Genomic DNA, 92,321 nt, shown 5'->3' on the forward strand with positions numbered 1-92,321 from the left:
ATTACATACTGATTATTAAGAGTCATTAAATGGATACTATGATTCGAAATCTGATATCTGCGATTCAAAATCATATACGATTTCGTGCAATTTTGATGATTGTTGCGACTACGCTTGTCGGATCGATAACACTTATTATGCTAACGAAAATGACCATGAATGAAGGTTTTCTACGTTATGTTAATAGTGAAGAAAAGTTAAGAGTTGAGAAGCTAATTGTCCAATTAGAGAAATATCTTCCTGCTTACTTAGAAAATAGTAGTAATCCACATAGCTGGTGGCCAAAACTCGTTAACTCCACCTTGCCTGAGAGTGCTGAGGAGTGGCAAAGACCAGCATCACCATTAAGTGCTGGCTTTAATCCTAATGAATTGGAACGTAGTCGTATCAGTTCTTTGTCACCTAAGCCCACCATGTTTAATGAACAACCGCGATGGAACATGACTGACGGCAAATTCGTAGATGGAAGCCAGCAGCAAGGCTTTCTGCCAAGACGAGAAGCAGGGTCATCCTTGTTTGAACATCGTTTAATGCTCCTTGATGCTGATAAAAACCTTATCATCGGAGCGAACAATCACCCCGATGAAATGCTGTATCCTATTACAGCTAATGGCCAAACTATTGCCTTTCTTGGTCATATTCCCCATCAAAAAATCCTTGAAGCAACAGAAGTGCAGTTTGTGCAAGATTTTAATGGCAGTCTCTTATGGATTTGGGTTATATCATGCGGTGTAACCTTAGCAATGGCATATCCTTGGGCGCATGGACTGATTAAAACAGTTGAATCATTTAATGCCAGCGTTCGTCAATTGGCTTTAGGCACTTATAAAACGAGACTACCTATAAAACGACGCGATGAGCTAGGGCATCTTGCCTGCGATATTAATCATCTTGCGAAGGTATTAGAAAAAAATGAAAAGGCTAGGCAGCAATGGATCGCTGATATTTCTCATGAGCTAAGGAACCCACTAGCAATAATGCAGGCTGAAGTTGAAGCGGTGCAGGATGGTGTTAGAGAAAATAGTGATGCAACATTTAAATCATTGCACTACAACGTGATACATCTTTCGCATTTAGTGAATGACCTTTATGAACTCTCTTTAAGTGATATCGGTGCATTGAGCTACAATAAAATTCAAGCATCACCAGTGGCAATGCTTGAACAGTGTGTAGATCTTTATAGCGATGCGTTTGAAGAGAAGGCGCTGACACTTGGTCTTCATTATGAAGGTAATCCAGAGTTAATGAGAAATATGATGATTGAACTGGATCAAAATCGGATTCAGCAATTATTTTCAAATTTAATAAAGAATTCTTTGAAGTACACCGATAGTGGTGGGGGTTTGAAAATAGAAGCCCAAATGATTGGTGAGCATAAGTTATTATTTTCTTTTTATGACTCGGCACCCGGTTTATCAGATGACGAGATGAATCAGATTTTTGAACGACTTTATCGTACAGATCGCTCTCGTACTCGGCAAAATAATAATGGTGCAGGGTTAGGTTTAGCGATATGCAATAACATTGCTGATGCACACGGTATGACGTTATCAGCAGAGCATTCTTCATTGGGTGGTGTGTGTATGAAGTTGGTTATCCGCAAGGAAGTGTAGACATGAATGAGCACGTATTAGTCGTTGAAGATGAAATACAATTAGCGACATTAACAGAAGACTATTTAAAAGCATCAGGATTTCAAACAAGTGCTCTTTATGAGGGGTTATCAGTTGTTGAATGGGTAAGAACACATAGTCCTGATTTAATTTTACTTGATGGTATGTTACCTGGTAAAGATGGTGTTGAAATATGCAAAGAGATACGGCAGTTCTCTCAGGTACCTATCATTATGGTTACGGCTAAAGTTGATGAGATAGATAGGCTGCTAGGGCTAGAGATTGGTTCAGATGATTATATTTGCAAACCATGCAGTTTACGAGAAGTCGTGGCTAGGGTGAAGGCGGTGTTACGGCGTCACGCATTAGTGCCTGAAAACCTTGTTCAAACAACAGAATCTAATACTGAGCCGAAAATGGTGTTGCAGCTCGACAAAGCTCGATATAAGGCCAAGCTCAGAGGAAAAGAGCTAGAGCTCACTGCTGTTGAATTTGCCATGCTTGATATACTTTCCGCATCGCCTGGAAGGGTATATTCAAGAGGGCAGTTGATGGAAGCAATTTACCGAGACAACCGCATTGTTAGTGAACGTACAATTGATAGCCATATTAAGAAACTGCGTAAGAAGTTCACTGAAATCCAGCCCGATTATGAGCTTATCCATTCCGTATACGGGGCCGGTTATAAACTCGAATATTAACATGGGTCGTTGCACTCAATAAAAAAGCGTATTCATATGAATACGCTTTCTATGTTAGTTGAAGTGTTTGCTATTACGATTTATACCGAGCTATTTAAGGTAGGATCGTAAAAATCTCTTCTTCTGGTAACCGAGACTTAGGTAATGCTGCGTTGAAATCTGTCTCTTTACGGTAACCTAAAGCGATAAGTGCAACCGCAGAGTAACCTTTATCAAGTAAACCGAATTCTTCATTTAGCGTTTTGGTATCGACGCCTTCGATTGGAAGAGCATCAACGCCAAGCGCACCAGCACCCAGCAATACTGTTCCCATGTTTAGGTAAACTTGTTTTTCCATCCAATGCTGCGCATCTTTTAGATCAAACCGATGCATGTTAACAAACATTGAGCGGCCTTTATGAACGGTTTCTTTAAATGTAGATTGTGCAAAACGTCCATCTTTTTCTTCAGTTTCTAAAAGGTGGCCTAAGTATTCTTCGTCAATCTGGGTTTTTGCACAAAGAAGAATAACGTGAGAAGCATTTAGAACTTTTGCTTCATTGAAAGCAAACAAACCTTGTGTGCCTTTACTGATACGCTTACGACCTTCGTCGGTATCAGCAATGATGAAGTGCCAAGGTTGAGAGTTTACACTTGAAGGGCTGAAACGAAGAAGATCTTTTAATTGAGCAAAAATTTCACTTGGGATTTGCTTTGTCGCATCAAACTCTTTAGTGGAGTAGCGGGTTTGCACGATATCAGTAAGGTTCATTTAAAGCGTCTCCTGCTTATATATTTATCCTGTTATTGGCGAGCTATGATAGTGTTATGTCCCAAAATCGCAAGTACGCACATTTATGTGCCATAGGTACAAAAAGGATACTATGAAACGGAGTAGGTATGAGTCATACGCTTATGAAGGATGTCCTGTAGAGGCAACATTAGAGCTGTTTAGTGGTAAAGGGAAAGGCATGATTCTTTACCATTTACTCTCTGGCACCGTACGTTTTAATGAGTTAAAACGTCGTCTTGGTACTGTGACCCAACGAATGCTGACTAAGCAGTTGAGAGAGTTGGAAGCGTATGGGCTTATTCACCGAGAAGTATACCCAGAAGTACCGCCTAAGGTTGAATATAGTTTGACGGAAACAGGACGTACACTAGAGCCTATTCTACTTGCGCTAAAAGACTGGGGAGAAGAGCATGCACTACCGACATTATTAAAAGAAAAGAGGGTGGTAGAATTTGATGAAAGCTAATTTTAGCCAATACTTGTTATGAAGGGCTTGCATTGCCACTCTGGAATGATGATAGCCGTGTATTCCCACTTGGTATATAAAGGTGTTATATATCGCCTTTATGTAGTATGTGGATAATAATAACGAAACGTTTCAACATTGTTTAATGGTTGATCTTTATTTAACATATTGATTGGTCTGGTCACCAGTTATTCATTTTTTGAAACTTTTAGCCATTATAAATACCCATCTATATTTATAGTTTTCACCTTCTGTAATTAATTAATTTACAAGTAACATTATGTTACAAATGCGAATATGATGCAGCTCTCAACAGGCGCTGATTATACAATTACTCTAATTAGATATTCAGTAAAATTAAACATGTGGTGCAACGGTGAAGACGGAATAAAGATTGCGTTTGATAGGTTAACGCTTTGTTATCGAGAGTGTTAGTCATGGTTGAATTATTTACGGTGATTGTAAGTGTTCTGTTTTTATTGCGCACCGTCAAGTTTTAGGGTTTATAAAGCTGAAGGACTGGCCTTGTATACAAATGTATTGTGTAGACCCATTTGTGTTGTTTCAAACAAGTAAAAAGGTAATTTAACTTGTAATTAATCTTAGGGTTATATGAAACAATAGATATTGTCTGAAGCTACAGAGTGAGAAATATTATGTTCATCCCATTACTATCGCTACCGATTATATTCGGTGCGGGTTTTTTGATTGTTAAAAAATATAATACACAAGCTGCACTGTTCGCAGCTGGTCTTTTAATGATCTTTATTGGTGTTCTATCAGGTAATAGTGATTTTTTACCTGCAGGAACTAATTCGTCAGGCGCCGTTGTTTTTGATTTCTTTCTAGTAATTAAAGCCATTTCCTCATCAACAGTGGCGAATCTTGGTCTAATTATCATGAGTGTAGCGGGCTTCTCTAGCTACATGAATCATATTGGTGCTGCAAATGCGATGGTTCAGGTATCAACCAAGCCACTTTCATTGATCAAAAGCCCATATGTTGTACTAGCACTGACTTATGTACTTGGTCAGGTGCTGAATATCTTCATTCCATCAGCGGTTGGTTTGGCGATGTTGTTGCTTGTTGCAATGTACCCAGTCTTAGTACGTATCGGCTGTACACCAGCATCAACTGCTGCAGTATTAGCAACAACAGCATGTTTGGATTTAGGTCCAGCATCGGGTAACTCATTAAAGGCAGCAGAAGTTATTGGTATTGATGCTGCGGCTTACTTTATCAACCACCAGATTGTTGTTGCACCAGTTGTTATGGCGGTTATCGCGGTTCTTCACTTCTTCTGTCAACGCTGGTTTGATAAGAAAGATGCAGAAAACGGTGTTACTTACGAGCTGAAAGTCGAAGAGAAAGAAGAAACAAGCGCACCAAAATGGTTTGCTATTCTTCCAGTTCTTCCTCTATTAATGTTACTAACGTTCAGTAGCTTTGCGATTGATACCATTAAAGTTGACGTTGTAACAGCAATGTTCGTCAGCCTATTTATCTCGATGGTTTGTGATTTTATTGTCACTCGCAACGGTAAAAAAGTAGCGGCATCATTAAAAGTGTTCCTAGATGGTATGGGCAAAGCGTTTGCAAGTGTTGTGTCACTGATTATCGCAGCTCAAACGTTTGTTGTTGGTTTAAGCACTATTGGTTTCATCGGCATGCTATTGGGTGCGACATCAACGGCAGGTTTAGGTTACTTACCAATGGTTATCGTTATGGTATCAATCATTGGTGCCACGGCGCTTCTTTCAGGTTCAGGTAATGCACCGTTCTTTAGCTTCTCTAACCTAGCACCAGAAGTTGCAGGTACGTTGGGTGTATCAACGGCCGCATTCGCACTGCCAATGCAGTTATCATCAGGTATCTTCCGTTCATTCTCGCCTGTTGCAGGTGTTGTTATTGCGTGTGCCGGTGCTGCAGGTGTATCACCAATAGAACTTGTTAAGCGTACTGCGATTCCTATGATGGGTGGTTTGGTTGCACTTGTTGCAATGAGCGCGATGTTAGGATAATTAAATTATGAATGAAAATGCGGTCTCTGTATTTGACTCTCAGTTATATTCATCAGTGTTTTCTAACGCGGATATGAAAGCGATTTGGAATGACCAAGCTGTTGTTCAATCGTGGCTAGATTTTGAAGTGGCACTCGCAAAAGTGCAATCAGAAGTCGGTATTATACCCGCTGAAGCATTGGCCTCAATAAAGCAAATTTGTCACTTAGATATAATTGATTGGGAGGAGTTAAATCAGCAGACTGCATTTAATGGCATGGCAATTAAGCCTGTTATTGACCAATTGACCCACGCTGGGGATGAGTACGTTAAGTCTTATCTACATTGGGGGGGAACGACACAAGATGTGCTTGATACGGGCCAAGCAATACGACTGAAAAGTACGCTTGATCTAGTTCTGAGTCAATTAGAACAGCTCATTGAAGTATTAGCCAAAATGGCAGATGAGCATCGCCATACTGTAATGGTTGCTCGAACAAACTCACAGGATGCTTTGCCGACAACTTGGGGGTTGCAAGTATCAAGCTACTTATCGGAGTTGATACGCCATAGGCAACGAGTTACTGAACTGTATCCACGAGCATGTACTGGCATGTTTGGTGGTGCGATTGGTAATTTATCGTCACTGGGTGATGACGTCGATGGGCTTATGATTCGTGACCGATTGTTAGCAGCATTAGGCTTAACAGTGCCCAATGGTGCTTGGAATGGCAGCCAAGACAGTATTGTGGAAGTGGTACAAGTTTTTGCGTTAATTCACGGTTCATTAGTCAGAATGGCAAATGATGTGGAGTTGCAGGGGCGTAGTGCTATCGGAGAGCTTGTTGAGGGAGCGAAGGGTGGGGCATCATCAACCATGCCACATAAGTCAAATCCACGTTTAGCGAATATGATCCAGTCATTATCGCGTTTAGGTTGGATGTATGCTTCAGGTGCACCGTCGTTAATGGATCAGCAAGATATTAGGGCTGCGTCTATGCGTGTCGTTAGCTGGAGTGTAGTCCCTGAGGCGAGTGTTGCTGTTTCAACATCATTAGCGAAAGCGACCGAAATGATGTCGACATTGGGCGTTAATAGCGTACGGATGGAAAAGAATTTTGAGCATTCACGCTATATGATGATGTCTGAGTCGGTAATGATGGCCTTGGCGCGGAAAATTGGGCGGGGCCAAAGCTATCAACTGGTGAAACAAGCTATTGCTGAGCATTCTTGTCAGGCAAAACTATTGCCAGCAATGATGCTGGAATGCCAAGAAATTAGATTTCACCTCAGTGAATCTGAAATCACTCAAGCCTGTTATCCAAGTAATTACTTGGGTTCGAATGATCAACTCATTGATGAAGTGTTGAGGTCTGTCTAAATCGATAATTTATTCAATTGGTAGCCATGACCATAGAGAGGCGCTGTTATTCATTTAACAGCGCTTTTTTTTGCGTGTTTCTTCTGAGGTTATTGGGATAGGTAGCCTGCGTTACTACTGGTTGAAATTTGAGCCAATAAAACATTTGTGAAAAAAAATAATACCGTTAAAGTGCCGTGTCAGTATTTAGTAGGAGTGGTCACTTGGAATTAGCAGTGTTGTTGGTATTTATTCCAACGTTCTTTTTTGTGTCGATAACCCCAGGCATGTGTATGACGTTAGCGTTAGGGCTTGGTATGAGCATTGGCTTTCGCCGTACTTTATGGATGATGCTAGGGGAAGTCTTTGGCGTTGCATTGGTTGCGATTAGTGCCGTGCTGGGTATTGCAGCAATTATGATTAAAATGCCTTGGTTGTTTATTGCTTTTAAAACAGCGGGTGCACTATATCTGGCCTACTTAGGGCTACAAATGTGGCAATCGCGCGGAAAAATGGCGCTAAGTGACGATAATTTACAGTCAACACAATCCTCAAATTTAGGGTTGTTAGTTCAAGGTTTTGTGACTGCAATTGCTAACCCGAAAGGCTGGGCGTTTATGATTTCGTTACTTCCTCCTTTTATTAACCCTGAACAAGCACTTATTCCTCAACTTAGCGTGCTTGTCGGGATTATTATGATCTCTGAATTTGTGTGTATGTCACTGTATGCTAGTGGCGGTAAAGCATTGCGTACTCTGCTGCTGAATCAGCAAAATGTTAGAACAATGAATCGCATTTCAGGTAGCTTAATGTTTGGCGTTGCAGTTTGGTTACTCTTGAGCTGATGACAATTGAAGTCTGATTCTAAATAAGTAAATTACATTAGTTCGAGATTATTCTTATGGGGGGAGGCATTATTCCGCCCCCATTTCGCGATCCTGTAGAAAATAAGGTTTATGCTGTTCAGCGTATTGGCTAGGTAACCACTGTTAGTTATCGACGATTAAACTTTCAGCTGAAAATTCAAGTGCCAAAGTTGTCTATCCTAGCCATTTGACAGGCATAATTTAGTCAATATATAGGTTGTTGAAGGTTAAATTTGTTTTGATGTCTAAGTAAAATTACTCTCTATGAAGTTATCCTATATCAATTTTTCTGATGGATATATCAACACGGCCTTGGTTTATAGGGCTTTAGCTGGTACTGTACTCGGGAGTTCATAAATCAAAACACTTTGAGTACTAACAAAATAATGCAATTTATTAGCAGGCCACCTTTCTGGTAGCTATTAGTATTCTAACGTTTTTAAGAGGATCAATGAGTATAAACAAAGACAAGTACAGTATAGAAAATACTGATTATTCAGTTGGCCAAGACAATGTGGAAAAATGGGGGTTTGATGTACATAACCGTGTTTTCGCTTTAAGTGCTGGTTTAATTCTGTTTTTTCTCGTTGCGATATTATTATCAGACGCCTCAACAGCCAATACTGTTCTTAATGATTTTAAATGGCAGGTCATTAATAATTTCGATGGCTTATTTCTGTGGGCCGGTAATATATTCTTATTTTTTTGTTTGTTTTTAATTGTTTCTCCCTACGGTAGAATCAGGTTGGGCGGAGAGCAAAGTGAAACTGAATATTCAATGGTTTCATGGTTATCCATGCTATTTGCTGCTGGTATGGGTATTGGTCTTATTTTCTGGGGAGTTGCAGAGCCTACTGCATTTTTTACTGGCTGGGGCGGAACGCCGCTTGGTGTAGAGGCTTATTCAATTGAAGCTAAAAAAGTTGCATTGGGCGCGACGATATTCCACTGGGGATTACATGCATGGTCTTTTTATGGGGTCATGGCATTAGCATTAGCTTTCTTCTTTTATAATAAAGGTTTGCCTTTATCTGTACGCTCAATATTCTATCCTATTGTTGGTGATCGTACTTGGGGCTGGTTTGGCAATATTATTGACGTCATGACCGTTTTAGTCACTATTTTTGGTATGGCAACATCACTCGGCCTTGGTTCAAAACAAGCTGCAACAGGCTTAAATCACCTTTTCGGTACTGACTACGGCTTAGGGCTACAATTTGCCGTAATTGTATTTGTTACATCGTTAGCCATCGTATCAATCGTCAGAGGAATGCAAGGTGGGGTAAGAATTTTAAGCAATACTAATATCTGCATTGCTTTTTGCTTTCTTATCTTCATGGGCTGTGTTGGCTTTTCGTCGTTCGTGTCTAGCTTGCCATTAGGACTAGTGGGTTATATTGAAAATATCATCCCATTAAGTAACCCACATGGCAGGGGGGATGAAGGATGGATGCAGGGCTGGACTGTATTTTACTGGGCTTGGTGGGTTACGTGTGCGCCGTTTGTTGGCATATTTATAGCCAGAATATCTAAAGGCCGGACAATTCGTGAATTCTTATCTGCCGTTATTTTTATTCCTTCGGTAGTGTGTATTTTTTGGATGACGATTTTAGGTGGCATTGCTATCGATCAAGTCATGAATGGTATCGGAGAGCTTGGTGCTAATGGTATTACCGATGTTTCTTTAGCGCTATTTCAATTGATTGATGCGTTACCATTTAGCTATGCGATTTCAGCCATTGCTGTTGTTTTAATCATGATCTTTTTTATAACGACTTCTGATTCAGCGTCTTTGGTTCTAGATAGCATTACATCAGGTGGTAAAATTGATACGCCAACACCGCAACGTGTATTTTGGTCAGTTGTATCAGGTTCAATTGCCGCTGTACTCGTTTGGATTGGTGGTACTGAAGCGATTGAAGCACTTCAGGCTGGCACTATCATAACGGCGTTACCTTTTACATTCGTTTTATTGTTGATATGCGTTAGCTTAATGAAGGGGCTGAGCACAGAACCTCGACCAAAACAGGTTAAAGCCGCAACAGCGAATTAACCAAGAACGATATTCGAAGAAGAACAGAAGCCAGTAATGTCTCGTCCTGGGCGTCATTCAGGGGGTGTTACTGGCTTTTATTTTAATCGGAGGGCTTTTAAGGTTAATGTAACGGCTGAAATTATTTTATGGTGTTAGTACCGTTAACATAAATGTCTTTTCAATACCCAAATTCGGTCATGAATAATCACTCATTGCAGCGTCATACCCAACGGTGTTTGTGGGTGGCACTTTTACAATCTAAAGAGCTCAACTCGCAGGTGATTGTCGTCTTCGTATGCGATAACAGATTGGAAAGAATCGCTTTGTTCTATAGCGGCAGAAAATATATCTTTGTGATCAGTGCTTCCGATGAAAAGGATCTGGGTCGACTTAATCATTAACCCGTCATCATCAAAACTTGATGTTAAATTTTCATCGACGACACATACTAATACTTCGCCGTATCGAGCATTAAGGTCGATGTCGCGAGCCTGCGAGTATTGCACTTTGGTATTTAGTTGAGACTCAATTCCCCCAATAAGTTCGATAAAACGAAACAGATCCGTTGAGCAGGTTTGCAATAGGCCCTCATACTCTTGCTCTAAAATTGATTCTAGGTTGGTTCCTGATTTCCGGCCAAGTAAAAGCCATTTCTTGGTTGTTTTTCTAACCGTTCTATATTTGTTGGATTTCACAACTCGTTTAAGCACCTGAACAAGCAGGTTATTCTTCTCTGCTTGTGTTAGGCGTTTGTCGCGTTTTTTAAATTCGAGGTGTAATAAAGCGTTAGTACTAATGTCTAAAAGCAGTTGAGATTGGTTCATTCTTTTACCAAGTTGAAGCGGTATAGCTGAATAATATCATACTATTACCGCTGTAAGATAACTGTCACCTAAGCTCTTTCTTGTTACGGGCAATATTTGATTATGTTTTAAACAATCATTTGCATCGGTTAGGGGACAGCAACGGTGAATCCGATTAAGTTGAGTGTGTTTTCTGCGATTTTGAGACAATTTAAGCGGACGACAGCAGCTATGTTTAATGAATCGATCTTCTAATACTCTGGAGCTCATTAACGAGCTTTGTATGAGGTTTAATTCGAGCAATTATCAATGAATGGAGCCTTATATGGTAAAAATTCTATGGCTCTACATTAAAGCATGTATCTGTATGTTCATCTTAGGCTTTGTCGGGACCTTATTTTATCTACTACTTGTGTAGTGTATAAAAAAGGCTGCATATTCATGCAGCCTCGTCATTTGGTCGAGATAATAAAAGGGAAGAAGTATTATTGTACTACTTCGCCACTTTCTACGACTGTTTTGCGAACTTTATCAGCAAATTCAAGTGCTTCTTCACGAATAGCATCTTCATCAACAGTTAGCATATTGCGGTCTTCCATTAGGATTTGACCATCAACAATGGTGTGCTTAATGTTCGTTGCATAAGCAGAATAAACAAGCGCAGAGTATGGGTTATAAACGGGTACCATGTTTGGCGCTGTTGTATCTACAACAATAATATCAGCAAGTTTACCGATTTCTAGTGAGCCAATGGTATCTTCCATATGAAGCGCACGTGCTGCGCCAATAGTTGCCATTTCGATGACTTGAATTGGAGGCATTGCTGCACGGTCTTGGCTTACTAGCTTGTGTACTTTTGCAACTTGGTTGAACTCATCGAGAGTACTTATGGTGTTACCAGACATCGGCCCGTCAGTGCCTAAGCCGATGCGCACACCTTTTTCAAGCATTTTGGGTGCAGGAGCAACCCCTTTTGCTGATTTGATATTTGCGCTCATGTTGTGAGCAACACCAACATCGTGTTTTTTAAGTAGCTCAATATCACTATCACTGACATTAATAACGTGCGCGCCAATAAGGTTAGGGGTTAGGGCGCCGATATCAGCCATGTACTCAACAGGCGATTTACCACCACTGCGTTCTGCAATCACTTGGTTTTCACGCTCAGATTCTGCAAGGTGAATCATTACTGGCACATCATATTTTTTAGACAGTTCAGTAATCTTCTGCAGTGTTTCAGTGGTGTTGGTGTAAGGGGCATGTGGTGCAAATGCTGGGGTAATACGTGGGTGATCTTTATATTCTTTAATAAAGTTAACCGCATATTTAATGCCTTCTTCAGCATTCGCAGCGTCGGCAACAGGGAATTTGATAACGGTTTCACCGAGTACTGCACGCATACCGATTTCATCGACAGTTTTAGCCACTTCGTCTTCAAAGTAGTACATGTCGGCATAAGTGGTAACGCCGCCTTTTACCATCTCGACATTACCTAATTGCGCACCGATGCGAACCATGTCACGAGAAACTAGTTTGCTCTCAAGTGGGAAAATGTAACGGTGCAGGCGATCTGGTACATCATCAGCCATTGAGCGGAAAACGGTCATTGACACATGGGTATGTGTATTAATTAAACCAGGCATAACGATGTCGCCGTTAGCATCAATGGTTTTTGTTGCTTTGTATTCTTTTACATCACTACCGTCGGTAACCGCAAAGATTTTATTTTCTTTTACTGCGACAAGGCCATTTTCATAAACAGTCTTCTCATTGTTCATGGTAAGAACGGTAGCATTCTTGATAAGAAGATCTACATTCTCAGCAGAAAATGCTGGGCTACTTACAAAAGAGGCTGCTGCTAGAGAAACTGCAAGCAGGGTTTTATTGAACATGGTTACCACCAGAGTGCGATTGAATTGGTCTGATGATACCTACTGCAAATTGGTTGAAAATCACTATTGTAATGGTCAGTTACATTCTGTGATTAGAGTCTCACTTTTTCTTTGTAGGACGGTTACTAATGCTTAATTTTCCATCGAACTCCGAGGTGTAAACGTTTGCCTTTTGCTTTGATGGTTTAGTCATAGCGTGGTTTTACCTGATTTAAGGCATCTCTTTTGAGTACATATAGCATGAGCACAGTACTACAGACTGGTAACGCAACCCAGATACCATTAACACCAAACATTTTGGCAAAGCTAAAAGCAAAGAGGGTGATAAGAATAAGTTTACCGCCAGAAAGAATAGACGCTTCTTTGGCACGGTTAATTGATTGGAAGAAGGTAATGTGCGGTAAGAAGAATATACTTATGAACGGTTTTTCCATCATTTTCACGCTTTAATGGGTGGTGAATATGATGGTTCCCATCAGYGAAGCCGAGCTCTTGCTCAAGTTGTTCGGGTAAACTTTTTATGGGTGCTAGCAATTTAACGCCGTCTTGTAGGTAATCTTGGCTATTTGGTGGTAATTGTCCAAGCCACCACGCTGGTATTTCTTTACTGGCTTTACTTCGGTCAAACCAGTGATCGGCTACTAATACTAAATATTGGTCTTTGGTTGAGCTGATTTTTTGTTGAGTTTGTACTATCGCAGTAAGCAAACTATTACGTCGGGCAATGTTCGCACTCAGCATATTATGTGCAACGACCCAAACCGAAAAGTCATCGTTTTTAATATGAAAAATCGGTTGAGAAAGACTGTCATTGCTTTGACACTGTTGCAGGGTTGATGAAATACCCGCTTGATGTAACGTGGCAATAATTCGACGACACATTGCTTTACCTAAGTGATTTTCACGCATTCCTCTATTGTGAACAGTCGGATAATGCTGTTCACAAAGTTGAAGGCAATCAGCTTGAAATGCTTGAATGCTATCTGAAAGATACTTAGAAACCAAAGGTAGACCCCATTAAATGACTAACCTAACGGGTAAGGGTTGAAGCCCGCCGAGTTAGATATGTAATGGTTTATATCGTATCAGAAAAACTAATATATTCTACATAATTCAATTGTTTGAGAACCGTAATTTAATATAAATATGCTATAGGACTAACTTTTTTCGGTTGAACGGCTAGGTGGTATGAAAGTCATAAACCAACGGCGAAATACTTTATGACGTAACGCTAAAATACTCAGCACACAAATAATATAAATGGCGGGTTCAATAAGACCTGATTTTACCGACCAATAGTAGTGAATAGGAGCAAGAAGTACCGCTAGGTACACCCAATTATGTAGCTTTTGCCAGTGCGCTCCCATTTTTCTTTGTATTGTTTGAGTTGATGTAATAGCGAGGGCAAAAAGAATTAACCAACTTATGGCGCCCAATGTTAAGTAGGGACGCTCAATAATTTCAGATAATAATAATGAGCCATTGAAATTAAGGTCGAGTGCAAGATAGCCCACCAAATGAAGTAACGCCCAAAAAAAACTGTATAACCCAACTAATCGTCGGGTTCTTACGAGTAAGCCTTGTTTAAGAAAGCGGGCAAGCGGGGAAATAATCAGGGTTAACATTAGCGTGTTAAGTGCTGCTTTACCTGTAAAGTGGCTGATCCCCTCAATAGGGTCAGCACCTAAGCCACCAGAAAAAACTGAATAGATCAGGAAAGCGAGAAAGCCAAGCGACACTGAATGAATTAAGGCTTTTAGCCAAAAAATCTGTCTAGGTGAGATTTTCCCAATGGCATTTTTCATTAAAAGTTCCTCTTCAAATCCATCCCTTTGTATAAGCTAGCAACATCTCGCTCATAGCCATTAAACATTTGAGTGGGCTGGCGTCGACTGCTGAATAGGCTTCCTTCACCGATAAAACGTTCACTACCTTGACTCCAGCGTGGGTGGTCAACAGTTGGGTTTACATTGGCATAAAAGCCGTACTCATTGGGCGCTAATATATTCCATGTCGTGGGTGGCATTTTATCCGTTAAGGTGATTTTGACGATGGATTTAATGCTTTTGAACCCATACTTCCAAGGCACGACAAGGCGTAGCGGTGCACCATTTTGCGGTGCTAAGGTTTTACCATATAGCCCTACCGACATGAGTGTAAGTGGATGCATCGCTTCATCTAAACGTAGGCCTTCTACATAGGGGTAATCTATCCCTCCTCCAAGCCGTCGTGAAGCTTGTCCGGGCATTTGTTTAGGGTCGTACAATGTTTCAAAAGCAACGTATTTTGCATTGCTGGTGGGTGAGGCGAGTTTGATTAAGTCTGCTAATGAAAAACCAATCCACGGTACATTCATCGACCATGCTTCAACACAGCGTAAGCGATATATACGCTCTTCAAGGGTGAATTTTTTAAAGATATCCTCATAGCCCAGTGTAAGAGGGTGACGAACCATGCCACCAATTTCAATATTCCATGGGTTTGTTTTGAAATTCTGAGCGCGTTCAGCAGGATCAGACTTATCGGTGCCAAACTCGTAAAAGTTGTTGTATTGCAAGACCTTACTTTCAGGGGTTAAGGACAGTTGCTTGTTAGAATAAGCCGATGGAGATGTTGCTAGTGCCGTACGATTATCGACGACTTTTTTATCTTTACTGGTAAAAGCGTCAAATAAACCCGCATTGGCTTGAGATGCCAATGGCATACCGACGAGGGTGATGCCTAACTTCTTTAAAATGTCCCGACGCTGCTGATAAACACCTTCTGGTGTTGCATCATTTTCGCTTAATGACCAGCGAGATGGCTTCTTAATTAACATAGCATTCCTTACTCAAAGATTTCTATTACATCAATAGACCTGATCCTTGTTAATAAAATTTCATTAAACCCTACAATTACTTGATTTTAGTCTAGAAGACGGTAATGTTCCCTCGTTATTGCATTGGTATCAAAAGAAAATTCAGGGAAATAGAATGAAAATACGTGCGCTTTTATTAGCATCAGCATTGGTTTTACCAGTGACGTCTTTTGCTGCGTCATCTCCTTTGTCTGCAGGTGTCTTTTTAGGAAGCCCAACATCTGGATTGACGTTCCAATACTGGGATAAAATTCAGCTTGCGGTTGGTTTAGATACCTTTAGTGTGAGTGTTGACGCAAAATGGTATCTCAACGAGTTAACTGGGCGTACTGATCTCGCTCCATTCTATTCCTATACTGGCCTGCAATGGGTAGATGACAGTGATAATCAATGGGGGCCAAGAGCAGGGTTAGGTTTTGTATTACCGCTTCGCAACGTCCAGATTTACGCGGAAGCAGGACCAACCTGGTATATAGAAGACTCCTCAAATATCGAACTTGAAGGTGCAGTTGGGGTAAGATTCCGACTATAGTGAATTGCAGCAGTAATATGTGGAAAATATAATGCGAAATATCAATGAGTTTAACGCTAACATTGAGCTTCAGCATATCTACCTTGAAGCTAACGCTGAGCGTTATCATTCTCTAAGACAATACTTTGAAGCTTATTACTGCTATCGCCATCAATTGGTGACTCGTCAAGGAAAGCCAGATTGGGAACAGATTTTTGGTGTTGCTCGACGAACAAAGCAAGCTGCGAATATTACCGATCGAAAACAAACAGTAAGGGAGCTTTTATTGCCATTATCAGTACTTACTGGGAAGTTAAAAACGCTGGTAAGAGATGAGCGATTAACGCTTGAAGCCATTTCTCAGCTTCTTGATGACTCGCTTGAATACATCATATTAGGTCGTCAGGAATGGCAAGTGCTGAAAAAGCATGGGTGGCTTGAAGTGATGCCGCCAGAGTATTATCAGCCGACGAACCCGTCATACCTTGATACCTATCTTCGTTTTCAACTAGTTGGTATTGAATTGTAATAACTCGAATAATTTGCGCCCCTTAGCAAATTGGTCGTTATTCAGCCCACATCTAGAGCACCTGTTCTAAGCTGTTGAAGTCATGAATGATTAGGGCGGTTTGATATGGATGTGATACAGAATGATAACGGTTCTTCAGCGCTGGTTGTTGAAGGTGGTGCTATGAGGGGTATTTTTGCTGCTGGCGTACTCGATACGTTTTTAGAAAAGGATCATCGTCCTTTCGACTTTTGTATTGGGGTCTCTGCAGGCTCAACGAACCTAGCATCATGGCTTGCGAACCAATATGGTCGTATTTATCACGTTATTACTGATTACTCCTGTCGACCAGAGTTCATTGATTTATACCGTTTTATTAAAGGCGGGCATTGGCTTGATCTTGATTGGCTTTGGGATATCACAATTGCTGAAATTGAGATCGACCGCAATACCTTAATGCGTCAACCAATTCCTTTATACGTTGTAACCACTAAAGTTAAATCGGGTGATGCGGCGTACATACAAGCAACTGCCGAAAATTTAAATGAGTTATTGAAAGCTTCTTGTTCCGTGCCTATTGCTTATCGAAATTATCCAGAAATTCATGGTGAACCGATGACAGACGGTGGTGTGGCGGACTCAATACCGGTTATTAAAGCCTATGAGATGGGGGCAAGAGACATTACTGTTGTTCTTTCTCGACCTAAAGGTTACCGTAAATCGGCGCCAAAGAATAAATGGTTAGTTCGGAAGCTACTGTCAGATACACCTGAATTGGCGGAGGCGATGCTAAAACGAGCTGATGCATACAATAAAGCGATTGATTTTATTGAAAACCCGCCAGTTGACTGTAAGTTAACGGTTATTGCACCTCCGGAAGATTTTGCAGTTGGGCGTGTAACCACAGATAAACAAAAGTTGGATGCCGGTTACCAACAAGGTGTCGCGGCATTTTCTTCTTTTTCCACAATTTCAACACTATAACCCATTTAAAATGCAATGATTTTTTCATTAATGAGTTGGAATGAAAGCAGCGAACCTCCACCATCTTTTTTTTGGAGGGACAAGCTTTATTTGAATTTTTATCTCGATATTGTTAGTCTGCGCACTTTATTTATGCTTACCGAGTTTATATGCGGCGGGCATTTCGTTTTTACTTTTCGATTAAAAAGTATTGCAGGGTATTCTTAAACCTTAGTTATGGATAGTACGTTTAATAAACATTGTTCCGCAAATACGTGTAGTTCAACGAGAAAATACAGTATTGGAACCACAGATTACCAAGTCGGTCAGGATAATATTCAAAAGTGGGGGGTCGATATACATAACCCCGTGTTCGGTATTAGCGCCGGCCTCATTATCCTCCTCCTTTCTGCACTCCTCCTCGCTGATCCAACTACTGCAAACGAAACACTAACGAGTGTTCGTAACAGCATCATGGCTAAATTTGATGTGTTTTTTATGTGGTCAACTAACTTTTTTGTTCTGTTTACCATGATGTTGATTATATCGCCATTTGGTAAAATTCGAATTGGTGGTAAGCAAGCAAAAACTGAACATTCAACCCTGTCTTGGGTAACAATGTTATTTGCTGCAGGTATGGGTATTGGCTTATTGTTTTGGGGGGTCGCTGAACCAACGGCTTACTTCACTAACTGGTGGGGAACTCCATTAAATGTTGAGCCATTTACGGAAGAAGCGAAATCATTAGCACTGGCTGCCACTGTTTATAACTGGGGCATCCATGGATGGGCTGTCTATGGCGTTGTGGGACTTGCTCTGGCTTTCTTTTCTTTTAATAAAGGACTGCCATTATCAATCCGCTCGGTTTTTTATCCAATAATTGGTGATAGAACGTGGGGCTGGGCTGGTCATATCATTGATATCATGGCTGTACTTGCGACGTTATTTTCCCTTGCCACATCACTTGGCCTTGGTGCACAGCAAGCTGCGAGTGGTATCAATCACGTATTTGGCATTCAAAGCGGCATTGGCTTGCAGCTGATGGTTATTGTTTTTGTGACCTTAATTGCAATTATATCGGTTGTTCGAGGCATTAATGGCGGTGTAAAAGTATTGAGTAACATCAATATGGTACTAGCATTTTCGCTATTAGCTTTTATGCTGGTTATGAGTTTTGATGTTATTGCCGTATCAATTCCAAACACTTTCGTTGCTTATGCAGAGAACTTTGCTGCTCTTAGTTATCCGCATGACCGTGGTGATGCTACATGGATGCAGGGTTGGACAATATTCTACTTTGCATGGTGGATTTCATTAGCCCCATTCGTCGGCATGTTCATTGCCCGTATTTCTAAAGGCCGTACAGTACGTGAATTCCTATGCGCCGTAATTTTTGTACCAACGTTAGTGACATTGATATGGATGGCGACATTCGGTGGTATTGCTATCGATCAAGTTGTTAACAAAGTCGGTGAACTGGGTACGAATGGTTTGACTGATATCTCTCTATCATTATTCCACGTATTCGATGCCATCCCGTATGGTAATTTATTGTCCGTATTGTCGATTGTATTAGTATTAATCTTCTTTATTACCTCATCAGATTCTGCTTCGCTTGTGGTCGACAGTATCACATCGGGTGGGAAGATTGATGCGCCAGTGCCACAGCGTATATTCTGGGCGGTAGTGCAGGGTGCTATTGCTGCAACGATGCTTTGGCTTGGTGGTACCGAATCGCTACAAGCCTTGCAAGCTGGTGTTGTGACGACTGGGTTACCATTTACCGCTGTAATTCTGGTTATATGTGTAGGCTTGATAAAAGGATTGAACTCTGAACGTGCTTTATATAAGTAACGTTTTTAGAGGGAAAACTTAAGCTTAAAAACGTAATGTGATAAATAGCAACGGCCTCAAATTTATGTTTGAGGCCGTTTTTTATCGTCAATATCGATAGATAGGTAGATTTTTCTCAATCGTACTGTCAACTACCGTGAAGAGTTGATGGTCGATGAAGCTATCAATACAGGATATATACCTTACTTAAGCGCTCTCATTCCTCAGAACATGTATAATTTTTTAAGAGTGAGTTACGTTTTAAGTAGCAGCTGTTGCATTGGTTTAAAGGACTTATACTTTGAATGATAAAAGAATTCAGCAAGTTGGTTTTTCTGGTGGGTGTTACTGGTGTATCGAAGCGGTATTTCAATCGCTAATCGGAGTTCGTTCTGTACGGCAAGGCTGGATAAAACCCATTAATGGATTAAGCTATACCGAAGGGGTGTTTATTGATTTTGACCCTGATGATATATCGTTAGAAGTGCTCATTGCGGTACACCTTCATACCCACGATTGCACCACTAGTCATGCACTGCGCTACCGATACCCTTCAGGTGTTTATATTTTGAACGAAGCGCAACGCACAGCGGCTATGCGAGCAATGGCGCTGAATCAAGCCGACTTCACGAAGCCCTTGTTAACTCGAGTGTATGATTTTGGCGATTTTAAGTTGAGTAAAGAATCACAATGGGATTATTACTACTCTGATCCCCAAAAGCCATTTTGCCTGTCAAAAATAAACCCTAAACTACAGTTGTTGCTTGCCCGATTTTCTGATCATATTAGCGATGAAAAACAAGCGATCATCCGAGGTGTATAGAAAATTGGAAGTAATAAAACGTACTTTTAATTACCTGACTAGATATTACCTGTGTTCGTACCATCAATCTTCCTTTGGTGGTAGACTTTAGAAAAAATTGATGGGGTTCTGTTTTTGTGGGCTGATAACTTACGAGTGTTTTCTGTTTTTGCTGTGGTTTTATTACACGTCGCTTCTGGTTTTGTTAGTGATATTGATATAGCTAACCCTATATACGGTAGTCGTAGCTGGTGGGCTGGTAACATATATGCTTCTATAACTATGTGGTGCATCCCTTTATTTGTAACTGTTAGTGGTTATTTCTTACTAAATAAAACAGAATCAAATGTTGTTTTTTTCAAAAAAAGAATAAAGAAGGTTCTGATCCCTCTCTTATTTTGGTCTTTGTTTTATTCGCTTTGGGTGGTTCTTAAGTATTATATTAGAGGTGATATATCTACAGCCTACTTTACGGTTGCTAAAGGGTGGGCGCTTGGTGAACCTTACTATCACCTTTGGTATCTTTTTATGATACCTTTTTTATATCTAGTGACACCTGTTCTAAGGGTTATTATAAACGCACTTAAACAAAAGGAATTTTTCGCATTTATTAGCGTCTGTTTTGCATTAGCTATGCTATCTGCTCTTTCAAATGTTGTTCTTTTATATTTTGATTTGAGCGCTAAAGTTAGCTTGTTTACAAATGACTTTTTAAGTTATTTAGGCTACTTCTGCTTGGGTGGATATATCGCCAAGTATAGAGTTAAGGCCAATGTTAATTGGTGCTTAGCGATATTTATACTGGCTTTATTGATTACTATTAGCGGTAGCTATTATATAACACACCTTTATTTTTACTCATATTTAAGTATTAATATTACTGCTGCATCCATAGCATTGTTCTTCCTAATTAGAGAGTACGCCAACAACGACTTGAAGTTAAGTCGTTTCGCGGTTCATAGTTTTGGCATTTATCTTATACATCCACTTTTTATAAAATCAATATCCTCGTTTGGTGAACAGTGGTTACTAGAGAAGATGGATGTATATTTATATATATTGTTAGTGGCATTTTTAGCCTTTTGTCTATCGTATATAACCGCTTTTTGCATGAGTAAAGTGAGATATTTAAATCGATGTATCTAGTGCGAAAAAAAAGCAGACCATGATGGTCTGCCAAACTACTTTATGCAGGTGTGTATTTTCGTTATTGGAATATTTTTACGCCGCGCCGATAATGCCACCATCAGTGCGAGTGATGCGAATAACAGAAGATCGTGGTATTGATTTACCGCCATCAGGGAAATGTGAGGACGCTAAATCTTCACCTGGATGCTGAACGCCAACAAACATGGTTGTTTGGTCTGGGCTGAATGTTAAACCAGTAATTTCACAAGCAACAGGGCCAGTTAAAAAGCGGCGTACTTCACCTGTGTTTGGATCGCCGCATAGCATTTGATTGTTACCCATGCCTTCGAAATCACCTTTATTCGAGTATTTACCGTCAGTTTGAATCCATAGGCGACCTGCGTTGTCAAAACCGACACCATCAGGGCTATTAAACATGTTATCTGCATTAATGTTGTCACTACCGGCCATTAACCCTTCATGTACGGTTGGGTTGCCAGCAATTAAGTAGAGATCCCAATCGAAGTTTTTCGAGGTATGGTCTGAGCCAGAAGGTGACCAACGAACAATGTGGCCATACGGATTTTTTTCTCGTGGGTTAACAGCATCAACCGGTTGGTTAGCTTTAACGCCGCGGTACTTGTTATTGGTTAACGTACAGAAGACTTGCTGATTTTTTGGATTGATGGCAACCCACTCAGGACGGTCCATCGTCGTTGCGCCAACCTGTGTTGCCGCTTTACGTGCGAAAATCAAAATTTCAGCTTGGCTAGCAAAACCGTTTTCGGGTGTAAGCCCATTTTTACCATGTGTAAGCTCAATCCATTCACCTTTGCCTTCTAGCTCACCTTCTTTAGCTGTGAATTTAGCGACATATAATGTGCCTTCATCTAGCAAATCACGATTGGCTGCTGGGTTAGATGGATTGTATTTATTTTTAGAGACAAAGCGGTAAAGGTGTTCACCACGCTCGTCATCACCAAGGTACACAACCACATAGCCATCATTGTTAATTGTTAATGCGGCATTTTCGTGTTTGAAGCGACCAAGGGCTGTTCGTTTTTTTGGTGTAGAATTTGGGTTCATTGGATCGATTTCAACAACCCACCCATGGCGGTGTGGCTCGTTAGGGTTTTTAGCAAGGTCAAATCGCTCATCATGCTTATACCACTGATAATCCCAGTCATCTTTTGATAAGCCGTAACGCTTATAGTTACTATCAAGGGCAGGGTTACTGTCGGAGCCAAATACGCCGTTGAAGTTTTCTTCACAAGTAAGGTATGTGCCCCAAGGTGTTTCACCGTTTGCACAGTTATTGAACGTGCCGAGTACCTTTGTACCTTTAGGATCTGCCGCCGTTTTCATGAGATCATGACCGGCAGCCTCACCAGTAATTTCCATTTCAGTATTAGCTGTAATACGACGGTTTAGGCGACCTTCTTGATTGATCACCCACTTGCCGTTCTTCTTATGAAGCTCAACCACAGAAATACCATGTGCAGCTTGAGACTTGAGTACATCATCAGCCGTTAAGTTTTTCCCTTGATGGCCAAATAGGTAAACATGGTTGGTGTATTCGTTATTCACAGATAATACGGCGCGATCATCGCTGATTTGAAAGAACGTCATGCCATCGTTGTTATCACCAAACTGTTGAAGCTGTGCTTTACTGTCTGCACCCTGTGTGAAGCTTGGCGCGCCTTTAAACATTGGGTCGCCCCAAGAGATGATGACATCGGCTTGATAGCCTTTAGGGACGACAATATTATCTGCAGTAGAAGCCGGAATCGCGTCAAAACCCAGTAGGTGATTATTCGTTTGTTTAGTACTGGCGATAGCTTGTGCAATTGGTGCAGAGGCAAAGAAAGCCACAGTACTTGTTGCCGTGCTTGCTTTTAGAAACTGGCGACGATTAATACCTTTACGAATTATGCCATTGAACTCTGGCTCTTCATTGCGTGGGTGTAGAAGGCTATCTAGGCGATCAAGACGACTCATTATTACTTCCTTTTTCTTATTAATTCCAACGGATAGTCGTTGGTGCGTAAAGCTGTTTTATGCAGTCAATCGTAAAGCGGTATTGTTTCACTTTTGTTAATGATTGATGACGGAATTTTGATTTTATTAGCAAGAAAATGAAAACGGTTGCGCAACCGTTTGCCTTGATTTGTTTCAAAGTGTTTCAATAATGACCGATCACACTTTTCAGTATTGTATTTCTTCCATATCACTATAAAATCCGCGCCAAAGACGGATTCTATTGTATATTTTTGGTGATATGGACCAAAAGTTTCTACTTCGAGACCTATTCTCGAAACTACAATTGAACATGCTAGCGACATTGTAGGCGCTCGCTGCTGCTCCAACCCTTGAATATCAATTTGATACCTGTCTTATACCAAGTGACAACTACTTTTAACACCTTAGGATCTTTGTTGTGAATCTGGATAAGATATTCAAGCTTACGGAACGTAAATCAACGGTTTCAACTGAAATTTACGCTGGTTTTATTACTTTTTTGGCCATGAGCTACATTCTTGCCGTTAACCCAGCCATTTTGGGTGATATTCCGGGGATGGACCGCGGTTCACTTTTCACAGCGACAGCGTTGGCTTCAGCATTAGCCACCTTAGTCATGGGCTTATGGGGTAATTATCCGGTCATGCTAGCGCCGGGTATGAGTATGAATGGCTTTTTTAAAGGCATTCTACTAAGTGGTTCTATTGCTCTGGTTTGGCACGAAGCATTATTGGGTATCTTCCTATCGGGTATTATTTACCTGATTCTTAGTATGACTTCGATTCGTAAGACTCTGATTGAGTCTATTCCTGAAGATTTGAAGCTTGCAATTTCGGTTTCTCTAGGCCTGTTCATTGCTTTTCTTGGGTTAAAAAACGCCGGCATTATTGTTTCAAACCCTATTATCTTAGTAAGCCTAGGTGATGTGACGAACCCGCAAGTTGCGATTGCGTATATTTCAACTTTCATTGCTTTAGGGTGCATGATTCGCAATATTAAACTTGCGACCTTCATTGCTTTTGTCTCTGCCATTGTATTAACTATGCTTGCCGATTTCTTTATGGGCACAAGCAATGCACCAATTCCTGATTCTATATTCTCATTGCCACCAAGTATTGCACCGACATTTGGGCAGATTTTTAACTTTTCTGGCTTTACACCTGAAAAGCTATTTGATTTGTTTTTCATTGTCCTTATCTTCTTAATCGTCGACTTCTTTGATGGCTTGAGCACCATTGTTGGGGTAGGGCGCGATGCCGGTATCATTGATAAAGACGGCAAGGTTCCAAATGCGAAGTCAGCATTGGTTGCAGATGCAGGCGGTACGGTTGTAGGTGCGGTATTGGGTACAACCTCTGTAACAGCATTCTCAGAGTCTGGCATTGCGTCGTCGCAAGGTTCTAAAACAGGTTTGAGTGCGGTTGTAGTTGCAGGGTTGTTTTTTGTCTCACTATTCCTTTATCCGGTATTCTCCATCTTCTCTGCTGCAATGGTTGCGCCAGCAATGGTCGTTGTCGGTGTATACATGATTGGCCGTATTGCAGATATAAGCTGGGATGTTGTTGAAGTACGTATAGCGTCTTTCTTTACCATTATGTTCACGTTGCTATCATTCTCACCTGCAAACGGTATGGCAATGGGCTTTGTGAGCTATGCATTCTCGATGGTTGTCGCTGGAAAGGGTAAAGAAGTACATCCATTAATTTACAGCTTAGCTGCGATGTTTTTGACGTATCTGATCTTCATCTAAGCGAAGAGTTTAGGTGATTAACTGAAGCGACCAAATTGGTCGCTTTTTTTAGGCTAATGCCTGTGACCGCAGAATGACAAAAACGCTGAGTAAATAGGTATAGCTCTAAGTATTTTAAAACTTTTTAGCAGGAAAATACTTAGATCACGAAATAACTGTGTGAATGTTTTTTATACTCTAATATCCTTATAAATGGAATTTGCGCCTAAAATTTAGTCGTTAATCGTTGATTTATATTAAAACTTGACATTGTAGTGGTGAGAATGGTTTGATCTATATGTTTTTCTATTATTTATAGGGCTAAGTATTCTTGGTGAAAGTTGTACCAAGTAGGGTTTAATGATGAGTAAAGTAGATAAGTACAGTATCGATAATACGGATTATACGGTAGGTCAGGATAACGTCCAAAAATGGGGGTTTGATGTTCATAATCCCGTGTTTGGTACCAGCGCTGGCTTGATTGTTTTGTTTTTGGTTGCAGTTTTAATCAGCGACCCTACTACAGCTAAAGAAACCCTTAACGGCGTAAAGAATGGCATCATCGATCACTTTGATTCGCTATTTGTTTGGGCTGCGAATATTTTTGTTATATTTTGTCTTGCTCTAATTGTTTCACCATACGGTAAAATTCGAATTGGTGGTCAAGATGCAGAAGCCGACTACTCTCGTATGTCTTGGTTAGCAATGCTATTTGCTGCCGGTATGGGTATTGGCCTGATGTTCTGGAGTGTTGCAGAGCCTGTTGCTTACTATACTGGTTGGTTTGGTACGCCATTGAATGTAATGGCAAACACACCTGAAGCTAGGGAATTGGCACTGGGTGCAACCATGTACCATTGGGGTCTACACCCATGGGCTATTTATGGTGTTGTTGCATTATCTCTTGCCTTCTTTGCTTATAACAAAGGCTTACCACTTTCCATCCGTTCAATTTTCTACCCAATTTTAGGCGACCGTGTTTGGGGTTGGCCTGGTCACATTATTGATATCTTCGCTGTTATCGCAACGATGTTTGGTTTGGCTACATCGCTTGGTTTAGGCGCACAACAAGCTGCAAGTGGTATTGAGCATGTCTTTGGCTTTGATGGTGGCATAGGCCTGCAAATTGGCGTGATTGTTGTTGTTACCATGCTTGCGGTTGTATCCGTTGCACGCGGTATCGATGGTGGTGTAAAGCTACTTAGTAATATAAATATGTTAGTGGCGATAGCGCTACTTGTATTTGTCGCACTTGCTAGCTTTGCGGTTTCTATGGGGACAATTCCAGCAACAGTGTCGGGTTATGCCGAGAACTTTGTAGCGCTAAGTAACCCACATGGTCGTGAAGATCAGTCTTGGATGCATGGCTGGACAATCTTCTACTGGGCTTGGTGGATGTCATGGTCACCATTCGTAGGTATGTTTATTGCGCGTGTATCAAAAGGCCGTACTGTTCGTGAATTTATGATTGCAGTTCTGATTGTACCGACACTTATTACGACCCTTTGGATGTCTGTATTTGGTGGTCAGGCAATTGATCAGGTCATAAATGGCGTTGGTACGCTTGGTGCGAACGGTTTAACATCTGTTCCACTAGCGATGTATGAAATGTTTGACTCACTACCAATGAGTTCATTCCTTTCTATTGTGGCGATTATCTTGGTTATGGTGTTTTTCATTACGTCATCTGACTCAGGTTCACTGGTTATCGATAATATCACCGCTGGTGGTAAAATTGAGTCACCAATGCCACAACGCATCTTCTGGGCTGCACTACTAGGTGCGGTTGCAGCAGTGATGCTTTATGTCGGCGGTACTGAAGCCATTGAAGCATTACAAGCAGGTGCCATTTCTACAGCATTGCCATTTGTATTCATTCTGCTGTTGATGTGTGTGAGCTTGATTATGGGCTTTAAAACAGAAAAGTTCCGCTAATCGAGAATTATCTACTCGTTTAGTCGTAAAAAGTAAAACGCCGCAAATTTTGCGGCGTTTTTTATTGCCTGTCGTTTGTGGAAAATCACAACCAAACTTCTGACAACGGTGTATCCGGCGAGAAGTGGTAAGCAATCTGGGCCTGTAATAGCTCAGCCGTTGCAAGCGCATCCGTTAGGGCATGGTGTGGTTGATAAGGCGGTAAACCATATCGTTGACGAGCCCGGCCTAAACGAACTGACCCAGGGCGAATGCCTTTCATACGGTTGATTAAGCCGCCAAATTTACGCTGTTGTATCGCCGATTCTATCGCAAGCGTGTCAATAACAGGGAAATGTATTCCTTCATTCAGCCGATCATGCAGCGCTTGATTCATGAACTCGCGCTCAATTTGCTTGTAGTGAACAACAACAATTTTTCCTGCTAATGAATCTAATACTTTCTCTAGAATTTTTAGCAAATCTGGTGCGTTTTCTACTTCCGAGTCTGTAATGCCATGAATAATAACAGACTCCTCTTCAAGCGGGCGATGAGGGTTAACAAACCACTGGGCTGAGTCACGACAGCGAATACGGTTTATGTTAAAAGGAATAACGCCAATACTGATGATGGCATCTTTTTTGGGGTCTAATCCTGTTGTTTCAAAATCAAGTGCGACGAATTCAACGTCTTTCAAGGGTGTTGAACCACTCGGCACTGGGGTTGAGTAATACTGTTTGATGCGCGTATCGGTTGCTGATTCAAGCAAAGTATTGAAGAATGTCGGCCATTCAGGGGTTGAACGGGTATTCAGCAGCTGACGGTTCGACTTTTTTGATTTTGAACCTGAAGATGTATCACTCATTAACGACGATTCCCTTGATAGCGGAATTTAATAAAGTTTTGAGCATTGCTTAGGATTTGGAATGCTGCTTTTAAATTTCGTCGTTCAAAATCTGACATGTTTTCAGGTTCAATGCTGTTATCAGCTTCGATCTCAGCTTCTATGTCGAGCGCTTGATGTCGAATACGTACCATGTAGATAAATTCCATCGCGTCGCGTAAATCTTGCCCTCGTCCTTTTGGTAAGATGCCAGAGTCAATGATGTCATCTAAACGTTCAAATGAATTCTGAGCACGAGAACCAACTGCCAGGGAGTGCACTCGAATGAGGTCAGCGAGTGGGGCTGTACCACGGCGTTTCAGGTTAATGGAATTTCGGTGCTGGCCGTCTTTCTCCATCACGAAGTCTTTAAAGAAGCCGAGTGGTGGTGTGCGAGTAATCGCATTTCGTGCTAAACAAGCAAGGAATCGGTTGTTTCTTCGTGCTCGACGAATAACAAAACCATTTAGCTGTTCAGCCCACTTTTCGCGCCCATAAACACCAGCAAGGTCGAAATAGATAGAGCTGTTAAGTAATGCTTGAGGCTTAGGATTATCTATCCATTCAGCAAAGCAGTCTTCCCATTGACTACGGGTTTTACGCCACTCAGGGTTGGTTGCCATAATGTCGCCAGTACAATAGGTATAGCCACAAGCTGCCAGTCCGTCACAGATAAAATGTGAAAACTTTTCGAAATATTCACCATGAATTTTTTCATCGTAGCTATCGTCTAAAATAAGTGCGTTATCTTGGTCGGTAACAATGAGTTGTTCATCCCTCGCCATTGACCCTAGGGCGATTAAGCAATAAGGAATCGGTGGCGGACCAAATTTTTCTTCAGCAAGTTCAGCGAGGCGTTGCTTGAAACTCCGGCCAATAACGGACATGGCGCTACCTACCATATGTGCATTGGCATCTTCATTTACCATACGCACAAAACAGTGTTTAACCTGTTCAGAGACGACTTGCAGCTCATCAATTGTTTGCTGCTGGAATATGGTACTGACGAGTAACAAGCTATTTTGTGATTCGTAACGAACGATATCTGTTAGCCCAATAACCCCGATTGGATATTTATTTCTTAATACGGGTAAGTGATGAACGTTATAACGCAGCATGGTTAACATTGCTTCGAAAACATAGGCGTTATGATCGAGTGAAATGAGCTCTGTGGTCATCACTTCAGACACTGGCGTTGAAATATCAATGCCTTCAGCTATTACACGCGAACAAAGGTCACGGTCAGTAATAATTCCGACTAAAGGGTCATATTCCTCATCACTATTATCCCGCTCAGGGTCGGTAATAAGTAACGATGAAACGCTTTCTTCTGCCATGGTCATTGCTGCAGTCTGAATCGACTCGTTCTTCGCAATCATTATGGGTTCACGTGCCAGTAGAGTGCGTACTTTTGATGTGGTTAAATCATTCTCTGCTGAGTGAGTAGATACCGCATTTCGCAATCGTGTATTTTCTTCAACTTCAACAAAGTCAGCAAAGGAATCAAATTCATCACACAGCGAATTGAAAATTTGTTCAGGGATACAGTAAACTAGTGTGTCTTCAATAGCACGAGCTGGCATTCGAACGCGATTACTCATCAATAGACCCATTTGTCCAAACAAGTCGCCTTCATCTATACGGTTATACAACTCACCTTTTCGACGGTAAATCTCTACGGTACCACTACGAATGAGGTATAAATCATGTATATCGTCTCCAAAATTTAAAACCATGGTATCAGCACGATAGTAAGAGACTTCAATATTCAGAGCGATATGCTTGAGGGCGTCTTCTGGTAATTGCTTAAAGGGGGTGTATTGGCTGATGAAGTTGAGAATTTCGAGCTGTTCAGCTTCCATGTGCTTTCCATATATTGCGCGTTCTTGTATGCGTTAAGTATACCGATAATCTTTAACTCTGTATGTTATTGATGGTGATGAATGAGAGGTTAACTCTCTAAGAACAAGGGACTATAGACGAATTCGAGGGCTAGAGGCCCGTCGCGAGAAAGTAAATTGACCACTACAATGATTGAACACTTGAAGCTATTCGATATTATAAAGGTTAAAGGACCACGACATTAGCTTACGGACAAGTATATGCACATCCAACCTTGTACTTATGAACAACATGCAGAAGCCATTCTGGATATTTTTAATGACGCCATTTTGAATACAACAGCACTGTATGAGTATGAACCGCGAAATATGCTTGTTATGAAGCGTTGGTTTAATACCAAAGTAACCTGTGGTTACCCTGTTATAGGTGCATTTGATCGTCATGGCGAGCTTATGGGGTTTGCGACATTTGGTCGCTTTCGTGAGCAACCGGCTTTTCAATTCACCGTGGAGCATAGCGTGTACATCCATCCTGATTTCAGGGGGAGGGGAGTTGCTAAGCAATTACTGGATGCCATTATTGATGCTGCAAAAACGCAAAATTTTCATGTTATGGTCGGTGCGATTGATGCGGAAAATTCGGCAAGTTTAGCGCTTCATGAAAAAAGAGGTTTTCGTAAGCAAGGCACGATTACGCAGGCTGGGTATAAATTTGACCGCTGGCTCGATTTGGTTTTTTATCAATATGATTTAGGAAAAACAAACGAGCAGTTTCAATAAGCGACTTACAGTGAGCCTTATCGATAGCATGTTATAAAACCCCAAACACAGTTAGTGACTAAAAAAGCATCATATGACGTCATGTTATTGTTAATTTTGTGATTTTTATTGCAGTCACATGCATTTACTACATAATACTGTTTATTTATCCAGTTTTGAGGCGGTGACTGTACATTAATGGAGTAAACTTCATTCTAGTGATAGTCGTGTAGTGTGAATAATGTGGCTAATTTCAAAACACATCTTGGATCAGCCGCGATAACCAGTAGTTTAGCGGCGACTGCGTTATTGTCTGCGGGGCATGTTGTACCAATAACAGCACTGTGGCTTATGCTGTTGGGTACAGTTGGTGGTTTACTGCCCGATATTGACTCAGATAACTCAACATCAATGAGTACATTATTCCGACTATTCGGCGGGTTGGTTACATTTAGTTTTGTAGGCCATATCTATCAAATGGTATCGATGCTAGAGCTTATGGTCTATGGCTGTTTTTGTTATTTAACTATTCGATATAATTGTAAGTCTACGCTAGAAAAAATAACGGTTCATCGCGGGTGCTGTCATTCATTGGCATTTATCCTCCTTTCGGGGCTATTTACGGTCTGGCTACTTTATTTGCTTGGCTATAATGATGTTACTGCGTGGCTCTCTGGCTGCTTTCTATTTTTTGGTGGTATTGTCCACCTGCTACTTGATGAACTTTATAGTGTTGATTTAGCGAACCGTCGGTTGAAGATGTCGTTTGGATCGGCATTAAAAGTATTCTCACCGAAAAACCCATTCTTAAGCGCGCTGCAATGCGTACTAATAGGTATGCTATATATTCATAGTCCCTCTTGGGATAGAACGGTGGTAGAGGTAAGTAATTGGAGTGAATTTCGTTTTAAGCCAGAATGGCTTAATCGCGAAGAGGTAACCCGCTTTTTTGACAGCGTTATTTCCTCAACCCGAGATGCAATGAATAACAAAGCAAGTTGATGTGGGTAAGTAATCGCAACAGTGGGCTTTCACTATTAATATATTGATAAGTATCAACATTCCTTTATGGATACATGTTAAAGTCCCCAGCTAAATATTTTATAAATAGCTATCTTTGAATGTAGGTTCCATATGTTGTTGAATATTAATAATATTTCAGTGAGAAAGCAGGTGTTGATACCTGTTCTGCTGATTTGCTTAATCATGTTAATCGCTTTTACGGTGGTTGCAAAGCAATCTGCTGCTCAGCGTGAGCGTAATAATGATGTTACATTCAATGCATTGCACCATAAGACCAACATTCAGCAAGTATTGGAAAACACGTTTAATATTCGAGTGAGTGCTATTTATGCATTAAATGATGAGGTCGCATTCCGTAACCTTGATCAGACTATACAGCAAGGGTTCAATGAGAATAAAACGCTGTTGAATAAAATTGCTGAGAATTCCGCACTTTCGAATGCTGTAAATAATGTGAATTCACGAACTGAAAGTTATAAACAATTTATTCAAAGTCAATTGAAACCTTTTGTGGTGAAATCAGCGAGCATGGGCGTTACTCAGCCTGAAGCTGAGCGTATGTCAACAAGCTTTCAATTAGCTGGTACAGAGTTAATTGATGCTATCGATCAATTATCGCTGGCTATTAATAATAATGTTGAAGTGCAGCTTCGTGAAGTGGCTGAAGATTATCGCCAAATGATGCGAAGCATCATGGTTATAATGTCAGGTATCGTTGCCATTGGGTTATTTATTGCTTGGTACCTTTCAGGTCGTATTGTTCAACCCATTGTTGCGGTAAGAGATGTATTGCGTCAACTGTCTCAAGGTAATTTGACGGTACGTTCACAAGAAGCGGGTGTTAATGAAATCGGTGAACTTAGTCGAGATCTAAATAACACGCTTGATAGATTGCAAGACACTATTTCTTCTTTAAATCGTATCAGTGAAGAAGTGTCGTCAGCGTCAACAGAGCTTACCGCTGTCATGGTTTCGGCACAAAATAATGCGCAGAGTGAACTTGCAGAGATTGAACAAGTTGCTTCTGCGGTCAATGAATTATCGAGTACGGCTGATAATGTGAGCACTAATGCGGGTGAAGCCGATACATGCACAAAACAAAGTCAGAAAATGGTCGATGAAGGTCAAAGTGTGTTCGTACAAAGCGAGCAAGCTAACCGTGAAACATCAGGTAAAATGTCTGAAGCCGCAAAAGTAGTATTGCACCTTCGTGAGCAAACAGGTCAGGTCAGTAAAGTTATTGATGTCATTCAAGGTATTTCAGAGCAAACAAATTTATTAGCCCTGAACGCCGCTATTGAGGCTGCACGAGCTGGGGCTTCTGGGCGAGGCTTTGCAGTTGTAGCGGATGAAGTACGCTTATTGGCAGCAAGAACACAAGATTCAACACGTGAAATACAAGCTATTATCGAAGATTTACAAGCACAATCGGTTAATGCAAACCAGGGCATGCAAGAATCACTGCAAATGTTAGAAGAGTCAGAAAATCTAACCAGTTTAGCAAATGAAGTATTTGAAGGTATTACTGATGCCATGAGTGTTATTGGTGACATGAACACGGAGGTTGCAACAGCGGCTGAGCAGCAATCGCAAGTTACCCAAGATATTAATCGTAACGTTGTGACGATGTCAGAGTTGGTTCACCAGAATGTGGTGGGTATATCCCAAAGTGCTAGCGCAAGTGAAGAGCTTGCCCAATTAGCAGAACATCAACGTAAGCAGCTTTCGTTCTTTAAATGCTAGTTGTGCTCTAGTTACTCGTTGTAGATGCAAAAATGGGAGTGAATACTCCCATTTTTATAACAATGGACGTCATACGGCTTCTTCAACTTTTCTTTCGGGTGTACGGAATATATTGATAATTGCTTGCACAGTGTAATAGCCACAGATACAAGTAAAAATGATAGCCGATAAATTTTCACCGAAAGATACTGACGCGCCAACCATATCAAACACTTCACCACCAAAGCCTTTTACATGCTCTAATGCCCATATATAAACAAGATATAATTTAGTTAGAGTAATAAAGACTAGGTATGCTTTACCATAGGGGGTCATCAGAAATTGCTTGATGCTCGTCCAAATACCTTTCATTTTCTTCTCGCTTAATGTTGTTGATAACGAGACAAAGTGTATGAGAAAACCTTAGTACATATTTACCATTTCACGCCACATACTGAACTACCTTCCTTACCAATACTTATAATCATAAATTATCACTTGGCGCATAATGGTAAGTAGTAAGGGTAAATCTGCATATAATATAGGCCAGCATCCAGAGCAAGTTTACGAATAAGTATTTATTCTTGAGGTTGGTATGAGTAAAAGTGACAGTGAATTAGTAAAGAATGAGCCGTCTTCAAAAGAGTTGGATTTCGAGATAGACGGAGATAATTTGCAAGCTAAGAAAATAGCGATAGCACCACAGAAAGTGACGTTGTATGTTTTGTTAGTATGTATCGGCTTATTCATATTTTATGTGCTTGCTGATCGCGTGATCCCGAGTACAGATATGGCTAGGGTGCGTGGTAATGTTGTGCCATTAACGCCATTAGTCTCTGGCGAGATAACAGCTGTGCATGTTAAACCCAATGACGTTGTTGGCATAGGGGAGCCGTTGATTGAGATCGATCAATCAGATTATCGTATTGCTGTTAAGAAAGCAGAGCAAGGGCTTGAAATTGCCGGTAAGCAGATTGGTGTACAAACTGCGTCCATTAAAGCGGCACAGGCTCAACTCTCTGATGCGATTGCCAATCAAGAAAATACTCGCCGCCAAGCGAACCGAGTGTTATCAATGGTCGAAAAAGGCATTGTAACGCAGTCGGATGCTGACAAAACACGGGCAACACTTGCTCAAGCTCGTGCTCAGGTCGAAAAAGCAAAAGCAGGCTTGGTACAAGCGAAGAAACAGTTAGGTCGTGACGGTGAGCAAAACACAGAAATGCAAACTGCGATTTTGGCACTTCAAAAAGCACAACTTGATTTAGAGCGTACAACGATTCGTGCACCATCCTCTGGTGGAGTATCAAACTTTCGCTTGGATGAAGGAATTTATGCCAATAAAGGCCAACCTATTATGACGTTTGTTTCAGGCGAAGATCGTTGGGTGGAGGCTTATTATCGTGAAAACAGTCTGGGTAATATTAAAGCAGGTGATACCGTTGAAATTGCGTTGGACAATGTGCCAGGTGAGATATTTACAGGGCAAGTTGCCAGTATCGACTTTGGGGTGAATTGGGGACAAGGCCATCAGTCTGGAGAGTTGGCTAGTGTAGAAAACCAAACCGGTTGGTTACGTCAGAGCCAGCGTTTCCCTGTTGTGATCCGCTTTGATGGTAAATCACCTGACGGGGCATTACGTGTTGGCGGCCAAGCAGATGTTATGCTCTATACCCAAGAAACGTCAATAATGAATATGTTTGGTAAGCTTTGGATACGTGTAATTAGTTGGTTGTCATATATTCGGTAGAGGGCAAGATAATGACGAAGCTAAACACACCAACGAGGCAAATTGTTCGATATACCTTAGGGGTTATGCTATCTATCACACTTGCTTATGGTATTAATTGGGATCTGGCATATATTATGCCGGTATTTGTCGCTAAAATTTTTATTGATAAACCTAGTCCAACGAGCCATACCGTCATAGAGTTATTTGCATCAATGATCGGTACTGTACTAATTGCGCTGTTAGTAAGTAACGGTATTACTCATTACCCGTTTATTCTCTTACTACTTATCGGCTTGCTTATGTTTTGGGCCTACTATCTATTTCAAAACCCAGAATGGAATTTCTTTGCAACATTACTGATTATTTCAACGCTTCTTATTCCCTATTTAGGGATTTCTCACCCAATTGCAGCATTAAGCTTGGGTAAGGGACTTATGATGTCAGGCGTTGGCGCTGTCGTTATTTTTTTGGCTATGCATGCCTTATTACCTGAGCCTTCGACAAGCAAAGATGAGCAAGCTGTTACTGGTGATAGAATCAAGCAACAACAGGCCATTCAGGTCAATGAATCTATAAAAGCGCTACTAATTAGTTTTCCTGTTATTGTGTTTTTTTATTATTTTCAAATACATGGCGCATTACTCACAATGGCATTCATTGGGATATTGTCATTACAAATCACGCGTTTAAAAAGTATTAAGTTATCTGTGTTCTTACTTCTTACGAATGTGACGGGAGGGGTCTTAGCTGTTGTTGCTTACGAGCTATTGGTGATAGTCCCTTGGTTTCCATTCTTAATTGCTTTGATGACATTCATCGTTATCTTGTTTGCACAGAACCTATACAGTAACCCGGAAAAAGTAGCGCTATATGCGAGTGTATTATCAGCAATGTTGGTACTCTTTGGCGCAGCCATTGCCAGTGAAGGTAAAGAAATAGACCTGAACGTTTATGTTAGGATCTGGCAGATTATTTTAGCCAGCGTATACATGGTATTAGTTGCCTGTTGGCTGGAATCTCGAGCACAACAGGGGAGTATTAGGTATTGCTAAGGGTTAAAAAACGTTTGCGGTAATCTTTCGGAGGAAAGCCCGTTAGTTTTTTAAATGCACGAGAGAAGTGCGCAATATTGGCATAACCAAGCTCTGAGGCGATATCGGTTAGTGAATATTCTTTTTGTTCCATTAGGCGGCAGGCAGTTGCGAGCATGATGTTATCTTTAATATGTTTAAAGCTAGTGTGTTCGGCTGATAGCCGTCTTTGAAGGGTACGGGTACTTGTGTTGAGTAAAGCTGCTGCTTGCTCAATAGCCATATCTTGTCGAGAAAGGTAGGGTGACAAAGCAAGATAAACAGATTCGATAAACGTTGGTGCATCAGGTTGAGTCTTTGCTACATCTGTAGGGGTTAAACTTAAACTGACGGGTAAATGGCACGGTAGCGCCATTATCTCTGTATCCAGCTCTATGGCGGCAAGTTGTCTTTCTGTATAAAAGGTTGTTCGGCGACATTTAAGAATCCCTCTTAGATGATGAGCGCCGTCTGCTTGTAATGCTATGTTATTGGGTAGCCAATTTTTTTTAGATACATACTGTATAAATTCAATGAGGTATAAGACAGAAAAAATCTCTGCCCACATAAAACCTTCCGTTATCTCTCTATTCTTATGGCGACAAATCCAAGGTGTGTTTTTAAAATATTGGATACTTAACTCAGTTGAGGGCGAATCGTGTAATATTGCCGTTCTGAGTTGTTCGAGTGCCTCACCTATCGTTGATGGTTTGTTCAGGTGCTTAAGAATTTTAGGTATGAAATATTCGCGTATAGTGGTGCGAAGTAAGTTACCGTAAAAATCGGGCTCTGCACGTTCAGACATTAGAACTAAAAGGTGCTTTATCGGTGCTTCAGGGATGTACTCATGCTTACTGGACAAAATATCGTCGGGTAGCCCAACAGTTTGCAGCAGGGGATAGATATCCTGTTCAAAGTGTTTGAGTAAAGATACAAAAGTACTGGCATGGACGGTTTTAATGAGTGGAACCAGTTGCCCCTGTTGCATGTAGTAACGCTCCGTAAAATAGTGAACATGAAAATGCTCATACACATTATATACTCATAGATAGTAACCAAGGTATCAAACTCAGAAATATAGCGCTTTTTATTACGATAAGGCTCACTGTAAAATGGTAAACCATGCTCTACCATTCACGCTATTAAGGTCAATATGAGGTAGGAATGCGTGTTTTCGATAGGTGATATCCTTATTTTCTTCGGTCTCCGTAGAGCAAGGAAGGCAGTAGTTAAACGAAAATGGAGTGGTGTAGAATTCCCAAAACAAGAGCAACCTCGCTATAAGAAACGGACCTTTTATAAAGGTTACTATATAGAAAACGGCTACGGTGATATAGATAACTGGTCTGTCAGAGTCAATGGAAAAGTCATGACAGGCAAGCTTGATTTACTACAAAAGAGCATTGATTGGTTTTGTGAGACTAAAAAACTACTGCCACCAGAATCATTTGAAGCGAAAGCAATTAGCTTCGTGAGCAATAGTCGCAGGCTTGAGGTTGAACATAACGGGTACCGTATAATTAATGACAGCACCAAGCATAATGGTTGGTACACGGTGATTAATGGGCATTTAGTCAAAGGAACAGAAACGTTGATTAAACAAAAAATAGATGACTATTTGACAGTAAAGCCAGTAGTGGAAGAAAAGCAGATACTGTAATCTAATATACTGTAATTAAAGGGCATTACTTTTACCAAAGCCCAGAATAGGACATGGAATGTTATTAACCTTCAGCTATATGATCTTGGGAGCCGTATTAGGATCACTGACTAATTTACCTATGGGTGAAATGTTTGGAGCAATGGTCGCGGTTATCAGTGCTAGCAAGCTTCATAAGGAAATGCATTTACCCAGCTCTGTACTAACGGTAATTCAGCTGATTTTAGGTATTGGGGTCGGAGCACTCATTAATGTTCAAACGTTTCACGAGACACTGCCACCTTCATTACTTATAGGCTTGCTAATTTGCTTAAGTTTGCAGATGCTACTTGGTTACATGTGGTTAAATAAAGTGGCCGGGTGGAGTAAAGATGAAAGTATGCTCGGTTCATTTCCTGGTGCAATGGGAGCCGTGTTAGCCATTGCCGATAGCCAAAAGTCACCATCTCAGCGTGTTGTATTTACTCATACCGTTCGTTTAGTCGCCTTGATGTTACTTGCTAGTGCCATAGCCATGAAGGGAGGGGATACTAACGCTGCTATTGTTCATACTCCGACAATGATCTCACCGAATTATTACGTGATAATATGGGTGTTTCTAGTTTCCTATGTACTTGGATTTATTTTGGGAAAATGGGGAATGCCGGCACCGTTTATGGTAACCAGTGTGGTATCTACGGCAGTTTTTAGGTTTGTGTTCCCTGATGTTAATGTTGAGCTTCCAGAGTTTACTGGGCTGCTTGCAATGGTGTTATTAGGCGGTTTAGTTGCTGTCAGAGTTCAGTTTGTTACATTCCGTGAGGTGTTACGGTACATATGGGCAGGGATAGCAGTCATGCTCATCGGGCTCTCGGTGACACTGGTTGTTGCAGGAGTCTTTAGTAGTTTGCTGAATAAACCATTTCTAGTATTAGTGATGTCCTGGGTGCCCGGTAGCATAGAAGCTATGACTGCGACAGCGTTATTATTAGGAATAGAGCCTGCACTTGTTATGATTAGCCATGTGGTCAGATTACTACTTTTACATTTATTTCCAGTCTTTATGCTGTTGAAGTCAAAGATGAGCCTAACAAAACAATCAAAACAGAAGTAACGCTGTCACCGTTCTTTGGGTAAGCTTAAGCATGATGCTTCCAGTTTAGACTAGCTATATTGATGGCCACTGTTGACAATGGAAAAATATTTTCCATTGGGATACTCTGCTAACGACTTTCACATTAATTAAATTGAGGCGCATTGTTGTTGCCTACTGAAAGCGAGACTCAAAATCACTCTGGGCGTCTTCAAGCTCGAGCATTAATTTATCTAAATCATTATATTCTCCTTTGATAATTGCTTGCTGCACTTTATGTTGAGCACTTATTACTCTATTTTTACTGCTTTCCTTACTGAATAAATTACGCAATCCATTTGCTTGATCCATAAACACCTTCATAAATGGCTGTACCGTAAAAATGAGCTAAAGTAATACCTCAATGTTGATGATAAGCAATTTAATATCTATGCCGAATATGAACAATTAAGCATATGAGTTCGTAAAGGTCTGTGATGTATATCACGTTGTGGTTATTGGTATGCTTGTCAGGAATTATGAAATTATGGGTTCATGCATTTTTATACATCTATTTCGACTATAAATGGATCTGTCTGTGCTTACAGCTTAGCAATGAAATATTTACTAACAAAGTTGCTGATAGATTATCGGGCTAACTAAATAAGTTAATTTAGATGAATATCATCCGGATGATATATCTTTATTGCCCATTGATAGCCACATATACAAATAATAAGATTTTCTTCTTCATCAATCAGAAAGTCGTCTGATTGCCCGCATTTTGGACATGTGTCTAGCATGTTGTCATATTTATCATCACACATATTAAAATCAATTGTATTAAATAGTTAGGATCATTTGATTATTATTGAGTATTTAGACARCAACTAATGTGATATTGCTCCCAAAAAATACAGTCGTATCCTCGGGGTATTCTTCATGTCTAATAATACATACACTCGTATTGCCCGTAAAAATGAATACTTCGACATAATGAAATATATCAGGGTTAGTAAAATACATTCACCATGTCTATATTTACATACATAGAAGATGAAAATTTTTATTCGAATATYCTAATTAATTGTACTTGTGGTGGCATAAATATGCGTCGCCTTTCGATTGTAAAAAACGCTATTCGAAGAGTTGCCTTTTGTATGAAGTTTAATCGTACTGATTGACTATACACTTATTTATGATGCTGAAATTACGGCAGAGGTAGCCCATAGGGGTAGGGCATCAGTGCACAAAAGTATATGTTATAGAGCAGAAAAGTGACGAACTATAAAACGCCATCAGCCGTTAACTGATAGCGTTGCTTGGCTTGTGTCAAAAGGCAACAGCGTTAGTGCGTTTTTCTTTTAGGGCCATTACGTACAATGTCTTTGCCGTTTTCGTATACGTCTTGAGTAACCCAACGGCCTAGAAGAAGTTTCTGGTTATTATCGAATACAGCGACAAAATGGCGACCATCAGAATTATTAGTTGCCATGCCAACACCAGCAACATCTTTAAGGCCAAGGCCTCCATCTTCAATCGAAATTAGAAAACGCTCTAATTTTTCTAGGCTATCGATTACATCAGATTCATTGTTCATTTGTTCAATACTCATTTTTACTTTGCAAACCCATCCGCTTCTTACAGTATATGATGTAATTACATCGTTTGTTGCCAGAAACGTAAAGGGCGAAATTCATTTTTATGGCTACCTTTGAGAAATAATTTTTCACTTAGGTATTACCGACATACTTTACAGATGAATGATGCAGATTGGAACCTTACATGAATAAAGCTAGTGTTGGGGAGGGCTTAAAGGCACATTATGCATGGTAGATATTGTCTCAGGTCGTCCTCTAAATACATTCAACGCTAGTTTTCTTGAGTATTGATATTTAAACTAGTAGGACATAATCAATGCGTGTTACCTGGATAATCAAAATGGTGCTTAAGGGCATAAACAACAGCAAGGTACGCAGTACTCAAAATAATAAAGAATCAGTCTCGTATAGTCGCTGCACAGCAAATGTCGTATTCGGTTTAGTAGTGGGTTTTCTGTTGTCGGGTTGTACAATGAAGAGTCAATTTGAAGTGCGAGCTGAAGCTGATCCTGAAATGTTGATTGCGATTACTAACTATGGAACATCACAGGTAAGTAATAATGGTGATATCGGTTTTAGGATTTACTTTAGAAATACCTCGCCACGCCCAATCGAAATAATTGACTTTTATGTACAGGCTTACGATGCAAAGGGTGAGATTCAGTTAAATAACTCGAATAATACTCGGCTTAATACGCTTGTATTCAACGAAGTATTACTGGCTGGCAAGGGGGCACACCCATACTGGAGTAAAGTGTGGAAGAATAACCCAATGATTGTGTGTGGCGTTATAACGTCAGCAAAAATAACTTATGCTGATAATGTTGTAATATATGTTCCCAATGAGGCTTTAAGCCGCATGACGTATAATTCAACATGCCTTAATTTAGCTGGTGGGGAATTTGATTTCTGACGGCTTTAACCTGTAGTACTGCGCATAATATACTATGAATAGTAAACTAATTGAGAAGATGCTTACAGTACACTTGACTTAATGTTAACTTTAACTTGTACACTTCTTTCACCGTTTCTTCTTTACTCGTTTAAAGTTAAATACCAAGGTAAATGATAGTGTCTAAAACGAAATTGATTTTTTATGCTTGTGCAGACATGCGCAAGCAAGAAGCTTACAGGCCTCGTTATACTATAAAAACACTTGAAAACAAGGCGCTTGCTTACATTTCTAGTCAGAATACTGACGAGCAAGATCATTTTTCAACTGGCTCTCTCCAAGCAGTGATAGATTAGGTAAAAATTAAATATGAATAGTCAGTTGAAAGGGCACCTGTATGTCATTTTAGCAACCATAGTGATAGCGGGTTCATTCATTGCGACGGCAAATGTATCAGACCAACTTCATCCAATATCATTGAACCTAATGCGATTTACCATTGCGACATTGACGCTGTTACCTATTGCTTTAATGAGAAAAAATGCCTGGCAGTCGTTTTGGAAAGTATTGCCTAGGAGTTTAGTCATTAGTTTCTTTTTTTGCGGCTACTTTGTCTCTAATTTTGCGGCAATGCTGACGACGACAACCATCAATGTGGGTTCTATTTATACTTTAACGCCTTTAGTGACGGCACTACTAAGCGTATTTTTGTTAAAACATAGGTTAACGCTAAGAATTTTGGTGATTTATTTATTAGGAATGATAGGAACGCTTTGGGTTATATTCGAAGGAAATCTACAGTATCTTCGTGAATTTAATCTAAACCAAGGTGATTTGGTTTTTCTTGTTGGTGTCGTTTTCATGGCTTGCTACACCATTGCGATGAAGCGGCTTTACCGTGACGATGATGTGACTATCATGACCTTTGCCAATTTATTTGGTGGGGTTGTTTGGACATTAATTGCAGTTGTAGTCGTAGATATTGACCTCAATTGGTATTCACTAAAAAGCGAGTATTACCCTAGCATGGCTTATTTAGCGATTGCGGCGACATTTCTTACCTCTTATTTATACCAAAAAGCCAGTACTTATATGAGTCCCGTTAATATCTCAGCATATATATATCTAAGCCCAGCATTTGTTGCTTTGTTGTCTATTGCGATGACAGGAGAAGCGATAAAGAGCACTCTTTGGATAGGGATCTTGCTTTCAGCATTCGCAACAGCTGTGTTGCAGTGGATAACGTTGAAAAAGCGTTAAGTGATTACTTGAAGGGAGCCTAATTGAGGCTAACTTCCTCGATACTCAAAGCATTAAGAATGATAGCTGAGTGTAGTGGGGCGAGTAGGTGAGTTATAAATTAAAGGCGGTTGTCGCAATGCTTGCAACAACCGCCTTTCGCGATATTGTTTCTGTTTAGGCCGTTATGCTTATACTGTACCTAACATCTTGTGTTGATGTGCAAGGTATTCATCATAAGTACCTTGGAAGTTAACTAACTTCTTGTCTTTCACATCAATAATCGAAGTTGCAAGTGACGATACAAATTCGCGGTCATGGCTGACAAAAATAAGCGTACCTTCATATTTTTTAAGTGCGTTATTCAGTGCTTCAATCGCTTCCATGTCCATGTGGTTTGTTGGTTCATCCATAACAAGAACATTGATGTCTTGCATCATTAACTTGCCAAACAACAAACGGTTTTTCTCACCACCAGAACAGTTCTTCGCTTTTTTATTTGCATCATCGGCGGTGAACAGTAAGCGTCCTAAAATTCCACGAACCATTAAGTCATCGTGTTTGCTTGTTCGCCACTGTGAAATCCAATCGAAGATACTTAGGTCGTTGTCGAAATCAGCCGTGCTATCTTGCGGGCAATAGCCGATAGACGCATTTTCAGACCATTTTACAACACCAGTGTTTTGTTCTAATTCATTGACTAGGCAGCGAAGCAACGTCGTTTTACCGACACCATTCTCACCGATTACCGCTAAGCGAGTACCGGCTTCTAGCAGTAAATTACCACCGTTAAACAGTTGTTCATCGTCAAAGCCATGACCTAAATCTTGTAGTTCAAGCGCCTGGCGATGAAGTTTTTTACCTTCACCAAAATCAATCGATGGACTAATACGGCTAGTTGATTTAACTTCATCTAGCTTAATCTTATCCATTTTTTTCGCACGTGAACTGGCTTGCTTCGCTTTAGAAGCGTTAGCACCAAATCGATTGACGAAATCTTGTAATTCGCTAATTTCCGCGGCTTTTTTGGCATTGCTTGATAGCAGCTGTTCGCGAATTAGTCCTGATGCTTCAAGGAAATACTCGTAGTTACCTGGGTAAATACGAAGTTCGCCGTAATCGATATCTGCCATATGCGTACATACAGAGTTTAAGAAATGGCGGTCGTGCGAAATGATGATCATAGTGCACTTACGTTGGTTTAATTCTTCAGCAAGCCAGCTAATTGTATGAATGTCCAAGTTGTTTGTTGGTTCATCCAGTAGCAAAATATCTGGATTTGCGAAAAGCGCCTGTGCTAATAGCACACGCAATTTCCAACCTGGAGCAACCTGCTGCATTAGACCGAAATGAAACTCTTCTTCGATACCCGCTTGTAGCAAAATATCGCCAGCACGGCTTTCTGCTGTGTAGCCGTCCATTTCTGCGAATTCACTTTCTAGCTCAGCAACGGCCATACCATCTTCTTCACTCATTTCTGGAAGTGAGTAAATACGGTCACGCTCTTTTTTGACTTCCCAAAGTCTACGATCACCCATGATCACGACGTCGATAACGTTGTGTTGCTCAAAAGCAAATTGGTCTTGGCTTAGTACGCCAAGCTTCAATCCTGGAGTAATAGAAACGTTGCCAGAACTAGGGGTTAGTGCGCCACTAAGAATCTTCATGAACGTTGATTTACCACATCCATTGGCTCCGATTAAGCCGTAACGGTTTCCGTTACCAAACTTAGCAGAAATGTTTTCAAATAAAGGCTCGGCGCCAAATTGCATGGTGATGTTTGCGGTAGATATCAAAGAAGTATTCCTAGGTATTAAAGTTAATTAATCGCTTTGCGTTGGTGTCAAATCTACAACAATGAAAATGCGAATTATTAGGCGGCGAATTATACAGACTTATTGAACAAATAACAGATATAAGACGTAAGTCACAGAATGTATTGGTATCGCTTCTAGTTATTCTTTTGCATTGATTGTCAAAAATCAATCTTGACCTGACTAAAGCTTCACAGTTTATAGTGCGCTCATCACTACAAGGAAAGCCAGAGTACTGCATATCTGAGTGGGTGTAGGTCATCGATAAGTACTGTGTGTACTTGCATAAGAAAGGTTAAGAATGAACATTAGAATACAAATAGAGTCAGACAATGACGCGATCGAGACATTAACTTATAGCGCGTTTGAAAATCACCCTTACCATGCTCCAGGGGCGAAACCAACAGAGCATATAATTATTAATAAGCTGCGTAATGCTGGAGCGCTAACGTTGTCTTTGGTTGCAGAAGATGAAACCGGCATTATTGGTCACATTGCGTTTTCTCCTGTCCGTATCGGCGAGGCTGAATCTAATTGGTTCGGGCTGGGCCCTGTTGCGGTCAAACCAGAGCGCCAAAGTGAAGGGATTGGTAGCCAGCTTATAAAAGCAGGTATGGATAAAATTAAAGCGCATGGTGCAGAAGGTGTTGCACTGCTTGGATCGCCTGAGTACTACGGCCGTTTTGGTTTTAAAGCCAATTCACACTTAGTTCTACCGGGTGTCCCGGCTGAATACTTTTTGGTTCATCCGTTATGCAATAGCGAATCAACAGTACCAGTTGGTGAAGTAACATTTCATCTCGCGTTTAATGGATAGCGGCAACCTGCACAAGGAGGTGCATTTATACACCGCGACCATCTTTATCAGGGGGGGGCTACTTGATTGGCAATTTCCATTTAGAGTGACAACCAGTAACGTAAAGTGAGTAGAGCACGATCGGAAAAGTCCATTTCTTCAATGACGGATTTGGTATCCAAAGCCAGCTTAGGTTCATCAGTAATAATGCCATCCACACCGAGTAAGAACAGCCGCTTCATGGCCGCTGAATTGTTAATGGTCCAAACTAAAACCTCTTGCTCACGCTGTTGTATTTCAATGATTCGCCATGCATTGAGCCATTGATCGCTTACCATCAACATATCCACTTCACGCTCGATTTCGGCTTCACCAACACTTGCCGCATAGATAAGTGCGTAACGAAGCTGTTCGGGCCGCTTAGCTTTTAACTCACTCATCAGTCGCGCGAGTAGTTCTACATCAAGGCTCGAGACAATCATTGCTTGCTGGTAGTTCGGTAGCAGTTCAGCTATTGCGAGGGCAAGTTCAAAGCTTTGGTTGTACCGCTTTAATTCAATATTGAATTCGATATCTTGGGCATAATGATCCAATAGCTGGGATAACAAGGGCGGAGCTATGCGGTTGTTTTCCTGATAGGCTGCGACAATTTCAGAATAGTTAGCGTCTTCAACCACCAAGGGGGCGCCAAGCAATCGTCCTAAATCGCGGTCGTGGAACACCACGATTTTCCCGTCTTTGGTTACCTGTACATCAATTTCTGTGCTTTGGATCCCTAATGAAATTGAATATTGTATACCTGCTTCACTATTCTCAGGGTGCTTGAAACCACCACCTCGGTGCGCAGTAACGTAGCCCGACGTATCAGTTTGTAAATGTTTGACGAAATTGCTGACATCTGAGTAACCATTGAACGTAGCAAATACAATGAATAAGAACATGGCACTGCTTAGTAAGGCGCGGCGTTGCGTGCTTTGTTTTAGTCCCACAAAACGATCTTGGTCATTGACCAATTTGAGGCGTTTTGTTTGCAAGCGCAGCACATAGTATTGACAACTCGCATAAATAAATCGGTCAATGAAGCTAAGCAGTATTGTAACCCCAAGCAGCAATAGACTTGCGAAAACGAGCCATGGGTAGCGATCTGGATCAGACGTTGCCCAGTGCAGTATTGGTTCAAGTGCAAACAAAATACTGCCGGCGAAAATCGCAGTAATGGCCACTCGACCGAATAACCAAACAATATGACCTATTACAATGTGCATATAGATAGCTTGGCTTAACCGCTGAGCTTGCTTGAAAAGTTGCCATTGGGAACAATTTTGAAAAAGACTTAATGGTAATGCGAGCCACCAGCTTGCCCAGTAGCGAAGAACCAACAATACACTCGGTAAAGTGATTAAAATCAGTAAGCCAACGGCAATCCACAGTGAGCTCATTTGATTACTGAGGTAATAATTAATATCCCAGTCATTGAGCATGAGACCATAGATCCAGCGCCCACACCAAACTAAGGTAGCAAAAAGCAAGCTAATCCCAATCGATTGTGCAAGAACGACCTTAACCACCCGAAAACTTCGCTGAATAATGAGTCCAAAGGTATCTAAAATCGATCGTTTGCCTAAATCATGCTGGGCTAGCAAGATGCTAATCGCAGATTGCTCCACAAAAAAAGCAAAGCTTAGCTGCGTAACAAACCACAAGCTGAGCAAAAATCCCGCAGGTGAGAGGAAGAAAGCGAGTAACTCTTGGTTGGCAATTGCACTTACGCCATAAAAACCCATTAGTTTGGAGCTGATCCATAAATCAAATGGGACAAATAATGTAATTAGTGCACTTCGTACGAGGAGAAAACTGGCCAGCATCTGCAATCCACTGGCCTTAAGTCGATGCCACATGAAATACAGAATATGTCGACTGCGATGAAAGAATGCGCTATTCAAGTGTTTGTTTCGCCTAATTGGTGTTCTGCTTTAAGCGTTATGATAACACCGGAGTTGATCGGATGCTCTGTATAGAAAATTATCCAGCTATATAATTACCGTAAACGATCTGAATCAGCATCAATGCCTTACCTGTACTTTATCCACCCATCAATTTTGTGGCGATTCAATGATGGACAAGAAGTTTTAAATGTTAAGGTAAAGGGAAGCAATAAATACTACCAACGATACATAAGAAAAAGTATGGCAAAACTATTAGTGTAAATCGTCAGTCAGTGCTTTGCTGATATAACCTTTATCACCAAGATGATTTGATATAAAGCCATAGACCCAACCTATGGTGCCTTTACCTCGTGCTGCAGTTCCTTTAACACCTTGTGTCGTAGATGAAGCGTCCATTACATCACTGTAGTGATGCTCGGGGATAACACATTTAATTATTCAATCGGAACGAATAACGTCGATTTTTCTTTCCATGACTCTTAATTTTGTAACATTCTATATCCCCAATCAGTTTCGTGGTCGCCACATGAGTGCCACAGCAGGGCTGTGAGTCTAGCCCCTCTATAGACACTATACGAAAGTCAACATCTGGTGGGCAATTAAACAAATGATTATAAAACGGATCAACTCTATATTGTTCAGCACTCATTATCCGAGTTTTCACAGTATAGTCTGCGATGATATGTTGTTTGAGTGCTCGGTTTAACTCGGCTTTATTAATTTGGGGCTCAGGAAGGTCAAAATCTATTTTGCATTCATTTCCTGAAATTCTACAGCCAGTGACTGGAGCTTGAATTATTGAAGTTACAATATGCAATGCAGTATGCATGCGAGTATGCCAGTCACGACGTTCCTGACACACTCTTACATCCACTACCATGCCTTCTAAGTTGTCTTGTGCAGGTTCTGCTAGTTTGTGAAGAACCTGTATTCCGTCTTCACCATAAAGGGTATCAATGACTTCGATGACAGCACCATCAGCTAGAATTATTTCTCCCCAATCACCACTTTGCCCCCCACTTCGAGGGTAAAAATAGGTAGGCTCTAACATAATTAGGTCGGATTCCGCTTTAGTAATGCAAGCGTTAAAACTTAAGGTATTTGGTGCATCCAAGCACAATGACCCATTAACTGATGGCATACCAGTTATCTCCTTCAAATTCAGATTTTTTATTTTCAAGTAGGCTCCTCAACCCCGGAATGTTAAGCAACATAAGTTCAATTTTTGAGCCCTCAGGATAAGAGAACCCCTCAACCATCAAAGACAAAGACACTGTTTCTTTAGGTAGTTGGAACTTTTCTGTCATATTAATCTCAACCTGCACAATTCCATTTCTAGTGGATGAAAATACACACTCAGTATGGGCAAGATGTATATTGCTTGAATCTGCTAGGTAACAGTGAGTAATTACGATGTCTTTTGTTAATATAATCAACTTGTTATTTGCATCAACATAACTTGATAACTGATTGCTGACACTTCCACTGCTGTTGCGCTTTACTATCTGGATTTGATTAGTGATGCTCACACTTGAGTCGTTGGCTATATCGGATGTCAAGACAGCATGAGGCGAGATAATCACATGGTCACCAATTGTCAAAGCCCCCAAAATACGACAATAGGCCCCAATTTCAACATGAGAACCAATTTTGGGGTGACGACGCCCACATTTACTATTAGTGTTATTTGCGATACCTCGCGAGCCTATAATTGTGCCTCCTAGTATGTAACAGTCATCACCGATGATCACAGTTTCACCAATGGTAATACCATGGGCATGATCTAGTACTAGACTATGACCTATTTTTGCAGCCGGATGAATATCGATAGCAAATTGGCGCCGTGATATCTCTGTTAGCTTAAACGCTATCTCTGTAAATCGCTCACTATTTGTAGGGTGGGTTATCAGCATATGCGCGAGGCGATAGAGTGCTACGGCTAGATACGACGAAGAGGTATTAACTAACAGTTCAAACTTACCAGCCGAGGCGGGATCTTTTTTCTCATACGCATGAAGATCCTGGATTAAAAGTGCTAGTAAGGAATGCCACTCGTCACCTGATATAACCTCACAAACACTTTTGAACGCTACTCCCGACAAGTGCTGGTTAATCACATCAAGCAGGCGATCAGAAACCAATGCATTTAGTCTTTGTTCACTCATTAATTCAACTCCAGTTTAAGTTGTTCCAAATAACTATCCACACTGTCGTAGCAAAACGTCAGTATACGCTTACCCGCCAGGTCAAACTGTTGAGATAATTTGTCAATCGCCACCAAATTCGCAGCAGAAGAAATTCCCAATGCAATAGACTCTTCACGAACTGTTCGGTGAATGACTTGCACACAATCTTCAAAATCAACATTGACCATGTGATTGAGAACTGTCACGTCCAAGGTTTGTGGAATAATCCCGACAGAAAGCCCCTGTATTTGGTGGGGAGAGTGTATGTCTTCGAGCAACGCACACCCTTCAGGTTCTACACCAACAATAGTTAATTCTGGATATGCTTCTTTCAGCACCTTACTTATTCCTGATATATGCCCCCCAGTACCTATACCTGCAATCATATAGTCCAGCGAAACCGTATTGGGAAGCTGTCGTAGTATCTCCTGCGAAGTATATTTAACATGGGTATCCGGATTTGCAGGGTTCCTTTGCTGGTTAAGCATCACATAATCAGGATTTTTGAGTGTAAGCTCCAAAGCTAATTCACCGTGAGAATTATTGCCTTGGGTTGCATCAGAGTTCACAACTTGCGCACCATACAATTTCAGGAGTTTCTGCTTTTTAACTGAGTAATTATCAGGTATCACCAGTACAACTTTATAGCCTTTCAGATTTGCTGCCATCACTAACCCAAGGCCAGTATTTCCACCACTTGGTTCAATAATTGTTTGACCAGAGTGAGGAACCAGTACGCCCTGTTGCTCTGCTTTTTCAATCATGTTAAGTGCAATTCTGGCTTTATGACTTCCTCCGGGATTAAGGCTTTCCATCTTAATATACACATCACAATCATATCGACTCGAAACAGAAGACAGTCGAATTAGAGGAGTATTGCCAATACACTCCAAAATAGAGTTTCTTATCATTGCAACCTCGATACTGTTATTTGTTGCATTGACAGCCTTCACGAGCCGCAAATTTGAACTCATCAAATGATGCTTCTAGTGCATTATATTTTACTAATCGACCAGATAAGACACCGCTTAGATCGGCAATCACCTTGATCACTTCGGTTGCCTGAAGAGCACCAACTACTCCTGGTAAAACGCCTAATACTCCTGGAACTCCTGAGTTTTTGGGCTCATAGCTTGAGTCTGGCAAAGAGGTGAACAAGCAGCGATAACATGGCCCTTTGTGATAGTTAAACGTAGATACGTGCCCTTCGTACTCTGCTATTCCTCCATGTACAAGCGGAATGAAGTGCTTCGCGCATATTCTATTTATGATATCTCTGGTCTCATAATTATCACAGGCATCAACGACAACGTCATAATCGTTCAGCAATGCCTCTGCGTTTTCATCACTCAAAAAGACATTATGTTCAGTGATATTAACGTTAGAATTTAGATTCGAAATAAAACTTTGTGCTGACTGTGTCTTAGACATTCCAACACGCGATTCACTATGAATAATCTGCCGCTGTAAATTACTTGTATCAACGACATCGCTATCCAATAATCCGATCGTACCGACTCCTGCAGCCGCTAGGTACATCGCTATAGGTGAACCTAGCCCTCCAACTCCGACGATTAGTACGCTGGCATTCTTAAGTTTGAGTTGACCACTTTTCCCAAAATCAGGTAGGCTGAGATGCCTTGCATAACGTAATTTCTCGTTCTCCGACAAAGATATCCCCCCTGCAACCCCGAGGATTAACTCAATACTCGCTCCTGCTTCAACCCGTTGAGTTTCATCGCACAGCTGACCATCAACAGAAATGAGATAATGGTCTTTGATGCTGTTAGCTCTATCAAATAAGTGCTCTTGGTCAATGTCGTTGTCGTTGCAAAGTTCAATTAGAATGTCATTAACTGTACCTACAATATTCAATTGATAACTATCGACGGAAATATCCGCAATACGACAAAGCAATTGAGGAAGTTTAATATTGATCATCTATTACAATCCTTTTTATAAGTATTTATTTCCATTAAATGAGAATATTTTTCTATCTTTGGCGATTCCATCGATAACAGATACTACTAAGTGCTGAACAGGGTAGACAGGAAAGCCAGAAATCACTGCCTTGTGCTGGTCCTCTGCACTGAAATAAGCACCGGCATCAGGGTGTGAATGGTAAATTAAGACTATTGGGTTATCAGTATCTAGACTTTTATTTAAACCAATAATGTCTTTCTGAGAAAAAGCATAGCCATTTTTAGTTGTGCGAGAGTAACGGTCAGGTGATAGCTGATTCAACTGACTAATTATGTTTTCACAAATTACAACCTTACCATTTTTATAAACATATCCACAGGCTTCCTCAGGATACTTAGCTTCACAATCTTTTATAATAACGCCAATACTTGCATCCAATTCAAACATACTTATTCCTTAGGTGTATGATACTTTGTATACGCGATAGCGACCAACATCATAACCACCAAATATACAAATGAATCTGAAACAACCTCATTGGCAAGCTTCGCCCCGAGATAGATAGCGACAACAGGGAAGATAACAAATACATACGACAATAAAGTTGGATTTAATTTTTTTAATAAATAGAAGTACGCCAAGAACCCCCCAACTGAAGCGACAATACCAAGATAAAATACACCAGCAATACTTTGGCCGCTAAAGGAGTATATATTACTCCCCTCTAGAATGAAGCCTAGTATAGTCATAGTAATGCCTGCAATTCCAATAGGTAATGTATTGAAAGTTAGCGTTGAAATTGATGATGCATGCTTTTTGGTCATCACGTAGCAAAATCCATGCAATGCAGCTGAGCTAAACACTGCAATAACTCCAATGTTACTTTCGAAGCTGATCTGCATACCTTGATTAATGACTATCATCAGCAAGCATAAAAAACCTGTGCAGATTCCTATTATCTGATGGCGGTTGAATGACTCACTATTTAATAAGGCAGAGAATACAATGGTAAAAATAGGCATTGTACTGAAAATAAGAGATATTAGTCCCGAACTCACGTTAGTAGATGCATAACCTATCAGAAAATAAGGAACAGAAAAATATAAAACTGTAATGCCACAAAAGAATTTCCAACTGCCTTTAGGGTATGTTATCGGCTCGTTCATGAAACGTGTTATAACCCAGAAGAAAGGGAACGCAATTAAAAACCTTAATCCAGCTGAAGTTAATGGTGGAATAGTCATAGTGGCAAATTTAATTCCTATCCAAGTTGTTCCCCAACACACACACACTAGTGAATAAAGAAATATATTTATCAATATGGTTATATTAAATTTCATTACTCTCTCATTTATTACCAAGCTAGGCTTCATAACATTGTCCTAAATTATTTGGTACACTCAACAAATGTGATTATTGAATAAATTGAGAAGATAGAGCAATATGAAAAATGATATGATATCAATACTCATTAAGGCGTTATCATCTAGTTTTGATCCGAAATACAGAATTATATACAATTTTATACTCCAAAAGATTCGTAACAATGAGCTTGTGGCAGGTCAAAAGTTGCCACCTCATCGACAGTTAGCCGCACAAATTTTCGTGACAAGCGTCACTGTCAGCAGGGCATATAAAGAATTAGAAAAGAGCGGTGCTATTATTACCTGCGTCGGAAAAGGTTCCTTTGTACGAGATAATTCTCTTAATACAGAAAATCAGGGAGTTTTTCATAACTTTAGGGGCGAGGGTTCATTTTTCGATTTGTCTAGAAGTTCAAGTATTCTCACTAATAGTGTTGCCCCTATATTACAAACCTTCTTTGAAACACAGCGTGAAACAAAACTTATTACATCTTTACTGAGTAATTCAATCGTCGATAGCCCACTATCGGAATATGGACCAGAGCTAGGACACCAACACCACCGAGAGGCCGGATTACGCTGGTTATCACTATCAGGTGTAGATGCGACTAACGAGCAAATCACCTGTACAAATGGTGCTCAACATGCACTACTTTGCGCAATATTGATTGCGACCAACTCTGGCGACACGATTATCAGCGAATCCTTCACTTATCCAGGTGTAATACAGCTATGCCGACAACTGGGTAGGAAGCTGGTGGGTCTAGCTTACGATGAGTATGGATTGTTACCAGATGCGTTGGCGCATTTCTGCCAATGTAATACCTGTAGTGCCCTATACCTGAGCCCGCAGATCCATAACCCTACGGGCACAGTGATGCCCTGCCAACGACGCCTTGAACTTATTGATATATGTCGTCAATACAACATTATAATCCTTGAGGATGATGTTTTTGGGGTTTTACATCCTCAAAGAGAGAAGCCCTTACAGTTTTACGCCCAGGAGCGTACGTTGCTATTTTCAAGCTTAAGCAAGATTGCGATGCCTGGGTTAAGGGCCGGATACCTAGTTTTTCCGTCAGCACTGCGCTCAAAAGCTACTAATGTGCTCAGGGATACTTGTTGGATGGCTTCCCCTCTCTCTCATCAGGCGGCTACAGAATTGATTAATAGCGGAGCGGCCTTCAGCCTCTTAGCTCACCTACGCCAAGAGATTGTCCGAAGAAAAGCTTGTGTTGAGGAGTTGCTTAGCAATTTCACCTACTCTACGAGTCAGTACTGCCCACATTACTATATTGAGATGCCAAAGAATAAGTCGGCCACCCACATCAGCACTAAACTCCATGAAAGAGGGGTTAGTGTGATGAGCTCAGAATCATTTGCGGTATCTATGCAGGATAAACACCGGTTTGTGCGTGCAAGTGTATCAGCAGTGCATGATAACAATGCACTTGTTCAAGCATTCAAAACCCTTAAAGAGTGCATTGAAGAAAACTGACGTACATAATCAGCACTTCACCGCTTCGATGCAACCTTAAGCTATCGTAGGCGCAATAAAAAAGGCGAACCAAATGGTTCGCCTTTTTATATCATCTCAATATCACTGCTTTAGTAATATTGAACCTTAATCTTCGATGTAGTTATCGATACTAGGGCAAGAACAAACTAAGTTACGGTCACCAAACACATTATCAACGCGATTTACTGTCGGCCAGTATTTCGCAGCTTTAGTGTGTGCAGAAGGGAAGCAACCTAATTCACGGCTGTAGGCGCGATCCCACTCAGAAGCCATTAAGTCGACTTGTGTGTGTGGTGCGTTAACTAGTGGATTGTCTTTCAGATCCCATTCACCGTCTTGAACACGAGCAATTTCGTGACGAATAGCAATCATCGCTTCACAGAAGCGGTCTAGCTCTGCAATGTCTTCAGACTCCGTTGGCTCAATCATTAGTGTGCCCGCAACTGGGAACGACATGGTTGGCGCGTGGAAACCGTAGTCCATTAGACGTTTAGCAACGTCTTCTTCTGAGATACCAGATGCTTCTTTAATTGGGCGAATATCAACAATACATTCGTGTGCAATACGGCCGTGAGTACCACGGTATAGCACAGGGTAGTGTGGACGTAGACGCTCCATTACGTAGTTAGCATTCAAGATTGCTAGTTTAGTCGCTTCTGTTAGACCTTCTTCACCCATCATAGCGATATAAGCGTAAGAAATTGGCAGAATTGACGCAGAGCCTAAGTCAGCTGCAGAGACAGCATACTGCTGCTGTTCACTTTCATTATTCTCAACATGACCTGGTAGGAAAGGTGCAAGGTGTGATTTGACACCAATAGGACCCATACCTGGACCACCACCACCGTGTGGGATACAGAAAGTTTTGTGCAAGTTAAGGTGAGAAACGTCTGAACCAATGAAGCCTGGGTTAGTTAAACCAACCTGTGCATTCATGTTCGCGCCATCTAGGTAAACCTGACCACCAGCGTCGTGTACCCGCTCACACACTTCTTGTACGGCTTCTTCGTATACACCGTGAGTAGAAGGGTAGGTGATCATGATGCATGATAGGTTGTCACGGTGTTTTTCGATCTTCGCTTTTAGATCTTCAACATCGATGTTACCTAGGTCATCACAGCCAACCACTACAACTTTCATAGAAACCATTGCAGCAGACGCAGGATTTGTACCGTGCGCAGAGCTTGGGATCAGACACACGTTACGGTGCGCATCGCCATTAGATTCATGATAACGCTGAATCGCGATTAGACCTGCGTATTCACCTTGTGCACCAGAGTTTGGCTGAAGTGAGAATGCATCGTAGCCTGTGATAGAACACAGCATTTCAGACAGCTTATCAGCAAGCTCAGCATAACCTGTTGCTTGATCTGCTGGCGCAAATGGGTGTAATTGGCCGAATTCAGGCCATGTCACAGGGATCATCTCAGCTGCAGCATTCAACTTCATGGTACAGCTGCCCAATGGGATCATACCGTGAGTTAGTGAGTAATCTTTGTTTTCCAGTTTCTTCATGTAACGCATCATTAGCGTTTCACTGTGGTACTGGTTAAATACTGTGTGAGTTAGGTACTCACTAGTACGACGACAGCTTTCAGGGATTGCTGCGAATTCGTCACTTGCGATGTCAGCGGTAAACATAGACGCTTTAAGCTCGTTGCCGCTAAATAGGGCTAGTAACTCTTCAACATCTTCAACCTTGGTTGTTTCGTCAAGGCTAATACCTAGCTGAGTACCAGATGGGAACTTGCGTAGGTTGATGCCAGCATCAATCGCCTTGTTGTAGAATTCGGTCGTCTTCTTGCCGGTGTTTAGTGTAATGGTGTCGAAGAAGCTGTCGTTTGCTAGTTCGATACCAGAGTTACGTAGCCCAGCAGCAAGAATTGCGGTTAGGTGGTGTACACGGCGGCCAATTTTACGCAGACCTTCAGGTCCGTGATAAAGGGCATAGAAAGCTGCCATGTTGGCAAGTAGTGCTTGAGCGGTACAAATATTCGATGTCGCTTTTTCACGGCGAATATGTTGTTCGCGTGTTTGCATGGCCATACGCAGTGCTTGGTTATCATGAGTATCTTTCGATACACCAATCACACGTCCTGGCATTGTACGCTTGTGCTTGTCTTTCGTAGACATGAAACCAGCGTGTGGGCCACCAAAGCCCATTGGAACACCAAAGCGCTGGGCTGAGCCGACAACAACATCTGCGCCCATCTCACCTGGAGACTTCAATAGGGTAAGCGCTAATAGATCAGAAGCGACAGCAACCAGAGTTTTCTTGGCGTGCGCTTTGTCGATGGTTTCTGTTAGGTCAGCAACGTTACCAGTAGTACCTGGATACTGAACAAGTGCGCCAAATACATCGTGGTTATCTAATTCGTCAACTGAACCAGTGATGATTTCGATACCAATGTAGCCCGCACGAGTGCGCACGACATCAACCGTTTGTGGGTGCAAATCGTTCGAAATGAAGAACGCTTTGCTTTTATTCTTACCTGCACGCTGACAAAGCGTCATTGCTTCTGCAGCTGCGGTAGCTTCGTCAAGTAGTGAAGCGTTTGCTAGCTCCATACCTGTCAGGTCCATGATCATCTGCTGATAGTTAAGCAGTGATTCAAGGCGACCTTGCGAGATTTCTGGCTGGTAAGGTGTGTAAGCAGTATACCAACCTGGGTTTTCTAGTACATTACGAAGGATAACGTTAGGCGTTAACGTATTGTAGTAACCCTGACCGATAAAGCTGCGGTTAATGGTATTTTTGCTTGCAATGGCCTTTAGGCTTGCGAGCATGTCCGCTTCGCTTTGTGGCAGATCGAGCGTCATAGGCTCGGGAAGGCGAATGCCTGCCGGTACGGTTTCTTCGATCAGCTGATCAACGCTTGCAACACCAATGGTTTCCAGCATCAATTTTTGTTGTGCTGAATCTGGGCCATTGTGACGACTTGCAAATTCTGTGTCGTCACTTAATGCATTTAGAAGAGTCATGTCGGTCATGGTTCTTTCCTGAACAAGTTACTACCTATTGCATGTGAGCTTATTGCAATAGTTAAGGGTCATCGAGAGAATGTTATTCGCTACCAATGTAGCAAAACGGCTTTCCTGTGAACAAAAAAGCCGTTAAGTCATTAATCTTCTTCGATGGTCGCTAGGTATTTTTCACCTTCGATTAGCTTGCTAAGCTCTTCAACATCTTCGATTTTGATCTTAGCAATCCAGCCACCTTCATACGGTTCTTCGTTTACTAACTCAGGGCTGTCTTCTAGCTCTTCGTTAATTTCAACGATTTCGCCTGTTACTGGTGCATAAATATCAGAAGCAGCTTTAACTGATTCAACAAGTGAGAAAGACTCACCAGCTTCAGTAGTGTCGCCCACTTCTGGTAGGTCTACAAATACAACATCGCCTAGAAGACTTTGAGCGTGGTTTGAGATACCCATTGTGATAGTACCGTCACCATTGTCACGTACCCACTCGTGGCTTTCAGCGAACTTCAGTGTATTTTCCATGTAAAACTCCTTACGCAATTTTTTCCGCAGATATTGATTATTTTTCTAGGTTAGGAGAGCCTAACCTAGCATTTCAAATTTATTTTTTCTTTTATGTTATTGGTATAAAGGGAAGCGGCCACACAGTTTTTGTACCTGCTGCTTCACTTTCTGCTCAATAGCACTGTTATCTTCAGGATTTGCAGCTAGCCCATCAAGGACATCGCCAATCCATTCACCAATTTGTTTGAATTCGTCGTTGCCGAAACCACGGCTAGTGCCTGCTGGTGTACCTAAACGAATACCTGACGTTACCATTGGTTTTTCAGGATCGAAAGGAATACCATTTTTATTACAAGTAATGCCTGCTCTTTCAAGAGCTTCTTCAACTTGATTGCCTTTTAGTCCTTTCGGGCGTAGGTCAACCAACATCAGATGAGTATCTGTACCATTGGTAACTATATCGCACCCGCGAGCTTGAAGGACTTCAGCGAGCACTTTCGCGTTACTGATCACATTCTTGATATAAAGCTTGAATTCAGGCTCTAAGGCTTCACCAAGCGCAACTGCTTTACCCGCGATAACATGCATCAAAGGACCGCCCTGAAGGCCAGGGAAAACAGCTGAATTAATTTTCTTATTAATGTCTTCATGATTGGTAAGAATCATGCCACCACGTGGGCCACGCAGTGTCTTGTGCGTCGTTGTTGTAACGACGTGGGCATGCGGTAGTGGGCTTGGGTGTTCACCTGCCGCGATAAGGCCCGCGATGTGAGCCATATCAACCATTAGGTAAGCACCTACCTCGTCCGCTATCGCACGGAATTTTGCAAAATCGATTTGGCGTGGAATAGCCGAACCGCCAGCAATGATCATTTTAGGCTTACTTTCGATTGCCAGTTCACGCACAGCATCGTAGTTAATTTCACAAGTATCTTTTTCAACACCGTATTGAACAGCATCAAACCATTTGCCTGATAGTGCAGGGCGCGCACCGTGTGTAAGGTGACCACCTGCATCAAGCGACATACCAAGAATTGTATCGCCAGGCTGAAGTAGGGCGAGCATTACCGCGCCATTGGCTTGAGCACCAGAGTGAGGCTGAACATTCACATATTCACATTGGAAAAGTTGTTTGGCACGGGCAATAGCAATTCGTTCAACTTCATCGACATGTTCACAGCCGCCATAGTAACGACGACCCGCATAGCCTTCAGCATATTTGTTAGTCAGGCAAGTACCTTGCGCTTGCATAACGGCCTTTGACACTATGTTCTCAGATGCGATTAACTCAATCTGCTGGTTCTGGCGGTTTAGCTCAGCGGTAATACCTGCGTTCACTGCGCCGTCTATCTCTGCAAGATTTGTTGAGAAAAAGACATCTAAATCATGGTTTTGGTATGAAGCTTTCATTTCACGTTATCCTCAAATCGCGCTCTTGAAGGACTGTCCTTTTTACCGAGCTATTGCGTGTTAAGTTGTTATGGATAATGCCGTTCGCTTATTGTTTTTTTATTGGTGAAATGGAGTGAGTGCTCCAATTCAACCCTAACAAGTGCGTAACATACCCTTCTATAGATAGCCGATCAAACAAAAATTTCCAATAGTGGAATGTCATACACTTTAATGGTCTTAATGTTACGCAAACGTTTGCCTTTTGTCATCTAAATTTCTATCATATGGCCAATTAAGTCAAGAAATGTGGGTTATTTTAGCTTGTTGATGACGGGTTAAATTTGTTGCTAATCCCTTTGCTGCCATGGGTTGAAGGGGAATTCGATGTTCATTTTTTCCAGCGAGAAAACTACGTGCTTCAGTGAAAAGAGATGGCGTGATGTTTTTGGATATTAGCTCAAATAATCGCAAGTTTCCTTTTGGAAACTTTGTTTCAATTATGCTGCCTATGTCATACTTTTTTATCGCGATAACTTTTAAGTTTCCGTGTCACTATGCCAAAATGAAGACACAGCAGTAACCAAGGATGGATGACATGAGCAACGATCAACCCGTTGATATTTACCCTTCAATGAATGTGGTAAAAGAGCAAGAAGCCGATAAGTCAGAAAAAATAAAACCATTGCAGTTGGGTAAGCGATTAAAAGAAATTCGTACCGCTCATGGGCTGACATTGGAAGAGGCGAGTAAGCGAACGGGCCTTGCACGCTCGACTTTGTCAAAAATCGAGAATGAGCAGATTTCACCAACTTTTCAGGCGATGCAGAAGTTGGCTGGTGGGTTAGGTGTTGATATTCCACAGCTTTTTGCGCCGCCAAAGCAAATTAAAGCAACAGGGCGACGGGATATTACTCGTAGAGAGGAAGGAAAGCCTCATCCTACGACGACTTATGAGCATGAATTATTAGCGGTTCAGTTAACGAATAAAAAAATGATGCCGTTTAAATCCCGAATTCGAGCCCGAACATTTGAAGATTACTCAGATTGGATTCGCCATGATGGAGAAGAGTTTCTACTGGTACTCGAAGGAGAGATAACGTTTTTCTCTGAATTCTATGAACCCGTGAATCTAAGCGATGGCGACTCTGTTTATTATGATGCAGGCATGGGTCACATGTTAGTGTCGGTGAGTACAGAGGATGCACACATTTTATGGGTGACGTCGTCTTAATGACTTTTCCATTATATTGATTGATTTATCACTTAGTTTTTTGCCATGGATTTAGCGTTGCGCTCATTACCCTAACGCTTCTGGTGAATGTTAAATTAGAGGTGGGGTTTAACAATTACTATCAAGCAAAATTGCTTAGGTTGTCGGGGGGTGATGAATGCGTAACCAACTGGCCTATGCATTGAAAAGATTTGTTTTAACATTAATTCTGTGATGTAGCACGGTACGAATATCAATAAACTTTGTTTATTATAGGAAACTGTGCTTAACATGATTGTAACAGCTGATATGGAATATCGCCGCATGCTGGCGGTGTATGGAGTATAAACGTATGTCTCAAGATCTACTGGTAACACCTCTACACGCACTACACGTCGAAATGGGCGCTAAAATGGTTCCCTTTGCTGGCTATGACATGCCAGTTCAGTATGCGTTAGGTGTACGTAAAGAACACATTCATTGTCGTGAGGCGGCAGGGTTGTTCGATGTGTCTCATATGGGCCAGCTTCGCTTGCATGGTGAAAATGCAGCGAAGGCGATTGAAGCGCTTGTACCTGTTGATATTATTGACTTGCCTGCGGGTAAGCAGCGCTATGCATTCTTCACAAATGAACAGGGCGGTATTCTTGATGACCTAATGGTGACCAACTTTGGCGATCACCTATTTGTTGTCGTTAACGCTGCTTGTAAAGATCAAGACATTGCCCACATTCAAGCACACTTACCTGCTGATGTGACGATGGAAATCATTGAAGATCGTGCTTTACTTGCGTTACAAGGACCAAAAGCGGCTGCAGTATTAGCGCGCCTTAACCCTGCAGTAGCTGATATGGTATTTATGGATGCAGTATCCCTTGAGCTAGTCGGTGCTGAGTGTTTGGTGAGCCGCTCTGGCTACACAGGTGAAGATGGCTACGAAATTTCTGTACCAGCGAATAAAGCTGATGAATTAGCTCGTGCATTACTCGGTGAAGAAGAAGTTGAGTGGATTGGCCTTGGTGCACGTGACTCACTGCGCCTTGAATGTGGCCTTTGCCTGTATGGCCACGATCTTGATACAACGACAACGCCTGTAGAAGCGAGCCTACTTTGGGGTATTAGTAAGCCACGTCGTGCTGACGGTGAGCGTGCTGGTGGTTTCCCAGGGGCAGACATCATTCTAGAGCAGATTAAAACCAAAGACGTTGTACGTAAGCGTATTGGCTTGCTTGGACAATCTAAAGCGCCTGTTCGCGAAGGCAGCAAGTTGTTTGATGCCGATGATAACGAAGTGGGTATCGTAACAAGTGGTACATTTGGCCCAACTAAGGGTGCGCCAGTTGCAATGGCATATGTGAAGACAGATCTAGCAGTGATTGGAACTGAGATTTTCGCTGAAGTACGTGGTAAGAAATTGCCAATGACGGTAGAGAAAATGCCGTTTGTACCGCAGAATTATTTCCGTGGCTAGTTCATAAACGCAAGTAATCCCTTAGACAAGAGAAGCACTAGTGCTTCTCTTGTCTCATTTCTATGCTGGCACTTTAGTCATAAATCATCTTTGCTTAATACAATGCTGTTGAGTGTGGAGTGATTATGAGTGTTTACCGCAACCTATTACGTACGTGTATTTTGCTTATCACGGTTTTTTTTGCATCCGTAGCCCTACAGCTTGCAAGTGCGGAGGCATTGCTTATGCCACATGATGATTATATTGAACGTTGTATGAATACTTATGGCCATGATCAGGTAACTATGCATGTTTGCGAATCACAATATCAAGCGATAGAGAAAAAAGAACAAGACTTAATGGCGCAAACGGAATCCTTAAAACAAGGTGTCTGGAAGAGTGATTTATCAGATGAGCAAGAGGTCGATCAAAATGAGTAGCCGGTATACGTTAGTATTAACGGTTGTTTTTGATTCAATACTTCTTCAACGAGCACGTTAAATACATCACACGGCTGTGCGTATTGAGATGTTATTTTTGGTGTACCTGATAATTGGATTAATGTTTGCAAGGCATATTTTTTTGCTCGGTGCCGTTGTTGGTTATTAAAATAAATACCAATAGATGCAGGTAATGAAGGCTCTATGTTAGAGAGTTGCTGATAACACTGTGATATCGCGGTATTGCTATTAAGGATTTCGTGAATTTCATAAGACTCTAACTGAGCAGCTTTATTTGAATCTAGATTTAATAACTGTGACCACTTTATTGCTGCTAATACCCCCATAGCGACAAACTCAGGTCGCGTATAACGGCAAAGTAATGCTCTTTCAAAGTCATCTCTAATTGTATTTTGATTTAGATCATCCCCCTTTAACGTATTAGCATTCTCACTTGAACCGACAGGTAGCTGAATGGTACTAACACTGAACTTTGCGAGTACATTTAGTGCACTGTATTGATTTAGTGGCAGTTTTGTATTATCAGCTGCTTGGCTGTGAAATGGAAAGAAAAGCAAAGCTAGATATATAAAACATCTCATGTGCTAAATGTTCCTGAATGAAAGCTGTCAGTAAAGGTTATATATCGGGGGCTCTACTTGTTTAAAGCAAATGGAGGTGTTGTATAAATCGAAGTTGGTCGCATAAAAAATTATATTTTTCATGCTTATAGGCGTTATTTGTATAGTACGTCGAATAGCGTTGTTGAGCTTGGCTAACCTTAAAAACTGTTCAGGTTAGATTTAGGCAAAAAGAGTAATATCAATAGGGTTAAATTACGTAGGGTATTTTTCGTACTTTACGGATCATTGTTTTTTCTGACCACAAGTAGGTTCTATGCGAGAAATGCTTTTTGAAGTAGTGTTAGTCGTTGTTGCCATTGCTGCTGCAATTGGTTTGTTTACAGCAGCAGTAATGGCGTAAAACTGTATAGCACCTGAAAGTGCTTTTATTAAACAACATACAGCATAATTACTTTTCTGCTTTTACCTCAAGTATAGGTAAGATAATCACAACCTCGACACCTTGCTTATCTTTTCTATTCTGCAGCTTGATAATCCCATAATGAAACTCTGTAATCAGCCTCGCAATAAATAAGCCTAGCCCTAAATGGGGTTTGTTTTGCTTATGTTGACTCCGCACTGAAACCATCGAATTAAGTAACTGATCAGCCATATCTTCGGGCAACAATGGCCCAATGTTACTAACAGTTAATTGAACTTGGTCTTCAAAACGCTTTAATGAAACAGAAATAGGCGTATCAAGTAAACTAAAATCAACGGCGTTGGCGACTAACTTATCCAGTAGTTGTGCAAGATAATCGGGCGCACCTTCAATCATGATCTCTTCGTTAGCATCGACAATAAATAGTTGTTCTGCGTAAGCCATTTGATAGCCTTGCAGACAGCCATTAACCAGTTCATTAAGTGGGAATATTTCTTTTTCGGCACCCTGTAGACTTTGCTCAATACGTGTAGCTTCTGTCATGCTTGATAAAATAGTACTCAGCCGATGAACACCTTCTTGAGCACGGTCGATATAACGTTGTGAGTCTTCATCTTGTGGTTGCATCGCTAGGTTTTCAATCGAAGAGCGTACTACGGCGACAGGCGTGCGTAGTTCATGAGATAACCGTGATGATAGGTTCTCTAGGTAATGGTTGTAGTGTCCAAGCCTGCCGACCATTGCCGATATGCTGCGGCTAAGATCACCAATTTCATCAGTGTCATTCGAAGGGACTATTGCTTGTTGAATCCGCCCCTGACTATCAATCGCGCGTTCGGCTTCATCACGCAGGCAGCGAATTCTGCCTGAAATTTTTGAGGCGAACAGGAAAAGAGTTAGGGTGCCTATAACAATAATAGCGATAATTACGTTGAGTAATTTTTCTAGCGCACGGTTTCGAAGTGTTTGAATGCCGATGGTCGATTCTTCTGCAATAACAGCTCCCATTACGTTGTCACCGAGCCAAATGGGGTAGGCTGCGGCTAAGATCATCGCTTTACCATCATCTGATTGACGCCAATATGAATATCCACGACCTTGTAATGCTTGCGATACGTGTACCCCTTTTACTTGAGCGGCATCTTTCAAAGCATCTTTAAATTCTTCTGGCTTGCGAATGAGGAAGCGGTAGTAAAGTGGGTGTAATATTTTTTCTTCGAGAGTCGATAACCATGATGAAGTGTCACTATTATATTTAACTGACGATGACCAAACACCGTTTGAATCTTGTATATCGCCGGTTTGTGCCAGTATTCGCTGGTGGCGGTCTATGACCCAAATTCGTGAACTGGTGTGCCCCATTCCTTTTACTATTTTTTCGATTTCGGGAGACGGTACAAGCACCGATCCTAAGCGGTTGAGGTGATTGGTATTTGATGTTCCGATAATGGTGTCAATATCACGATTGCGATCGTTGTTTACATCATAAAACGCAAACCCAAGCTTATTACCGAGCATACTTAATGGAATACGGAGTTCAATGTTGTAGCCTTTGTCGGTACTGCGCCAAAAGCCTTGAATTTGGTTTTCGAGTACGAGTGACGAAGGGTCACTTATCGCTCCATTAATATTAAAGGCATTTATCCAGCCATCCTCATAGGCTGAGATGACGTAACGGTGGAATTCCCCGCTAGGTGATGTCATCGCAATAATAAGGTGGTCATTTCTATCTACGCGTAATGACCCCTTACGTCGCATGATCGGGCGGGGATCTGTAACCTCGAAGGCGGCATACAGGTAGCCGTCGTATTTCCCTACTAGATGGCGAAAACTAATACTGTTTTTGTTATATGGTCGTCGACTAAATTGCACGTAATCTCGGCCGTAATTTACGAGTTTATCATCGTAATCAGCCCAGTCAGTAAGTTGGCCATCCAGCTTTATTGGACTCGAAAGGTCATAAGCATAAAGATCCCGCCCTTTTTTGACTGACTGTAAAAAGCTAGCTTGATCATTAAAAAGCTTCGGGCGTTCATTTAGTGCCGTTGCAACGGCACGAGTCGTACCAATGAGCGTCTGCTCTTGCCCTTGGCGTAACAGTTTCTCCATTTCAAGCACATAGTTATAACCTAGCCACGGTAAGGTTAATAATAGGCTCGCGATAAGGATAAATTTAAGCCTTAACCCAAAGGCAAACCGTGGCAGTCTTATTTTCATTTTACGCACCCCACCGGTAACCCATGCCGTACACCGTATTTATGCAGTCAAAGTTGTTATCGAACTGTATGAATTTTTTTCGAATACGTTTTACGTGTGAGGTAATAGTACTGTCATCGACAACAACTTGAGCCTCATCCATTAAATCATGGCGACTTTTAACGTGCCCTGGACGCTTAGCAAGGGCATAAACCATCCAAAACTCAGTCACCGTTAATTCGACCAGATGGTTGTTCCAGAATATTTGCATTTTATTTTTGTCGATGGTTAATGAACCCCGCGTCATAAGCGTGTCTTGATCCGACGGTGTCGACATTAAATCACTGCGACGAAACAGTGCCGCAATACGTGCCATTAAATGAGGCAAGCTGACATCTTTGGTGAGGTAATCGTCAGCGCCCATTCGTAGGCCACACACCGTATCGAAGTCGCTGTCACGCGCTGTCAGGAAAATGATTGGAATGGTAGGTGAAAGTGCACGTAATGATTGGCACAAAGCAAATCCGCCATCTATTTCATCTTGTAAGCCAATATCAATGATTGCTAAATCTGGCAGTTGTTGTTCAAACGCAGCTTGGGCGTCTGGTCGATTGTCATAGCCCTGAACGTGGTATCCATGCTTTTTGAGCACGTCCATATAGTTTTCTCGAATTGCGGCTTCATCTTCAACAATGACAATATTTTTCATGGTGCCTCTGTAAGAGCAGGGTGGTGGTCTTAGCTAGAAATTTAGTTTGCGGGAAATCCCGTCTTTATTGTGGTGACTATACAATAATTTAGCGGTTAAAAAAGACGAGAAAAGCAAATAAGAGTAATTGCCATTTTTTTGCCACAATTGATCACCACATTGCCCTTTTTTATCCCCAACTTCGCCATTTGGAATTGGTTTAATGACCTTATCGAAACAAAACAACATCAAAATACGATGAGGATTACAAAATGAAAAAGCAGCTAATTTCAACCATTATTGCAGGTTCACTGATCGCTTCTGTTATTTCGCCTGTGGCGATGGCAACCAGTGATAGTTCTGAAGATAACTATAAAGTTGGGGAGCAGGAACAGTTAATTGGTTTAGGGTCTGGCGCTGCATTTGGTGCAATTGTTGGCGGCCCAATTGGTGCTGTTGTTGGTGGTATGATTGGCGGCATTGTAGGTACCGCTGTTGGTCAAGATGGCTACATTAAATCTCAAGATGAAGAGTTATTAGAGATTACCTCACGTAATAATGAGCTTGAGCGTATTAGCCAACGATATAATCAAGCGCAAATCGATATCGCACGACTAGAACAAGAAAAGAACGATTTACTTAACATTGAACAACGAGAAATCGATCTTGCGCTAGAGATGAATGTTCACTTCCGCACAGGCTCTGATGTGATAGAGCCATTATTTCAGATACAGCTTGATGAATTAGCCGAAGTAATGAAGCAGGCTCCAGATATGAAATGGGAACTGTCTGGTTATGCTGACCAGCGTGGTGATAGTGCCAAGAACTTCGACTTATCAGAGCGTCGTGTTGAAGCAGTTCGGGCTTACCTTGAGCAACATGGTGTAAACGGAAATCAAATCTTTGCATCTGCTTATGGTGATTTGGAACCACTGAAGTCAGAGCAAAACTTTGAAAGTGACTTCTTTGACCGCCGTGTCACGTTACGTAGTGGTACAAGCCAAGTCAGTACAGCACATGCCCACTAAAAGGAGAGAAGCTGTTGTATGAAAAATCAAGATAATCACAATACAGCAATGGGAGCACCTTGGGTGCTTCCGCTTCTAATCACCCTGTTGTTAACAATGCAGTTATCAGTGAAAGCGGACGATATAGAAGCCCAAAGAGTGACCATACCTGATGGCCAAATTGTATACGCTTGGGAGGGAGATGATACGGTCGACTATGAGCAACATATTCCTCATATTGCCGATAAACAGCGCAATGTTAAGGAGTAGAGCATGTTTATTGATGAACGTTTTTGGCTTAAGGTACTGATAAAATTGACCATTGTTCACCTTAGTGTTGTTTATTGTTAAGTAGTATACCTGAGTGGAGTAATCGGAGATCTCATTAATTACCTGCGCAATGATTGCTATTGCAACTATTGTGGTGTAAATTTAGATTACTCTTGATGACGTAACAGGTATAACATGAAAAACGCATTGGTTTATATACATCGCTCTGCAGCTATGACAGCTTTCATTATGATTTTAGTGTTCTTTACAAGCACGGTACTTGTTGAGCTCTTTGGTAATCAAAGTCAAATCGTTGCCGTTAAAACATATATTGCCTATGCAATCTGGGTCTTGATTCCTGTGATGGCGATAACTGGTATTACTGGGGCTAAAATGGCACCTAAGGTAAGCGCTGGTTTGATCGGGCGTAAGAAAAAGCGTATGCCTTTTATTGCAGCAAACGGATTGATGGTTTTAGTACCCGCGGCATTGTATTTAAAGCACCTTGCCACAGAAGGCCAGTTTGATAATGCTTTTTATACCATTCAGTTGATTGAACTTATTGCGGGGTTTACTAACTTAACGTTGATGTCGTTAAATATACGTGATGGATTAAGAGTAAGTGCTAAAAAACGACAAGGATAAATTATTGAATATTCAATAGCCCGTTGTACTTTGAATGAAAGGAGCAACGGGCACGATAGAGCGTATTGGTGAATTAGACAGACTGCAAAACCGAGCGCAACCTATCTTGAACAACTTCGACTAGCAAGTCGGGTTGGAATTTAGAAATAAAGCGGTCACAACCTACTTTTTTAACCATGGCTTCATTGAAACTGCCGCTTAACGATGTATTAAGTGCAATATGAAGGTCACTCATACGGGGGTCGTTACGGATTTCATGGGTGAGCTTATAACCGTCCATCTCTGGCATTTCTGCATCGGTAAACATCATCAGAATCTCATCATTGATGGTCTTGCCTTGATCACACCAGCTCTTTAGTAAGTTAAGGGCTTTCAAGCCATCACTGGCTTCAATAACGTCAAGACCAAGCTGCGAAAGTGTATCTCTTATTTGGGCTCTTGCCGTTGAGGAGTCATCAACAATTAGCACTTTCCGACCAGTAAAATGGTTAACAATCGCATTATCAAGTACGTCTTCAGATATCTGGATATCATAATCAATGATTTCCGCGAGTACCTTTTCAACATCAATAATACTGACCATACGATCAATACCATCACGTTTTAGCTTTGTAATTGCTGTGAGATAATTTTCTTTGCCGACATGCTTCGGGGGAGGCTGAATATCTCGCCACGTCAAGTTAACGATATTCATTACTTGCCCAACCAAGAAAGCTTGAACAGAACGATTGTACTCAGTAATGATGATATTACATTCGGTATCTTTCTCGACATTGCGCATGCCGATTGATTGGCGCAAATCAATAACAGGGATCGATGCACCACGAATGTTGGCTACACCAGAAATATTTGGGTGAGAACCAGGCAAAACATTGAGTTTTGGCAGCTTTACAACCTCTTTTACTTTAAACACATTAATCGCAAACAACTGTGCAGAATGAAGCTGGAAGATTAACAGTTCTAATCGGTTTTCACCGACTAATTGAGTGCGTTGGTCGACGGAGTCTAAAATTGTGGCCATAGTGTGCTCAAGCGTGGGGAATTATTAGATTTATCATTAGATTATACGGTGATAGTAAAGGTAAAGCCACGCGTAATAAAGAAGATTTTACGAGTGTTTAATCCCTAAAAAGTTGAGTATAAGCTCTTAGTTTTCGTAGGGAAATAACCACCTAAAGTGTTTCAAATCAAGGAATTTTATACTGCTGCTGTTAGCCTGATCGGATAACTAAAAAAGATGATCGACTAATCCCTAACAGAGATCAGGCTCTGTTTGGTTATCATCATGAATACTGTAGCGATAGTGCGCTTGTAAGTGCACTCAGAAAAGAGCTGTTTTAAAACAGTCTGATTAATCATCGTCGGTTACAGTACCAGCAACAGAATGAGGCAAATATGATTAATATCAAAATCGATGGAAAGATCATCGCTGTTGATGGTCAGCAGTCAATACTTGATATCGCGGACTCGCACCAAATTGAAATTCCTTCACTGTGTGGCCTTAACCGTAATGGTGAAAAAGTACCTTGTGATTTATGTATGGTCGAAATTAATGGAAATGGCATGCAGCGAGCATGTGAAACGTTCCCTCAATCAGACATGGAAGTTACAACGCAAAGTGAAGCACTATCTGCAACTCGTCGCCAATCGCTCAACCGTATAATGTCTGACCATTATGCCGATTGTGAAGCGCCATGCCAGACAGCATGTCCAGCAGGTGTTGATATTCAGTCGTATCTCTATCACATATCCCAAAACGATCATCAAAAAGCGGTTGAAGTGATTAAGCGCACTTTACCGATGCCGTTATCGATTGGTCGAGTGTGTCCAGCGTTCTGTGAAACCGAGTGTCGTCGCGGCATCGTTGACGAGCCAATTGCTATACGTCAATTGAAGCGTCATGCCGCTGATATTGATTTAGAAGCTCAAGAGCAATACGTACCAGAACGTAAAGCTGATAAAGGAAAATCTGTTGCCGTTATCGGTAGTGGTCCTGGCGGGTTAAGTTGTGGCTATTACTTAAGTAATGAGGGTTACACCGTAACTGTTTTGGAGTCAATGCCACAAGCTGGTGGTTGGTTACGTTACGGTATTCCTGAATATCGTTTACCAAAAGCGATTCTAGATAAAGAAATCGAATTGATTTGCCGTAATGGTATGGAAGTTCAAACGAACACCGTATTGGGCAAAGACGTCATGCTTTCAGATGTGATGACTCAGTACGATGCCGTGTGTTTGGCAGTAGGGGCATCTCAAGCCGTTGAAATGAATTATACAGGTAGTGATCTTGATGGTTGTTACTTAGGTGTCGATTATCTGAAAGATTATGTCACCACAAAGAATTACACGACAGGTAAAAAAGTAGCGGTTATTGGTGGTGGTAACACCGCGATTGACTGTGCACGTACAGCAGTACGCGATGGCGCGGATACCACGCTTATTTACCGTCGTACCCGTGATGAAATGCCTGCTGAAGACTATGAGATTGTTGAAGCAGAGCATGAAGGTGTTAAGTTCCATTTCTTGACAAACCCTGTTGAAAATATGGCTGATGAAAATGGTCGTGTAACAGAGGTGAAGCTTGAGATAATGGCTCTGGGTGAGCCTGACTCATCAGGCCGCCGTCGCCCGCAAGCAACAGGTGAATACTTTACAGAACATTTTGATACTGTGGTTTCAGCTGTATCGCAAAAGCCTGATTTGTCGTTCCTTGACAATGATACTGTTGAGCTACCAGTGACTCGTTGGTTAACACTGGAGTCGGACGCTAACACCATGCACGCAGGGGTAGAAAACCTGTTCAGTATCGGTGATTTCCGTCGTGGTCCTGCAACCGCAATTGAAGCCGTTGCCGATGGTCGTGTTGCCGCTGAGGCAATTGATCGCTTCTTTAATGGTGATATGGAGCATATCCCGGTTAAGCCATTTAATTCGCAAAAAGCCGCGAAAGTAAAAGAGGTCGATCCGAAGCAGTTTGCGGGGATTCAAAAAGCGATGCGCTCAATCATGCCTGAGCTAACAGCAGAACAGCGTGAACTGAGCTTTGATGAAGTTGAAACTGGCTTCATCAATGAAGAAGCGATGCGTGAAGCTGCACGTTGTCTCGAGTGTGGTTGCCAAGCGAATACCGATTGTAAATTGCGTGACTACTCCACAGAATACAAGGTCGATAAAGACGAACTGGATATGTCTAGTTGTCAGAAATTTGCCGTAGATGATAGCTCTGAATTTATTGTCTTTGATGCTAACCGCTGTATTAGCTGTGGTCAGTGTGTCGAGACTTGTAATGAAAAAGCCGTACATGGCGTACTAAGCTTCATGAAAAACGAAGATGGTACCAGTGCGAAGCGCCCAGAATGCCGTCCAGGTTTTGAGGGTGGCTATGATATGGGCGACTCTAACTGTGTGCAATGTGGTGCGTGTGTGCAGGTGTGTCCTACGGGCGCTTTGAGTGATGCGCGTGATAAATCTCAAGGCCGTATCGAGATGCTTAAGCCAGTAGACACCATTTGTACCTACTGTGGTGTCGGCTGTAAGGTCACCATGTTTGTGGATGAAAGCCGTAATCAGATCCGTTATGTGCAGGGTGCAAAGGATTCGCCAGTAAACCAAGGCATGTTGTGTGTGAAGGGTCGATTCGGTTTCGACTTTATTCAGAGCCAAGAGCGTCTTGAACATCCACTTATTCGCAAAAATGGCAAGTTAGAACCCGCAAGTTGGGATGAAGCTATCTCGTTAGTGGCTAGCAAGTTTACTGACATTAAAGCTGAATTTGGTGGCAATGCATTAGCTGGCTTCTCATCTGCAAAAACCACTAATGAAGATAACTACGCTTTCCAGAAGCTTATCCGTCGTGAACTAGGGACGAATAATGTCGATCACTGTGCACGCTTGTGTCACTCAACCACAGTAACAGGGCTTGAAGCGTCGCTGGGTAGTGGGGCGATGACCAATGATATTCCAAGTATCGCGCATTCTGATGTGATCTTTATTATTGGCTCTGATACAACAGCGGCTCACCCAATTATTGCATCGCACATTAAGCAAGCGATCCGAAACAATGGTGCCAGACTCGTCGTTGCCGACCCTAAGCGAGTTGATATTGCTGACCATGCTCAATTGTATGTCGCTCACCGTCCGGGTACGGATGTGATGTTGCTTAACGGGATTATGCAGCAAATCATTAAAAACGGTTGGCAGGATGAGGCATATATAGCCGATCGTGTTAATGGTTTTGATGAGTTAAAAGCTGAGGTAATGAGTGAAGCATACTCACCTGAAAAAATTGAACTCGTTACTGGCGTCAAGCAAGCTGATTTACTAAAAATGGCTAAGTTGATCGGTACTGCTGAACGAACTGCGGTTTACTACTCTATGGGTATTACGCAGCACACGACCGGACACGATAACGTACGCTCCATTGCTAATTTGCAAATGCTATGTGGCAACATTGGTATTGAAGGCGGTGGTATTAACCCACTTCGTGGTCAGTCAAATGTACAAGGTGCCTGTGATATGGGTGCGTTGCCATGGGATTTACCTGGTTACCAAAAGGTTTACAACAAAGAAGCGCATGCAAAATTCGCCAAAGCATGGAATCGACCAGATCTGCCTGCAGAAGCGGGCTTAACATTAACTGAGATTGTTGATGCTGCATGTAAAAAGCAAGTGCGCGGTTTGTATGTGATGGGTGAGAACCCAGTCATGAGTGACCCAGATCAGTCACACGTACTTGAAGCGATTGAAACGCTAGATTTCATGGTCGTACAAGATATCTTCATGACAGAAACGGCTCAGTTAGCGGATGTTGTTCTACCTTCTTATTCTTTTGCAGAGAAAATGGGGCATTTTACGAATACGGAACGTCGTGTTCAGCGCCTTTCACCAGCCATTAAAGCTCCGGGTGAAGCAAAAGAAGATTGGGTGATCATTCAGGACATTGCGAATGCGATGGGAAGTGATTGGGTATACCAATCAGTGAAAGATATCACGGAAGAAATCACGCAACTGACACCGCAATATGCTGGTATTACGTGGGATCGTATCGGTCGCGACGGGTTACAGTGGCCTTGCCGTGATGAAGAGCATCCTGGTACTCGTCTAATGCACCAAGAAACGTTCATTCGTGGCAAGGGTGAAATGGCCGCGGTTCCATTCCGTTATGCCGCTGAGTTACCTGATGAAGACTATCCGTTGATCCTAACAACAGGTCGTTTGCTTGAGCAATTCCATACAGGCACGATGACGCGTAAGACTAGGGGGCTGGATAACTTAGCGGGTCCACGCGCGATGATCTCTGTGGTAGATGCAGAACGATTAGGGGTTTCCAACGGAGAAATGCTTCGAGTTTCGACTCGTCGTGGCAGTATCGAAACGCCAGCCTTTGTGACTAAGCGTATGCAGCCGGGCGTTGTATTTGTACCTTTCCACTTTGTGGAATCTGCAGCCAATAAACTGACTGTTACAGCGACTGACCCACACGCCAAAATCCCTGAGTTCAAGGTAGCTGCGGTTAAAGTCGAGAAAGTATTAACAGTGTCTGAGATTGAAGCGGTAGCGACTGCTTCCGTTTAATCAACGTCCTGTTTCGCATAAAAAAACACCCAGCAATGCTGGGTGTTTTCTTTTGTGTTTCCTTTTTCAGTTTCTGTCTTCAAACGTGAAGACAAAAACTTACTTTTTGTTTAGCTTGTCAGTATCAATGACATTCTTGAACTTGTTCGCTTTTTTTAGCAAATAAGCGATATCAGGTGGGAAGTCTTTGTTTGATTTTGCATGTGTCATCATATCAAACACAGTGAATTCCGTTAGAATCGCATATTGGTAAGACGTAAAGTTGCCTTCAACCTGTAAGGTTGGATCATAATACTTATCACCCTTACGGATAATAGCGTGATCAATTACCTTCTCTTCACAGCGGTAACCTAAGACATAGCGTTCACCTCTGCCATAAATTACGTTCATGTAGCTGTTATAAAAACACTCGCCCTCTGCTTTTGTAGAGCTTTCAAGCATTTCATCATCCATCGCTTCGACAGTTACAATGCGCATTTTATCGGCTTTATAATTTAGGTCTGTCAGTTGGCGACGAATGTCATCAAGGTTTACTTCAGTCACTTCAAATGTACCGGATATCAATAAAAACAGTGTCATTATACCTATGAGTGAGAAAAATGGCACGATTTCATAGAGCATGAATGCTCTGACGTAGTATGAAATTAAAAATTTACATAATTTTACGAATGCAAAGAATGTAAATTAACTGCAAATAGTAATGATTATCACTTATATTCCGTTCCGATTATTAAACAGCAGCGTTTTTATGTACTTATCAAGCCTTTAATTACAACTCAAAACCAAAGGCAAGTACGAAATTTTTTTGGAGTAACGGAATATGTTTTCAAAAAGTCAGCTGACTTTACTTATCGGTGCAATTCTTTCTGTACCAATGGCTCAAGCCCAAACCCACAATGAAACAACTGATGTCGATGAGCATATGGTTGTTACGGGTCGAGACTACGGCTATAAGGCCGACACAAATACTTCTGCAATGCGCATCGAAGCCACCCAGTTGGAAACTCCGGGACAGGTTTCCGTTATTGATGAGCAGGTAATCGATGAGCAGCGTGCGAGCACTTTGGGTGAAGTACTTCAGAATGACTCAAGTGTTTCAGCTGGTGGCACAGGTCGTAACCGCGAGACATTTAAACTACGTGGTTTTGACTTAAGCAGTGGCGATAGTTTCCTGCGTGACGGTAAACAGCACTGGTCGCACTACCGTCAACCAATTGAACTGCTAGAGCGTGTTGAAGTATTAAAAGGCCCTGCAGGTCTTCTATACGGTAAATCGGCACCGGGTGGTTTGGTTAATATGGTGGCCAAAAAGCCAACCTATGAAACCCAAGTACATGTAAGCCAAGATATTGGTTCGAACAACGAGTCACGTACTGTTGCTGATGTAAGCGGTTCATTAAATGATGACCAAACACTACGTGCTCGCGCTGTTGTTGCAAAGCATAGCTATGACTCATGGCGCCGTTACACTGATGGCAGCACGCCATCGACTGAACGTTTTGTCGGCGGCTTATTTGTTGATTACGACATTAATGACAAGGTAACTGTTTCTTTCCATTACGACCGTACTAACGATAACGGCAGCGTTGATACTGGCGCTTACATTGTTGACGGTAAGCCAGTATTGGGCGATAAGCATATCTGGGATGCGCAATGGTCTAATATCGAAAACGATGTTGAAAATATCGGTGTTGATGTAAAAGCTGATCTGAATGATACGTGGCGTATCGCTGTTAGTTATAACCACCAAGATTTTGAGCGCCGTGATATTGAGAGCTTCTCTGATCCATCAAGCTATGATCCTGCGACAGGAACATTTAGCTACCGTGGTTATGACCGCTGGGATAACTGGCAGTTTGATACAGCTAATGTTGATTTCGTCGGTGAATTTGATGCGCTAGGTGTTTCTCACCAGATGTTGGTTGGTGCTAACTGGTTAGGGTATTACTACAAGAGCCAAAGCCAGTCGATTAAAGGTCAAGTCGGTACAGTAGGTGAGCCGTTAGATAAACCTGAAGATCTTCATTACACCAATGGCGATGTGAAAGACCCTTCAGAGTATGACCACTATGGTCTGTATATCCAAGATATGGTTACGCTAAATGACCAATGGCAAGTATTAGCTGGTGTACGTTTCGATAAATCTGAAACCTCGGTAGATACTTACAACAATGTGTTACCAAAAGCGGCAGTGATTTTCCATCCTGCAGAAAACGGTTCAATCTACGCAACATACTCTGAAAGCTTTGAACCAAAAGATCCTGTTGATAACGACATGGATATGAATAACGGTAAAGAGCTTGATCCTGTAAAAGGTAAACTGTACGAGCTAGGTACTAAGTGGGAGTTGCTTGATAGCCAACTGTACTTATCTGGTGCTGTGTTTGATATCACACAGGAAAATATTGTTGTTACTCAAACAATAACGGGCGATCCAGATTTTGATTCACGCACAACTCAAGCAGGTGAGCAAGTGCACCGCGGTGCCGAGTTCGCAGCGTCTGGTTTTGTAACCGACAAGTTCGCACTGAACGCAAGCATGACTTATCTTGATGCTGAAATTAAAGACCCAACGGATTCAAGTATTGATGGTAACCGCCCAGCAGACGTACCTGAGTTTGCCGCTAGTATTTGGTCACGCTACTCAGTAGCAAATAACACTGATGTTAACCTTGGTTTGTTCTATGAAGGTGATCGTTACGGTGACGAGCAAAATACTTATAAGAAAGATGCTTATACTCGCGTCGATGCCGGTATTGCTCACACTATCAAGTATGATCAAAACCTAGATGTTATCATGCGACTTAACGTGAATAACCTGTTTGATACTGACTACCTAGCAGGTGGCAGCCAAACTAAGACCGTTATCGGAGAAGGTCGTAACTATATGGCGACTTTGCAATTACGTTACTAATGATCTGAGTCAAAGGGGAAGTGGATACTTCCCCTTTATTCTTAAAAAAGAATTTAAATGAGATTTGTTTTTATTTACAATATCGCGACTGAAGCCCAGTAAATTCACTGGGTATATTTGTTTCTAGTACCGTTACATTCACTAAGTGAATTGTTTTTAATTATTTGAAAAGTATTGATTACACGATGAACCTAAAAAAATCGAGCCTTGCACTGATGATGTTAAGTCTTGTTTCTGGCGCACATGCCAGTACGTTGGGCGATGCTCGTTCTATTGAGAATTCAATGAACAGCGCCTCAGCAACAAGCCAGAAGAAAATAGATAAAAGCGCGGAAGCACGTCTGTCGATGATGGCAGAAATAGAGCAGCTTCAGGAAGAAGTTAAAAACCTGACTGTTTATCGTGATCACCTTGCTAACTTGGTGGATAACCAAGAGGCAGAGGTTGGAAGCATCAATTCACAAATTGATGGTATTCAAGATACCCGCCAAGGCGTTGTACCCTTGATGTACCAGATGATCGATGGCCTTAAAACGTTAGTGGCAAGTGACAAACCTATTCGCCATGAATTACGTTTAGCGCGTATAGAAAAGCTAGATAAGATGATGGTTCAGGCCGATATCAGTGATGCTGAAAAGTACCGCCGTATTCTAGAAGCTTACCAAATCGAAATGGATTACGGTACCAAGCTGGGCATGTACCAAGGTCAGATAAACCTTGATAGTAACCAGATAGAAGCCGATATGCTTTACCTAGGCCGTATTTCTTTAGTTGCTCGTAGCCTTGATGGTAAGCAGTTCTGGGGCTGGAATGATTCAACATCTAGCTGGCAGTCACTGGATAATAGTTTTGCGAAAGGTATCAATAAAGCCTTTGCGATTGCATCTAAACAAGCAGCACCAAGCCTACTAACCTTACCTGTATCTGTTAACGTGGAGACGAAGTAACATGAAAATCAAAACGTTAGCAACGGTTCTGTGCCTTTTCTCTATGCCTTTCGTTGTTTCAGCAAATACGGCGTTGGTTGAAAAAACTCAGCAAGCACAACAAGTAGAACGAACTCATAATGCACAGCGTGAAAAAGGCTTTGCATTAACAGAGCAGGAAGTTCGTGCCCAGCGTAATGCCCTCATTAAGCAGCAAAAACAATTACAGCGTGAAACAGAGCAACTGAGTAACACATTCAGTAAAAACGAAACCAAGCTGGCTAAATTGGAAGAGCAGTTACGCCTTGAAACAGGTAGCTTAGGTGAGTTGTTTGGGGTTGTTCGTCAAGCAGCAAAAGACCTTGATGCTGAAATGGCTTTCTCGGTAACAGGTGTCGATCGCAATGAATATCGTGATGTCATCAGTACGATCGTTGAAGCGAGAACATTACCATCACTGCCACAATTGACCGGCTTATGGAAAGGGCTTGAAGACCAAATTTCTGCCAGTCGTGAAATGCGGACTGTTAGCGTACCGTTTATTAATGGTGAAGGTCACCAAGCAACTGTTGATGCCTACCGTTTGGGCAGCATTGGTTTGATTGGAACTCAAGGCTACTTGGCGTGGGACGGTGAGCGTGAAGCGGCAAAGGCTTATCTAAAGCAGCCTGAAAAAGGCCCTCTATTTACGAATCTTGATCAATTACAGCAAACGGGTTTACAAGCTGCTGTTGTTGACCCTTCGCGCGGGATCATGCTTGAACAACTGGCAAATTCGCCAACGCTTTCTGATCGTTTAGAACACGGTGGCGTCGTTGGTAAAATCATTCTTGGTTTACTTGCAGTTGGTTTAGCTATTTCACTATTCCGTGGCGCAAAATTAACCGTTATTCGTCAGCAAATACGCAAGCAATTAAAAGAGCCAACTAAACCGGGTAACAATCCATTAGGTCGTGTGCTTGGGGTATACAACAAAGAGCAGCAGCGCAGTGTTGAAGCACTTGAGTTACGTTTACTCGAAGCCATTGTTGATGAACAACAAGGCTTAGAGAAAGGTCTTTCTATGCTGAAACTATTAGCGGCACTTGCGCCAATGCTCGGTCTGCTTGGTACGGTTACAGGTATGATTGAAACCTTCCAAGTGATTACCCAGTTTGGTAATGGCGACCCAACAGTTATGGCTGGCGGTATCTCGATGGCGCTTATCACAACGGTGCTTGGTCTTGTTGCTGCGATGCCACTCTTGCTGGCCCACAATATTCTGAGTACGCAGGCTGATAACATTCGTAGCATCCTAGAGAAGCAGGGTATCAGTCTTGTTGCCGAACAAGCTGAAAAAGCAGGAATCCCAGCATAATGGAAAACAGTCTTTATGAAGTGCCTTTGATACATACATCGGTCTTCGAAGCCTGGTGGTATTCATTAGAACAGTTCATGAACCAAGGCGGCCAGATTTTATGGTGGTTGGCTGCCGTGGTGATTTTTTGTTGGGTATTAGTCATCGAACGTGTGTTGTATTTATTGATGACATACCCAAAACAAAAAAAAGAATGGTTAGCACAATGGCAGGTAAGGGAAGACCAAACTTCTTGGTACGCACATGCTTTGCGTGATGGCTGGTTAAGTCAGGCGCATATTGCATTGAATCAAAATTTGAATCTTATCAAAGTGCTGGTGGCCATATGTCCAATGTTGGGTCTACTGGGCACTGTAACAGGTATGATCTCGGTTTTTGATGTCATGGCGACCCAAGGGAGTAGCCAGCCAAAGCTAATGGCTTCAGGTATCTCGTTGGCAACATTACCAACAATGGCAGGAATGGTTGCAGCGCTGTCGGGCATGTTCGTTCATGCTCGACTATCAAAAGCATGCCACCTGCGTGAAATTAAGTTAGAAAAATTATTAAGGAGCCAGCGATGAGACTAAGCCGTCCATCTTCTGCCCGTGAAGAAGCCCAAGTAGACTTAACCTCTATGCTGGATATCGTTTTCATTATGTTGATTTTCTTCATTGTGACGAGTTCGTTTGTACGAGAGTCAGGTGTAGAAGTTAACCGTCCGCAAGCAAGTAATGTGGTTAGCCAAAAAGATGCGGGTATCTTTGTTGCGATTACTTCTGCTAACGACATCTATATTGATAAGCGTGTTGTTGATGTGGAGCGTGTGCAAGCCACACTTGAACACTTATTGCTTGAGCAACCAGAGGCGTCTTTGGTTATCCAAGCGGATGAGCATGCTTATAACGGCACTGTTGTGAAAGTAATGGACGCTGCAAAAGGAGCGGGTGTGAAGGGTATCGCGCTGGCTGCGGAGAGGCGCTAATGTTTCGGATTCTCATCGCGTTGCCAGCCGCGTTTGCGATGGCGCTCGGCTTATTTACTTTTATGGCATGGATGGTCGATAACGGCCATCAACGTGCACAAGAAGATAAGCAGCCATTGGCATTTGATATGGTTATGGTTGAACAAGAGCGTGAAGCTCAACGTCGTCAACGTACTGTACCAGAGAAGCCAGACACGCCAGAACCACCGCCAGAAGCTGTTCCTACGTCTAGCCAAGCTGTAACCAATACAGCCATGCCAACGATGCCAAGTTTGAATCTGGATACTGCGGTTTCAGGCCTAGCGATTAATGTACCGACGTTTTCTGATTTTGGTGCTAATCAGCAGGCAATGCCACTTTACCGTGTTGAGCCTCGTTATCCATCTCGTGCGATGAAGCAGGGGGCTGAGGGTTACGTTGTTATGTCGTTTACTATTGATACGCAAGGTAGGCCAACTGATATTAATGTGATAGAAGCACAGCCACGCCGATTGTTCGAACGTGAAGCGATGCGTGCATTGAAAAAATGGAAATATCAGCCGAAAGTTGTTGATGGCAAAGCTATTGCCCAGCTAGGTCAAACAGTCAGACTGGAGTTTAAATTACAAAAATGATGAAGAGATTCGCGTTTGTTATCGCTTTGGTTTTGGCCTCAGCACCAGTCTTAGCTGAACTTTCACAGTTTACTGCAGGTAGAGTGCAGCGTGCCAATACGTTACAACAAGAAGAAAAGCTTGATGAAGCCATCGCACTACTGAAAGATCTCGATCCTTCTCGTGCTTATGACCAAGCTTTTGTTCAACGTATGCTTGGGGTGTTCTATTGGCAGCAAGGTAATTTATCACCGGCGATTGATTACTTATCAAAAGCGGTGAAATCTGGTTTGTTGCAAGATGAGCAAGCATGGGTTACGCAGCGTATGCTGGCTGATATATTACTCTCTGATGAGAAGTTTAAACAGGCTTTGCCACATTACTATGCATTAACTAAGTCAATTCCTGATACTCAGAAAGCCGATGAGCTGTGGTTGCGTATAGCTCAAGCTCACTACCAAGTTGAAGAATGGCAGCCTGTGCTTAAAGCCATTGAACAGCATAAGCGTTTTGCATCGAAAGTTGATGTACAGCCACTAACAATTAAGCTGGGGGCGCAGCTACAACTTAAACAGTGGAAGGCTTCCATTCCAACGTTAGAAGCGCTTATTGCCTTAGAGCCTGAAAAAGTGGTTTGGTGGCAACAGCTCGCGGGTATTCAGCTTCGTCTCGGCCAGTCAAAAAATACGTTGGGTACACTGGCAATGGCTAAGCGTCAGGGTGTTGAACTCAGCCAACAAGATTTGAAAACGCTAGGGCAGTTGTATGCACAAAATGGTGTACCTGAACGTGCAGCACGTTTGTATGCTGAACTTGATAATGCTGAAACTGATAAAGAATTAGTTTCGACACAGGCACAGTACTGGCAAATGGCGAAAGAGTGGGAAAAGGCAATTGGACTGTGGCAGTTAGCTGCCAAGCTTGATAGCCAGTATCGCTGGCCTTTAGCGCAATTATTGTTGCAGGAAGGGCATTACGAGGCGGCACTTGCTCAGTTAAATAAAGTGTCAGATAGGAAGCGTGAAGTAGAGGTAGAGCTAGCGAAGGTTCGTGCTTATTATAAGCTGACAGACTTCGAACAAGCGATCATCCATGCAAAACGAGCGGATAATATTAAGTCATCATCTGCGTCTCAAAGTTGGATCAAGTACTTAAGCCAAATGCGTAAGATGAATAGCTAAGAACGCCTACCCATCTATTAAGGCCGCAGTTGTGATAACACCCTGAATCTTTGGGGCGATATTTATCACAGTTACGGCTTTTTTTATTCACAAGGGTGCTCCAATTTCCTTTGATATGAAACTACTCACAGTAATTTAATGGGTATAGGTACACTATCATTTAGGTCTATTATTCATACATTATCAATACATTTACCATAAACGGTAATGTGCCTGATACAGTATTGGAACAGTATGCCTATGAAAGTCCCCATAAGAAAAATGACGTGGAAGACGATGTGGCGGTTAATCCGCCCTCAATCAGCAACTCCCTCGTCATAATTCTAAAAGGGGACTCTTATGTCTGTGAATGAAATTCGTAATGTTGCATTAGTAGGTCAAAGTGGTGTCGGCAAAACATCACTGGTAGAACGCCTGCTGTTCGACTCCCAATCTTCAACTCACCTCGGAAATATCAAAGCAGGTGATACCATCACCGATTTCGACACTCAATCTATTCAATATCAACATAGCATCGAGGCAACGCCAGTCTCTGTTACTTGGCAATTACATCGGATGAATATCATTGATACTCCGGGCTTGCCTGAATTACTCGGACGTACGTTAAGTATCTACCCAGCAGTGGAGACAACAGCCTTAGTGTTTGATGCTAACACGCCATTGAATCAACTCTCTGACCGTTTATATAGTTTTGCAAAGCAGCAGAAAAAGTGTCAGATGATAATTGTAAATAAGGTTGATCTTAATCCCGATAAGCTTCTGGCTTTATTACAAGAGATTCGTTTGCATTTTGGTGAAGAGTGCTTACCTATTAATTTACCAACAGCTGATGCTCGAGGTATTGTTGATTGTTTCTTTGAACCGGAATATGAGCAAGTAACGTTATTTGATTCAGTTGAGTCCGCCCATGAAAAGTTGATAGATCAGGTTATTGAAGTTGATGAAGACTTGATGGAGTTATACCTTGAGCAAGGCTCGGAGCTTAATCCTGCCCAGCTGCATGATCCGTTTGAAGAAGCACTCCGTACTGGTCACGTGATCCCTATTTGTTTTGTATCAGCAGAAACAGGCGTTGGGGTTCCATTATTACTCCGAACGATGGCGGAGCTCATGCCTATGCCTGATGAAGGCAATCCGCCGATGTTAGAAAAGAATGGCAAACGAATACGAGTGGATTGTGAGCAACTCGATCACATTGTTGCTCATGTATTTAAAGTCAGCGTTGATCCATATTTAGGCAAATTGGCATACCTACGTGTTTTTCAAGGCGAGATTAACGCAGGCTCGCAATTGTACATAGGTGAAAGCAACAAGGCGTTTAAAGTTGGACATTTATATCAATTACAGGGTAAAAAACGGACTGAAATTGGACGAGCTCGGGCAGGGGATTTTTGCGTGCTGGCGAAAGTCGATGACTTAGCTTTTGATTCTGTTGTTCATGACTCGCACGACGAAGACGGCGTGCATATGAGAACGCTTGATTTTCCCGAGCCGATGTATAGTTTGGCGATTCATCCAATAAAACGTGGTGATGAGCAGAAATTATCTGAGGTTCTGGGTAAAATTGTCGCTGAAGACCCATCACTTCGACTAGAGCATCGATCTCGTACCAATGAAACGGTATTGAGTGGGCAGGGCGAATTCCATCTGAAAGTCGCGTTAGAAAAAATGGCGGCGATCTATAAGATTAACGTTGATACAGAACAACCCGGAATTGAATACTTCGAGACAATTACTCAAGCCGCTGAAGGCCGATATCGTCATAAAAAGCAAAGCGGTGGTGCGGGTCAATTTGGCGAAGTTCAGTTAAGAGTGAAGCCGCTTGAGCGTGGTTCTGGCTTCACTTTTGTGAATAAAGTAGTGGGTGGGGCAATACCAACGTCATTGATCCCAGCGGTTGAGAAGGGTATACGGCAGGCCCTGAATGAAGGCGCAATATCTGGCAACCCAATCAAAGACATTGAAGTGACGGTTTATGATGGGAAGTTTCATTCAGTTGACTCAAAAGAGATCGCTTTTGTTATTGCGGGTAAAAAAGCATTTCTTGATGCGGTAAACAATGCGAACCCAATTGTACTTGAGCCGATTGTAGAATTAACGCTGCAAATACCAACGCCAGCAGTTGGTGATGTTACCGGGGATTTGGCAGGTAATCGTGGTGTAATTCTTGGTACACAATCTGAAGCGAATAACTTTACGGTTATTGAAGCACGAGTGCCTCAGAATGAATTAGTTGATTACGCTCAGCGGCTACGTGCAATAACCGGTGGCGAGGGAAGTTTCAACTTACAAATGAGCCATTATGAGCCGGCACCAAGTACGGTTCAAAAGAAAGTTTGTAAAGAAGCTGATGTGCACTAATTACCAATTATGTCACTTTTCTAATAACGCCCCAATATCAGGGGCGTTTTCACATAGATTTGCGTCCTAAAGCTTTATTTCCCAAGACTGCTATGAATTCACTATATTGGTTTTGTCTGTACTGATAGTTTTCCCCACTAATATGCTCATCACTTATTAGGGTTATATGTTTATTGTTTTGCATTTTTCCTGTGAATGTAAATTTCTGGATTTTCATTAAGACTATGAATTAACTTATCAATTACTATTGTTGGTAATATTTTTGTCATGAAATTATACCTAATTTGTCATTTATAAAGTCTAACCTTCCAGCCGATTTTTGAAGTTTAATCAGGAACATATAAATGAAAAAATGGACTCTGTCGGCATTATCTTTGCTGACAGCAGCAACATTAGTTGGCTGTAATTCAAGCTCGTCAGATGAAGATGATAAAGGTGGATTGGAAACCTCAATTCAAGTTGCTTTTATGCCAGACATTCACTTCCATGACATCTATGGTGATTTCCAAGATGACTCTTTTGATGGCTTACCAAACAGTCAAAGCGGTGAAGGAGCAACTATTCGCACCATGGCGTCGCAAATGGGATCAACCCGTTTATTTAACGAGAACTATTTTGCGTTACTGGCGGCATTGGATGATATTGTTGACCGTGGTATTAAATATGTTGCGTTGCCTGGTGACTTCAGTGATGACGGCCAGCCTATTCATATGCGCGGCTTGGTAAAGATTTTTGATACGTATCATGAAAAGTATGGCCTAGAGTTTTTTGCCGCGCCGGGTAACCACGATCCAAACCGTCCGTTTATTCAGCCTGCAGGTAAAAGTGACTACCTTGGTGACGGTGGCAAGATGCAGCCAATTTATAGCCTTGAGCATGGTAATTGCCTAAATGCTTCAGCTGCAAGTGACGGCTCTCATCCTGTTATCTGTAGCGATGAAGTGGTGCACTGGGGCTATGAAGATATTATGAATATCTTAGGAACTCACGGTTTCAACCCGCAAGAGAAGTATCATTATTTCGAAACACCGTATAGCAGTGATGAAGCCCGTAATAATTACTCGTTTGATCTTGCCATGGAAGAAGCAAGCTACGAAAACCGCATGTATGAAATTTGTCATGAAGGCACTGGTGATGAATATAAACAAGACGGTTTTACCAGTTGTTCAGAGGTACCAGATTCAAGTTATCTAGTGGAACCTGTTGAAGGCTTATGGCTATTAGCGATTGATGCAAATATCTATCAGCCGAAGGCAAACTCAGTAGGTGGCGTGGCTAACCCAGATGATTACGAAGGTTCAGGTAATGCTGGCTATAATATGATGCTAACCCATAAAGCGCATGTAATCGACTGGATTCGTGATGTCGTTAAAGCTGCAAAAGAGCAGAATAAAACCTTGGTATCATTCAGTCACTTTCCAATGACTGAGTTCTATAATGGCGCGTCTGAAGATATTGAAGATTTGTTCGGTGAAGGTAATTTTCAGCTTGGACGTAAACCTGACGAAGAAACCAGTAAAGCGTTAGCGGCAACCGGTTTAAGTGTTCATGTTGGTGGCCATATGCACTTTAATGATACAGGCATGAAGTCTTACAACATTAATGGTGAGCAACATACACTGTTTAATATTCAGGCTCCATCTTTAGCGGGGTATATCCCAGCCTATAAAGTACTTAATATCAGGCCAGATAACCAAATTGAAGTGGAGACAGTTATCATTGAGAACGTACCACGTTTCAATGAGTTATTTGAGCATTACCAAGTCGAGCATGAATACCTAACCGCTCAGGCTGGTGATGACGAAAATGCCAAATCGGAAATTTGGAATGGTGATATTCTAAAATCCGAAACTTATTATGAGCTAACTGACTGGCACATTAAAGAGCTGACTCGCTTACGTTTTTTACCCGGCGACTGGCCTGTTGAAATGCGTAAGATGATCATGAATATGGACGGTGAGCAGATGTTGATCATGTCACAGATTGAAACTGACTTTACTGTTTGTCAGCTTGCAGAAGCTTTGGAGCTACCTTTAACAGGCTGTGCAGCATTACAGACTAGCGATTTAGCACAGTTCTTAGCCGATTGGCGTAATGCTCGTATTCAAGCAGAGGGCATTGCTGCAGAAAATAGCCTGACATTGGCTGATTTCCGAAGTTGGACCGGTGAAGAGTTGGCTGTTGATTTTTACCGCTTACGTAATGCAGACGAATTGGCTTTCCGAGATATCGACTCAGCAGTATTACCACAGTATAAAGTGTTAAGCGAAGAGCTCGCTGAATTTGATGGCACAATAGATTCAGAAATTGGTGACCTAGGCCAATATACCGTTGGTGATGTATTTAAGTCACGATTTGGCAGTCTGTTCGTTATTCTGGATAAGTTTGCTACAGGCCAAGCGAGCGACCATTTCTTGATAGATACAGAGAATCAAACATTGACGGATCTTAAAGGCACCGCAAACCGAGAAGCGATGCAATAACCGTTAAGAATGTTTAATAAGCCATGTTACGAGTATGCACCTTGTTTGAATTATTGGGGGCGCTTATGTGACATGGCTTTTTTTGTCATAGTCGCAATCCATCTAAAACAATCAATTATGACGCTGTTATGTTTTATTGTGGTCTGTTTGACTGTCTTTTTTTGTAACCGTGGTTTATTAACCTTTATTTGTGTTGTTTGTTAGTGATGGTTACTCGTCTTTATCTTTGTTTATAATTTAACCTTGTAAGATATAAGTATTTAATGATTAAGGCATTATCGTCATTGTTGCTTTTTTTAGAACGCAGCTTATTAATAATAGCATTGGTTGTTAAATCTACTGCGTGGTTCAATGGTCAGTAGAAGGTGTTTTTTACATGACAAGGGAAGTCAGTACATGGATAGCATTAAAGCTCAACTGTTAAACTTTAAGCTCCATTTTATCGTCATTGCTTTATCTATTATCGCAGAGATGATTGGGGTTATTAAAATTCCAATAGGGTCCAGCAGTATTGTGCTGCTTCCACTCTTTTATTCATTTATATTAGGATTGCTTATTAATCCTAATATTGTAAAGAAAGCCAAATCAATAATCTCTGTCGATCAAGCTGAAAAAGCCTCGCCGATTATTTTAATTGCAGTAATGCCATTTCTTGCCAAATTCGGCACATTAATCGGCCCCTCTTTAGATAAAATTTTAAGCGTCGGTCCTGCGATGATATTCCAAGAATTAGGCAACTTGGGAACGATCTTAATTGCAATGCCGGTAGCGATATTGTTGCTTAAGATGGGACGAGAGTCTGTTGGTGCTTGTTTCTCGATTGCTAGAGAGCCCAATATCGCGCTGATTTCTGATAAGTACGGATTAAAGAATCCAGAAGGGATCGGTGTAATGGGTGTGTACGTTATGGGTACTATGTTTGGCACACTTTATTTTGCAATTCTTGCCTCAGTTTTAGCCAACTTAGGTCTGTTCGATGTTAAAGCCCTCGCGATGGCTTGTGGGGTTGGGAGTGGCAGTATGACTGCGGCGTGCTCTGCATCATTATCAGAAATGTACCCAAGCTTGAAAGATGAGATTCTAGCACTAGCTGGCGCGAGTAACTTGTTAACGAATGCGACAGGCTTGTTCATTGGGTTGTTTGTTGCATTACCGTTGACTGAAAAACTATATAAAGTGCTGACAAAGAAAAAAGGTGAGCAGGTAGAAGCTGAATTAGGGAGTGATTCAAATGTCTGAGGTAATCGAAAAACGCCACGTAAATAGCGGCATTAATTTAATCGAATTTGCACTGGTTTTATTCTTTGTTTCTATCATAGCACTGATTTCAAACTGGGCTGGGGCAGGGGTTGCACCGACAGAAGCGCTGTTAGGGATGTTTATCATCTACACAATGGTGCTTGTTAGTTTAGTGTTGGCAAAATATATGCCATTTTATCTACCATCGGTTGCTTGGATTTCAATTGTTAGCGTGGGACTAACATTACCGATTTTTCCTGCAGCTGATTGGATTGTGACAAATCTTCAGTCGATTAACTTCTTAAGTCTTGTTACCCCCGTTTTAGCTTATTCAGGCTTGGCGATTAGCAAGCTAGAGATAGACACGTTTAAGAAGTCAGGCTTTAAGATCGTGCTTATTTCTATTCTAGTATTTACCGGTACGTTTATTGGTTCAGCCTTCGTTGCCAACATTCTACTTTAGGTTTGATTACATCTATGGCGACCCCTTATTAAAAAGGGGTCAGCTCATAATAATAACATCATAACAATTTGAGATAAGTGATATGAAAGAGAATGAACTACTATGTCAAGAGTTCGAGCAGCAGATGATAGAGTGGCGACGTGATATTCATGCCCACCCTGAAATTGCCTATGAAGAATTCAGAACATCAGAATTTGTCGCGACAAAGCTAAAAGCACTTGGTCTTGAAGTAACATGTGGTATAGGAAAAACAGGCGTTGTTGCAACGCTACAGGGTAACAAAGGCAGTGGTGATGCTATCGCACTTCGTGCTGATATGGATGCATTGTTGATGCAAGAACTTAATGAGTTTAGCCATTGCTCTGTGCATCAAGGCAAAATGCATGCTTGCGGTCACGATGGTCACACAACGATGCTACTTGGTGCAGCTCACGTATTGGCAAAGAACCCTGATTTTGCTGGCACGGTTCATTTTATTTTTCAGCCGGCTGAAGAGAATGAAGCGGGTGCAAAAGCCATGATTGAAGATGGCTTGTTTGAAAAGTTCCCTGTAAAAGCAGTTTATGGACTTCATAATTGGCCAAACTTACCTGCTGGTGAGGCAGCGGTACATGATAGTGCTGTAATGGCAGCTTTTGATACTTTTGACATTGTTATTAAAGGTAAAGGTGGGCACGGAGCGATGCCACACTTAGCGGCAGACCCAGTTCAAGCGGCAAGTTTAGTTGTAACAGCTTTGCAAAGTATCGTCAGCCGTAATATTGACCCGCAGCAGTCTGGTGTTATTAGTGTTACGCAAATTCATGGCGGTGATGCTTATAACGTTATTCCTGAAGATGTTTCATTAAAAGGAACAACGCGTTCATTCTGCCCAGATGTTCGTGATTTGATTGAGAGTCGTATGCAGCAGCTTGTTGAGGCCGTTGTTGAAAGCCAGGGTTGTAGCGTTGAATTTAATTATACTCGCCGCTATCCAGCAACGATCAATACCAAGAATGAAGCGCGTGAGTGTCTGAGTACGTTAGAGCTATTGCCAGGGATCAGCAAAGTACACCTTAATCCACCTGCAAGTATGGGCGGTGAAGACTTTGCCTTTATGTTGGAGCAAAATCCTGGTTGTTATATTTGGCTTGGAACCGGTGGTGATTATGGTTTACATAACCCGCACTACGACTTTAATGACAATATGCTAAAAATAGGTGCTAATTATTGGGTGAATCTGGTACAACGATTACTTGCTTAAATTGTTGTAGCAGAGTTATGGATAATCGCGCATTAAAGTATTTTGAAGCTGTTGCTAATGCAGGAAGTATACGTGGAGCCTCTGAACAGCTTCACGTTGCTCCATCAGCAATTAGTCGAAAAATCGTACAATTAGAATCAGAGCTTGAAGTACAGCTGATCACTCGATTGGGTAGAGGGATCAGCTTAACGGAAGCTGGTAAAGAACTAACACGATATATAAAAGAGCTCCACCATAAAGAGAACGAATTCTTATCGTATCTTACTGATATGCAGGAATTGAAAACCGGTACTTTGCGTTTAGTGACGGGAGGCGGTTTTATTGATGATTTAATTTTACACTCGGTAACGCGCTTTTCAAAAAAGTATCCAGGTGTAAAGTTGAAGCTAGATGTTTGCGGTGGAGACGACGTGATCAGAAAGGTTCGTCAAGAGGAGGCTGACATTGGTTTGGTCTTAAATTGCCCTTCTACTCCACAGATTGATATTCTCCACAGTGAAAAATTTCAACCGCTATCACTTATTATTAACCCTTATAGTGAGCTAAACCATTTAGATAAATGCTCAATTGAGACGTTAAAGTCAATTCCACTCGCTCTACTTCATAATTCATTTAGTATCAGACAGATAGTTCGCCAATTTGAACTTGCTCATAGCTTTCAGTTGAGTCCGGTTCTAGAATGTAACTCCTTTCAAGCACTAAAGATTTTTGCCCTATCCGGAACAGGAGGCACATTGCTACCTGAAGTATGTGTTGAGAGAGAAATCAAAAATGGCAGCTTGAAAGCCATTCCAATTGAATCTATGCCTTTCGTTGATACTTCGGTTGATCTAATCATGCGTAATGGTCATGAAAAAACGGTTTGCATTCAAAAAATGGCAAATGAAATTATTAGTGGAATGTCCGTTTTTTTACCTYGTTAAACCTCTATTATCCATTTGATTGTTGAATATATAGCCATAATTTCAACGTCACTTTTCAATCGATCACATTCATTTTAACTATTTACTCAATAAGCGTGATGCTGCTGACAAATACTGATTAGCAGCGTTGTAACATTTGGTATTGTTTATTAGCATTTATTTACATACTTCATCTAAGTATCCATACAGGGAATGATTGGAATGGGAAATAAATTAGATAAAGCTGAAAGCCAAAACCGCCGACTATTTATGAAGAAGTCAGCGACTTTTGCAATTGCAGGACTAAGTAGCTCACTAATCGCAAATAGTGCAAATGCATCTGATCTTGAAAATGATGGGGTGGCTTTTTTAAAGCACGACAGAAAAGATGAAAAATTTTGGAAAAAAATAAAAAAGCAGTTTCTTCTCGATAGAAGAACAACGTATATGAACATTGGCACCACAGGTTCAATGCCAAAGCATGTGTTGGCCGAATATACCGAAAATAATAAAACAGTTGCAAAATATCCATGGGATATGGATGAAAAGTTTGGTTCATGGCCGTATGTTTCTGAAATGGTGACTGGCATTGCACCAGGTTTCGGTGCTGAGGCATATGAGCTTATCTTAAGTCGTAACACTACGGATGGTATGTGCTCCATCATTAACGGCTTACATTTCGAAGAAGGGGATGTGATCTTAACTACTCATCATGAACACGTTGCTGGAACTTCACCGTTGAATGTGGTTAAGCAACGCTTTGGTGTAAAAGTGGTTGAAGTGCAGCTTCCGGTGTTTACTGGGACTGAATCAGTTACGGAAGAAGAATATGTTAACGTATTCAGAGAAGCGTTGAATGCATACAGCAATGTTCGTTTGATGATGTTTTCCCATATTACCTATAAAACGGGTACCAAATTACCAGCCAAGCAATTATGTGAATTAGCAAAAGAGTATGCCGTACCCACTCTTATTGATGGCGCCCATACTATTGGCATGCTCGATTTAGATTTTCATGATTTAGATTGTGACTTTTATGCAGGGTCGGGGCATAAGTGGCAATGTGGTCCTGGCGCAACCGGAATTTTGTATGTAAGGGATAATGCAAGTCGATTAGATCAATATTGGGCCGACCGTGATAATTCACTGTGGTTAATTAACTCTTCTCTGTCGCATGCTGATTATTTAGGTAAACAGCTGCAGATGCAATATATCGGCAACGATAATTATCCTGCAAAGCAGGCTTTGGCCGATAGTTGTAAAATGTGGGATGACATCGGCCGCGATAGAATTGAAGAACGCGTCTTATACCTTGGTTCATTATGCAAATCGTTATTAACTAACGCTTTACCAAATGCTTATATTTTCTCCCCGAATGTAGATAGCTTATCAAGTGGTTTAACGACATTTAACCCCTTTGACCTTGATGAAGGTGAGAGGCTGACAGAGTTCAGAGATAGATTGAGAAATGAGTACGGCTTTATCATTCGTACAACAAGCTTTAAATTGTATGCTGAGGATAGTGCAGATTCACATGCCTTACGAATTTCGACTCATCTATTCCATGATGAAAAAGATGTAGAAGGTTTAGTCGAAGCCATTCAACATTTATTTGAAGCAATGTCATAGTTCTTATAGCACCTAACAGTGTTAGGTGCTTTATTCGGCTAGATATAGATCAAGAGTACTTAAATGATAAAAACAAAAATGCTCAAATCGTTAACACATTCATTGTTTATTGCAGGAAGTCTGTTATATAGCCAAAATATATTGGCATATGATCTACCAGAAATAAAAGAAAGCGGTGTTATAAGGCATATTGGAGTACCTTATGCGAATTTTGTCTCTTATATTAAAAGAGGTGACTTTGAGTCGCTAAGTGGATTAGATGTTGAACTAATAAAGGGCTTTGCCAAGCATATCGGTGTGGAGTATCAATACGTACCTGCCGAATGGCATGATGTGATCGGCAAGCTTATTGGACAAGATGTACTTTACAGTAATAATAAATTTTCTTGGGGAGATAAGAGGACTGTAGAAGGAGATATTATTGCTAATGGTGCAACAATTCTTGAGTGGCGCACTGAGCTCGCTGATTTTTCTGATGACTATTTTATATCAGGAGTATGGTTAGTTGCACGGTCAGATTCAGATCTATCACCCATTGAACCAGCTGAATCAATTGATGCTGACATCAGTAGCGTTAAACGTATGATTAAGGGAAAAGATGTTCTGGCACTAGAATTCTCATGCTTAGACCCAAACTTATACAACCTTTATGAAACGGGGGCTAACGTTATACTGCCTGAGCCAGATCGTAAATTGAATGAAATGGTACCTGCGATTTTAAAAAATGATGCTGAAACAACACTCTTAGATGTTGCTGATGCTTTGATTGCGCTTGAAAAGTGGCCGGGTGAAATAAAGGTAATCGGTCCAATATCACACGAACAAAAAATGGGGGCTGCATTTAGAAAGGGTTCTCCACTGCTACGGCAGGCCTTTAATGAATATCTAGATGGAATAAGAAAGGATGGTAG

General features: G+C 41.6%; 78 protein-coding genes, 1 pseudogene and 1 riboswitch. Of the genes and pseudogenes, 49 read left to right on the forward strand and 30 right to left on the reverse strand.

The window, feature by feature from the left end; genetic code table 11:
• Positions 1-29 precede the first annotated feature (29 nt).
• A complete protein-coding gene (locus tag L4D78_RS17815; protein WP_428468185.1) occupies positions 30-1,613 on the forward strand; it encodes an ATP-binding protein in 1,584 nt (527 codons plus the stop codon).
• Positions 1,614-1,615: 2 nt separating this feature from the next.
• On the forward strand, positions 1,616-2,314 hold the full coding sequence (locus tag L4D78_RS17820; RefSeq protein WP_428459892.1) for a response regulator: 699 nt from the start codon (positions 1,616-1,618) through the stop codon (positions 2,312-2,314).
• A gap of 94 nt (positions 2,315-2,408) precedes the next feature.
• Here L4D78_RS17820 and nfsB read toward each other — a convergent pair whose 3' ends face one another.
• On the reverse strand, positions 2,409-3,065 hold the full coding sequence (gene nfsB, locus L4D78_RS17825) for an oxygen-insensitive NAD(P)H nitroreductase (RefSeq protein ID WP_428468186.1): 657 nt from the start codon (positions 3,063-3,065) through the stop codon (positions 2,409-2,411).
• A 112-nt stretch (positions 3,066-3,177) separates the two neighbouring features.
• Here nfsB and L4D78_RS17830 point away from each other — a divergent pair, with 112 nt between their 5' ends.
• The 5 genes from L4D78_RS17830 to L4D78_RS17850 all read left to right on the forward strand — a co-directional run bounded on the left by L4D78_RS17830 (position 3,178) and on the right by L4D78_RS17850 (position 9,831).
• Entirely contained in the window at positions 3,178-3,552 is a 375-nt protein-coding gene (locus tag L4D78_RS17830) for a winged helix-turn-helix transcriptional regulator (RefSeq protein ID WP_428468187.1), read from the forward strand.
• Positions 3,553-4,208: 656 nt separating this feature from the next.
• On the forward strand, positions 4,209-5,573 hold the full coding sequence (dcuC, locus tag L4D78_RS17835; RefSeq protein WP_428459889.1) for a C4-dicarboxylate transporter DcuC: 1,365 nt from the start codon (positions 4,209-4,211) through the stop codon (positions 5,571-5,573).
• A gap of 7 nt (positions 5,574-5,580) precedes the next feature.
• Positions 5,581-6,933, forward strand: coding sequence for a class-II fumarase/aspartase family protein (locus tag L4D78_RS17840; RefSeq protein WP_428459888.1), 1,353 nt, complete (start codon positions 5,581-5,583; stop codon positions 6,931-6,933).
• A 203-nt stretch (positions 6,934-7,136) separates the two neighbouring features.
• On the forward strand, positions 7,137-7,757 hold the full coding sequence (locus tag L4D78_RS17845; RefSeq protein WP_428468188.1) for a LysE family translocator: 621 nt from the start codon (positions 7,137-7,139) through the stop codon (positions 7,755-7,757).
• 472 nt (positions 7,758-8,229) lie between these two features.
• Positions 8,230-9,831: a BCCT family transporter gene (locus tag L4D78_RS17850; protein WP_428468189.1), complete on the forward strand. Its 1,602-nt coding sequence runs from the start codon at positions 8,230-8,232 to the stop codon at positions 9,829-9,831.
• A 233-nt stretch (positions 9,832-10,064) separates the two neighbouring features.
• On the opposite strand, the gene L4D78_RS17855 is transcribed toward L4D78_RS17850, so the two are convergent.
• From L4D78_RS17855 to msrP, 5 genes are all read right to left on the reverse strand, one after another.
• The gene (locus tag L4D78_RS17855) at positions 10,065-10,637 is read right to left on the reverse strand and encodes a DUF2913 family protein (protein WP_428468190.1); all 573 of its coding nucleotides are present in this window, start codon (positions 10,635-10,637) and stop codon (positions 10,065-10,067) included.
• Between the two features lie 464 nt (positions 10,638-11,101).
• A complete protein-coding gene (locus tag L4D78_RS17860; RefSeq protein WP_428468191.1) occupies positions 11,102-12,508 on the reverse strand; it encodes an amidohydrolase in 1,407 nt (468 codons plus the stop codon).
• 372 nt (positions 12,509-12,880) lie between these two features.
• Positions 12,881-13,513 (reverse strand): hypothetical protein, encoded by a 633-nt coding sequence (locus L4D78_RS17865; protein ID WP_428468192.1) that lies wholly within the window; start codon positions 13,511-13,513, stop codon positions 12,881-12,883.
• 152 nt (positions 13,514-13,665) lie between these two features.
• Positions 13,666-14,313, reverse strand: coding sequence for a protein-methionine-sulfoxide reductase heme-binding subunit MsrQ (msrQ, locus tag L4D78_RS17870; protein ID WP_428468193.1), 648 nt, complete (start codon positions 14,311-14,313; stop codon positions 13,666-13,668).
• Complete coding sequence (gene msrP / locus L4D78_RS17875; protein WP_428468194.1) at positions 14,313-15,326, reverse strand: protein-methionine-sulfoxide reductase catalytic subunit MsrP; 1,014 nt, start codon at positions 15,324-15,326, stop codon at positions 14,313-14,315. Before msrP ends, msrQ begins: the two co-directional genes overlap by 1 nt.
• A gap of 154 nt (positions 15,327-15,480) precedes the next feature.
• Between msrP and L4D78_RS17880 the strand changes: the two genes are divergently transcribed.
• From L4D78_RS17880 to L4D78_RS17905, 6 genes are all read left to right on the forward strand, one after another.
• On the forward strand, positions 15,481-15,897 hold the full coding sequence (locus L4D78_RS17880) for a hypothetical protein (RefSeq protein WP_428468195.1): 417 nt from the start codon (positions 15,481-15,483) through the stop codon (positions 15,895-15,897).
• Between the two features lie 31 nt (positions 15,898-15,928).
• On the forward strand, positions 15,929-16,405 hold the full coding sequence (locus tag L4D78_RS17885) for a hypothetical protein (protein ID WP_428468196.1): 477 nt from the start codon (positions 15,929-15,931) through the stop codon (positions 16,403-16,405).
• Positions 16,406-16,510: 105 nt separating this feature from the next.
• Positions 16,511-17,368, forward strand: coding sequence for a patatin-like phospholipase family protein (locus L4D78_RS17890; protein WP_428468197.1), 858 nt, complete (start codon positions 16,511-16,513; stop codon positions 17,366-17,368).
• A gap of 216 nt (positions 17,369-17,584) precedes the next feature.
• Positions 17,585-19,201, forward strand: coding sequence for a BCCT family transporter (locus tag L4D78_RS17895; RefSeq protein ID WP_428468198.1), 1,617 nt, complete (start codon positions 17,585-17,587; stop codon positions 19,199-19,201).
• Between the two features lie 280 nt (positions 19,202-19,481).
• Positions 19,482-20,003, forward strand: coding sequence for a peptide-methionine (S)-S-oxide reductase (locus tag L4D78_RS17900; RefSeq protein ID WP_428468199.1), 522 nt, complete (start codon positions 19,482-19,484; stop codon positions 20,001-20,003).
• A 114-nt stretch (positions 20,004-20,117) separates the two neighbouring features.
• A complete protein-coding gene (locus L4D78_RS17905; RefSeq protein ID WP_428468200.1) occupies positions 20,118-21,128 on the forward strand; it encodes an acyltransferase in 1,011 nt (336 codons plus the stop codon).
• A 75-nt stretch (positions 21,129-21,203) separates the two neighbouring features.
• Here L4D78_RS17905 and L4D78_RS17910 read toward each other — a convergent pair whose 3' ends face one another.
• Positions 21,204-23,108, reverse strand: coding sequence for a PhoX family protein (locus L4D78_RS17910; protein ID WP_428468201.1), 1,905 nt, complete (start codon positions 23,106-23,108; stop codon positions 21,204-21,206).
• 242 nt (positions 23,109-23,350) lie between these two features.
• A riboswitch (purine riboswitch) is annotated at positions 23,351-23,450 on the forward strand.
• A gap of 97 nt (positions 23,451-23,547) precedes the next feature.
• Between L4D78_RS17910 and L4D78_RS17915 the strand changes: the two genes are divergently transcribed.
• Both L4D78_RS17915 and L4D78_RS17920 read left to right on the forward strand, forming a co-directional pair.
• A complete protein-coding gene (locus tag L4D78_RS17915) occupies positions 23,548-24,879 on the forward strand; it encodes an NCS2 family permease (RefSeq protein WP_428468202.1) in 1,332 nt (443 codons plus the stop codon).
• A gap of 339 nt (positions 24,880-25,218) precedes the next feature.
• Positions 25,219-26,793 carry a BCCT family transporter gene (locus L4D78_RS17920; RefSeq protein WP_428468203.1) on the forward strand — a complete coding sequence of 525 codons (1,575 nt, stop codon included), beginning with the start codon at positions 25,219-25,221 and terminating at the stop codon, positions 26,791-26,793.
• A gap of 85 nt (positions 26,794-26,878) precedes the next feature.
• On the opposite strand, the gene L4D78_RS17925 is transcribed toward L4D78_RS17920, so the two are convergent.
• Together L4D78_RS17925 and L4D78_RS17930 are read right to left on the reverse strand one after the other, a co-directional pair.
• A complete protein-coding gene (locus L4D78_RS17925) occupies positions 26,879-27,637 on the reverse strand; it encodes a 3'-5' exonuclease (protein WP_428468204.1) in 759 nt (252 codons plus the stop codon).
• The gene (locus tag L4D78_RS17930) at positions 27,637-29,517 is read right to left on the reverse strand and encodes a DUF294 nucleotidyltransferase-like domain-containing protein (RefSeq protein ID WP_428468205.1); all 1,881 of its coding nucleotides are present in this window, start codon (positions 29,515-29,517) and stop codon (positions 27,637-27,639) included. The genes L4D78_RS17925 and L4D78_RS17930 overlap by 1 nt, the downstream gene beginning before the upstream one ends.
• A 240-nt stretch (positions 29,518-29,757) precedes the next feature.
• Here L4D78_RS17930 and L4D78_RS17935 point away from each other — a divergent pair, with 240 nt between their 5' ends.
• The 3 genes from L4D78_RS17935 to L4D78_RS17945 all read left to right on the forward strand — a co-directional run bounded on the left by L4D78_RS17935 (position 29,758) and on the right by L4D78_RS17945 (position 33,021).
• A complete protein-coding gene (locus tag L4D78_RS17935) occupies positions 29,758-30,276 on the forward strand; it encodes a GNAT family N-acetyltransferase (protein WP_428468206.1) in 519 nt (172 codons plus the stop codon).
• A 222-nt stretch (positions 30,277-30,498) separates the two neighbouring features.
• A complete protein-coding gene (locus tag L4D78_RS17940) occupies positions 30,499-31,257 on the forward strand; it encodes a metal-dependent hydrolase (protein WP_428459869.1) in 759 nt (252 codons plus the stop codon).
• 132 nt (positions 31,258-31,389) lie between these two features.
• Complete coding sequence (locus L4D78_RS17945; RefSeq protein ID WP_428468207.1) at positions 31,390-33,021, forward strand: methyl-accepting chemotaxis protein; 1,632 nt, start codon at positions 31,390-31,392, stop codon at positions 33,019-33,021.
• A 69-nt stretch (positions 33,022-33,090) separates the two neighbouring features.
• Here the strand turns inward: L4D78_RS17945 and L4D78_RS17950 are convergent, their stop codons facing one another.
• Positions 33,091-33,372: a hypothetical protein gene (locus L4D78_RS17950; protein ID WP_428468208.1), complete on the reverse strand. Its 282-nt coding sequence runs from the start codon at positions 33,370-33,372 to the stop codon at positions 33,091-33,093.
• Positions 33,373-33,595: 223 nt separating this feature from the next.
• On the opposite strand from L4D78_RS17950, the gene L4D78_RS17955 reads away from it, so the two are divergent.
• Together L4D78_RS17955 and L4D78_RS17960 are read left to right on the forward strand one after the other, a co-directional pair.
• Positions 33,596-34,750 (forward strand): HlyD family secretion protein, encoded by a 1,155-nt coding sequence (locus L4D78_RS17955; RefSeq protein ID WP_428468209.1) that lies wholly within the window; start codon positions 33,596-33,598, stop codon positions 34,748-34,750.
• 11 nt (positions 34,751-34,761) lie between these two features.
• Positions 34,762-35,784: a DUF2955 domain-containing protein gene (locus tag L4D78_RS17960; protein ID WP_428468210.1), complete on the forward strand. Its 1,023-nt coding sequence runs from the start codon at positions 34,762-34,764 to the stop codon at positions 35,782-35,784.
• Here the strand turns inward: L4D78_RS17960 and L4D78_RS17965 are convergent.
• Positions 35,771-36,790 (reverse strand): helix-turn-helix domain-containing protein, encoded by a 1,020-nt coding sequence (locus L4D78_RS17965; protein ID WP_428468211.1) that lies wholly within the window; start codon positions 36,788-36,790, stop codon positions 35,771-35,773. The genes L4D78_RS17960 and L4D78_RS17965 overlap by 14 nt on opposite strands.
• Before the next feature lie 180 nt (positions 36,791-36,970).
• Between L4D78_RS17965 and L4D78_RS17970 the strand changes: the two genes are divergently transcribed.
• On the forward strand, positions 36,971-37,462 hold the full coding sequence (locus tag L4D78_RS17970; RefSeq protein ID WP_428468212.1) for a DUF3319 domain-containing protein: 492 nt from the start codon (positions 36,971-36,973) through the stop codon (positions 37,460-37,462).
• 58 nt (positions 37,463-37,520) lie between these two features.
• The gene (locus tag L4D78_RS17975) at positions 37,521-38,555 is read left to right on the forward strand and encodes an AbrB family transcriptional regulator (protein WP_428468213.1); all 1,035 of its coding nucleotides are present in this window, start codon (positions 37,521-37,523) and stop codon (positions 38,553-38,555) included.
• A 153-nt stretch (positions 38,556-38,708) separates the two neighbouring features.
• Here the strand turns inward: L4D78_RS17975 and L4D78_RS17980 are convergent, their stop codons facing one another.
• Positions 38,709-38,885, reverse strand: a complete 177-nt coding sequence (locus L4D78_RS17980; RefSeq protein ID WP_428468214.1) for a hypothetical protein — start codon at positions 38,883-38,885, stop codon at positions 38,709-38,711.
• A gap of 976 nt (positions 38,886-39,861) precedes the next feature.
• Entirely contained in the window at positions 39,862-40,113 is a 252-nt protein-coding gene (locus tag L4D78_RS17985; RefSeq protein ID WP_428468252.1) for a hypothetical protein, read from the reverse strand.
• A 473-nt stretch (positions 40,114-40,586) separates the two neighbouring features.
• Here L4D78_RS17985 and L4D78_RS17990 point away from each other — a divergent pair, with 473 nt between their 5' ends.
• The 3 genes from L4D78_RS17990 to L4D78_RS18000 all read left to right on the forward strand — a co-directional run bounded on the left by L4D78_RS17990 (position 40,587) and on the right by L4D78_RS18000 (position 42,266).
• A complete protein-coding gene (locus L4D78_RS17990; protein ID WP_428468215.1) occupies positions 40,587-41,027 on the forward strand; it encodes a hypothetical protein in 441 nt (146 codons plus the stop codon).
• Positions 41,028-41,185: 158 nt separating this feature from the next.
• Entirely contained in the window at positions 41,186-41,362 is a 177-nt protein-coding gene (locus L4D78_RS17995; RefSeq protein ID WP_428468216.1) for a hypothetical protein, read from the forward strand.
• Positions 41,363-41,375: 13 nt separating this feature from the next.
• Positions 41,376-42,266, forward strand: a complete 891-nt coding sequence (locus L4D78_RS18000; RefSeq protein ID WP_428468217.1) for a DMT family transporter — start codon at positions 41,376-41,378, stop codon at positions 42,264-42,266.
• A 170-nt stretch (positions 42,267-42,436) separates the two neighbouring features.
• On the opposite strand, the gene L4D78_RS18005 is transcribed toward L4D78_RS18000, so the two are convergent.
• The gene (locus tag L4D78_RS18005; RefSeq protein WP_428468218.1) at positions 42,437-44,041 is read right to left on the reverse strand and encodes an ABC-F family ATPase; all 1,605 of its coding nucleotides are present in this window, start codon (positions 44,039-44,041) and stop codon (positions 42,437-42,439) included.
• Between the two features lie 319 nt (positions 44,042-44,360).
• Here L4D78_RS18005 and L4D78_RS18010 point away from each other — a divergent pair, with 319 nt between their 5' ends.
• Complete coding sequence (locus tag L4D78_RS18010) at positions 44,361-44,876, forward strand: GNAT family N-acetyltransferase (RefSeq protein WP_428468219.1); 516 nt, start codon at positions 44,361-44,363, stop codon at positions 44,874-44,876.
• Positions 44,877-44,956: 80 nt separating this feature from the next.
• Here the strand turns inward: L4D78_RS18010 and L4D78_RS18015 are convergent, their stop codons facing one another.
• The 8 genes and pseudogenes from L4D78_RS18015 to L4D78_RS18050 form a co-directional block, all read right to left on the reverse strand.
• Entirely contained in the window at positions 44,957-46,720 is a 1,764-nt protein-coding gene (locus L4D78_RS18015; protein ID WP_428468220.1) for a glycerophosphodiester phosphodiesterase, read from the reverse strand.
• 339 nt (positions 46,721-47,059) lie between these two features.
• Positions 47,060-47,167, reverse strand: a pseudogene (locus L4D78_RS18020) (IS982 family transposase); the annotation flags it as partial.
• 64 nt (positions 47,168-47,231) lie between these two features.
• A complete protein-coding gene (locus L4D78_RS18025; protein WP_428468221.1) occupies positions 47,232-47,942 on the reverse strand; it encodes an alanyl-tRNA editing protein in 711 nt (236 codons plus the stop codon).
• Positions 47,929-48,966 carry a serine O-acetyltransferase gene (locus L4D78_RS18030; RefSeq protein ID WP_428468222.1) on the reverse strand — a complete coding sequence of 346 codons (1,038 nt, stop codon included), beginning with the start codon at positions 48,964-48,966 and terminating at the stop codon, positions 47,929-47,931. Before L4D78_RS18030 ends, L4D78_RS18025 begins: the two co-directional genes overlap by 14 nt.
• Positions 48,966-49,961: a PLP-dependent cysteine synthase family protein gene (locus L4D78_RS18035; RefSeq protein ID WP_428468223.1), complete on the reverse strand. Its 996-nt coding sequence runs from the start codon at positions 49,959-49,961 to the stop codon at positions 48,966-48,968. Before L4D78_RS18035 ends, L4D78_RS18030 begins: the two co-directional genes overlap by 1 nt.
• Complete coding sequence (gene moeB / locus L4D78_RS18040) at positions 49,915-50,928, reverse strand: molybdopterin-synthase adenylyltransferase MoeB (protein WP_428468224.1); 1,014 nt, start codon at positions 50,926-50,928, stop codon at positions 49,915-49,917. Before moeB ends, L4D78_RS18035 begins: the two co-directional genes overlap by 47 nt.
• Before the next feature lie 15 nt (positions 50,929-50,943).
• Positions 50,944-51,357, reverse strand: coding sequence for a M67 family metallopeptidase (locus L4D78_RS18045; RefSeq protein WP_428468225.1), 414 nt, complete (start codon positions 51,355-51,357; stop codon positions 50,944-50,946).
• Between the two features lie 2 nt (positions 51,358-51,359).
• Positions 51,360-52,283 carry a DMT family transporter gene (locus L4D78_RS18050; RefSeq protein WP_428468226.1) on the reverse strand — a complete coding sequence of 308 codons (924 nt, stop codon included), beginning with the start codon at positions 52,281-52,283 and terminating at the stop codon, positions 51,360-51,362.
• Between the two features lie 70 nt (positions 52,284-52,353).
• On the opposite strand from L4D78_RS18050, the gene L4D78_RS18055 reads away from it, so the two are divergent.
• Positions 52,354-53,772 (forward strand): aminotransferase-like domain-containing protein, encoded by a 1,419-nt coding sequence (locus L4D78_RS18055; RefSeq protein ID WP_428468227.1) that lies wholly within the window; start codon positions 52,354-52,356, stop codon positions 53,770-53,772.
• 126 nt (positions 53,773-53,898) lie between these two features.
• On the opposite strand, the gene gcvP is transcribed toward L4D78_RS18055, so the two are convergent.
• The 3 genes from gcvP to L4D78_RS18070 form a co-directional block, all read right to left on the reverse strand.
• Positions 53,899-56,784 carry an aminomethyl-transferring glycine dehydrogenase gene (gene gcvP / locus L4D78_RS18060; protein WP_428468228.1) on the reverse strand — a complete coding sequence of 962 codons (2,886 nt, stop codon included), beginning with the start codon at positions 56,782-56,784 and terminating at the stop codon, positions 53,899-53,901.
• A gap of 131 nt (positions 56,785-56,915) precedes the next feature.
• On the reverse strand, positions 56,916-57,296 hold the full coding sequence (gene gcvH / locus L4D78_RS18065) for a glycine cleavage system protein GcvH (protein ID WP_428459355.1): 381 nt from the start codon (positions 57,294-57,296) through the stop codon (positions 56,916-56,918).
• A gap of 96 nt (positions 57,297-57,392) precedes the next feature.
• Positions 57,393-58,688, reverse strand: coding sequence for a serine hydroxymethyltransferase (locus L4D78_RS18070; protein ID WP_428459356.1), 1,296 nt, complete (start codon positions 58,686-58,688; stop codon positions 57,393-57,395).
• 577 nt (positions 58,689-59,265) lie between these two features.
• Between L4D78_RS18070 and L4D78_RS18075 the strand changes: the two genes are divergently transcribed.
• The 3 genes from L4D78_RS18075 (at position 59,266) to L4D78_RS18085 (ending at position 61,770) form a co-directional block, all read left to right on the forward strand.
• Positions 59,266-59,901: a helix-turn-helix domain-containing protein gene (locus tag L4D78_RS18075; protein ID WP_428468229.1), complete on the forward strand. Its 636-nt coding sequence runs from the start codon at positions 59,266-59,268 to the stop codon at positions 59,899-59,901.
• Positions 59,902-60,232: 331 nt separating this feature from the next.
• A complete protein-coding gene (gene gcvT / locus L4D78_RS18080; RefSeq protein ID WP_428468230.1) occupies positions 60,233-61,351 on the forward strand; it encodes a glycine cleavage system aminomethyltransferase GcvT in 1,119 nt (372 codons plus the stop codon).
• Positions 61,352-61,476: 125 nt separating this feature from the next.
• Positions 61,477-61,770 carry a hypothetical protein gene (locus L4D78_RS18085; protein ID WP_428468231.1) on the forward strand — a complete coding sequence of 98 codons (294 nt, stop codon included), beginning with the start codon at positions 61,477-61,479 and terminating at the stop codon, positions 61,768-61,770.
• Here the strand turns inward: L4D78_RS18085 and L4D78_RS18090 are convergent.
• The 3 genes from L4D78_RS18090 to pdsR form a co-directional block, all read right to left on the reverse strand.
• The gene (locus tag L4D78_RS18090) at positions 61,758-62,372 is read right to left on the reverse strand and encodes a hypothetical protein (protein WP_428468232.1); all 615 of its coding nucleotides are present in this window, start codon (positions 62,370-62,372) and stop codon (positions 61,758-61,760) included. The two genes, L4D78_RS18085 and L4D78_RS18090, sit on opposite strands and share 13 nt — an antisense overlap.
• A gap of 430 nt (positions 62,373-62,802) precedes the next feature.
• Positions 62,803-64,992 (reverse strand): proteobacterial dedicated sortase system histidine kinase, encoded by a 2,190-nt coding sequence (gene pdsS, locus L4D78_RS18095; protein ID WP_428468233.1) that lies wholly within the window; start codon positions 64,990-64,992, stop codon positions 62,803-62,805.
• A 1-nt stretch (position 64,993) separates the two neighbouring features.
• The gene (pdsR, locus tag L4D78_RS18100) at positions 64,994-65,680 is read right to left on the reverse strand and encodes a proteobacterial dedicated sortase system response regulator (protein WP_428468234.1); all 687 of its coding nucleotides are present in this window, start codon (positions 65,678-65,680) and stop codon (positions 64,994-64,996) included.
• 251 nt (positions 65,681-65,931) lie between these two features.
• Between pdsR and pdsO the strand changes: the two genes are divergently transcribed.
• The 3 genes from pdsO to L4D78_RS18115 all read left to right on the forward strand — a co-directional run bounded on the left by pdsO (position 65,932) and on the right by L4D78_RS18115 (position 67,581).
• Positions 65,932-66,687 (forward strand): sortase-associated OmpA-like protein PdsO, encoded by a 756-nt coding sequence (gene pdsO / locus L4D78_RS18105; RefSeq protein ID WP_428468235.1) that lies wholly within the window; start codon positions 65,932-65,934, stop codon positions 66,685-66,687.
• 18 nt (positions 66,688-66,705) lie between these two features.
• Positions 66,706-66,936, forward strand: a complete 231-nt coding sequence (locus L4D78_RS18110) for a hypothetical protein (protein WP_428459364.1) — start codon at positions 66,706-66,708, stop codon at positions 66,934-66,936.
• Positions 66,937-67,131: 195 nt separating this feature from the next.
• Positions 67,132-67,581, forward strand: coding sequence for a hypothetical protein (locus L4D78_RS18115; protein ID WP_428468236.1), 450 nt, complete (start codon positions 67,132-67,134; stop codon positions 67,579-67,581).
• Between the two features lie 73 nt (positions 67,582-67,654).
• On the opposite strand, the gene L4D78_RS18120 is transcribed toward L4D78_RS18115, so the two are convergent.
• On the reverse strand, positions 67,655-68,602 hold the full coding sequence (locus L4D78_RS18120; RefSeq protein WP_428468237.1) for a chemotaxis protein CheV: 948 nt from the start codon (positions 68,600-68,602) through the stop codon (positions 67,655-67,657).
• Positions 68,603-68,976: 374 nt separating this feature from the next.
• On the opposite strand from L4D78_RS18120, the gene fdhF reads away from it, so the two are divergent.
• The gene (gene fdhF, locus L4D78_RS18125; RefSeq protein WP_428468238.1) at positions 68,977-73,155 is read left to right on the forward strand and encodes a formate dehydrogenase subunit alpha; all 4,179 of its coding nucleotides are present in this window, start codon (positions 68,977-68,979) and stop codon (positions 73,153-73,155) included.
• Between the two features lie 99 nt (positions 73,156-73,254).
• Here the strand turns inward: fdhF and L4D78_RS18130 are convergent, their stop codons facing one another.
• Positions 73,255-73,734, reverse strand: a complete 480-nt coding sequence (locus L4D78_RS18130; protein WP_428468239.1) for a hypothetical protein — start codon at positions 73,732-73,734, stop codon at positions 73,255-73,257.
• 241 nt (positions 73,735-73,975) lie between these two features.
• Between L4D78_RS18130 and L4D78_RS18135 the strand changes: the two genes are divergently transcribed.
• The 15 genes from L4D78_RS18135 to L4D78_RS18205 all read left to right on the forward strand — a co-directional run.
• Positions 73,976-76,069 carry a TonB-dependent siderophore receptor gene (locus tag L4D78_RS18135; protein WP_428468240.1) on the forward strand — a complete coding sequence of 698 codons (2,094 nt, stop codon included), beginning with the start codon at positions 73,976-73,978 and terminating at the stop codon, positions 76,067-76,069.
• A 185-nt stretch (positions 76,070-76,254) separates the two neighbouring features.
• Positions 76,255-77,016: a DUF3450 domain-containing protein gene (locus L4D78_RS18140; protein WP_428468241.1), complete on the forward strand. Its 762-nt coding sequence runs from the start codon at positions 76,255-76,257 to the stop codon at positions 77,014-77,016.
• A gap of 1 nt (position 77,017) precedes the next feature.
• Positions 77,018-78,352: a MotA/TolQ/ExbB proton channel family protein gene (locus tag L4D78_RS18145; RefSeq protein ID WP_428468242.1), complete on the forward strand. Its 1,335-nt coding sequence runs from the start codon at positions 77,018-77,020 to the stop codon at positions 78,350-78,352.
• Positions 78,352-78,915, forward strand: a complete 564-nt coding sequence (locus tag L4D78_RS18150; RefSeq protein WP_428468243.1) for a MotA/TolQ/ExbB proton channel family protein — start codon at positions 78,352-78,354, stop codon at positions 78,913-78,915. Before L4D78_RS18145 ends, L4D78_RS18150 begins: the two co-directional genes overlap by 1 nt.
• Positions 78,912-79,316, forward strand: a complete 405-nt coding sequence (locus L4D78_RS18155; RefSeq protein ID WP_428459373.1) for an ExbD/TolR family protein — start codon at positions 78,912-78,914, stop codon at positions 79,314-79,316. The genes L4D78_RS18150 and L4D78_RS18155 overlap by 4 nt, the downstream gene beginning before the upstream one ends.
• On the forward strand, positions 79,316-79,930 hold the full coding sequence (locus tag L4D78_RS18160) for an energy transducer TonB (protein ID WP_428459374.1): 615 nt from the start codon (positions 79,316-79,318) through the stop codon (positions 79,928-79,930). Before L4D78_RS18155 ends, L4D78_RS18160 begins: the two co-directional genes overlap by 1 nt.
• Positions 79,930-81,090, forward strand: a complete 1,161-nt coding sequence (locus L4D78_RS18165) for a tetratricopeptide repeat protein (RefSeq protein ID WP_428468253.1) — start codon at positions 79,930-79,932, stop codon at positions 81,088-81,090. Before L4D78_RS18160 ends, L4D78_RS18165 begins: the two co-directional genes overlap by 1 nt.
• Before the next feature lie 339 nt (positions 81,091-81,429).
• Entirely contained in the window at positions 81,430-83,451 is a 2,022-nt protein-coding gene (fusA, locus tag L4D78_RS18170; RefSeq protein ID WP_428468244.1) for an elongation factor G, read from the forward strand.
• 344 nt (positions 83,452-83,795) lie between these two features.
• Positions 83,796-85,934 carry a metallophosphoesterase gene (locus tag L4D78_RS18175; protein ID WP_428468245.1) on the forward strand — a complete coding sequence of 713 codons (2,139 nt, stop codon included), beginning with the start codon at positions 83,796-83,798 and terminating at the stop codon, positions 85,932-85,934.
• 396 nt (positions 85,935-86,330) lie between these two features.
• Positions 86,331-87,173, forward strand: a complete 843-nt coding sequence (locus tag L4D78_RS18180; protein ID WP_428468246.1) for a DUF3100 domain-containing protein — start codon at positions 86,331-86,333, stop codon at positions 87,171-87,173.
• A complete protein-coding gene (locus L4D78_RS18185; RefSeq protein ID WP_428468247.1) occupies positions 87,166-87,636 on the forward strand; it encodes a hypothetical protein in 471 nt (156 codons plus the stop codon). Before L4D78_RS18180 ends, L4D78_RS18185 begins: the two co-directional genes overlap by 8 nt.
• An 82-nt stretch (positions 87,637-87,718) precedes the next feature.
• Complete coding sequence (locus L4D78_RS18190; RefSeq protein WP_428468248.1) at positions 87,719-88,879, forward strand: M20 aminoacylase family protein; 1,161 nt, start codon at positions 87,719-87,721, stop codon at positions 88,877-88,879.
• Between the two features lie 17 nt (positions 88,880-88,896).
• Entirely contained in the window at positions 88,897-89,802 is a 906-nt protein-coding gene (locus L4D78_RS18195; RefSeq protein ID WP_428468249.1) for a LysR family transcriptional regulator, read from the forward strand.
• 201 nt (positions 89,803-90,003) lie between these two features.
• Positions 90,004-91,410: an aminotransferase class V-fold PLP-dependent enzyme gene (locus tag L4D78_RS18200; protein ID WP_428468250.1), complete on the forward strand. Its 1,407-nt coding sequence runs from the start codon at positions 90,004-90,006 to the stop codon at positions 91,408-91,410.
• 66 nt (positions 91,411-91,476) lie between these two features.
• The coding region (locus tag L4D78_RS18205; RefSeq protein ID WP_428468251.1) for a transporter substrate-binding domain-containing protein at positions 91,477-92,321 on the forward strand (845 nt) is incomplete at its 3' end.

It is taken from the genome of Photobacterium minamisatsumaniensis (assembly GCF_050336695.1).
GTDB classification, from domain to species: domain Bacteria; phylum Pseudomonadota; class Gammaproteobacteria; order Enterobacterales; family Vibrionaceae; genus Photobacterium; species Photobacterium minamisatsumaniensis.

Excerpts from the sequence above, each read along its gene's own strand:
- L4D78_RS18015 (WP_428468220.1), bottom strand. The coding sequence starts at position 46,720 with ATGCTGGCCAGTTTTCTCCTCGTACGAAGTGCACTAATTACATTATTT.
- L4D78_RS17925 (WP_428468204.1), bottom strand. The coding sequence starts at position 27,637 with ATGAGTGATACATCTTCAGGTTCAAAATCAAAAAAGTCGAACCGTCAG.
- L4D78_RS18200 (WP_428468250.1), top strand. The coding sequence starts at position 90,004 with ATGGGAAATAAATTAGATAAAGCTGAAAGCCAAAACCGCCGACTATTT.
- L4D78_RS18025 (WP_428468221.1), bottom strand. The coding sequence starts at position 47,942 with ATGCCATCAGTTAATGGGTCATTGTGCTTGGATGCACCAAATACCTTA.
- L4D78_RS18120 (WP_428468237.1), bottom strand. The coding sequence starts at position 68,602 with ATGGCCACAATTTTAGACTCCGTCGACCAACGCACTCAATTAGTCGGT.
- L4D78_RS17965 (WP_428468211.1), bottom strand. The coding sequence starts at position 36,790 with ATGCAACAGGGGCAACTGGTTCCACTCATTAAAACCGTCCATGCCAGT.
- L4D78_RS17920 (WP_428468203.1), top strand. The coding sequence starts at position 25,219 with ATGATGAGTAAAGTAGATAAGTACAGTATCGATAATACGGATTATACG.
- L4D78_RS18085 (WP_428468231.1), top strand. The coding sequence starts at position 61,477 with ATGAGTGTTTACCGCAACCTATTACGTACGTGTATTTTGCTTATCACG.
- L4D78_RS18110 (WP_428459364.1), top strand. The coding sequence starts at position 66,706 with ATGAAAAATCAAGATAATCACAATACAGCAATGGGAGCACCTTGGGTG.
- L4D78_RS18090 (WP_428468232.1), bottom strand. The coding sequence starts at position 62,372 with ATGAGATGTTTTATATATCTAGCTTTGCTTTTCTTTCCATTTCACAGC.
- L4D78_RS17855 (WP_428468190.1), bottom strand. The coding sequence starts at position 10,637 with ATGAACCAATCTCAACTGCTTTTAGACATTAGTACTAACGCTTTATTA.
- L4D78_RS18165 (WP_428468253.1), top strand. The coding sequence starts at position 79,930 with ATGAAGAGATTCGCGTTTGTTATCGCTTTGGTTTTGGCCTCAGCACCA.
- L4D78_RS17820 (WP_428459892.1), top strand. The coding sequence starts at position 1,616 with ATGAATGAGCACGTATTAGTCGTTGAAGATGAAATACAATTAGCGACA.
- dcuC (WP_428459889.1), top strand. The coding sequence starts at position 4,209 with ATGTTCATCCCATTACTATCGCTACCGATTATATTCGGTGCGGGTTTT.
- L4D78_RS18130 (WP_428468239.1), bottom strand. The coding sequence starts at position 73,734 with ATGACACTGTTTTTATTGATATCCGGTACATTTGAAGTGACTGAAGTA.
- L4D78_RS18035 (WP_428468223.1), bottom strand. The coding sequence starts at position 49,961 with ATGAGTTCAAATTTGCGGCTCGTGAAGGCTGTCAATGCAACAAATAAC.
- L4D78_RS17980 (WP_428468214.1), bottom strand. The coding sequence starts at position 38,885 with ATGGATCAAGCAAATGGATTGCGTAATTTATTCAGTAAGGAAAGCAGT.
- msrQ (WP_428468193.1), bottom strand. The coding sequence starts at position 14,313 with ATGAAAAATGCCATTGGGAAAATCTCACCTAGACAGATTTTTTGGCTA.
- moeB (WP_428468224.1), bottom strand. The coding sequence starts at position 50,928 with ATGATCAATATTAAACTTCCTCAATTGCTTTGTCGTATTGCGGATATT.
- L4D78_RS18190 (WP_428468248.1), top strand. The coding sequence starts at position 87,719 with ATGAAAGAGAATGAACTACTATGTCAAGAGTTCGAGCAGCAGATGATA.
- L4D78_RS18155 (WP_428459373.1), top strand. The coding sequence starts at position 78,912 with ATGAGACTAAGCCGTCCATCTTCTGCCCGTGAAGAAGCCCAAGTAGAC.
- gcvH (WP_428459355.1), bottom strand. The coding sequence starts at position 57,296 with ATGGAAAATACACTGAAGTTCGCTGAAAGCCACGAGTGGGTACGTGAC.
- msrP (WP_428468194.1), bottom strand. The coding sequence starts at position 15,326 with ATGTTAATTAAGAAGCCATCTCGCTGGTCATTAAGCGAAAATGATGCA.
- L4D78_RS17930 (WP_428468205.1), bottom strand. The coding sequence starts at position 29,517 with ATGGAAGCTGAACAGCTCGAAATTCTCAACTTCATCAGCCAATACACC.
- L4D78_RS17830 (WP_428468187.1), top strand. The coding sequence starts at position 3,178 with ATGAAACGGAGTAGGTATGAGTCATACGCTTATGAAGGATGTCCTGTA.
- L4D78_RS17890 (WP_428468197.1), top strand. The coding sequence starts at position 16,511 with ATGGATGTGATACAGAATGATAACGGTTCTTCAGCGCTGGTTGTTGAA.
- pdsO (WP_428468235.1), top strand. The coding sequence starts at position 65,932 with ATGAAAAAGCAGCTAATTTCAACCATTATTGCAGGTTCACTGATCGCT.
- fdhF (WP_428468238.1), top strand. The coding sequence starts at position 68,977 with ATGATTAATATCAAAATCGATGGAAAGATCATCGCTGTTGATGGTCAG.
- L4D78_RS17975 (WP_428468213.1), top strand. The coding sequence starts at position 37,521 with ATGTTATTAACCTTCAGCTATATGATCTTGGGAGCCGTATTAGGATCA.
- L4D78_RS17990 (WP_428468215.1), top strand. The coding sequence starts at position 40,587 with ATGAAGAGTCAATTTGAAGTGCGAGCTGAAGCTGATCCTGAAATGTTG.
- nfsB (WP_428468186.1), bottom strand. The coding sequence starts at position 3,065 with ATGAACCTTACTGATATCGTGCAAACCCGCTACTCCACTAAAGAGTTT.
- L4D78_RS18180 (WP_428468246.1), top strand. The coding sequence starts at position 86,331 with ATGGATAGCATTAAAGCTCAACTGTTAAACTTTAAGCTCCATTTTATC.
- L4D78_RS17955 (WP_428468209.1), top strand. The coding sequence starts at position 33,596 with ATGAGTAAAAGTGACAGTGAATTAGTAAAGAATGAGCCGTCTTCAAAA.
- L4D78_RS18030 (WP_428468222.1), bottom strand. The coding sequence starts at position 48,966 with ATGAGTGAACAAAGACTAAATGCATTGGTTTCTGATCGCCTGCTTGAT.
- L4D78_RS18150 (WP_428468243.1), top strand. The coding sequence starts at position 78,352 with ATGGAAAACAGTCTTTATGAAGTGCCTTTGATACATACATCGGTCTTC.
- L4D78_RS18140 (WP_428468241.1), top strand. The coding sequence starts at position 76,255 with ATGAACCTAAAAAAATCGAGCCTTGCACTGATGATGTTAAGTCTTGTT.
- L4D78_RS17985 (WP_428468252.1), bottom strand. The coding sequence starts at position 40,113 with ATGAACAATGAATCTGATGTAATCGATAGCCTAGAAAAATTAGAGCGT.
- gcvP (WP_428468228.1), bottom strand. The coding sequence starts at position 56,784 with ATGACCGACATGACTCTTCTAAATGCATTAAGTGACGACACAGAATTT.
- fusA (WP_428468244.1), top strand. The coding sequence starts at position 81,430 with ATGTCTGTGAATGAAATTCGTAATGTTGCATTAGTAGGTCAAAGTGGT.
- L4D78_RS18160 (WP_428459374.1), top strand. The coding sequence starts at position 79,316 with ATGTTTCGGATTCTCATCGCGTTGCCAGCCGCGTTTGCGATGGCGCTC.
- L4D78_RS18175 (WP_428468245.1), top strand. The coding sequence starts at position 83,796 with ATGAAAAAATGGACTCTGTCGGCATTATCTTTGCTGACAGCAGCAACA.
- pdsS (WP_428468233.1), bottom strand. The coding sequence starts at position 64,992 with ATGAAAATAAGACTGCCACGGTTTGCCTTTGGGTTAAGGCTTAAATTT.
- L4D78_RS17960 (WP_428468210.1), top strand. The coding sequence starts at position 34,762 with ATGACGAAGCTAAACACACCAACGAGGCAAATTGTTCGATATACCTTA.
- L4D78_RS17815 (WP_428468185.1), top strand. The coding sequence starts at position 30 with ATGGATACTATGATTCGAAATCTGATATCTGCGATTCAAAATCATATA.
- pdsR (WP_428468234.1), bottom strand. The coding sequence starts at position 65,680 with ATGAAAAATATTGTCATTGTTGAAGATGAAGCCGCAATTCGAGAAAAC.
- L4D78_RS17885 (WP_428468196.1), top strand. The coding sequence starts at position 15,929 with ATGCGAAATATCAATGAGTTTAACGCTAACATTGAGCTTCAGCATATC.
- gcvT (WP_428468230.1), top strand. The coding sequence starts at position 60,233 with ATGTCTCAAGATCTACTGGTAACACCTCTACACGCACTACACGTCGAA.
- L4D78_RS18115 (WP_428468236.1), top strand. The coding sequence starts at position 67,132 with ATGAAAAACGCATTGGTTTATATACATCGCTCTGCAGCTATGACAGCT.
- L4D78_RS17880 (WP_428468195.1), top strand. The coding sequence starts at position 15,481 with ATGAAAATACGTGCGCTTTTATTAGCATCAGCATTGGTTTTACCAGTG.
- L4D78_RS18000 (WP_428468217.1), top strand. The coding sequence starts at position 41,376 with ATGAATAGTCAGTTGAAAGGGCACCTGTATGTCATTTTAGCAACCATA.
- L4D78_RS18075 (WP_428468229.1), top strand. The coding sequence starts at position 59,266 with ATGAGCAACGATCAACCCGTTGATATTTACCCTTCAATGAATGTGGTA.
- L4D78_RS18045 (WP_428468225.1), bottom strand. The coding sequence starts at position 51,357 with ATGTTTGAATTGGATGCAAGTATTGGCGTTATTATAAAAGATTGTGAA.
- L4D78_RS18145 (WP_428468242.1), top strand. The coding sequence starts at position 77,018 with ATGAAAATCAAAACGTTAGCAACGGTTCTGTGCCTTTTCTCTATGCCT.
- L4D78_RS17910 (WP_428468201.1), bottom strand. The coding sequence starts at position 23,108 with ATGAGTCGTCTTGATCGCCTAGATAGCCTTCTACACCCACGCAATGAA.
- L4D78_RS18070 (WP_428459356.1), bottom strand. The coding sequence starts at position 58,688 with ATGAAAGCTTCATACCAAAACCATGATTTAGATGTCTTTTTCTCAACA.
- L4D78_RS18050 (WP_428468226.1), bottom strand. The coding sequence starts at position 52,283 with ATGAAGCCTAGCTTGGTAATAAATGAGAGAGTAATGAAATTTAATATA.
- L4D78_RS17945 (WP_428468207.1), top strand. The coding sequence starts at position 31,390 with ATGTTGTTGAATATTAATAATATTTCAGTGAGAAAGCAGGTGTTGATA.
- L4D78_RS18055 (WP_428468227.1), top strand. The coding sequence starts at position 52,354 with ATGAAAAATGATATGATATCAATACTCATTAAGGCGTTATCATCTAGT.
- L4D78_RS17935 (WP_428468206.1), top strand. The coding sequence starts at position 29,758 with ATGCACATCCAACCTTGTACTTATGAACAACATGCAGAAGCCATTCTG.
- L4D78_RS17950 (WP_428468208.1), bottom strand. The coding sequence starts at position 33,372 with ATGAAAGGTATTTGGACGAGCATCAAGCAATTTCTGATGACCCCCTAT.
- L4D78_RS17840 (WP_428459888.1), top strand. The coding sequence starts at position 5,581 with ATGAATGAAAATGCGGTCTCTGTATTTGACTCTCAGTTATATTCATCA.
- L4D78_RS17850 (WP_428468189.1), top strand. The coding sequence starts at position 8,230 with ATGAGTATAAACAAAGACAAGTACAGTATAGAAAATACTGATTATTCA.
- L4D78_RS17895 (WP_428468198.1), top strand. The coding sequence starts at position 17,585 with ATGGATAGTACGTTTAATAAACATTGTTCCGCAAATACGTGTAGTTCA.
- L4D78_RS18185 (WP_428468247.1), top strand. The coding sequence starts at position 87,166 with ATGTCTGAGGTAATCGAAAAACGCCACGTAAATAGCGGCATTAATTTA.
- L4D78_RS18135 (WP_428468240.1), top strand. The coding sequence starts at position 73,976 with ATGTTTTCAAAAAGTCAGCTGACTTTACTTATCGGTGCAATTCTTTCT.
- L4D78_RS18010 (WP_428468219.1), top strand. The coding sequence starts at position 44,361 with ATGAACATTAGAATACAAATAGAGTCAGACAATGACGCGATCGAGACA.
- L4D78_RS17860 (WP_428468191.1), bottom strand. The coding sequence starts at position 12,508 with ATGTTCAATAAAACCCTGCTTGCAGTTTCTCTAGCAGCAGCCTCTTTT.